Source organism: Aeromonas sp. R2-1, assembly GCF_040908425.1.
Taxonomy (GTDB): Bacteria; Pseudomonadota; Gammaproteobacteria; order Enterobacterales; family Aeromonadaceae; genus Aeromonas; species Aeromonas caviae.
Genome location: NZ_JBFODR010000051.1, coordinates 1 through 114,644, shown reverse-complemented (window position 1 = coordinate 114,644; position 114,644 = coordinate 1). Strand labels below are relative to the sequence as shown.

102 protein-coding genes and 1 tRNA gene (1 of these 103 running past the window's edge) are annotated in these 114,644 nt (G+C 61.1%); 44 read left to right on the top strand and 59 right to left on the bottom strand.

Features of this window, described 5'->3' with window-relative positions:
- From AB5Y80_RS18270 to AB5Y80_RS18255, 4 genes are all read right to left on the bottom strand, one after another.
- Positions 1–71, bottom strand: the 5' portion of a protein-coding gene (locus AB5Y80_RS18270; RefSeq protein ID WP_368173312.1) for a prolyl oligopeptidase family serine peptidase. It extends 1,972 nt beyond the left edge of the window; only the first 71 of its 2,043 coding nucleotides appear in the window; the start codon lies at positions 69–71; its stop codon lies off the left edge, out of view.
- Positions 71–2,239, bottom strand: coding sequence for a TonB-dependent hemoglobin/transferrin/lactoferrin family receptor (locus AB5Y80_RS18265; protein WP_323931353.1), 2,169 nt, complete (start codon positions 2,237–2,239; stop codon positions 71–73). Before AB5Y80_RS18265 ends, AB5Y80_RS18270 begins: the two co-directional genes overlap by 1 nt.
- A 250-nt stretch (positions 2,240–2,489) precedes the next feature.
- On the bottom strand, positions 2,490–4,337 hold the full coding sequence (locus AB5Y80_RS18260) for a DUF3413 domain-containing protein (RefSeq protein WP_042015924.1): 1,848 nt from the start codon (positions 4,335–4,337) through the stop codon (positions 2,490–2,492).
- Between the two features lie 43 nt (positions 4,338–4,380).
- Positions 4,381–4,608 carry a YejL family protein gene (locus tag AB5Y80_RS18255; protein ID WP_213320306.1) on the bottom strand — a complete coding sequence of 76 codons (228 nt, stop codon included), beginning with the start codon at positions 4,606–4,608 and terminating at the stop codon, positions 4,381–4,383.
- A 73-nt stretch (positions 4,609–4,681) separates the two neighbouring features.
- On the opposite strand from AB5Y80_RS18255, the gene yejK reads away from it, so the two are divergent.
- The 5 genes from yejK to AB5Y80_RS18230 all read left to right on the top strand — a co-directional run bounded on the left by yejK (position 4,682) and on the right by AB5Y80_RS18230 (position 11,147).
- On the top strand, positions 4,682–5,731 hold the full coding sequence (yejK, locus tag AB5Y80_RS18250) for a nucleoid-associated protein YejK (protein ID WP_039038628.1): 1,050 nt from the start codon (positions 4,682–4,684) through the stop codon (positions 5,729–5,731).
- A 395-nt stretch (positions 5,732–6,126) separates the two neighbouring features.
- Positions 6,127–7,308 (top strand): maltose/maltodextrin ABC transporter substrate-binding protein MalE, encoded by a 1,182-nt coding sequence (gene malE, locus AB5Y80_RS18245; protein WP_010674249.1) that lies wholly within the window; start codon positions 6,127–6,129, stop codon positions 7,306–7,308.
- A 73-nt stretch (positions 7,309–7,381) separates the two neighbouring features.
- Positions 7,382–9,037, top strand: coding sequence for a maltose ABC transporter permease MalF (gene malF, locus AB5Y80_RS18240; RefSeq protein WP_041215465.1), 1,656 nt, complete (start codon positions 7,382–7,384; stop codon positions 9,035–9,037).
- Between the two features lie 12 nt (positions 9,038–9,049).
- Positions 9,050–9,940, top strand: coding sequence for a maltose ABC transporter permease MalG (gene malG / locus AB5Y80_RS18235; RefSeq protein WP_010674251.1), 891 nt, complete (start codon positions 9,050–9,052; stop codon positions 9,938–9,940).
- A 70-nt stretch (positions 9,941–10,010) separates the two neighbouring features.
- A complete protein-coding gene (locus AB5Y80_RS18230) occupies positions 10,011–11,147 on the top strand; it encodes an ABC transporter ATP-binding protein (protein WP_041212788.1) in 1,137 nt (378 codons plus the stop codon).
- A 125-nt stretch (positions 11,148–11,272) separates the two neighbouring features.
- Here the strand turns inward: AB5Y80_RS18230 and ppk2 are convergent, their stop codons facing one another.
- Positions 11,273–12,103, bottom strand: coding sequence for a polyphosphate kinase 2 (gene ppk2 / locus AB5Y80_RS18225; protein ID WP_010674253.1), 831 nt, complete (start codon positions 12,101–12,103; stop codon positions 11,273–11,275).
- A gap of 156 nt (positions 12,104–12,259) precedes the next feature.
- On the opposite strand from ppk2, the gene AB5Y80_RS18220 reads away from it, so the two are divergent.
- Complete coding sequence (locus AB5Y80_RS18220) at positions 12,260–13,066, top strand: alpha/beta fold hydrolase (protein WP_124245214.1); 807 nt, start codon at positions 12,260–12,262, stop codon at positions 13,064–13,066.
- Positions 13,067–13,132: 66 nt separating this feature from the next.
- On the opposite strand, the gene AB5Y80_RS18215 is transcribed toward AB5Y80_RS18220, so the two are convergent.
- From AB5Y80_RS18215 to AB5Y80_RS18205, 3 genes are all read right to left on the bottom strand, one after another.
- Entirely contained in the window at positions 13,133–13,942 is an 810-nt protein-coding gene (locus AB5Y80_RS18215; RefSeq protein ID WP_232091542.1) for a MipA/OmpV family protein, read from the bottom strand.
- Between the two features lie 174 nt (positions 13,943–14,116).
- On the bottom strand, positions 14,117–15,187 hold the full coding sequence (locus AB5Y80_RS18210) for an AI-2E family transporter (RefSeq protein ID WP_323899826.1): 1,071 nt from the start codon (positions 15,185–15,187) through the stop codon (positions 14,117–14,119).
- 22 nt (positions 15,188–15,209) lie between these two features.
- Positions 15,210–15,479: a sulfurtransferase TusA family protein gene (locus AB5Y80_RS18205; protein WP_103259863.1), complete on the bottom strand. Its 270-nt coding sequence runs from the start codon at positions 15,477–15,479 to the stop codon at positions 15,210–15,212.
- Between the two features lie 127 nt (positions 15,480–15,606).
- Between AB5Y80_RS18205 and AB5Y80_RS18200 the strand changes: the two genes are divergently transcribed.
- Positions 15,607–17,061, top strand: a complete 1,455-nt coding sequence (locus AB5Y80_RS18200; RefSeq protein ID WP_368173311.1) for a M48 family metalloprotease — start codon at positions 15,607–15,609, stop codon at positions 17,059–17,061.
- Between the two features lie 133 nt (positions 17,062–17,194).
- On the opposite strand, the gene AB5Y80_RS18195 is transcribed toward AB5Y80_RS18200, so the two are convergent.
- A complete protein-coding gene (locus AB5Y80_RS18195) occupies positions 17,195–17,674 on the bottom strand; it encodes a TlpA disulfide reductase family protein (RefSeq protein WP_103259864.1) in 480 nt (159 codons plus the stop codon).
- 60 nt (positions 17,675–17,734) lie between these two features.
- On the opposite strand from AB5Y80_RS18195, the gene arsC reads away from it, so the two are divergent.
- The 3 genes from arsC (at position 17,735) to AB5Y80_RS18180 (ending at position 19,775) form a co-directional block, all read left to right on the top strand.
- Entirely contained in the window at positions 17,735–18,085 is a 351-nt protein-coding gene (gene arsC, locus AB5Y80_RS18190; RefSeq protein ID WP_010674260.1) for an arsenate reductase (glutaredoxin), read from the top strand.
- Complete coding sequence (locus AB5Y80_RS18185) at positions 18,082–18,456, top strand: DUF2069 domain-containing protein (RefSeq protein WP_010674261.1); 375 nt, start codon at positions 18,082–18,084, stop codon at positions 18,454–18,456. Before arsC ends, AB5Y80_RS18185 begins: the two co-directional genes overlap by 4 nt.
- Positions 18,457–18,704: 248 nt before the next feature.
- Positions 18,705–19,775: a linear amide C-N hydrolase gene (locus AB5Y80_RS18180; protein ID WP_103259865.1), complete on the top strand. Its 1,071-nt coding sequence runs from the start codon at positions 18,705–18,707 to the stop codon at positions 19,773–19,775.
- 38 nt (positions 19,776–19,813) lie between these two features.
- Here AB5Y80_RS18180 and AB5Y80_RS18175 read toward each other — a convergent pair whose 3' ends face one another.
- Positions 19,814–20,425: an ACP phosphodiesterase gene (locus AB5Y80_RS18175; RefSeq protein ID WP_103259866.1), complete on the bottom strand. Its 612-nt coding sequence runs from the start codon at positions 20,423–20,425 to the stop codon at positions 19,814–19,816.
- Positions 20,422–20,745, bottom strand: a complete 324-nt coding sequence (locus tag AB5Y80_RS18170) for a hypothetical protein (protein WP_029314324.1) — start codon at positions 20,743–20,745, stop codon at positions 20,422–20,424. Before AB5Y80_RS18170 ends, AB5Y80_RS18175 begins: the two co-directional genes overlap by 4 nt.
- Positions 20,746–20,810: 65 nt before the next feature.
- Between AB5Y80_RS18170 and AB5Y80_RS18165 the strand changes: the two genes are divergently transcribed.
- Positions 20,811–21,590, top strand: coding sequence for an ABC transporter substrate-binding protein (locus AB5Y80_RS18165; protein WP_103259868.1), 780 nt, complete (start codon positions 20,811–20,813; stop codon positions 21,588–21,590).
- A 58-nt stretch (positions 21,591–21,648) separates the two neighbouring features.
- The gene (gene iadA, locus AB5Y80_RS18160) at positions 21,649–22,779 is read left to right on the top strand and encodes a beta-aspartyl-peptidase (protein ID WP_103259869.1); all 1,131 of its coding nucleotides are present in this window, start codon (positions 21,649–21,651) and stop codon (positions 22,777–22,779) included.
- Between the two features lie 82 nt (positions 22,780–22,861).
- Here iadA and AB5Y80_RS18155 read toward each other — a convergent pair whose 3' ends face one another.
- A complete protein-coding gene (locus AB5Y80_RS18155) occupies positions 22,862–23,764 on the bottom strand; it encodes a lysine exporter LysO family protein (RefSeq protein WP_041215456.1) in 903 nt (300 codons plus the stop codon).
- A 532-nt stretch (positions 23,765–24,296) separates the two neighbouring features.
- Between AB5Y80_RS18155 and AB5Y80_RS18150 the strand changes: the two genes are divergently transcribed.
- From AB5Y80_RS18150 to AB5Y80_RS18135, 4 genes are all read left to right on the top strand, one after another.
- Positions 24,297–25,067 carry an ABC transporter ATP-binding protein gene (locus tag AB5Y80_RS18150; RefSeq protein WP_010674267.1) on the top strand — a complete coding sequence of 257 codons (771 nt, stop codon included), beginning with the start codon at positions 24,297–24,299 and terminating at the stop codon, positions 25,065–25,067.
- Between the two features lie 65 nt (positions 25,068–25,132).
- Positions 25,133–25,906: an ABC transporter substrate-binding protein gene (locus AB5Y80_RS18145; protein ID WP_010674268.1), complete on the top strand. Its 774-nt coding sequence runs from the start codon at positions 25,133–25,135 to the stop codon at positions 25,904–25,906.
- A 105-nt stretch (positions 25,907–26,011) separates the two neighbouring features.
- Positions 26,012–26,752 (top strand): ABC transporter permease, encoded by a 741-nt coding sequence (locus AB5Y80_RS18140; RefSeq protein ID WP_010674269.1) that lies wholly within the window; start codon positions 26,012–26,014, stop codon positions 26,750–26,752.
- Between the two features lie 3 nt (positions 26,753–26,755).
- Positions 26,756–27,448, top strand: a complete 693-nt coding sequence (locus tag AB5Y80_RS18135; protein ID WP_010674270.1) for an ABC transporter permease — start codon at positions 26,756–26,758, stop codon at positions 27,446–27,448.
- 58 nt (positions 27,449–27,506) lie between these two features.
- On the opposite strand, the gene AB5Y80_RS18130 is transcribed toward AB5Y80_RS18135, so the two are convergent.
- From AB5Y80_RS18130 to AB5Y80_RS18120, 3 genes are all read right to left on the bottom strand, one after another.
- Positions 27,507–28,148, bottom strand: a complete 642-nt coding sequence (locus tag AB5Y80_RS18130) for an energy-coupling factor ABC transporter permease (protein ID WP_368173310.1) — start codon at positions 28,146–28,148, stop codon at positions 27,507–27,509.
- A 94-nt stretch (positions 28,149–28,242) separates the two neighbouring features.
- The gene (gene pflA / locus AB5Y80_RS18125) at positions 28,243–29,085 is read right to left on the bottom strand and encodes a pyruvate formate lyase 1-activating protein (RefSeq protein ID WP_010674272.1); all 843 of its coding nucleotides are present in this window, start codon (positions 29,083–29,085) and stop codon (positions 28,243–28,245) included.
- 75 nt (positions 29,086–29,160) lie between these two features.
- A complete protein-coding gene (locus AB5Y80_RS18120) occupies positions 29,161–32,100 on the bottom strand; it encodes an EAL domain-containing protein (protein ID WP_368173309.1) in 2,940 nt (979 codons plus the stop codon).
- 134 nt (positions 32,101–32,234) lie between these two features.
- Here AB5Y80_RS18120 and AB5Y80_RS18115 point away from each other — a divergent pair, with 134 nt between their 5' ends.
- Positions 32,235–33,911, top strand: coding sequence for an FAD-dependent oxidoreductase (locus AB5Y80_RS18115; RefSeq protein WP_368173308.1), 1,677 nt, complete (start codon positions 32,235–32,237; stop codon positions 33,909–33,911).
- A gap of 109 nt (positions 33,912–34,020) precedes the next feature.
- On the opposite strand, the gene AB5Y80_RS18110 is transcribed toward AB5Y80_RS18115, so the two are convergent.
- Genes AB5Y80_RS18110 through AB5Y80_RS18090 form a run of 5 tightly spaced genes read right to left on the bottom strand, consistent with a single transcriptional unit; the run spans position 34,021 to position 39,131 of the window.
- The gene (locus tag AB5Y80_RS18110; protein WP_323921019.1) at positions 34,021–34,449 is read right to left on the bottom strand and encodes an ion channel; all 429 of its coding nucleotides are present in this window, start codon (positions 34,447–34,449) and stop codon (positions 34,021–34,023) included.
- Position 34,450: 1 nt separating this feature from the next.
- Positions 34,451–35,479: a hypothetical protein gene (locus tag AB5Y80_RS18105; RefSeq protein WP_279986507.1), complete on the bottom strand. Its 1,029-nt coding sequence runs from the start codon at positions 35,477–35,479 to the stop codon at positions 34,451–34,453.
- Between the two features lie 8 nt (positions 35,480–35,487).
- Positions 35,488–36,579, bottom strand: coding sequence for an HlyD family secretion protein (locus AB5Y80_RS18100; RefSeq protein ID WP_368173307.1), 1,092 nt, complete (start codon positions 36,577–36,579; stop codon positions 35,488–35,490).
- A complete protein-coding gene (locus tag AB5Y80_RS18095) occupies positions 36,572–38,089 on the bottom strand; it encodes an efflux transporter outer membrane subunit (protein WP_368173306.1) in 1,518 nt (505 codons plus the stop codon). The genes AB5Y80_RS18100 and AB5Y80_RS18095 overlap by 8 nt, the downstream gene beginning before the upstream one ends.
- A 4-nt stretch (positions 38,090–38,093) precedes the next feature.
- The gene (locus AB5Y80_RS18090; protein WP_368173305.1) at positions 38,094–39,131 is read right to left on the bottom strand and encodes an AI-2E family transporter; all 1,038 of its coding nucleotides are present in this window, start codon (positions 39,129–39,131) and stop codon (positions 38,094–38,096) included.
- 87 nt (positions 39,132–39,218) lie between these two features.
- Between AB5Y80_RS18090 and AB5Y80_RS18085 the strand changes: the two genes are divergently transcribed.
- The 3 genes from AB5Y80_RS18085 to pbpC all read left to right on the top strand — a co-directional run bounded on the left by AB5Y80_RS18085 (position 39,219) and on the right by pbpC (position 46,902).
- Positions 39,219–39,353, top strand: a complete 135-nt coding sequence (locus tag AB5Y80_RS18085; protein WP_010674281.1) for a hypothetical protein — start codon at positions 39,219–39,221, stop codon at positions 39,351–39,353.
- Between the two features lie 330 nt (positions 39,354–39,683).
- A complete protein-coding gene (locus AB5Y80_RS18080; RefSeq protein ID WP_368173304.1) occupies positions 39,684–44,528 on the top strand; it encodes an alpha-2-macroglobulin in 4,845 nt (1,614 codons plus the stop codon).
- 52 nt (positions 44,529–44,580) lie between these two features.
- Complete coding sequence (pbpC, locus tag AB5Y80_RS18075) at positions 44,581–46,902, top strand: penicillin-binding protein 1C (protein WP_368173327.1); 2,322 nt, start codon at positions 44,581–44,583, stop codon at positions 46,900–46,902.
- Between the two features lie 88 nt (positions 46,903–46,990).
- Here pbpC and AB5Y80_RS18070 read toward each other — a convergent pair whose 3' ends face one another.
- Positions 46,991–47,950, bottom strand: coding sequence for a hypothetical protein (locus tag AB5Y80_RS18070; protein WP_368173303.1), 960 nt, complete (start codon positions 47,948–47,950; stop codon positions 46,991–46,993).
- Positions 47,951–48,114: 164 nt separating this feature from the next.
- Here AB5Y80_RS18070 and thiI point away from each other — a divergent pair, with 164 nt between their 5' ends.
- Positions 48,115–49,563 carry a tRNA uracil 4-sulfurtransferase ThiI gene (thiI, locus tag AB5Y80_RS18065; protein WP_039038656.1) on the top strand — a complete coding sequence of 483 codons (1,449 nt, stop codon included), beginning with the start codon at positions 48,115–48,117 and terminating at the stop codon, positions 49,561–49,563.
- Between the two features lie 73 nt (positions 49,564–49,636).
- Here the strand turns inward: thiI and AB5Y80_RS18060 are convergent, their stop codons facing one another.
- The gene (locus AB5Y80_RS18060) at positions 49,637–50,029 is read right to left on the bottom strand and encodes a hypothetical protein (protein WP_041212809.1); all 393 of its coding nucleotides are present in this window, start codon (positions 50,027–50,029) and stop codon (positions 49,637–49,639) included.
- Positions 50,030–50,130: 101 nt separating this feature from the next.
- Positions 50,131–50,763 (bottom strand): trimeric intracellular cation channel family protein, encoded by a 633-nt coding sequence (locus tag AB5Y80_RS18055; protein ID WP_041215937.1) that lies wholly within the window; start codon positions 50,761–50,763, stop codon positions 50,131–50,133.
- A 382-nt stretch (positions 50,764–51,145) separates the two neighbouring features.
- Between AB5Y80_RS18055 and flaB (AB5Y80_RS18050) the strand changes: the two genes are divergently transcribed.
- The 7 genes from flaB (AB5Y80_RS18050) to AB5Y80_RS18020 all read left to right on the top strand — a co-directional run bounded on the left by flaB (AB5Y80_RS18050) (position 51,146) and on the right by AB5Y80_RS18020 (position 58,365).
- A complete protein-coding gene (flaB, locus tag AB5Y80_RS18050; protein ID WP_323919201.1) occupies positions 51,146–52,078 on the top strand; it encodes a flagellin B in 933 nt (310 codons plus the stop codon).
- Between the two features lie 623 nt (positions 52,079–52,701).
- Positions 52,702–53,631 (top strand): flagellin B, encoded by a 930-nt coding sequence (gene flaB, locus AB5Y80_RS18045; RefSeq protein WP_319891755.1) that lies wholly within the window; start codon positions 52,702–52,704, stop codon positions 53,629–53,631.
- A gap of 32 nt (positions 53,632–53,663) precedes the next feature.
- On the top strand, positions 53,664–54,080 hold the full coding sequence (locus AB5Y80_RS18040) for a flagellar protein FlaG (RefSeq protein ID WP_368173302.1): 417 nt from the start codon (positions 53,664–53,666) through the stop codon (positions 54,078–54,080).
- A gap of 30 nt (positions 54,081–54,110) precedes the next feature.
- The gene (gene fliD, locus AB5Y80_RS18035) at positions 54,111–55,499 is read left to right on the top strand and encodes a flagellar filament capping protein FliD (RefSeq protein ID WP_323942762.1); all 1,389 of its coding nucleotides are present in this window, start codon (positions 54,111–54,113) and stop codon (positions 55,497–55,499) included.
- A gap of 37 nt (positions 55,500–55,536) precedes the next feature.
- Positions 55,537–55,950, top strand: a complete 414-nt coding sequence (gene fliS / locus AB5Y80_RS18030; protein ID WP_322131089.1) for a flagellar export chaperone FliS — start codon at positions 55,537–55,539, stop codon at positions 55,948–55,950.
- On the top strand, positions 55,947–56,240 hold the full coding sequence (locus AB5Y80_RS18025) for a hypothetical protein (protein WP_323942761.1): 294 nt from the start codon (positions 55,947–55,949) through the stop codon (positions 56,238–56,240). Before fliS ends, AB5Y80_RS18025 begins: the two co-directional genes overlap by 4 nt.
- Before the next feature lie 13 nt (positions 56,241–56,253).
- Positions 56,254–58,365 (top strand): 6-hydroxymethylpterin diphosphokinase MptE-like protein, encoded by a 2,112-nt coding sequence (locus tag AB5Y80_RS18020; protein WP_323942759.1) that lies wholly within the window; start codon positions 56,254–56,256, stop codon positions 58,363–58,365.
- 119 nt (positions 58,366–58,484) lie between these two features.
- On the opposite strand, the gene AB5Y80_RS18015 is transcribed toward AB5Y80_RS18020, so the two are convergent.
- From AB5Y80_RS18015 to AB5Y80_RS17990, 6 genes are all read right to left on the bottom strand, one after another.
- Positions 58,485–59,261: a cobalamin-binding protein gene (locus tag AB5Y80_RS18015; protein WP_368173326.1), complete on the bottom strand. Its 777-nt coding sequence runs from the start codon at positions 59,259–59,261 to the stop codon at positions 58,485–58,487.
- A 61-nt stretch (positions 59,262–59,322) separates the two neighbouring features.
- Positions 59,323–60,255 carry a cobalamin biosynthesis protein gene (locus tag AB5Y80_RS18010; RefSeq protein ID WP_323941652.1) on the bottom strand — a complete coding sequence of 311 codons (933 nt, stop codon included), beginning with the start codon at positions 60,253–60,255 and terminating at the stop codon, positions 59,323–59,325.
- A gap of 26 nt (positions 60,256–60,281) precedes the next feature.
- Positions 60,282–60,974 carry a 5'-methylthioadenosine/S-adenosylhomocysteine nucleosidase gene (gene mtnN, locus AB5Y80_RS18005; protein ID WP_323941651.1) on the bottom strand — a complete coding sequence of 231 codons (693 nt, stop codon included), beginning with the start codon at positions 60,972–60,974 and terminating at the stop codon, positions 60,282–60,284.
- 100 nt (positions 60,975–61,074) lie between these two features.
- Positions 61,075–61,833, bottom strand: coding sequence for a transporter substrate-binding domain-containing protein (locus AB5Y80_RS18000; RefSeq protein WP_323941650.1), 759 nt, complete (start codon positions 61,831–61,833; stop codon positions 61,075–61,077).
- 91 nt (positions 61,834–61,924) lie between these two features.
- Positions 61,925–62,119, bottom strand: coding sequence for a hypothetical protein (locus tag AB5Y80_RS17995; RefSeq protein WP_323941660.1), 195 nt, complete (start codon positions 62,117–62,119; stop codon positions 61,925–61,927).
- A complete protein-coding gene (locus AB5Y80_RS17990) occupies positions 62,116–63,045 on the bottom strand; it encodes a ZIP family metal transporter (RefSeq protein ID WP_368173301.1) in 930 nt (309 codons plus the stop codon). The genes AB5Y80_RS17995 and AB5Y80_RS17990 overlap by 4 nt, the downstream gene beginning before the upstream one ends.
- 295 nt (positions 63,046–63,340) lie before the next feature.
- On the opposite strand from AB5Y80_RS17990, the gene AB5Y80_RS17985 reads away from it, so the two are divergent.
- Complete coding sequence (locus tag AB5Y80_RS17985; RefSeq protein ID WP_368173300.1) at positions 63,341–64,972, top strand: methyl-accepting chemotaxis protein; 1,632 nt, start codon at positions 63,341–63,343, stop codon at positions 64,970–64,972.
- 69 nt (positions 64,973–65,041) lie between these two features.
- On the opposite strand, the gene gloA is transcribed toward AB5Y80_RS17985, so the two are convergent.
- The 8 genes from gloA to rsxA form a co-directional block, all read right to left on the bottom strand.
- The gene (gene gloA / locus AB5Y80_RS17980) at positions 65,042–65,449 is read right to left on the bottom strand and encodes a lactoylglutathione lyase (protein WP_010674310.1); all 408 of its coding nucleotides are present in this window, start codon (positions 65,447–65,449) and stop codon (positions 65,042–65,044) included.
- Positions 65,450–65,526: 77 nt separating this feature from the next.
- Complete coding sequence (nth, locus tag AB5Y80_RS17975) at positions 65,527–66,168, bottom strand: endonuclease III (protein ID WP_042863644.1); 642 nt, start codon at positions 66,166–66,168, stop codon at positions 65,527–65,529.
- Positions 66,169–66,182: 14 nt separating this feature from the next.
- Positions 66,183–66,941 carry an electron transport complex subunit E gene (locus tag AB5Y80_RS17970; RefSeq protein ID WP_277856830.1) on the bottom strand — a complete coding sequence of 253 codons (759 nt, stop codon included), beginning with the start codon at positions 66,939–66,941 and terminating at the stop codon, positions 66,183–66,185.
- Positions 66,942–66,957: 16 nt separating this feature from the next.
- A complete protein-coding gene (rsxG, locus tag AB5Y80_RS17965; RefSeq protein WP_368173299.1) occupies positions 66,958–67,590 on the bottom strand; it encodes an electron transport complex subunit RsxG in 633 nt (210 codons plus the stop codon).
- A 43-nt stretch (positions 67,591–67,633) separates the two neighbouring features.
- A complete protein-coding gene (gene rsxD, locus AB5Y80_RS17960; RefSeq protein WP_010674314.1) occupies positions 67,634–68,686 on the bottom strand; it encodes an electron transport complex subunit RsxD in 1,053 nt (350 codons plus the stop codon).
- Positions 68,687–68,689: 3 nt separating this feature from the next.
- Positions 68,690–71,293, bottom strand: a complete 2,604-nt coding sequence (gene rsxC / locus AB5Y80_RS17955) for an electron transport complex subunit RsxC (protein ID WP_368173298.1) — start codon at positions 71,291–71,293, stop codon at positions 68,690–68,692.
- A gap of 14 nt (positions 71,294–71,307) precedes the next feature.
- The gene (gene rsxB / locus AB5Y80_RS17950) at positions 71,308–71,874 is read right to left on the bottom strand and encodes an electron transport complex subunit RsxB (RefSeq protein ID WP_042017194.1); all 567 of its coding nucleotides are present in this window, start codon (positions 71,872–71,874) and stop codon (positions 71,308–71,310) included.
- 4 nt (positions 71,875–71,878) lie between these two features.
- Complete coding sequence (gene rsxA / locus AB5Y80_RS17945) at positions 71,879–72,460, bottom strand: electron transport complex subunit RsxA (RefSeq protein ID WP_039038677.1); 582 nt, start codon at positions 72,458–72,460, stop codon at positions 71,879–71,881.
- A 111-nt stretch (positions 72,461–72,571) separates the two neighbouring features.
- On the opposite strand from rsxA, the gene AB5Y80_RS17940 reads away from it, so the two are divergent.
- Entirely contained in the window at positions 72,572–73,468 is an 897-nt protein-coding gene (locus tag AB5Y80_RS17940; protein ID WP_368173297.1) for a DMT family transporter, read from the top strand.
- A gap of 61 nt (positions 73,469–73,529) precedes the next feature.
- On the top strand, positions 73,530–73,727 hold the full coding sequence (locus AB5Y80_RS17935) for a hypothetical protein (RefSeq protein ID WP_201924858.1): 198 nt from the start codon (positions 73,530–73,532) through the stop codon (positions 73,725–73,727).
- Between the two features lie 72 nt (positions 73,728–73,799).
- Here AB5Y80_RS17935 and AB5Y80_RS17930 read toward each other — a convergent pair whose 3' ends face one another.
- A complete protein-coding gene (locus tag AB5Y80_RS17930; RefSeq protein WP_128272881.1) occupies positions 73,800–75,098 on the bottom strand; it encodes a methyl-accepting chemotaxis protein in 1,299 nt (432 codons plus the stop codon).
- 468 nt (positions 75,099–75,566) lie between these two features.
- A complete protein-coding gene (locus tag AB5Y80_RS17925; protein WP_201890898.1) occupies positions 75,567–75,992 on the bottom strand; it encodes a DUF4124 domain-containing protein in 426 nt (141 codons plus the stop codon).
- A 271-nt stretch (positions 75,993–76,263) separates the two neighbouring features.
- Between AB5Y80_RS17925 and fabV the strand changes: the two genes are divergently transcribed.
- Positions 76,264–77,457 (top strand): enoyl-ACP reductase FabV, encoded by a 1,194-nt coding sequence (fabV, locus tag AB5Y80_RS17920; RefSeq protein WP_041212832.1) that lies wholly within the window; start codon positions 76,264–76,266, stop codon positions 77,455–77,457.
- Positions 77,458–77,619: 162 nt separating this feature from the next.
- Positions 77,620–79,095, top strand: coding sequence for a YfcC family protein (locus AB5Y80_RS17915; protein WP_368173296.1), 1,476 nt, complete (start codon positions 77,620–77,622; stop codon positions 79,093–79,095).
- Positions 79,096–79,160: 65 nt separating this feature from the next.
- Here AB5Y80_RS17915 and AB5Y80_RS17910 read toward each other — a convergent pair whose 3' ends face one another.
- On the bottom strand, positions 79,161–80,375 hold the full coding sequence (locus AB5Y80_RS17910) for a pyridoxal phosphate-dependent aminotransferase (RefSeq protein ID WP_005302243.1): 1,215 nt from the start codon (positions 80,373–80,375) through the stop codon (positions 79,161–79,163).
- A gap of 355 nt (positions 80,376–80,730) precedes the next feature.
- Here AB5Y80_RS17910 and AB5Y80_RS17905 point away from each other — a divergent pair, with 355 nt between their 5' ends.
- Positions 80,731–80,940 (top strand): DUF1653 domain-containing protein, encoded by a 210-nt coding sequence (locus tag AB5Y80_RS17905; protein ID WP_010674028.1) that lies wholly within the window; start codon positions 80,731–80,733, stop codon positions 80,938–80,940.
- A 59-nt stretch (positions 80,941–80,999) separates the two neighbouring features.
- Here AB5Y80_RS17905 and AB5Y80_RS17900 read toward each other — a convergent pair whose 3' ends face one another.
- The 5 genes from AB5Y80_RS17900 to AB5Y80_RS17880 form a co-directional block, all read right to left on the bottom strand.
- The gene (locus AB5Y80_RS17900) at positions 81,000–81,257 is read right to left on the bottom strand and encodes a GrxA family glutaredoxin (protein WP_010674029.1); all 258 of its coding nucleotides are present in this window, start codon (positions 81,255–81,257) and stop codon (positions 81,000–81,002) included.
- Positions 81,258–81,468: 211 nt separating this feature from the next.
- Positions 81,469–82,902, bottom strand: a complete 1,434-nt coding sequence (gene dacB, locus AB5Y80_RS17895; RefSeq protein WP_010674030.1) for a D-alanyl-D-alanine carboxypeptidase/D-alanyl-D-alanine-endopeptidase — start codon at positions 82,900–82,902, stop codon at positions 81,469–81,471.
- Between the two features lie 87 nt (positions 82,903–82,989).
- The gene (locus AB5Y80_RS17890; RefSeq protein WP_368173295.1) at positions 82,990–84,750 is read right to left on the bottom strand and encodes a DEAD/DEAH box helicase; all 1,761 of its coding nucleotides are present in this window, start codon (positions 84,748–84,750) and stop codon (positions 82,990–82,992) included.
- Between the two features lie 122 nt (positions 84,751–84,872).
- Positions 84,873–85,910 carry an HlyD family secretion protein gene (locus AB5Y80_RS17885; protein ID WP_319883565.1) on the bottom strand — a complete coding sequence of 346 codons (1,038 nt, stop codon included), beginning with the start codon at positions 85,908–85,910 and terminating at the stop codon, positions 84,873–84,875.
- Positions 85,911–85,920: 10 nt separating this feature from the next.
- Complete coding sequence (locus AB5Y80_RS17880; protein WP_039038991.1) at positions 85,921–86,253, bottom strand: DUF3302 domain-containing protein; 333 nt, start codon at positions 86,251–86,253, stop codon at positions 85,921–85,923.
- Between the two features lie 216 nt (positions 86,254–86,469).
- Between AB5Y80_RS17880 and AB5Y80_RS17875 the strand changes: the two genes are divergently transcribed.
- On the top strand, positions 86,470–88,113 hold the full coding sequence (locus AB5Y80_RS17875) for a mechanosensitive ion channel domain-containing protein (RefSeq protein ID WP_324035555.1): 1,644 nt from the start codon (positions 86,470–86,472) through the stop codon (positions 88,111–88,113).
- Positions 88,114–88,175: 62 nt separating this feature from the next.
- Here the strand turns inward: AB5Y80_RS17875 and AB5Y80_RS17870 are convergent, their stop codons facing one another.
- The 5 genes from AB5Y80_RS17870 to adhE form a co-directional block, all read right to left on the bottom strand.
- Positions 88,176–89,597, bottom strand: a complete 1,422-nt coding sequence (locus AB5Y80_RS17870; protein WP_039038989.1) for a carbon starvation protein A — start codon at positions 89,595–89,597, stop codon at positions 88,176–88,178.
- A 144-nt stretch (positions 89,598–89,741) separates the two neighbouring features.
- Entirely contained in the window at positions 89,742–90,446 is a 705-nt protein-coding gene (gene btsR / locus AB5Y80_RS17865; protein ID WP_266135978.1) for a two-component system response regulator BtsR, read from the bottom strand.
- Complete coding sequence (locus AB5Y80_RS17860) at positions 90,443–92,134, bottom strand: sensor histidine kinase (RefSeq protein WP_103259896.1); 1,692 nt, start codon at positions 92,132–92,134, stop codon at positions 90,443–90,445. Before AB5Y80_RS17860 ends, btsR begins: the two co-directional genes overlap by 4 nt.
- 352 nt (positions 92,135–92,486) lie before the next feature.
- Positions 92,487–93,722, bottom strand: coding sequence for an HD domain-containing phosphohydrolase (locus AB5Y80_RS17855; RefSeq protein ID WP_323907443.1), 1,236 nt, complete (start codon positions 93,720–93,722; stop codon positions 92,487–92,489).
- Positions 93,723–93,832: 110 nt separating this feature from the next.
- Positions 93,833–96,508, bottom strand: coding sequence for a bifunctional acetaldehyde-CoA/alcohol dehydrogenase (gene adhE / locus AB5Y80_RS17850; protein WP_042017218.1), 2,676 nt, complete (start codon positions 96,506–96,508; stop codon positions 93,833–93,835).
- Positions 96,509–97,340: 832 nt separating this feature from the next.
- Between adhE and AB5Y80_RS17845 the strand changes: the two genes are divergently transcribed.
- The 7 genes from AB5Y80_RS17845 (at position 97,341) to AB5Y80_RS17815 (ending at position 105,271) form a co-directional block, all read left to right on the top strand.
- A complete protein-coding gene (locus AB5Y80_RS17845) occupies positions 97,341–97,976 on the top strand; it encodes a YchE family NAAT transporter (protein WP_010674328.1) in 636 nt (211 codons plus the stop codon).
- A gap of 280 nt (positions 97,977–98,256) precedes the next feature.
- Complete coding sequence (locus AB5Y80_RS17840; RefSeq protein WP_201894800.1) at positions 98,257–99,876, top strand: ABC transporter substrate-binding protein; 1,620 nt, start codon at positions 98,257–98,259, stop codon at positions 99,874–99,876.
- Positions 99,877–99,973: 97 nt separating this feature from the next.
- Positions 99,974–100,894 carry an oligopeptide ABC transporter permease OppB gene (gene oppB, locus AB5Y80_RS17835; protein WP_010674330.1) on the top strand — a complete coding sequence of 307 codons (921 nt, stop codon included), beginning with the start codon at positions 99,974–99,976 and terminating at the stop codon, positions 100,892–100,894.
- 14 nt (positions 100,895–100,908) lie between these two features.
- Positions 100,909–101,820 carry an oligopeptide ABC transporter permease OppC gene (oppC, locus tag AB5Y80_RS17830; RefSeq protein WP_010674331.1) on the top strand — a complete coding sequence of 304 codons (912 nt, stop codon included), beginning with the start codon at positions 100,909–100,911 and terminating at the stop codon, positions 101,818–101,820.
- Positions 101,821–101,914: 94 nt separating this feature from the next.
- Positions 101,915–102,895, top strand: coding sequence for an ABC transporter ATP-binding protein (locus tag AB5Y80_RS17825; protein WP_039038983.1), 981 nt, complete (start codon positions 101,915–101,917; stop codon positions 102,893–102,895).
- Positions 102,896–103,891: a murein tripeptide/oligopeptide ABC transporter ATP binding protein OppF gene (gene oppF, locus AB5Y80_RS17820; RefSeq protein WP_010674333.1), complete on the top strand. Its 996-nt coding sequence runs from the start codon at positions 102,896–102,898 to the stop codon at positions 103,889–103,891. It begins immediately after the preceding gene.
- Between the two features lie 435 nt (positions 103,892–104,326).
- On the top strand, positions 104,327–105,271 hold the full coding sequence (locus AB5Y80_RS17815; protein ID WP_029314355.1) for a TerC family protein: 945 nt from the start codon (positions 104,327–104,329) through the stop codon (positions 105,269–105,271).
- 54 nt (positions 105,272–105,325) lie between these two features.
- Here AB5Y80_RS17815 and alr read toward each other — a convergent pair whose 3' ends face one another.
- Complete coding sequence (gene alr / locus AB5Y80_RS17810; protein WP_368173294.1) at positions 105,326–106,552, bottom strand: alanine racemase; 1,227 nt, start codon at positions 106,550–106,552, stop codon at positions 105,326–105,328.
- 179 nt (positions 106,553–106,731) lie between these two features.
- Here alr and AB5Y80_RS17805 point away from each other — a divergent pair, with 179 nt between their 5' ends.
- Entirely contained in the window at positions 106,732–107,178 is a 447-nt protein-coding gene (locus AB5Y80_RS17805; RefSeq protein ID WP_010674336.1) for an isoprenylcysteine carboxylmethyltransferase family protein, read from the top strand.
- A 71-nt stretch (positions 107,179–107,249) separates the two neighbouring features.
- On the opposite strand, the gene AB5Y80_RS17800 is transcribed toward AB5Y80_RS17805, so the two are convergent.
- The 3 genes from AB5Y80_RS17800 to AB5Y80_RS17790 all read right to left on the bottom strand — a co-directional run bounded on the left by AB5Y80_RS17800 (position 107,250) and on the right by AB5Y80_RS17790 (position 109,401).
- A complete protein-coding gene (locus AB5Y80_RS17800) occupies positions 107,250–108,509 on the bottom strand; it encodes a dicarboxylate/amino acid:cation symporter (protein ID WP_041215419.1) in 1,260 nt (419 codons plus the stop codon).
- A gap of 205 nt (positions 108,510–108,714) precedes the next feature.
- Positions 108,715–109,191: a hypothetical protein gene (locus tag AB5Y80_RS17795; protein WP_223955526.1), complete on the bottom strand. Its 477-nt coding sequence runs from the start codon at positions 109,189–109,191 to the stop codon at positions 108,715–108,717.
- Positions 109,192–109,324: 133 nt separating this feature from the next.
- A tRNA-Pro gene (locus tag AB5Y80_RS17790) sits at positions 109,325–109,401 on the bottom strand.
- A 33-nt stretch (positions 109,402–109,434) separates the two neighbouring features.
- Here AB5Y80_RS17790 and AB5Y80_RS17785 point away from each other — a divergent pair.
- A complete protein-coding gene (locus AB5Y80_RS17785; protein ID WP_323916490.1) occupies positions 109,435–109,749 on the top strand; it encodes a hypothetical protein in 315 nt (104 codons plus the stop codon).
- On the opposite strand, the gene AB5Y80_RS17780 is transcribed toward AB5Y80_RS17785, so the two are convergent.
- From AB5Y80_RS17780 to rdgC, 5 genes are all read right to left on the bottom strand, one after another.
- Complete coding sequence (locus AB5Y80_RS17780) at positions 109,739–111,082, bottom strand: dihydroorotase (RefSeq protein WP_039038976.1); 1,344 nt, start codon at positions 111,080–111,082, stop codon at positions 109,739–109,741. The genes AB5Y80_RS17785 and AB5Y80_RS17780 overlap by 11 nt on opposite strands.
- 64 nt (positions 111,083–111,146) lie before the next feature.
- On the bottom strand, positions 111,147–112,400 hold the full coding sequence (locus tag AB5Y80_RS17775) for a DUF3596 domain-containing protein (protein WP_368173293.1): 1,254 nt from the start codon (positions 112,398–112,400) through the stop codon (positions 111,147–111,149).
- A 169-nt stretch (positions 112,401–112,569) separates the two neighbouring features.
- Entirely contained in the window at positions 112,570–112,974 is a 405-nt protein-coding gene (locus tag AB5Y80_RS17770; protein ID WP_319891770.1) for a hypothetical protein, read from the bottom strand.
- Between the two features lie 56 nt (positions 112,975–113,030).
- Entirely contained in the window at positions 113,031–113,555 is a 525-nt protein-coding gene (locus AB5Y80_RS17765) for a class I SAM-dependent methyltransferase (RefSeq protein ID WP_323943719.1), read from the bottom strand.
- A 345-nt stretch (positions 113,556–113,900) separates the two neighbouring features.
- The coding region (rdgC, locus tag AB5Y80_RS17760; protein WP_368173292.1) for a recombination-associated protein RdgC at positions 113,901–114,644 on the bottom strand (744 nt) is incomplete at its 5' end.

The window sequence follows — 114,644 nt, the reverse complement described above, 5'->3', positions numbered from 1 at the left end:
GTTGCCTCAGGCAGGGGAGAGGCGGGGGCCGGCGTGGCCAGCAGGCTGGCCAGGATCAGTAAGCTGTGCATCAGATCCCCACGAAGGTGTAGCGCAGGCTGGCACTCAGGGTGCGGCCGCTCTGGGTGAAGAGGGAAGCATCGGTCCCGGCTTCCAGCCCGGCCACATCCTGATAGCGGGTGTAGCGTGTGTCGAACAGGTTGTCGAGCTTGAGGTTGACCTTGAGGGCGTCGGTGACCAGCCAGTCGGCCGTCAGGGCGAAACTGAGCCAGCCGGCACTTTCGAGGCAGTCCCCCTGCCGGCCGGTCAGGCTGTTGCCGCAGGTGGGCACCCGGTTCATGGCGGCGGCATAGTCCGCCTGAATGCCCAGACTCCACTCATTGGCCTGATAGCTCAGACGGGTGTTGCCCTCGAGGGGCGTCAGGGTGCGCAGCGCTTCACCTTTGTTGTCCTCGCCATCGACCCAGCCGAGCTTGGTGGCGAGCTCCCACTCCTGGGTCAGCCAGTAGCTGGCGGCGAGTTCGGCCCCCCAGGTTTCGGCCTTGGCGACGTTGCGATATTGGCGCAGGATGACGCCATCGCTCAGGCGCAGCCCCACCTCGCGCCAGTCGATGAAGTTGTAGTAGCGGTTGTAGAAGAGCGCTGGCTTGATGCTCCAGTTGTCCCCCTCGCCACTCAGTCCCCACTCGATGCTGTGGCTGGTTTCCTCCTTGAGCCCTGTGTTGGCGATGATCTCGAAGGGTGGCAGAGCGAAGTAGTGGGGGATGTTGCCGTACACCTTGTCGTAGGAAGGTGCCCGGAACCCGTTGGCATAGCTGAGCCAGCTGCGCCACTGGTCGTTGAAGCGGTAGCTGGTGGCCAGGCTCGGGGAGAGGTGCCAGCTGTGGTTGCTGTCGTGGCTGCCGTCCAGCGGCGTGAGCCACTGGTGATCCATGCGCAGGGTGGGGGTGAACTGCCACTGGCCCAGGCTGGCCACGTCGCCGAGCCAGACCCCGGCCCTGTCGGTACGGGCGCGGCTGAAGGGGGCGGACTGGCCGGGTTGGGGAATGCCGGCCTCCAGACTCAGCTTCTCCACCGGCCGCTCGTGGGTGGTGCGCTCGAGCTCAATGCCGTAACTGAGCTGATGGGCGAGAGGGCCGGTGGCGAGATCCCGGCGCACATCCAGCTCGGTACCAATCCTGTCTTCGGTGAAGGTGGCGAGTTCCCGTTCGCTGCGATAGCGCGGATAACCGCTCAGCAGATCGTTTTGCAGCAGGCTGCGCTTGTTGGCGGTGTTTTTCGAGTGATTGCCGTAGGCACTCCAGGTGAGGCTGTCGGCCAGCACGGTGTCGAGGTTGCTCGCCTCCCAGGCCAGCTTGCCCCCCTGGGTGCGTTGGCTGCCCTGCTCGTGGTACTGGCGCACCTGCCACTTGCCATCGGGTTGGGGCACTTCGCGCGGCCCCTGATCCCGCTCGGCGTTGTCCTCGAAGTAGTCGAGTTCGAGGCGCAGCAGATGATGTTCGTTCAGCTGGATGCGAGAGCTGGTGGAGGCGCTGAGGCCATCCAGATCCGCCGGGATGCGGCTCTCGTCGTAGTTGGCGGTCTCATGTCCCTGCCAGCCGGAGAGGCGCAGCAGGTGTTCGGTATCCCGTATCCGGGCGGCGCCGGTGGCGCTCAGCTTCTGCTTGTCACTGCTGCCATCGTGCAGCACCTTGCTGCTGAGATAGGCATCCTGGCCCTGAAGGTAATCTTCCGGCTGCTTGGTGCTGATGACGATGGTGCCGCCGATGGCATCGGAGCCATGGAGGGAGGAACCGGCTCCCTTGGCCACCTCTATCTGTTTGACATCGTCGAGATCGAAGCTGAAGCGGCCCACCTTGTCGTTGAGGTCGTCGGCGCCAAAGCCGTCGCTGACCCGCACCCCGTCCTTGATGATGAGCACCCGGTTGCCGCCCATGCCGCGGATGATGATGTTCTGGGGGCGCCCGGCGGAGCCGGTCACCGAGACGCCGGGTTCGTTCTTGAACACATCGGTGAGCTCGGTGGCAACCTGGCGATCCAGATCCTCCTCCGTGATGACGGTGATGGAACCCGACACGTCGGAGAGCTTCTGCTCGATGCGCTGTCCCTTGACCACGATGGTTTCCCGCCCCTTGAGTTCGGGGGGCATGTCCGTTGTGTCGACCCCGGCGGGATCGCTGGCAGCCAGCGCCGTACCGGACAGCAGCATGGGCCAGTAGTGAAGAAGTCGAATTTTCATATTTGAGAATAATTATTATTTAAGCCTGAGGGCGCGGATTATTGCAGAGGGAGTCAAGCAGATCAATAAATGACAATCATTATCATTTTGTTTTTATGATATTGATCGAATTGAACTTTTTTGAGAGATAAATCAGTAAGGTGGTGGCATACGTTTGCGAATGACGCCATGGGAAACAGGAGGACGGGTGTGGTGCGGGCAAGAAAAAGCCCGCCATAGGGGCGGGCTCAAGGAGGTGGGCTGGCGCTGATCAGGGGGCGCGATAGAAGCGATTGAGCTCGTTCATCACCTGGATCAGGGTGCCCATGTCCGGGGTGCCGTGCTTGATGGGGCGATAGGTGTCGCGGTCCAGCAGCTCGAAGTCCCCCTGCTTGTTGAACTGGGTGATGGTGTTGCCCTGATAGATGGCGAAGTCATTCTGATCCCCCGCCAGCAGCCAGGTGCGTGTACTGGCTTCGAACAGGTTGCGCCCCGTGCTGTAGTCACGATAGGGGTTGCGTACACCCAGCATGTTCTTCATCAGGGTAGGTACCAGATCCAGGTGGCTGCTCGCCTGCGCCTGGGGCGCAGGTTCGGCACCAGGCCAGGCCAGCACCAGGGGGACCTGCACCTGATAGGTCGAGTAATTGCTGCCATAGCCCCAGCTGTTGCTCTGGGTCTCGTTGAACTCCTGACCGTGGTTGGAGGTGATCACGACGATGGTCTGATCATCAAGCCCCTGCAATTGCAGTTGGGTCAGCATCTGCTCCAGCAGTTGATCCGTATAGAAGACCGCGTTCTTGTAGCGGTTCTCCAGCTTCTGCAGGTTCTCGGGCCGATAGGCAGTGGCCGGATTGAAGCGGGTCAACTCGGGCTGGAAGGGGCCCTTGATGCTGGCGGGCACCTGATAATCCCCCGGGCTAGAGAGATAGACCAGAGAGAACCAGGGTCTGTCCGCGGTGCGCGTGCCAAGCCACTGCTGCCAGTCGTCGATGAGCCTGCGGTCATCGGTCTGGCGGGAGACGAAGACCTGCTTGCGCAGACCCGCAAGCAGACTCTGGCGATACTGCTTGGCATCTTCCAGTGCACCGAACAGGCCGAACTGGTAGTCCTGACGCAGCATCTCGTCGAACAGCACGGGGGGGCGCTTGTCGGCCCGGATGTCCCCGTAATAGTGGCCGGGCAGCCCGTAGAAGAGGCTGAACATCCCCATGGCTTCATCATTGCCACCACTCATGTGCTGGCGGAAATTGAAGTGGTTGTCCGCGTAGCGTTGCAGATTGGGCATATTGATGTTGTTGAGCATGTCGGCTCGCAGGGAGTCGACCACCACCACCAGCAGGTTCTTGTGATCGCTGGGTGCGCTCACGCTGAGGGGGCGCAAGGGATAGAGCAGACGGTGCTCAGCGCTTCCCTGATCTTCGGCCTTCTTCTCATACTGCTCGAGGTCGAGCCAGCCATGCTTGGCCAGGAAGCTCCTGGCGGTCATGGGGTAGGAGAGGGGGAAGTTGGCCCGCTGCATGGTGATGGGTTGATACAGGGTCGCATCCGCCCAGCTGTTGACCAGATGGGTCAGGATGAAGCAGACCAGCAGGGCCAGTCCCACCTGATTGCCGTACTGGCGGCGTTTGCGCTTGTTGATCTTGCGCCACACATAGGCCGACAGCAGCAGTTGCAGCAGGAAGATGGCGGGCACCGCCACGAAGATGATGCTCCAGATAGAGCCCTCTTCGGTCTGCGCCTGATCCAGCAGCAGTTGCCACACCTGGCCATTCAAGTGGAACTTGAACAGCTGGAACACCTGGGTGTCGATAAGCAGCAGCACCAGCGCCAGGGTGGCGATGATGGATGAAATGAAGCGCAGCGGCTTCTCCCTGGGCAGGATGAAGCTCAAGGGGAAGATGGTCAGCAGATAGGTGACGAAGCTCAGGAACGAGAAATGACCTATCCAGCTGATGACGAGATAGGTCACGCCGAGCGTGGTCGACGGCCAGCTGATGGCGCCCAGGTAACGGGTCGAGATCAGCATGGCCAGGATGATGTTGAAGAAGGAGAACCAATGCCCCCAGGTGATCAGGCGAGAGACATTATCGCGATAGGGGTTGCCGGTTTCGACCATAATGATCCATCTGCTTGAAAAACATCAAAGAATGCGAAGAAACTCAGTGCGCATCGTGGCGATGGCCCACCGAGGCGATGAGTGCCTGGATGAACTTCTCGGTGATCGCCTGGCGCTGGGCCGGGGCCATGCCGTTGATGATGTTGGTGGTCAGGTTGCCAAGGACCATCAGACTGAGATCCACCGGTGCCTTGTGTTTCTCCAGGGCGGTGATCAGGTCGTTCATCAGGGCGTCAAACTGCTCGTTATTGTACTTTGATACGATGGGCATAATCTTGGGTTCACCTCGGTTCAAAGCGCCTTATAATACTTCACCCTTTCGGCTAACACTATGGCTTTGTGACATGAGTCTCGATATCGACAAGATCATTCTTCACTCCCTGCGGGCGGGCAACGATGGCCAGCCCCACGCCGATACCCGCAGCCAGACCCTGCCTGCCGACGAGGCGGTACAAGGGCTGATGGCGGAGCTGCATCGCATCTACAACGGCAAGGGGGGAAAGGGCTTTGGCTTCTTCGCCGATCCCGAGGCCGCCGTCGCCGAGCTGGCGGAGGGGGAAGACGCCCCCAAGCAGCCTTCCCCCGCCTTTCGCATCGCCCTGGAGCAGCTGCTGGCGGAGCAGACCGAGTTCGTCCCCTTTTCCGTCAACCTGACCCAGATGCTGGTCAAGCAGCTGGTGGAGCATGCCCTGGACGAGCAGGGGGTGTTGCTGATTGCCAAGTACAACTATGTGGGGGTGGATTACCTGATGATCGCCCTGCTGGAAGGCAAGGAGAGCGTCACCGTGAGCGAGGCGCTGGAACTGCGCCACATCCAGTACCTGGATATCGGCAAACTCAATCTGGTGGCCCGCATCGATCTCACTGAGTGGAAAACCCAGGGGGATTCGCGTCGTTATATCACCTTCAGCAAGGGCCGGGTCGGTCGCAAGCTGGGGGATTTCTTCATGGATCTGCTGGGGGCCCGCGAGGGCATGGATGCCAAGATCCAGAACAAGGGGTTGCTGCAGGCGGTGGACGATTATTGCGACAGCCGCCAGCTCGAACCGGCCGAGCGCAATGACTACAAGAAGCAGGTCTTCAAATATTGCACCGAGCAGGCCAGCGCCGGCGAGGAGATCGAGATCAAGGAGCTGTCGGCGGAATTGCCCGGTGATGGGGACCTCGATTTTTACAGCTTCATCGGTCAGGAGTACGAGCTGGAGGAGCGCTTCCCGGCGGACCGTTCCACCCTGCGGGGCTTGACCAAGTTTGTGGGCTCCGGTGGCGGCCTGACTCTGAGCTTCGAGCAGAAGTTGCTCAACAGCCGGGTCTTTTACGATCCCCAGACCGACACCCTGACCATCAGGGGAGTCCCGCCCAATCTCAAGGATCAATTGCTGCGCCAGTCGTAATGTGATCCAGCCGTCATTTCTTGCAAAAAGGCACCGGAGTCCGCTCCGGTGCCTTTTTATTTAAGGGGGTGATGTAGATGGAAACCACCTCAGTACTTTTGTTAACACATTGAACAAAATATCGGGAATGAAAGGGTTTTCAGTGGGGTGAAATCCCTTTCAATGGCGTAAATTAATTTCCTTTCTGTAATTTAATTTCCATATCTTGGCAAAAATATGGGGATATCCCTTCCTAAGTCGCTGAAATAAGAAAATGTTTTCATAACTTTCTGGAAGAAAATACGTAATTGCATTTCAAAAATGCGAGGCGTGTCATGTGAGGCATTGACTGCTTGGGATAATATTCATCTGCACACAATGCTCTTACAGCGCGGAACTAATACAAGGAAAGGCTCATGAAAAAGAAATTGCTGTCATCCCTGATCGGTCTGGCTACCCTGGGCGTGGCCTGCTCTGCTACTGCTGCCATTGATGAAGGTCAGCTGACCATCTGGATCAACGGTGACAAGGGCTACAACGGCCTGGCCGAAGTCGGCAAGAAGTTTGAAGCCGAAACCGGCATCAAGGTCACCGTCGCCCACCCGGATCAGGTTGAAGTCAAATTCCAGCAAGCCGCCGCCACCGGCAACGGCCCGGACATCTTCTTCTGGGCTCACGACCGTTACGGTGAGTGGGTCAAGTCCGGTCTGCTGGTTCCCGTGACCCCGAATGCCGCCACCAAGGCCAAGTTCGAGCAATTCGCCTGGGATGCCATGACCGTCGATGGCAAGACCTATGGCTACCCGGTCGCGGTAGAAGCCGTCAGCCTGATTTACAACAAGGATCTGTTGCCCAACCCGCCGAAGACCTTCGAAGAGATCGCCAAGATCGACGAAGACCTGAAGAAAAATGGCAAGCGCGCCATCATGTGGGCCTATGACACCCCCTACTTCAGCTACCCCCTGGTGGCTGCCAACGGTGGTTATGCCTTCAAGAAGACCGCCACCGGCTATGACGTCAAAGACACCGGCGTGAACAACGCAGGTGCCAAGGCCGGCGTCGGCTACATCTCCGAGATGATCAAATCCGGTCACCTGGAGAAGGGCATCGACTACGGTGTGATGGACGCCAAGTTCAACAAGGGCGAAGTGGCCATGATGATCAACGGTCCCTGGGCCTGGAGCAACCTGGACAAGAGCGGCATCAAGTATGGCGTAGCCCAGCTGCCGACCCTGAAAGGCAAGCCGGCCAAGGCCTTCGTTGGCGTACTGGGTGCCACCATCAACGCCGCCAGCCCGAACAAGGATCTGGCCATTGAGTTCCTCGAGAACTACCTGCTGACCGATGCCGGTCTGGCGCCGATGAACGCCGACAAGCCGCTGGGTGCCGTGGCCCTGAAGTCCTTCCAGAAGACCCTGGAAGCCGACCCCAACATCAAGGCCACCATGCTGAACGCCCAGAACGGCGAACCGATGCCGTCCGTGCCCGAGATGAGCCGTTTCTGGTCCTCCTTCGAAACCGCCCTCAAGAACGTCACCTCTGGCCGTCAGGGTGTTGACGAAGCCCTGGATACCGCTGCCAAGCGTATCGTCCAGTAAGCATGCACTACCCGGGAGGCCTTCGGGCCTCCCACTCTCTCAATCTCTCTTGGCGCAATAAAGGTTAATTGGCATGGAAGTAGTACCTTCTATCGAATCCTATGCCGGTCCGAAGAAAGACAAGTACGTCTGGCTGAAATGGACCATGGCGGCACTGATCGCAGTGCTTAATGGTTATGCGGCCGTGATGATGTATGCCAGCGGCGAGTGGGTATTTGCCCTGCTCGATCTGGTGGTCGTATCCGTCGGTCTCTATGTCTTCATGAACAAGAAGACCTATGCCCACCGTTATATTTTCCCCGGTGTGGCAGGCATGGTTGTTTTTATCATCTTCCCTCTTGCCTACACGATCGGCATCGCCTTCACCAACTATTCGGGATCCAACTTGCTCTCCCTTGAGCAGGCTCGGGATTACCATCTGAAAAAAACCTACAAGGTGACCGGCGGTGAATTCGATTTCACCCTCCTGGGTGGTGAGAACAATCAGTTTCAGCTGCTGCTGAAACAGGACGACCAATCCTTTATCAGTCAACCCCTTACCTTGCTGAACAACAAGGCGCGTACCCTGGCCGTCCGTGAAGGACGGGTCCGTGACGAGCCCCAGGTTGTTCAGTTGCAGCCTCTGGACGGGGCCACGGTCGGCGAGGCGGCACCCATTCGTGCCATCGTCGATCACCGCACCCACCTGAGTGCCCTGGATGTGGTACTGCCGGAAGGCAATATCCATCTGACCCTGAGCAGCCTGCGCAAGTTCGCCGCCCAGAAACAGCTCTATACCCAGCTGGTCGACGGCGCCGTGCTCAAGTCCGGCGTCATGATCAAGGACAGTAACCTGCTGCGTGACAACCAGAGCGGCGAGCTGATGCTGCCCAACGGTGACACCGGCTTCTACCAGTACATCGATGCGGAAGGTCACTTCGTCGGCAAGGGCGTTGCCCCCGGTTTCGTGGTGAGCGTGGGTTGGAAAAACTTCATGCGCATCATGACGGACCCGGGTATCCAGAGTCCCTTCATGCAGATCTTCGTCTGGACCGTGATCTTCTCCGCCTGTTCGGTGGCGTTCACCCTGGCGATCGGCATGGTGCTGGCGTGTCTGGTGCAGTGGGAGCAGCTCAGGGGGCGTGGTTTCTACCGGGTCATGCTGATCCTGCCCTATGCGATACCGGCGTTCATCTCCATCCTGGTGTTCAAGGGCTTGTTCAACCAGAACTTCGGTGAAATCAACCTGTTCCTGGAAGCGGCCTTCGGCATCAAGCCGGACTGGTACACCAATCCCTTCCTGGCCAAGGTGATGATCCTCATCGTCAACACCTGGCTCGGTTACCCCTACATGATGATCCTCTGCATGGGCCTGCTCAAGGCCATTCCGGAAGATCTCTACGAGGCGTCCGCCATGGACGGGGCGGGGCCGGTACAGAACTTCTTCAAGATCACCGTACCGCTCTTGATGAAGCCGCTGACACCGCTGTTGATTGCATCCTTTGCCTTCAACTTCAACAACTTCGTACTTATTCAGTTGTTGACGAACGGGGCGCCGGACATCATCGGGGCCACCACGCCGGCCGGGACCACCGACTTGCTGGTGAGCTACACCTACCGGATCGCGTTCCAGGGCTCGGGTGGTCAGGACTACGGTCTGGCCAGTGCCATCGCCACCGCCATCTTCCTCATCGTGGGTGCGCTGGCCTTGCTCAACCTGAAATTGTCCAAAGCCGACAAGCAACTGTAAGGAGGCTTCAACATGGCAATCGTTCAACCCAAATCTGTCAAATACCGGGTGTGGGCAACTCACCTGGTGATGTGGGGCTTCCTGGCACTGATCATCTTCCCGCTGATCATGGTCATCGCCATCTCGTTCCGTAACGGCAACTTCTCGGTGGGGGAGATCATCCCCACCAATCCGACCCTGGATCACTGGAAGCTGGCGCTCGGCATGTCCATCACCAACGCCGACGGCAGCATCACGCCGCCGCCGTTCCCGGTGCTGACCTGGCTGTGGAACTCCATCAAGGTGGCGGGCATCACCGCCCTGATGATAGTGGTGCTCTCCACCACCTGTGCCTACGCCTTCGCCCGTCTGCGGTTCCGTGGCAAGTCCACCATCCTGCAGGGCATGCTGATCTTCCAGATGTTCCCGGCGGTGCTGGCACTGGTGGCCATCTACGCGCTCTTCAACAAGATCGGTGACTACATCCCCTGGCTGGGTCTCAACACCCACGGCGGCCTGATCCTGGCCTACATGGGGGGCATCGCCCTGCACGTCTGGACCATCAAGGGCTACTTCGAGACCATCGACTCCTCCCTGGAGGAGGCGGCGGCCATCGATGGCGCTACTCCGTGGCAGGCGTTCCGCCTGATCCTGCTGCCCCTGTCGGTGCCCATTCTGGCGGTGGTGTTCATCCTGGCCTTCATCGGCTCCATCACCGAGGTGCCCATGGCCTCCATCCTGTTGCAGGATGTGAACAATCTGACCCTGGCGGTCGGGGCCCAGCAGTACCTCTATCCGCAGAACTACCTGTGGGGTGACTTCGCCGCAGCCGCCGTGCTGTCAGGCTTCCCCATCACGGTCGTGTTCCTGCTCGCCCAGCGCTGGCTGGTGGGCGGTCTGACCGCAGGCGGCGTGAAAGGTTAACGGTTCATGGCCGGGGGAGCTGGCTCCCCCCGTCATCACGATTTGCAAAGATTCAAGAGCGGAGCTCGACATGGCTGAAGTAGTACTCAACAACGTTCGCAAAAATTACGACCCGGCTGTCCACAAGGACACCCTGCGCAGTATCAACCTGGACATCAAGGAAGGGGAGTTCATCGTCTTCGTCGGCCCGTCCGGCTGCGGCAAGTCCACCCTGCTTCGGATGATCGCGGGTCTGGAAGACATCACCAGCGGCGAGCTGACCATCGGCGGGCGCTACATGAACGACGTGCCGCCGGTGGAGCGCAACGTGGGCATGGTGTTCCAGTCCTACGCCCTCTACCCGCACATGAACATCTACGAGAACATGGCTTTTGGCCTCAAGCTCAAGAAGATGGACAAGGAGAACATCCACAAGCGGGTGATGCGCGCCGCCGAGATCCTGGGTCTCGAGCCTTTGCTGGACCGCAAGCCCAAGGCCCTTTCTGGCGGTCAGCGCCAGCGGGTGGCCATCGGCCGCTCCATCGTCCAGCAGCCGCAGGTGTTCCTGTTTGACGAACCGCTGTCGAACCTCGACGCCGCTCTGCGGGTCAAGATGCGCATCGAGATCGCCAAGCTGCACAAGGAGCTCAACTCCACCATCATCTACGTGACCCACGACCAGGTGGAGGCCATGACGCTAGCCAACCGCATCGTGGTGCTGAGCCCGCTCAAGGGCGAGGCGGCCACCAACCTGGAGCAGTTCGGCACCCCCCTCGAGCTCTACCACAACCCGGACAACAAGTTCGTGGCAGGCTTCATCGGCTCCCCCAAGATGAACTTCCTGGCGGGCGAGCTGGTGGAGATCGGGGAGCAGGAGTGCGTGGTCAAGCTCACCTCCGGCGATACCGTGCGTGCCCGGGTGGATGCCCGTCGCGGCGCGGTGGGCGACAAGGTGGAGCTGGGCATTCGCCCCGAGCACCTGGTGCCGCTGGGTCATGCCCATGCCGACAGCCGCGTGAGCGGCGTGGTGCAGGTAGCCGAACACCTGGGGGCCGAGTCCTTCGTCTACATGGACGTGGATGGTCATGACTTCACCGTCAAGGCGAGCTCCGACATCGACGTGGCCACCGGCCAGGAGTACAGCATCGGCATCCCGGCCGAAGCCTGCTACCTGTTCGATGCCAAAGAGCAGGCGTTCCCGCGCACGGCCAAATATATCCGCGCCTGAGAGGGCGAGAGTGCCAGGTTTTCCTTTCTATACGTTCAATGCCTTTTGCCGGTCGCAAGACCGGCTTTTTATTGCCCGTCATCCGAAGCCCGGGCCCGGCCAGCAGGGGCGGCTGGCCGGGGCCGTCACTGCCCGTGCTTGTCTGACTCGAGGGCGGCGGTGACGTCCGGCACGAAGTGCTGGCTGGTGAGCGGAGGGCGCTCATACCCTTCGGTCTTGATGGGAGGCAGGGTGATAGGTTCGTAGTGGATCGCCTCGTAGGGCACCTTGCCAAGGAGGTGGGAGATGCAGTTGAGGCGGGCGCGGCGCTTGTCGTCGGCGTCCACCACGAACCAGGGGCAATCCTCGGTATCCGTGTAGGTGAACATGTCATCCTTGGCGCGGGAATACTCGACCCAGCGGGAGCGGGATTGCAGATCCATGGGGCTGAATTTCCAGCGCTTGATGGGAGTGTTGATGCGCTCCTTGAAGCGTTTCTCCTGCTCTTCGTCGCTGACCGAGAACCAGTATTTGATGAGGGTGATGCCGGAGCGGATCAACATCCGCTCGAATTCGGGGCAGGCGCGCAGGAATTCGCGATACTCGTCGTCGCTGCAAAAGCCCATCACCCGTTCGACCCCGGCCCGGTTGTACCAGGAGCGGTCAAACAGCACCATCTCGCCCGCCGAGGGCAGGTGCGCCACGTAGCGCTGGAAGTACCACTGGGTGCGCTCCCGATCCGAGGGGGCGGGCAGGGCGGTGACCCGGCAGACCCGGGGGTTGAGGGGCTCGGTGATCGCCTTGATGACGCCCCCCTTGCCCGCGGCGTCGCGCCCCTCGAACAGCACCACCACTTTGAGCCCCTCCTGCTTGACCCACTCCTGCAACTTGACCAGCTCCTCCTGCAGGTGGGCCAGGTGATGTTCGTAGGTCTTCTTGTCCAGACGGGGGCGTTTCTTGCTCTTTTCCTTGGCCATCATCCTCTCCTTGGTGACTCCTCGATGTGAGTCTCTCCAGCTTGCACCAGGCGGGCACCCCTGCCAAGGGTGGCGTGTTACACTGCCGCCTCATCAGCCGCTGGCAACAGAAAAATAGGAAAGCCAGTTTCATCGCCGCTGGCAACAGGAGAAAACATGAAGCAGTTTATGGAGATAGCGGGCCGCCGCATGGCCTATCTGGACGAGGGGCAGGGTCCGGCACTGCTCTTTGGCCACAGCTACCTGTGGGACAGTGCCATGTGGGCACCGCAAATCGAGGCCCTCAAGGGGCAGTATCGCTGCATCGTGCCCGAGCTCTGGGGTCACGGGGATTCCGATGTGCTGCCCGAGGGGCCCTGCACCCTGGCGACCCTGGCCCGGGATCACCTGGCGCTGCTCGATGCCCTCGGCATCGACGAGTGCGTGCTGGTGGGGCTCTCCATCGGTGGCATGTGGGGCGTGGAGCTGGCGCGCATGGCGCCTGCTCGCCTCAAGGGCCTGGTGCTGATGGACAGCTTCGTCGGCCTTGAACCCCAGATCACCTGCGAGCGCTATCTCGGCATGCTGGCGATGATCGAGCAGGTCGGCGCCGTGCCTGCGCCCATCGCCGATCAGGTGGCTCCGCTCTTCTTCGCCCATCAACCGGACGCGGCCCTGATGGCCGGTTTCAAGGCCCGGCTGGCCCAATGGCCCGCCGACAAGGTGGCGAGCCTGGTGGCGGTGGGGCGCAGCTTCGTGACCCGGGAGGATCGCATCGACTGGCTCGAAGAGATGAGGCTGCCCGCACTGGTGATGACGGGGTGCGAGGACAAGGCTCGCCCTGTGCTGGAGGGGTATCTGATGGCCGAGGTGCTGGGGTGCCCGTTCAGGGAGATCCCGGGGGCCGGTCACATCTCGACCCTGGAGAACCCCGCGTTTATCAACCGGGCGCTGGCGGCATTTCTCGCCGAAGTGGCAGGGTGACGCTGCGCCGGATAGCCGTAAAAAAGGAGCCATGGGCTCCTTTTTTGTTGTCCAGTCCGGATGGGGCTACCAGATGTAGCCCACCCCGAAGCCTGCATAGAGTTCTCCCTGATGCTGGACGATGGGGCTGTCCGCGATGTCGTCGTCGTAGCGCTCGTAGTTGATGCCAAAGCCGCCAATCCAGTTGGCGCTGAAGCGATAGCTGCCGATGAGGGAGACCATGGGGGAGAGGGTGGTGCCCGTGTTCCACGCCGGCCTGTCCGCCCTCGCTTCGTCTTGCGAGACACCGCCGAAGTAGTAGTTGGCGAGGTTGTGGCTGCGCAGCATGACGCCGGCTCCCGGCATCAGCAGCAGGGGACCGCGGATGATGGGGAAGTTGGCCCACAGCATCAGCTCCTGACCGTTGCTGGTGCCGGTCACATCCGTGGTGGCCCGCACGCTCCAGAGGGCGTAGGGAGTGATGAGATCGGCCCCGAACCCTGCTTCGAACTGCCCCTTGCGCTTCTCCATGCCATGGAGGAAGGGATCGTCGTCCGGGTCCAGGTTGCCAAAGCGCATCCGGCCGAAGGCATAGGTCGAGAGGTTGCCATCCCGGCTGAGGTAGTAGCGGGCCCGATCCCCCAGATACATCAGGTTGTCACCAAAATAGAGGGCCCCCGGGATGGGCATCAGGGTGTCGTCCTGGTGCTGGTAACGGGCCTGACCGCCGATGACGGCCCCGCCCAGCACCAACCCCTTGGGAATGGGGCTGTCGGGGCTGTCGCTGGAGAAGGTGCTGAGGGCCCCGATGTCGAGGTCTGCCCGGACGGGTGAGCAGAGCAGCAGTGCCAGAAAGGCACCCAGAGAGGCATGGCGCAGGGCAGGGAGTGGGGGCATGACAGATCCTTGTCGGTGGGTAGGCAGTGGTAACGAATCAGACCAGCGTAGCAAGTCAGACGGATGTCGGTTTTCAATTAAACCCGACAAGGCAAGCATGAGCCAGCGTCACGGAGGTGCTGCTGGTGGCCGGTATCTGGAAGGGGCGAGACCCGGCCTCGCCCCTTGCCAGGGTCAGGGGGCGGGGCGGGGGAGATCTTCCCGCTTGGGCCAGGCGTTGAGCACCGCTTTGACCAGGGTGGCGAGGGGAATGGCGAAGAAGACGCCCCAAAAGCCCCACAGACCGCCAAACACCAGCACGGCGATGATGATGGCCACCGGGTGCAGGTTGACCGCCTCGGAGAAGAGCAGGGGGACCAGCAGGTTGCCGTCGAGGGCCTGGATCACGAGATAGGCCACCATCAGCCAGGCGAAGTCGGGGGTCAGCCCCCACTGGAACAGGGCCACCATGGCCACCGGCACGGTCACGGCGGCGGCGCCGATATAGGGGATGAGCACGGAGAAGCCCACCGCGACCGCCAGCAGGGCGGAGTAGCGCAATCCCATCAGGGCGAAGGGCACATAGGTGGCGATGCCGACGATGACGATCTCGATCACCTTGCCGCGGATGTAGTTGATGATCTGGTCGTTCATCTCCACCCAGACCCGGTTCACCAGGGTGCGGTTGCGGGGCAGGAAGCGGCGCATGCCCCCCATCAGCACCTGTTTGTCCTTGAGCATGAAGAAGACCATCAGGGGCACCAGGATGGCGTAGATGAGGATGGCCACCACGTTGATGAGGGAGCTCAAAGAGGCACTCACCAGTTGTTCACCGCCGGTCAGGATGCGCTGGCGAATGTTGTCGATGATGGTCTCCACCAGGCTGACGTCGATGATCTCGGGGTATTTTTCCGGCAGGGTGCGGACATAGTCCTGGGCATGGGCCAGCATGGCGGGCGCCTCCTTGGCCAGGTTGACCCCCTGGCTCACCAGCGTCGGGATGAGGCCCAGCAGCATCAGGGTCGTCACCGTGATGAACAGCAGCAGGACCAGGCTGGTGGCGACGGTGCGAGAAAGACCGCCCCGTTGCAGGCGACTCACCGGCCACTCCAGCAGATAGGCCATCACCAGGGCCACCAGCAGCGGTGCCAGCAGATCCCCAAACAGCCAGAGCACGGCAAAGCAGAAGACCAGCAGCAGGAAGAGGGTGACGGCATCGGGGTCGGAAAAACGGGTCTGATACCAGCGCTTCAATACATCTAACATCGAGGCTTCCTTGAATGGCGGCTCACGGGGTGGGTGGCATGGGCTCGGGGGTGAGCAGGGCGTCCCGGGGGGGACGGGCAACGACGAGCAGCAGGGAGAGGCGGGCAGCTGACTCTTCCCGGGTCTGGACATGGTGACCCTGACGGCGCAGATAGGCGGGAATGTCCTGCCGGGAGCCTGCATCCCCGAGCTGGATGCACACGGATTGACCGGGCCGGGCCTGGCGCAACCAGAGCTTGAGCCGGATGAGGGGCTCGGGACAACGCCAGGGGGTCAGGTCGAGCTGTTCCATGAGAACTCCATCGCGTGCGTGGCGGTCATTATGGCCGTGATGAGAGGATGAAACAACGCTTGTGGGCCTTGAATGGCAAGGGTATTCTGCCGATGCCCGCTGGGGTCTGATTGGAGATAGAGATAACGTGGCACGTTTTTCCCCCCTGATAGCATCGCTTCCCCTGTTGGTCACCCTGATGGGGGCGACCTTCCACGCCCAGGGGAGCAACCAGTTGCCCGACATCGGTACCGCCGGGGTCGCCGCACTGCCCATCGAGCAGGAGGTGCGCTACGGCAACGCCTTCATGCGTTTTGCCCGGGCGGGCCTGCCCATCATCGATGACCCCGTGCTCAACGAATACATCGACGATCTGGGCCAGCGGCTGCTGACCAATGCCGACGGGGTGCGCTTCCCGTTCACCTTCTTCCTCATCAACGATCCCAGCATCAACGCGGCGGCCTTCCTCGGTGGCCGGGTCAAGGTGCACACCGGCCTCTTCCTCTACGCCGAGAGCGAGAGCGAGCTGGCCTCGGTACTGGCCCACGAAATCACCCACGTGACCCAGCGTCACATCGCCCGTTACATGGAGGCACAGGCGAGCAGCTCCGCCATGACCCTGGCCGGCCTGGTGGGCTCCATTGCACTCGCGGTGATCAACCCCACCGCCGGCATCGCGGCCTTGCAGACCACGCTTGGCTTGTCGATGCAGTCGGCCATCAACTACACCCGGGACAACGAATACGAGGCGGATCGCATCGGCATGAAGACGCTGTATGACGCCGGGTTCGATCCCATGGGCATGGCCAACTTCTTCCAGAAGCTGGCGGCGGAGTACCGCTATGCCAGCAAGCCGCCGGAGATGCTGCTGACTCACCCCCTGCCGGAGACCCGGATCAGCGAAGCCCGTGCCCGGGCCGGGAGCTATGGTGCGCGCGCCCTGCCGCCGAGCCTGGACTTCTGGCTGGCCAAGGTGCGCATCCAGGTGCGCTATGGCACCGAGACGCCCCAGGCGCTGCTCACCTACTTCGACAGCCGCCTGCAGAAGGGGGACTACCCGCTCAAGGATGCGGCCACCTACGGCAAAGCGCTGGCGCTGCTGCAGCTCAAACGTACCGATGAGGCCGACGCCCTGATGCAGGAGCTGGCGACCCGTCACCCGGAGGATCTCTTCGTGGTGGATGCCCTGACCGACATCGATCTCGCCAAGGGGCGCAGCGCCCAGGCCATCGCCAGACTGGAGCGTTTCCGCACCCGGATGCCGGACAACGAGGTGGTGGTGGTGAACCTCGGCAACGCCTATCTGGAGGGGGGCAACTACAAGAAATCCATCGCCATCCTGGACCCTTATGCCCGGGAGCACGACGAGAACAGCCTGGCCTGGAGCCTGCTGTCGGACGCCTACCGCAAGGCGGGCAGGATGACGGACCTGCACATGGCACGGGCGGAGACCCTTTCCCTGCGCGGGGACTACCAGGCGGCCATCGACGAACTGATCGTGGCCCGGGGCACCACCAGCGACAAGCTGACCCTGGCCCGCATCGAGGCGCGCATCACCCAGCTGGAGCGGGCCAAGAAGGATCTGGACAGCCTCAAGGGCTGAGTCCGGAGCGGGTTGATGGCAGGCGGGGTGCTCCTTTGGGGGCACCCCGCCTTGTATTGCAGGCTAAAATCGGGCCTTTCATCGGTTTCAACGCCTCTTGATGATGAAGAAATGAGAGTGATGGATAGCTCTGCTATGGGGCGTTCACCAGGCGGCGTTTTATCTCGCCTATCTTCTGCTCGTCCAGCTCCCCCACCAGGGTCTCCAGCAGCGTGCCCCTGGCATCGAGCAGATAGCTGGTGGGCAGCGCCCCGGGCCTTGGGAACGGGAGGCGGGCGTCGTCATCCGGGATCATCAGGGGAACCCTGATGGCGTGGCGCTGTGCCAGCTCGGTCAGTTCGGCGGGGGAGGCGGGGTCATAGTTGATGGCGATCACCCGGATCCGCCCTTCCTGGTGCAATGTTGCCAGCAGGGGCATCTCCCGCAGGCAGGGGGCGCACCAGGGGGCGAAGTAGTTGACCAGCAGCGGCTTGCCACCGAGATCCGCGAGGCTGACCTTCTTTCCCGCGCCGTCGGTGAAGTCGGGTGCCGGGCTGCAGGCCCCCAGCAGGGTTGCCACAATCAGCCAACAGATCCGTTTCATTTCCATAGCCTTCCCGCTTACCCTGACCATCCGTTTCCCCTACAATAGCGCCATTTCTTGTCCCATCTTGCGATTAATCAGGGAGTTATCATGAGCGAGACCCAAATCTACCACAATCCGCGCTGCTCCAAGAGCCGTGAAACCCTGGCCTTGCTGGAACAGCACGGGGTCGCCCCCGAGGTGGTGCTCTATCTGGAGCAGGCCCCGAGCGAGGCACAGATCCGCACCCTCCTGAGTCAGCTTGGCTTCACGGATCCCCGACAGCTGATGCGCACCAAGGAAGATCTCTACAAGGAGCTGGGGCTCGGCGAGGTGAGCGGCGATGACCTCATTCGTGCCATGCACCAGCACCCCAAGCTCATCGAGCGCCCCATCGTCATCAAGAACGGGCAGGCCCGCATCGGCCGTCCGCCCGAGCAGGTGCTGGAGATCCTCAAGTGAGCACCCGCTTCGCCCGTCTGCTGACCCTGGCCGGTTTTTTCGGCCTGCTGGCCTGGGTGCTGCTCTGGCACCTCTGGCTCTCGCCCCACCCCGACCTCAATCCCTGGCTGTTGCCGGTGATCTGGACGGTGCCGCTGCTCTTCCCCCTCAAGGGCATAGTGCAGGGCAATCCCTACACCCACGCCTGGGGCAATTTCGTGCTGATGCCCTACTTCCTGCACGCCCTGACCCTGATCACCACGGATGAGGGGGAGCGGTGGCTGGCGGTGGTGGAGCTGGTGCTCACCACCCTGGCGTTTGTGGGCACCATCTATTATGCCCGCCTGCGCGGCCGCGAGCTGGGGCTGAGTATCCGCAAGAAGGAAGGCTGAGCCCCTCCCTGTCCGCCTGCTGGCGGGCAGGGAATGTGTCTGAAATTGACGCAAGCCAGCGAATGGCATCTGGCGGTATCGCCCCGAAGTGGCTTGCTTATCTCTTTGATTAATTTATGGATATTGATCGCTGATTGGCAGGGAAGTGCCTCTGTTGGCAGATCTGTCACCTGGCTTGCCAGTCTCAGTCAGCCCCTGTTATGCAAAAAGGGGTATGCTTGTGTTTTCACCAGACTCGAGTGATCCACATGACAATCCTGCGTTCCCCCCTGTTGCACAAGACCCTGCTGGCCCTGACCGTCTCCCTCTCCGTCAGCTCCCTCGCCGATGCCTGTACCCGCGCCGTCTATCAGGGGGAGGGGGCGCTGGTGGTGACCGGTCGTACCATGGACTGGCGCAGCGCCATGCCGACCAATCTCTGGGCGCTGCCCCGTGGCATCGCGCGGGAAGGGGAGGCTGGTGCGCACTCCATGACGTGGACGTCGCGCTACGGCTCCGTGGTGGCGGCAGGCTTCGATGCAGGCACTGCCGACGGCATGAACGAGAAGGGGCTGGTGGCCAACCTCCTCTATCTGACCGAGTCCGAGTATGTGACCCCGAGCGACAAGGATCCGCGCAAGACTCTCTCCATCTCGCTCTGGGCCCAGTACGCGCTGGACAACTTCGCCACCGTGGCCGAGGCGGTCGAGGCCCTGTCGAAGGACGAGTTCTATGTGGTGACCACCCTGACCCCGGATGGCAAGCCGGGCCAGCTGCACCTCTCCCTCTCCGATGCGAGCGGCGATTCCGCTATCTTCCAGTACGTGGGGGGCAAGCTGCAGATCTACCACGACCGCAGCTATCAGGTGATGACCAACTCGCCGACCTTTGACAAGCAACTGGCCCTCAACGACTACTGGGAGGAGATTGGCGGTCTCACCATGCTGCCCGGCACCAACCGCTCGGCGGACCGTTTTGCCCGCGCCTCCTTCTACATCAAGACCCTGCCAAAGACCGACCAGGCCAACGAGGCGGTGGCCGGGGTGATGAGCGTGATGCGCAACGTCTCGGTACCCATGGGGATCAGCACCCCGGATCAGCCCAACATCTCCACCACCCTGTGGCGCAGCGTGGCGGATCAGCAGCATCGCCGCTATTTCTTCGAGCTGACCCATCTGCCCAACACCTTCTGGGTGAGCATGGACAAGCTGGATCTCGCCGCGGGGGCCCCGGTGCGCAAGTTGCCCCTGACCGAGCAGCAGCTCTATGCGGGGGAGACGGCGGAGAAATTCGTCCCGGCCATGGCGTTTCGCTTCCTGCCGGCCAGCCCCAAGGCCTGAGCGTTCCCCCGATGACAACGCCCCGCTCGGGGCGTTTTTTATGGCGGGGATGAGGTGGCAGTGCGGTGGGCGGCGATCTGCGCCTCGCAAAAGCGCATCAGCTCCGGGTAGAAGTGCAGGAAGGCGTGCTCGGCCTCGGTCCAGCGAGCCTGATCCAGGGTGTGGAGCGCCTCCCCGAGCGGCACGGGGCGGCGCAGCCGACGACCGATGCCGTTGAGGGCCGCCCCCACCCCTTCCCGGTACTGGTAGGAGGCCAGCCAGTCCTGCTCGGCCATGCGCCGCAGGGCCATCGGCAGGCCCTGTGGCAGGCTGTGATGATCCAGGAGAAGCTGACCATAGCTCTGCGCCAGAAAGCGGGGCAGGGGGGCTGCGCTGAACCTCTGCCAGTGCTGGCTGAGCCAGTGATCGTAGAGCATATCCACCACAATGCCGCCGAAGCGGCGCCAGGGGGGGGCGAAGCTCGCCACGGCGGCCCGATGGGCCGGGTGGGCATCGGTGAAGGCGTCTATCTTGCGGTGCAGCCAGATCCCCTCGTCGAAGTGGTCAGCCAGACCCGTCGGTAGCGGACCCTTGATGAAGTCCCCCAGCAGGTTGCCGGTGAGGGAGCTGCCGGTATGGGCCGCCAGATGGAGGTGGGCGAGAAAATTCATGGGATGGGGCTCGCGTGCCTGGGCGTGAACGGGTGATCCGAGCCTAACGAATCGTGGCCGGATTGACCATGGGCAGGATGTTTCATCCCCAAGTCCCCTTGCCGGGCAAATTTGAGGCGTGGTAAGGTGCTTGCCATCTTTGTCACAGGACGCGACAAATCACCATGATGCGCAAAGCCAGAGGCTTTTTTCTGGCCTTCTACTTCAAGCCTTTCTATCTCTCCGAGTGGTTCGACGAATAGGTCGAGGCCCCGGAGCAGTTCATTGACGCCCATGGCGGCGTAATCCCGCTCATCTGCAATTTGCCGTTTGTTGGCCATCGCTTGCCTCTGCCTGCGATGCCTTGACCGCGCCTGTGCGCTTTTTATGTAATGGAGTACTCACGATGAAGACCACACTGACCCTGTCAGCCCTTGTTGCTGCCTGTCTGCTCGCCACCCCCGTCACCGCCAAGGAGTGGAAGACGGTACGCTTTGGCGTGGAGGGGGCCTATCCACCCTTCTCATGGACCGATGCGTCCGGAGAGATCAAGGGATTTGACATCGATCTTGCCAACGCCCTGTGCCAGCAGATGGCCGTCAGGTGCGAACTGGTGGCCCAGGATTGGGACGGCATGATCCCGGCCCTGCTGTCGCGCAAGTACGACGCCATCATCGCCGCCATGTCGATCACCGACGAGCGGCGCAAGAAGGTCGACTTCACCGAGAAATATGCCCACATTCCCAACCGCTTCGTGGCGGCCAGGGGCACCGAACTGACGCTGACGCCGGAAGGGATGGCGGGCAAGCGCATCGGCGTGCAGCGGGCCACCACCCACGACAAGTACCTGACCGACAACTTCGGCTCCAGCGTCACCATAGTGCGTTACGGCAGTGCCGATGAAGCCTACCTCGACCTGAAGGCGGGACGGGTGCTGGCCCTGCTGGCAGACGCCTCGGCCATCGAACAAGGGTTGCTTGGCAAGGAAGGGGGCGACAAGTTCGACTATGTGGGGCCGGCCCTGACCGACCGTCAATGGTTTGGCGACGGCATGGGGATCGCGGTGCGCAAGGGGGATCAGGATCTCAGGGCCAGGCTGAACGACGCCATCAAGGCCCTGCGCGCCAACGGCAAGTATCAGGAGATCAACCGGAAGTACTTCAAGTACGATATCTATGGCGGTTGATGGGTAACAGTCGGAGGGAGCCTGCTCCCTCCTTTTTCATGCAGCAAGGAGAGATCCCATGTTGACCCTGATCGAGGGTGCGCAGATCCATAGTCCGGCCCCGCTTGGCCAGCAGGATCTGCTGGTGGCGGATGGTCGCATCGCCTGGATGGGCAAGGGACTGACGGTTCCGGCCGACTGGCCACTGACGCGGGTGGACGCTGGCGGCCGCTATCTGGTGCCCGGACTGGTTGACCCGCTCGCCCATATCACGGGAGGCGGCGGCGAGGGAGGCTTCGGCTTTCGCACGCCGGAGCTCTCGGCAAGGGAGGCCCTTGCGGCGGGGGTCACCACGCTCGTGGCGGCGCTCGGCACCGACAGCCTGACCCGCAGCCCGGCCCAGGTGCTGGGGAAGGTGCGCGAGTTTCGAGAAGCCGGGGTGAGCGCCTTCATGTACACCGGCTCCTACCACCTGCCGGTCAAGACCCTCACCGGCACGGTGGAGTCGGACATCATGCTGATCCCCGAGGTGCTGGGGGTGGGGGAGGTGGCCATCAGCGATCACAGATCCAGCGCCCCCACCCACGACGAGCTGGCGCGGCTGGCGAGCGAGGCGCGGGTGGCCGGGCTGTTGTCGGGCAAAAGTGGCGTCAGCTTCTTTCACCTGGGGGATGGCCGCGGGGCGCTGGCGCCCCTGCGGGCGTTGCGGGATGACACCGACATACCGCTTCGCCAGCTCTACCCCACCCACTGCAACCGCAATACCTGGCTCTTTGCCGAGGCCATCGAGTGGGGTCGGGCAGGCGGCTGGGTCGACCTCACCACGTCGAGCTTCCCGGACTTGCTGGACGACGGGGAGCGGCTCGCGGCCGACGCCCTGGTGGCGTTGCTGGCGGCCGGCGTGCCCGTGGATCGCATCAGCTTCAGTTCGGACGCCAACGCCAGTCTGCCGCGCTTTGACGGCGAGGGGCGACTCATCGAGCTGCGCTGCGGCCAGATAGGGAGCCTGTGGCAGGAGGTGGTGGCGGCCTGCGGCAAGGGGGTGGCGCTGGAGACGGCACTGGCGGTAGTGACGGCCAATCCGGCCAGGGCGCTGGGGCTTGCGAGCAAGGGTACTCTGGGGGTAGGGCAGGATGCGGATCTGCTGCTGATCGATCCTGATACGTTCGCCATCGAGCGGGTGATGAGTGGGGGTCGGTGGCGCACCTGAATACCGGCGCCTGTCATCCAGCCCGCTCAGTTCATCAACAAAAAGCCCGGCAGCAGTGCCGGGCTTTGTCGTGCCATGGGGCTCAGATAGCCAGGAACCCCAGGATCAGAATGGGGCCGAGCAGACTCAGGATAAAGCCGGAGACGATGGCCACCGGCACCACCTGGATGCCGCCGGATTTCTGGATGACAGGCAGGGTGAAGTCCAGCGCCGTCGCGCCGCCGTAGCCGATGGCGGCGCTGGGGTGGCGGCGCATCAGCACCGGGATGATGAGGATGGCGATAAGCTCGCGCCCCAGATCATTGATGAAGGCGGCGGAGCCCAGCACCGGGCCCAGCTTGTCCGCTACCAGAATGCCGGAGAGCGAATACCAGCCAAAACTGGAGCTCATCGCGAGGCCATGGGCAAAGGGCATGCCGAGCAGCTGGGCGGCCAGCAGGCTGCCGAGCCAGCTGCTGAGGATGACGGTGAGCGCGATCTTCATGCCCCAGGGATTGAGCAGGATCTGGCGCAGGCGCATGCCGGAGTTGCGCATCTGGATGCCGATGAGCAAGAGCAGCAGCATCAGGGCCCACTCGCTCAACTTGTCGATGGGCAGGGCGCGCAGGTCCACCACCAGCCCCAGCAAGACGCCCCCCAGCACCACGAAACAGAGCTGGAGGGATTCCCACAACAGGTGCAGCTTGCTCGGCATCTTGCCGTCACTGGCCTCGTGGGTGGGGGGGCTGCGCTTGTCCAGCCACCACAGGGCCAGCAGGTTGCAGAGGGTAATGGCTGCGAGCATCACCCCTGCCACCTTGAAGATCACTGCTAGGTTGCTGCCCAGGTTCTCCACATAGGCCAGCCCCAGACCCATCAGGAACAGGATGAGGTAGACCATCTTGCCCAGGGACTGGTTGACCAGCTTGATCAGACGGGCGGAAGAGAGGGGAACCAGATAGCCGATCACGAGCGGCAGCAGGATCAGCAACACATTGAGCAACATCGGGGCCTCGATCACAAAACGTGGAAAAACGGCACCTTATCACGACTTGTTGCACCTGTGTCACGGATCTGTGCATCAGCATGGCCCATACGGGACTTTTTTATCATATTGTTGTGTTTTTTGATGACAGTCGGCTCTGTACGCAAACGGGGAAAGAGGGCCACATCACCTGAGAAATCAATTTCATCCCCATGAAATGACGAGAGAAGGGGAATCTGCCCGGGTGAATAAAGTCCTTTTGGATGACATCTGGCGGATATGGTGAAATATGCTTGCTACCAGTGCGCTGCGGGTATAAAAGAGCGGTAGGTAAGGTGCGACAAAAAATGGATTTTATGCAGACAAAGTGCTGAAAAATACTCAATAGGCCAATAAAAATACAGATAAAACACCAAATACCTCGGTTCTGTATTGTTTTTTCACTACCTCAATGATATTTTCGCTGAAGGTTGCCATCGGTTAACGTTTTGTTAAATGGACGATGGTGGAGTCACGCCGAAGCGGCGTCTAGGGACAGACAAGGTTGTAATGGATGAGCGACGTTGCCGCACTGGAAGTTCGTGATCTGCACAAGTATTTTGGCACCCACGAAGTGCTCAAGGGCATCGATATGACGGCCCACAAGGGGGATGTGATCTCCCTCATCGGCTCCTCGGGTTCGGGGAAGTCGACCTTTCTACGCTGTATCAATCTGCTTGAAACCCCCTCATCGGGCAGCGTCTCCCTCCATGGGGAGCTGATCCGGATGAAAACCAGCCGTTCCGGCGAGCGCCTGCCGGAAGACATGCGCCAGGTGGAGCGTATCCGCAGCCGGTTGGCCATGGTGTTTCAAAGCTTCAATCTCTGGTCCCACATGACCATCATGCAGAACATCATCGAAGTGCCCATCCAGGTGCTCAAGGTGCCCCGTGCCGAGGCCATCGCCAAGGCGGAGCATCTGCTCAACCGGGTGGGGCTGTGGGAGCGTCGCGACTATTATCCCGGTCACCTCTCCGGCGGTCAGCAGCAGCGGGCCGCCATCGCCCGGGCGCTGGCGGTGGAGCCCGAGGTGATGCTGTTTGACGAGCCTACCTCGGCCCTCGACCCTGAACTGGTGGGGGAGGTCCTTGGCCTGATGCGCGAGCTGGCGGAAGAGGGGCGTACCATGATGGTGGTGACCCACGAGATGTCCTTTGCCCGCGACGTGTCGAACAAGGTGATGTTCCTGCACCAGGGGCGCGTGGAGGAGGAGGGCAATCCCAAGGAGATCTTCGCCCATCCCAAGTCGGAGCGATTCAAGCAATTCATCTCGTCCATCTATTGATGGACGGGATTCAATTTCAACCATCCGTACTTTCAACGATCGACGTGTTTATCAAGGAGAGATACATGAACAAGCTGATGCTGGCGACTGCCGTGATGACGGCCCTGTGTTCCGGTAGCCTGATGGCCAAGGAGTGGAAAGAGGTGCGGATCGGGGTGGAAGGGGCCTATCCCCCCTTCTCCTGGACCGAGCCGAGCGGCGAGGTGAAAGGCTTCGACATCGACATCGCCAACGCCCTGTGCGAAGAGATGAAGGTGAAGTGCACCCTGATCAAGCAGGACTGGGACGGCATCATTCCGGCGCTGCTGTCGCGCAAGTATGACGCCATCATCGCCACCATGGACATCACCGAAGAGCGCAAGAAGAAGGTGGACTTCACCCAGAAGTACCAGCACATCCCGGCGCGCTTCGCCGCCAAGAAAGGGACCGAGATCCAGCTCGACAAGGCCTTCATGGACGGCAAGACCATCGCCGTGCAGCGTGCCACCTCCATGGATACCTACATCACCGACAACTTCCCCAATGCCACCATCAAGCGCTACGGCACTGCGGATGAAGCCTACCTCGATCTGAAATCCGGCCGTGTCGACTACGTGATGGCCGACTCCGCCGCCATCAGCGACGGCCTGCTGAAGAAGGAAGGGGGCGATGCCTTCGAGTTCATCGGCCCGAAACTGACCGATCCCAAGTGGTTTGGCGAGGGTGCCGGCATCGCGGTGCGCAAGGCTGACAAGGATCTGAAAGAGAAATTCAATGCCGCCATCCTGGCCCTGCGTGCCAATGGCAAGTACAAGGAAATCAACGACAAGTACTTCGACTTCGACGTGTACGGCGAGTAAGCCGACGTAAGGCGAACAACGACAGGTTGATCCCGTCAGTAGTCATCGGGCCCGTTGCCTTCCGCTGGGAGTGACGGGCCCGATTGCGATGGAGCTGCATTGCATATGTTTGATTTGAAAGGATACGAAACCTCTCTGCTGGAGGGGGCCTGGATCACCCTGGAGGTGGCGCTTGCCTCCCTGCTGCTGGCCCTGGTGCTCGGCATGCTGGGGGCCCTGGCCAAGCTCTCTCCCTACAAGTGGGCACGCGGCATCGCGGCGGCCTACACCACCGTCATTCGCGGCATCCCGGATCTGGTGCTGATGATGCTGCTCTTCTTCGGCGGCCAGGTGCTCATCAACGGGATCTGCACCTGGGTCAACGAGGCATACAACAACCACCTGCTGGCGAGCAACCCGAACCAGGAGTGGGTCTCCCTGCTGCCCGATTACATCGACATCAGCCCTTTTGCGGCCGGGGTCGCCACCATCGGCTTCATCTTCGGCGCCTACATGACCGAGACCTTCCGCGGCGCCATCCTGGCGGTGGACAAGGGGGAGCTCGAGGCAGCCCGTGCCTTCGGCATGCGGGCAAGCCAGGTCTTTGTGCGGATCCTCTTTCCCCAGATGATGCGCCACGCCCTGCCCGGGTTTGGCAACAACTGGCTGGTGCTGCTGAAAACCACGGCTCTGGTCTCCATCATCGGGCTCGATGACATGGTGCGAAAGGCGTCGCTCGCGGCGGGCTCGACCCAGCAGCCTTTCACCTTCTACATGGCGGTGGCGCTGATCTTCCTGGTCTTCACCGCAGTCTCTACCTCGGCGCTCAAGTGGGCCGAGCGTCACTACGCCATCAAGACGAGGTAAGCCATGGATTTCTCGATCATTCTCAAGGAGTGGCCCACCTACTGGGAGGGGCTCTATACCACTATCTGGCTGGTGGCCGCCTCGCTCATGCTGGGGCTCATGCTGGCGGTGCCCATGGGCATACTGCGCAACAGCCGCAACTGGTTGATAAAGGGGCCAATCTGGGCCTATATCTACTTCTTCCGTGGCACCCCGCTCCTGGTGCAGCTCTTCATCATCTACTACGGTGCCGCCCAGTGGGAGTGGCTCAAGAACAGTGCGGCCTGGTCCCTCTTCTCGGAAGCCTGGTTCTGTGCCCTGCTGGCGTTCACTCTCAACACCGGCGCCTACACCGCCGAGATAGTGCGTGGCGCCGTGATGAACATGCCCAAGGGGCAGATAGAAGCGGCAAGCGCCTTCGGCATGACCCGCTGGCAGACCCTCACCCGCATCATCCTGCCCAACTCGTTTCGCCGTGCGCTGCCGGCCTACAGCAACGAGGTGATCTTCATGCTGCAGGGGTCGGCGGTGGCGGGCATCATCACCATCGTCGATCTGACGGGGGCCGCGCGGATCATCAACTCCCGCTACTACAGCCCGTTCGAGGCGTTCCTGACCGCAGGTCTGCTCTACATGCTGCTCACCTTCGTCATCGTCTGGTTGTTCAAGAAGTGGGAAGCCCGCTGGCATGCCCACCTGCGCCCGCGCAGCGTCTGACTGCCAGCAGAGAAAAAGCCCGCAACTGCGGGCTTTTTTTTATGGGCCACGGGCAGGCTCAGCGCCCCAGGTACTCCCTGTCGAAGAAGGTGTTGACCCAGTGGGGGCGATAGACGGCGAGCAGGGTCATGGTCATGCCGTTGAGGAGCGCCTCGGGGAAGAGCAGCAGCGGCCAGATGGAGAGGTAGTCGGCGCTGATGGTGTGCCAGGAGTAGGTGCCGCTCACCCCCATCAGCAAGGCGCTGGCGATCACCTTGGCCGAAATGCTCAGCGCCCCCCCGAGAAATGCCGCCACGAACAGATAGACGAAGAGGTGGCGAGGCAGCCAGGCCCAGCTCCCCAGAAACAGCAGCCAGCTGGTGGCCACCGGCAGGGCGACGCCGATGAGGGCTTGCCAGCCGATGTCGGTCAGGGGGATGACCCCGAAGTAAGCGAGGACCAGCAGGGTGAGGCAGGGGGCGAGCAGGGCGAGGCGCCAGCCCAGCAACAGGGTCAGGCTGGTGAGGCCGAGAAAGTGGATCTCGAGCCCCTCGTGCAACCCGGCCCGCAAGGTCCACAGCGGTACCAGTACGATGGCGCCGCCGAGGCAAAGATGCTGATAGAGCGGGTTGGCGCCAAGGGTGCGCAGCAGGGAGGCGTTCAGACTGAAGGCGAGCAGCACCAGCCAGAGCAGGAGGGCGGCGACTTGTCCTTCACTCATGAGCGGTTCCCCCGGATGCGGCTGTCGGTGATGGCGCCGTGGCGAACGCCGGCGCAATGAAAAGAGGCCGCCCTCTGCCGGGCGGCCTCCTGTCTCAATACTTCACGTTGGGGTGATACTTGCCAAGGATGCCCTGGACCCTGTCCATGGTCTCCTTGCTGGGGGGCTTGATGCCGACCAGATCGTAGGTATCTCCCAGCACGTCCCACTTGTGCTTGCCAAGTTCGTGGTAGGGCAGCAGCTCCACCTTCTCGACGCACTCCCCCAGCTCGGCGATGAACTGGCCGAGTCCTTCTGCGCTCTCGTCATCGTCGGACCAGGTGGGTACCACCACGTAGCGGATCCACATAGTCTGACCGCGGGAGGCCAGGTAGCGGGCGAACTCCAGGGTGTATTTGTTGCTGACGTGGGTGAGGGGGATATGCTTCTCGTCGTTGATCTGCTTGATGTCGAGCAGCACCAGATCGGTGTTGTCCAGCACCCGGTCGAGCAGTTCGTCGTAGTGACGCACGAAACCGTTGGTGTCGAGGCAGGTGTGGATCCCCTGGGCCTTGCAGGCGGTGAACAGTTCGGCGATGAACTCCTGCTGCAGCATGGCCTCGCCGCCGGAGGCGGTCACGCCACCGCCGGAGGCATTCATGAAGTGGCGATAGCTGGTGAGATCCTTCATCAGCTCGGGCACGGTGACCTCGCGGCCGCCCTGGGTGTCCCAGGTGTCCCGGTTGTGACAATACTTGCAGCGCATCAGGCAGCCCTGCATGAACACGATGAAGCGGATGCCGGGGCCGTCGACGGTCCCGCAGGTCTCGACGGAGTGGATCCGGCCAATGATGTCGGTAGTGCCGGTGTCGCTGGCTTCAACGGTCGGGATCCGCTGCGTGCCGGGGGTGGCAGGTCCCTTGGATTCAACGGCGGGGATCCGGTTAATGACTGACATAGACGACTCCAATGGTGCGGACAAGGTTCGAGCGGTCGTTATTTTATGACAGAAAGCCCTATAAATCCTACCAGTTTAGCCCGCAGGGGTGGCACCCAGCAGGCTCTCCAGTGCCTTGACGGGGAGCGGCCGGCTGGTGAGGAAGCCTTGATAATGCTGGCATCCCAGGGCCTTGAGCACGGCGAGCTGCTCCTCTTCCTCCACCCCTTCGGCGGTGACGGTGAAACGAAACACCCGGGCGAGATCCAGGATGGCCTTGACGATGGCCTTGTCCTGTTCGCTGTGGACCAGGGTCTGGATGAAGCTTCTGTCGAGCTTCACCTCGTCGGCGGGCAGATCCCGCAGATAGGCCAGGGACGAGTAGCCCGTGCCGAAGTCGTCGATGGAGATGAGCAGGCCAAGGGCCTTGAGCTGGCGGATCCTGGCGATGCTCTCCAGCCGGTTTTCCAGCACCACGGACTCGGTGATCTCCAGCAGCAGGCGCGACGGTGGCACCCCGGTGTCCCGCAGTATGTACTCCACCTGCTGCACGAAACCGGCGGTGTGGAACTGGCGGGCGCTGACGTTGACCGACAGATGGGGGATGGCGAGACCGTTGTTGAGCCAGAAGCTGTACTGGGCGCAGGCGGTCTTCATCACCCAGTAGCCTATCTCCTGAATCAGGGTGGTCTCCTCGGCGATGGGGATGAACTCCCCGGGGGGCACCATGGTGCCGTCGGCCTTCTGCCAGCGCAGCAGCGCCTCTATGCCCGAGAGCGTGCCGTTGTCGACCCGGTATTGGGGTTGGTAGTGCAGCACCAGCTCGTTGTTGCGCAGGGCATCGCGCAGCTGGTTGTTGAGAGAAAGCTTGCTCTTCTCTTTTTCCGCCATGGCTTCACTGAAGAAGATATGGTTGCCCTGGCCCGCGCGCTTGGCCATGTGGACGGCGGTATCGGCCTGCTGCATCAGGACAAGGTGATCCTTGTCGTCATCGCTGAACAGGCTGATCCCCACGGAGGCGCTGCAGTGCAGCTTGTGATCGCCGATGTCGAAGGGGGCACGGAAGATCCCCATCAGCTCCCGGGCAAAGTGCTCCGCCAGGATCTTGGCGGTGATATAGCCCTGGCCCAGCGCCGTGAAGAGCAGGGCAAATTCGTCACCCGAGGTGCGGGCGAGCACCAGGTTCTCCTGGGGCAGGGACTTGAGTCGCACCACCACGGCCTGGAGCAGCAGATCGCCGCAGGCGTGACCGAGGGAGTCGTTGATGGATTTGAAGTTGTCCAGATCCAGCAGCAGCAGGGCCCCCCACTGGCCACTCGGGGTCTGCAGGGTGCGCTGCATGATGTCGGTCAGGCTGCGCCTGTTGTAGAGATCGCACAGGTCGTCGTAGTAGGCGAGGCGCTCAATGTGGCGGGCGGTCTCCTTCTCCTGGGTGATGTCGTGGAAGCTGCAGACGAAGTGGCTGATCTCCTCTTCCTCGTCCTTGACCCCGCTCACCATGAGCCGCACCGGGAAGAGGTGTCCCTCCCGGTGCAGACATTTTTCCTCCCCGAGCCAGTATCCCTGCCGGTTGACCGCCGCGATCACCTCCTCCTTGAGGGTGTCGCCATAGTAGGTGGGCCTCAGGGCATCGATGTGCAGGCCCAGCATCTCCTCGCTGGCAAAGCCGGTGATGCGGCTGAAGGAGGCATTGACCTTGAGGATGATGCCCCCGTGATCCATCACCAGCAGGCCGTCGTGGGTGTTGAAGGCCACTTCGGCCAGGCGCAGGGCATCGTCATTGGCCAGGCGCTGCAACTCGCTGGCGGCCCGCTCGCGCTGTTCGTAGAGGACGTCCAGCAGTGGCGCGGGATCGGCCAGAGGGGTGGCGAGCAGCAGGGTGAGCTGCCCCAGGGGGAGACCGTTTGGCCCCGGGAAGGGGATGCCGACATAGGCCTTGGCGTCGAGGGCCAGCAGCTGGCTGGACTGGGGATAGCGCAGGGCCAGATCTTCCACGTAGAGGCTCTGCCCGTGCTGGAAGATCTCCCGGCCCGGGCCGATGTCCATGGGCATGGGTTTGACGACGGCGAAGGTCTCCCCCTCCACCACGCAGCGGGGAATGAGCCAGAGATCCTGGCCGCGAGGCTGAAACTCGCCGATCCAGCCCATGTGGGCACCGCTCAGGCCCATTGCCCAGCGCAGCAGGGCGCGGCAGTAATCGTTGCCGGTCAGGTTGGCAAGCCCCGGGGGAGGCGCGAGGTCCGGGGCGTCGGTCGCCACGGGGTCCGGCTGCCAGTGGCCGAGCAAGCGGGCGCAATGACGTACCAGTTGCAGGGTGTCATCGCTGATGAGGGTGCTCTCGGCATACTCCAGGCTGAGCACGCCGATGAGCTTCTCCTGTTCCAGCAAGGCGCCGTCCAGGCGGGAGCAGACATTGGCATCGGCCAGGTAGTAGTGCTGGCTCAACATGGGCTGGTGGGCCGCCTCCGAGAAACTCAGGGCGCCCCGGGCGCGCAGGGCCCGGATGTAGCGGCTGTCTCCGCGAATGGCACCGAGCGCGTCCACCCCCAGGGTGAACACCGGGGTCAGCTGCTCGCCGCCCAGGGCGCCATGGGCCTGGTAGTGCCAGAGGATCAGGCGATCGGCCCCCAGGCACTCCTTGAGGCTCTCCAGCATGGCGTCATACTGCTGCTGGCTGGCCATCTGGCTCAGGCGCGGCAGTTGCAGGGACAGGCTGGCGGCGCTCTCCTGGGATTGGGTCTGCAGGCAGATGAGCCAGAAGGCGTCCTGCTCGTGGGAGAGGGAAATGTGCCAGAGGAGGGCGTCAAAGCGCAGCACCAGCTTGCCCCCCTTGCCGCTGGCCAGCCGCTGCTCGATGGGCTGGCGCAGGGCGTCCGGCAATTGGGCCGGCCAGGCACTGCGGGGCTCGTCGAGCCAGTGGAGCGGCGTCTGCATCACATCGGTCAGGGCGACCAGCCGTTGACTACGGGTATCCAGGCGGAAAAACAGGGGCGCCTGGCTGGCGGTCGGAAGATGGCTGAGCGCGGTAGACGACATGAACTGACACTATCCTGTTGAGCAATTGTCGGAGGGCAAGAATACTGCAAATCCGTGGCAAACAAAATTTCATTGAGTTCTAAATTAGATAAGTCTAATTTATTGGTCATTTCCTGTTGTGTGGAGTCTTGCAGATGAAACGGATCCTGATTGTGGGTGGTGTGGCCGGGGGGGCGTCCGCCGCCGCCCGTGCCCGCCGTTTGAGCGAAGAGGCGGAGATCGTGATGTTCGAGCGGGGCGAGTTCGTGAGCTTCGCCAACTGCGGTCTGCCTTATCACATCGGGGGGGATATCCCGGATCGGGATGCCCTGCTGCTGCAGACGCCGCAAAGCTTCAAGCGCCGGTTCAACGTGGATGTGCGGGTGTTTCACGACGTCATCGAGATAGACAGGGCCGGCAAGAGCCTGCTGGTGCGCAACCTGCTGACCGGCGAAGAGCGTCGCGAAGCCTACGACGTGCTGCTGCTGAGCCCGGGCGCCGCCCCCATCCGGCCTCCCTTCCCCGGCATCGACAGCCCGGGGGTACACACCCTGCGGAGCATTCCCGACATGGATCGCATCCTGGCGGCGCTGGCGCACGACAAGCCCCGCCACGTCACCGTGGTGGGGGGCGGTTTCATCGGACTGGAGATGATGGAGGCGCTGCACCAGCGCAAGCTGGCGGTCACCCTGCTTGAGCTCTCCGATCAGGTGATGGCGCCGGTGGACAAGGAGATGGCCAACCTGCTCCACGCCCGCATCCGCGAAGAGGGGGTCGATCTTCGCCTGCGCACCGGCCTCGCTGCCATCGAGAGCCTGGAGCTGCCGGCGGAGAAGGGCTCGGCGGTGCCTGCCGGCCTGCGTCTGACCCTCAATGACGGCTCTCATCTCGACACCGGCCTGCTGATCCTGGCGATTGGCGTCAAGCCCGAAACCCTGCTCGCCGCCAAGGCGGGGCTGGTGCTGGGCCCCCGCGGCGGCATCAAGGTGGATGCGGGCATGCGCACCTCGGATCCCTTCATCTACGCGGTGGGGGATGCGGTGGAGGAGACCGATTTCGTCACCGGCGAGTCCGTGCTGATCCCGCTGGCGGGCCCGGCCAACCGTCAAGGGCGCATCGCCGCCGACAACATGCTGGGGCGAGCCGAAACCTACAAGAAGACGCAAGGGACCGCCATCTGCAAGCTGTTCGATCTGGCGGTGGCGAGCACGGGGCTGAACGAGAAGCGGCTGGTGCAGCTGGGGCTGCCGTTCGAGAAGGTCTATGTCCACCCGGGCAGCCACGCCGGCTATTATCCCGGCGCCCACCCGGTCAGCCTCAAGCTGCTGTTTGCCCCCGATGGCAAGATTTACGGCGCCCAGGCCATCGGCAAGGATGGCATCGACAAGCGCATCGACGTGCTGGCGGTGGCCCAGCGTGCCGGTCTCACCGTGTTTGATCTGCAGGATCTGGAGCTCACCTATGCGCCGCCCTTTGGCTCGGCCAAGGATGTGATCAACATGGCCGGGTTCGTTGCGAGCAACCATCTGAAGGGGGACACCCTGCTCTGCCACGCAGCCGAGGTGCAGGCTCGCCACCCCCATCAGCAGGTGGTGGATGTGCGAAACGGCCCCGAACTCGACAAGCTGGGGCGCATTCCGGGGGCGATGCACATTCCTCTGGACGAGCTGCGCAGCCGCCTCCATGAGCTGCCCAAGGATAAAGAGCTGCTCATCAGCTGCCAGGTGGGGCTGCGGGGTCACGTGGCCTGCCGCCTGCTGAGCCAGCACGGTTTTCGGGTCAAGAACCTCTCCGGCGGTTTCAAGACCTGGCAGACGGTGATCGCCGAGTAGATCCTCCAGGCTGACATGGCCCGATTGATCACTCTGTATGCAAACGGGCCACTCCAAAGAGTGGCCCGTTTTGTTGCCGCAGGGGTTTGCCGCAGGTGGCCCCTCGCTGTCAGGGGGTCACGTCATCGAGCTGCTTGCGAATGTGGTGCTGCAAGACCGCCAGCATGGAGGCGCCGGAGAGCCCTATCATCAGGGCGCCGTTGACCGCCTCCAGGGGGCCGAGCAGCTTCCACTGCGGGCTCATGACGATGTCGCCATAGCCCAGGGTGGCGAAGTTGACCCCGGAGTGATAGACGGCCTCCTGCAGGGTGTCGAACTCCCCGAGCCACAGGAAGAGCCCGCCCCAGACGCCGATCTGGGCCAGGTTGCCCAGCATCACCAGGGTGATGATGCCAAACAGGGCCAGCATGCCGGCCAGGGCCCCCTCGCGTTCATTGAATCGCTTGACGTAGAAACGGATGCACCAGACGGATACCAGGGATTGCAGCAGCATGTTGACCAGGATCACCGGGATGCCGACCAAAAAAATCGTTAACATATCAATCTCCTAGCTTGGCTTCTGCCAGTGGGCGGCCGGCCGGCCACCACTGCTCGAGCAGCAAGATACAGAGCCAGCCATAGCCGGCCACCACCAGATAGAGGCCGCAACGCATGGCGGCCGCCAACCACACATCCTTGCCGGTGGCGCTGTCCTCGATGGCCGGGCCAAACAGGATGAGCGCCGTGATCCAGGCGTTGCTCCAGAAGGATGGCGGGAAACGCCCCGCCACCAGCCGCACCAGGCGCCGCGCCAGCCAGAGGGTCATCAGGGCCAGCATCAGCACCAGCATCAGGAGCGAGGGCCAGAGGCTGAGCCCCAGCCAGAGTGCGAACGCCAGCAGGGCGCCCGCCAGGGTCGAGAGCACCAGCTCCTGGCCCGCCTGTCTGGCGTTGAGGGAGGTACTCTGCTGGGCCAGGGTCACCGTCTTCATCACCGCCGGAATGTAGAACGCCGGATTGCCGAGGGCCAGCAGCCACACCGGCAGCACCATGGCGACGGCGCGCAGCGCCAGCCGCTCGGGATGTTCGGGGGGCAATGGCACCGGTCTTGCCGCCGCTCCCGCCACCTGCAGGGGAGGGAAGAGTGCGTGGGCCAGGCGGTTGACCAGGGTGCCTATCAGGATCCCCAGTCCCATCATCTGGGCAAGGGCGATGGCAAGGGACTGCTCGATGAGACCGGCCACCGGGATCACCGTGATGGCCATGATCAGCAGCATGGCGGCGGCGCCCTTGCCGGCCATCGCCTGCTGCATCAGCAGGTAGAGCAGCAGGGCGACGAGCAGCACTGCCGCCAGGGCATAGTGGGTCAGCAGGGGGACCAGCAGCACCCCGGCGGTCATGATCCCCAGCAACAACAGCCCCCCTGCCAGCCCCTTCTTCAGGCCGAGGGCCTCTCCGGGTCGGCACAGCACCACCCAGGCCATGATGACCCCGAGGTGGGGCATGGGCAGTGCCAGGCCGTAACAGATCCCCGTCGCGAGCCCGATGCCAGTGCCAATGCGCAGTACAGCCCTGTCGGCGTTATGCATCTGGCGCCTCAATAGAGGAAGGAGAAGAGGCTCATCAGCCGGATATAGAGCGCTCCCAGGAAGTGCATCACCCCGCTCTCGCCGGTGTAGACCAGCACATCGGCCTGGCCGCCGACCCGCAGCGCCTCGACCGGCGGAAAGTCGTCGCTCTGGAAGGCGACCTTGACCGGGAAACGCTGGGCCTGGCGCAGCCAGTCGCGGTTGTTGTCCACCGTGGGCAGGGCGCCGGCGGGCTGGCTCTTGCCATCGCTCACCCCGTAGCCGACGCTGCGAACCTCCCCCTTGAACAGCTGTCCGGGCAGGCTGTCGAGCAGGATGGCGACCCTGTCTCCCGGCCGAATGTTGCCGAGGTTGTTCTCCGTCAGATCCGCCGACACCCAGACGTCGTGGATGGCGATCAGGGTCATGGCCGGTGCGCCGGCCCCGATGAATTGGCCGGCATCCGTGCTCAAGTCGGTGATGAGCCCCCGACCCGGCGCCACCACGCGGGTGTTCTGGCGATCCAGCTCGGCCTTGTGCACCGCCGAGCGGGCACTGAGCAGCTGGGAGTTGTCATCGCCGCTCGCCCCGGCGGCCTCGATGGCGCGGCGAACGTCGGCTTCGGCTGCCGCCACCTGGCTCTTGGCGGTCTCGCGGCTGGCCTGGGCCACCTCCAGGCGACGCACCGAGATGGCCCCCGGATCTTCCCGATAGAGCCGCTCCTGGCGCTCCGCATCCTTGGCGGCGTTGTCATAGGCGGCGCGCATGGCCATCAGGGAGGCTTCGGCCGCCTTGACCCCTTCGGTGTTCGCCTTGACGCCGCTCAGCACCGTCTGGTAGTCGGATCTGGCCTTGGCCAGGGCGATGTCATAGGGCTCGGGATCGATCTCGAACAGGGGGGTGCCGGCCTCCACGTCCTGATTGTCGTGGACATAGACCCGCTTGATCTGGCCGGACACCTCGGCGGCGACGGGGACCACGAAGGCCTGCACCCGGGCCTGGGAGCTGTAGGGGGTCAGCCGGTCCGCCAGCAGATACCAGCTGAGCAGGAGGAGGATCGCGGCCAGCAGCCCGAGGGTGGCGCCGCGGCTGGCCTGACCGGGAGAGGCTGTGTCAGTCATGGGAGTTTGCCTTCTGTGTCATGGGGGAGTGGGCTGCGTCGAGCAGGGGGGCCCAGTCGGCGCGCGTGCGCAGTTGAGCCTCCACCTTGGGGGTCACCAGGGGACGTTCGCGCCCCTGTTCCCAACCGCCACCCAGTGCCTTGTAGAGGGTGATGAGGTCGCGCATCCGGGCACCGCGGCTGTTGACCAGGCGCTCCTGCTGGTTGAACAGAGCACGCTGGGAGTCGAGCACCCGCTGGAAGTCCGCCATCCCCTCGCGGTACTGGGTGTTGGCGATTTCGAGGGAGCGACGGGCGGCCTCGCCGGTCTGGGTCAGCAGGGCGATTTCCTCCTGGCCGTTGGCGTAGGCCACCGCCGCGTCATCCACCTCGCGGGCCGCCTTGAACACGCTGTCGCGATAGCGTTCGTGCAGCTGCTGGAAGCGGGCGTCCTGCACCAGGATCTGGTTGCCGAGCCGTCCCTGATCCAGCAGGTTCCAGCTCAGCGAAGGACCGACGGCCCAGGAGAAGGTGCCGCTCTCGCCATTGGTGGCGTTGACCCCCAGGGTGCCGAGCAGGGTGATGGAGGGGTAGAGCTCGCTCTCGGCCACCCCGATCAGGGCAGACTGGGCGGCCAGCTGGCGCTCCGCCACCCGCACGTCGGGACGGCGGCGCAGCAGATCCGCGGGCATCTCGGTGACCAGGGCCAGCTCGCCCTGGGGGATCCTGCCGGTGTTGGTGGTCATCTCGGGCAGGGGACCCGGGGGGCGGGCGAGCAGGGTGGAGAGGGCGTTCTGGCTTTGGCGCAGGCTGGTCTCGAGCTGGGGAATGCCTGACAGGGTGCCCAGGTACTGCGTCCTGGCTTGCTGCACGTCCAGCTCGGCGCTGTTGCCGCTCTTGAACAGTCGCTCGGTGATCTCCAGGCTGCGCCGCTGGATGCGGGCATTCTCCCGGGCGATCTGGAGCCTGGCCTCGACGGTGCGGATGCTCACATAGAGCTGGGCCACCTGGGCGGCCATCAACACCTGGATGTCGTCATACTGGGCCAGACTCGCGAAATAGCTGGCATCCGCCGCCTCGACTCCGCGCTGGAACTTGCCCCAGAAGTCGAGTTCCCAGCCGAGGTTGAAGCCGGCGCCGTAGCTGCTGCCCGCGCTGCTGTGGCCGCCCCGGGTCTGACCTGCCTGGAGGAATTCTGCCGTTCCCACCGTCGCCTGGGGGCCGAGCAGGCTCTCGGCGATGCCAAGCTGGGCCTGGGCCTCGAGGATCCGCAGGCCGGCGATCCGCACGTCCGGATTCTTGAGGAAGGCCTCCTCCACCAGGGCGCTCAGCACGGGATCGTGCAAGTTGTCCCACCATCGTCGGTAGTCGGTCACCGTCACCGCCTGCTGACCCTCGCTGGCGCTGTGCCAGTTGGCCATCTCCTCGACACCGGGGGCCTGATAATCGGGCCCGAGCAGAGTACAGGCACCGAGCAGCAGGCAGGTGCCCCCTGCAAACAGGGGGCGAAGGAGAGAAAGTGCGTCGGCCATGGGGTTATTTTTCCGCGTTGGCCAGACCGTCGTTGACCCAGGCCATGAAGATGCGATAGCCGATGGAGAGCAGGGTGGCACCGATGAACATGCCGAGGATGCCATTGGTGGCCATGCCGCCGAGGGCCCCCAGCAGCACTACCGGCATGGGCGCATCGACGCCACGCCCCAGCAGCAGCGGCTTGAGCACGTTGTCGGCCATGCCGGCCACGACCAGCAGCACTGAGTAGATGACGTTGAGCAGGGTGCCGTGATCCCCCGCCATCCACATGAAGGCGATGGCCGGTCCCGTGACCAGGATGACGGGGACCTGGGCGATACCCAGGATCAGCGCCAGGACGAAGAAGATGCCGACCGCCGGGATCCCGGCGAGGGACATGATGACGCCAGCCAGCAGGGCCTGGATGAAGGCGACCCCGATGACCCCCATGGCCACGGCCCGGATGGTGCTGGTGCACAGCTTGGTCAGGGCGAGGCCCTTGCGCTCATCGGTGATGCGCATGGCGATGCGCTCGGCGCTGATGGCACCCGGTGCCCCCCAGGCCATGATGATGCCAGCCACGATGAAAGAGGCGACGAAGCCCAGCAGGCCGCCCCCCATGCTGGCGAGCATGGCGACAGTCTGCTTGGCCATGTCGCCGAGCTGCGGCTTGTAGCTGATAAGGAGGCTCGGCAGATCCACGGATGCCTTGGTCCATAAGGCGTGCAGCTTGGCACCGATCAGCGGGATGCTGGCGATGTCGGCGGAAGGCGCCGGAATCACCAGAGTGTTGTTCTCCACCTTGTCTATCAGGGCGCTGACGCTGTCTCCTAGGGAGCCGAGCATGGCAACGGTGGGGGCCACGATGAGTAGGATGCCCAGCAGGACCAGCAGGGTGGACGACTGGCCCTGTTTTCCCCCGAGTCGGGCGGCAAAGCGCTGATGGAGGGGGTAAAGGGTGACCGCCAGGATCAGGGCCCACAGCATCATGTTCATGAAGGGGGAGAACACGGTGAAGCAGAACGAGCCTAGCGCCAGAATAAGGCCAAATTTGATGAACATGTCCAGGAATCGGGCAACCAATCTTTTTTCGACGAGGGACAGATCGTTATTTTCCATGCTGATATGACTCCAGAGAGGGATGGATGCATGACCCCGCTGACCCTGTGTGAACTCAAGGTCGGCATTCTGGTCGATGGACAATTAATAAGTTTGTTTTCAATGGTTGAGGCATACATCGAACGCACCTGCACGTTATGTATGGCACAGGTGTTCAAGGCTTAAAAAATATTTATCTGCTTGATATGTCGTTGATTGGAAGGCCTGCGTTGAGCAGGGCCGAGAATAATGAATGGCCCGATCACGCACAAGTGAACAGTGGTGCCCGGTTTAGCCTGGGTTCAGAAAATCACGACAACCCTCTTTCATGGAACAGGAGATCGCATACGGGGCCTCGAATAAACCTCGCGGTTCACGGGGCGTCGTGCCCGCGTCCGTGGCGATGTAGGCATCTCTGTTGGCCGATGCCGCCCGATATGGCAGTTGGTGTTCCCGGGAGTGACGCTTTATTCTATTGGCTCCTGCGCTGCGGCGATCCAACCCGGGATGAACACCATGCACCTCTCTCTCTCCTGCCCCGTGACTCGTCTTCCCCGTGTGGCCTGGCTGGCGGCGCTGCTGCTGGCTGGTTGCGGCCCCGACAAGCCTGTCAGCCAGGTTCCGACCACCGGCTCCACTGCCCGGCAGGAGGCAGGGGAGCCGAGTTCAGTCGTGCAAGCCAATGCTCGCCAATACCGCGATGCCCCGGCGCTGGCGCTGGTCTTCTCCGGCCCATTGGCGCCCAAGGCAAACTGGCAGAGCTGGCTTTCTGTGAGTGAAGGGGGCAAGCAGGTGCAGGGGGAGTGGATCCTCGCCGACGATGGCCGCACCCTCTATTTCCCGAACGTGCAACCCGACAAACGCTACGAGGTGAGCCTCAAGGCGGGGCTGGGCCCATCCCCCCAGCGCTGGACCCTCAAGACCCGGCCGCTGGAGGCGGGGGCGTCGTTTACCGCGAGCGGTATGGTATTGCCGCTGCGCGACGAGCTGCGCCTGCCCATCAGCGCGGTCAATGTGGATGAGGTCAATATCGACTTCTTCCGGGTCGATGCGGAGTATCTGCCCCGTTTCCTGGCCGAGTATCGCCCCGGTGCCGGCATGGGCAACTGGGAGCTTGAGCAGATCACCAAGCGGGCCAAGCGGGTGTTCAGCGGCCGCTATGCGCTGGAGCTCGATGCCAACCGGCGCGAGACCCGCCTCATCAATGTGAAGGAGCCGCAGCTGGCGGAGGCCGGCGTCTACTTTGCGGTGATGTCGCCCCTTGGCAACTACGACTGGCGCAAGGAGACCACCTACTTTGCGGTGAGCGACATGGGGCTCAGTGCCCGCCGTTACCGCGATGAGCTGGAGGTGTTCGTCAGCTCCCTGGCCAGCGCCGACCCCCTCAAGGATGTGCAGCTCTCCCTGCTCGACCAGAAGGGCAACCGGCTGCAGGTGCAAACCACCGACCCCCAAGGTCATCGCCGCTTCGATCAGGTGCAGGGGGCTCGCCTGCTGCTGGCCGAGCAGGGCAACCATCTGGCGGTGCTGCGCCTCGATGGCGCGGCCCTCGATCTCTCCACCTTCGATCTCGGCACCCAGCCCTGGCAGGCCCAACAGTTCTATCTGTTCAGCGGGCGCGATCTCTATCGCCCCGGCGAGCGGCTCGACAGCGAGATCCTGCTCAAGGGGCAGGATGGCCAGCTGCTGCCGGGCATGGCGGTGGAGCTGGAGGTGAAACAGCCGGACGGCCAACTGCTCGAACAAAAGCGCCTGCTGCCGGACAATTTGGGCGCGGCCCACTACGGCCTGCGCCTGCCGGAGGATGCACCGCTCGGGCGCTGGACCATCAACCTCAAGACTGCCGCCGGTAGCCGCTTCGAGTGGCCTTTTCTGGTGGAGGAGTTTCTGCCGGAGCGGCTGAAACTGCAGCTTGGCAAGGGGCCGGATGGGGAAGTGACGAGTCTGGACGCCGCCCTCACTTTGCCGCTGCAAGGGGACTATCTCTACGGCGCACCAGCCAGTGCCACCAAGGCCAAGGCGGAGGTGAAGTTAAGCCGCGCCACCATGCCCTTTACCCAGTGGCAGGAGTTCACCCTGGGGGACGTGCTGCTCGCCGAGCAGGCCAAGGATCTCGAGCCTCTCAATCTCACCCTTGATGCGCAGGGGCAGGGGACTTTTTCGCTTGCTGATGAGCTCGATGGGGTGCGTGCCCTCGGGCCGCTGGAGGTGGCTTATAGGGTGTCGCTTTCCGAACCCGGCGGCCGCGCCGTCAATCGCAGCCGCACCCAGTATGGCTGGCCCGCCGGCAGCCAGTGGCCGGCACTCAAGGCCGATTTCGTGGCGGATCGGGTAGAAGGGGGCAAGCCGCTCCCCTTCCAGATCCTCAACCTCGATGACAAGGGTCAGCCGGTGGCGGGGGCGGTGAAGGTGCGCCTCATCAACGAGTACCGCGACTACTATTGGCACTACGCCGATGGGGAGGGGTGGAAGTACGAATTCAACAGCCAGCCCTATCTGGAGCAGGAGCAGACCCTGCAGCTGGATGGCAAGGGGCCGACCCCGCTCACGCTGCAACTGGCGGCGGGCTGGTATCGATTGGAGGTGGAGAACAGTCAGGGACATCAATCGAGCCTGCGGGTGGAGATAGGCAGTTACGCCTGGGGCGGCGGTGGCGAGCAGGCGCGGCCCGACAAGATTGCCATTACCCTCGACAAGCGCGCCTATCAGGCCGGGGAGAAGGCCAAAGTGACCCTGGTGGCCCCGCGCCCCGGCAAGGGGTTGCTGCTGGTGGAAGATGGCGACGGCCTGCGCTGGTGGCAGCGCATCGAGCTCAAGGGGGCCGGTGGCGATGCCAAGGATGCCCGCGGCGAGTTCGAGATCCCGGTCAGCCCCGAGTGGCTGCGCCATGATCTGCATATCTCGGCCCAGATTGCCGCGCCAGACAGTGACTCAAAGCCGGTGAGCCAAAAGAGTGTGCAAAGCCTGCGCTCGGTCGGTCTGGTGCCGCTCACCCTGGATCGGGAAGCGCGCCGTCTTCCGCTTACCCTGAGCGCACCTGATAAAGCGGTGCCGCTTACCCGGCTGGAGGTGACCGCCACCTCTACCCCCAACAGTCAGGGGCGGGTGGTGCTGGCGGCGGTGGATCGGGGTGTGCTCAATATCAGCGACTACCAGCCCCTCGACCCGTTCGAGATCTTCTTTGGTCGCAAGCGCTTCGCCCAAGATTTGTTCGACAACTACGGCCAGGTGATCCCGCCACAGGATGGCAAGCTGGCCCGCCTCAACTACGGGGGTGACCGGGCGCCGCTGAAAAAGGGCGGCGCGCTGGAGAGCCGGGTCGAGATAGCCGCACTGTGGAGCGGCGAGGTGAGTTTTGACGAGCAGGGCAAGGCGGTGATCCCGCTCGATCTGCCCAACTTCAACGGCGAGCTGGCTCTGATGGCGCTGGCCTGGAACGAACAGCAGGTCGGTGAGGCCGAGCGCGCCGTCAAGGTGGTGGCACCGCTGGTGGCCGAAATTGGCTGGCCGCGCTTTGGCGCCAGAGGGGATGAGACCCGGGCGCTGGTGCAGCTGCGCAATATGAGCGGCGAGGATCAGACCCTCTCCCTTGTCTGGACCCTCAACGGCGGACTCAAGGCAAACGGTGAGCTGCCCGGCACCCTTTCCCTTAAAAATGGCGAAGAGCAGTGGCTGACCCTGCCGCTCACCGTGACCGGGGCGAGCGGTGTGGCAAGCCTGCAGTTGGCGGCCAGCGGCAAGGATTTTGCCATCAGCCGAGACTGGACTTTGCCGCTGCGATCCCCCTGGCCGGCCGAGACTCGCCAGCGCTACCAGATGCTGGCTCCCGGCCAAGAGATGAGCTTTGCGCCAGCTGAGCTGGCCGGGCTGGATCGCGCCAATCTGCAGGGGCTGCTCAGCCTCTCCGGTACTCCCCCCTGGGATCCGGCAGCCCAGTGGCAGGCGCTGGCTGACTACCCCTACGCCTGTCTGGAGCAGACCCTGTCCCGTGCCTGGCCTTACTTGCTGACCACGGCCGATGAGCGGGCCGCCTGGAGCAAACCCGCAGAGGGCAAGAAAGCGGCGAGCGAGGCGGATGTGCAACGCGCCCTGCTGCAACGGCTGCAGCGGTTGCAACTGCCCAGCGGCGGTTTTGGCCTCTGGGATGGTCGCTCCGACGAGGAGCAATGGCTCACCGCCTATGCCGCCGACTACCTGCTGGCGCGCAAGGAGGCGGGCGATGCCGTGCCGGAGGCGATGCTCAATCAGGCGTTGAACCGGCTGCAGAGCTATCTCACCGACAGTCAGTATGGTGAGCGCTGGAGCAGTGCCCCCGAGCACAGCCGGCTGGCCTATCAGGCCTACAGTGCCTATGTGCTGGCGCGGGTGGGCAAGGCACCGCTCGCTACCCTGCGTCTTATCTGGGAGCAGCAGGCCGATCACGCCCGCTCCGGTTTGCCGCTGCTCCACCTCTCGCTGGCCCTCTCGGCCATGGGGGATGAGCAGAACGCCGCCAAGGCCCTCAGTCGGGCATTGGCGACCGAGCGTGGTGATGACTATCTGGGTGATTACGGCTCGCCGCTGCGCGATCAGGCCCTTGAGCTCTCCTTGCTGCGCCAGCACAAGCTGGCTGCGGAGCGCTGGCCAGCCCTCAGTGCCAAGGTGGCAGATACCCTGGCTCATCGTCAGTGGCTCAGCACTCAGGAGCGGCTCGCCCTGCTGCGACTCGCCCGCGTCGATCCGGCCGCCGACTGGCAGGCCAGGGTGACTTCCTCTCTTGGCAGTGGATCCCTGAGCGGTTCGGCTCCGTTGCAGCAGGGCGCCCCCGAGGCGCTGGCGGCGAGCACCGTCACCAACGAGGGCAAGGGCTCGCTCTATGTGCAGCGCACTCTGGTCGGTTACCCCGAACAGGCTCCGGCACGGATCAGCAAGGGGATGAGCGTGACCCGTAGCTGGTTCAATAGCGACGGTCAGCCGTTTGATCCCGCCAAGGTGAAGGTGGGCGATCTGGTGGTGGTGCGGCTCAACGTCAGCAGTGAGTCGGCGGTGCCCGATGCCCTGCTGGTGGAGATGGTGCCCGCCGGCTTCGAGCTGGAGAACCCGGCCCTTGGCAACAGCATCAAGCTCGAAGAGCTCTCCATTGAGGGGAAACCGGCGTGGCAGAGCGAGTGGAACGACTATCTCAAGCATCAGGAGTTTCGCGATGACCGCTACACGGCGGCGCTGGATCTGAGCGAGGGGAGCAACCAGCAACTGGTCTACCTGATGCGGGCGGTGACGCCGGGTCGCTATCAGGTGCCGCCGACCCAGGTGGAGGATATGTACCGCCCCGAGCTGCGGGCTGTGGGTGAGGATATCCATGAGGTGATCATCTCTGAGTAACATTCCCTCCCTTGAGCGGGTTCGCCCGCTCACTTTCTGGCAGCGTGGCTGGCTGAAATTAGTTCGCAGTGGCCGTGCTGGCTGGCGCTGGCTTGGTCGCCTGCCACGCTGGCTGCGTTGCTCGGTGCTGGGAGTTGTAGCACTGCTCCTGTCATTGCTGGCGCTGGATAGACTCTTCCCGCCGCCACCGCTCGACCCAGCCTACGCACGGGTGGTGCTCGACATGAAGGGGCGACCGCTGCGCGCCTTTGCCGATACCAGCGGCGTGTGGCGTTACCCCGTGACCCTGGAGCAGGTCTCCCCTCGCTATATCGAGGCGCTGCTGGGCTACGAGGATCGCCATTTCTGGCGTCATCCCGGAGTCAATCCGGTGGCCATGGTGCGCGGCATCGGTCAGTGGTTGCGCCATGGGCGGGCCGTGTCGGGGGGCTCGACCCTCACCATGCAGGTGGCACGCCTTATCGAGCCCTACCACAGAAGCGTGCCCGGCAAGCTGCGCCAGATGGCGCGCGCGCTGCAGCTGGAGTGGCACTACGACAAGCGCACCCTGCTCACCGTCTATCTGAACCGGGCGCCGTTTGGCGGCAATCTGGAGGGGGTGCAGGCGGCAAGTTTTGCCTATCTCGGCAAGAGCGCCGCCAAGCTGACCTATGCCGAGGCGGCGCTCTTGGCAGTGCTGCCCCAGGCCCCCAGCCGCAACCGGCCGGACCGGCATCCCGAGCGGGCCCGCACCGCCCGTGACAAGGTGATGCAGCGGCTGGTGGCGCAGGGGGTCTGGCCAGAACAGGTTTGGCTGGAGGGACGCATCGAGCCTGTGTTGGCCCGCGGTCACTTCACGCCGATGGAGGCGCCGCTCTTTGCCCGCCTTGCCGCCGATAATCAGGCCGGGGCCCTGGTGCACACCACCATCGACGGCGATCTGCAGCGTTGGCTGGAGGGGCGGGTGGCGAGCTATATCCGCCGCTTCCCCGAGCAGACCTCAGCGGCGTTGCTCCTGGTCGACAACAGGACCATGGCGGTGCGCGCCTATGTGGGCAGCGCCGAGTATGGCAATTTGCGCCGCCACGGTTACCTCGACATGGTGCAGGCGATCCGCTCCCCCGGTTCTACGCTGAAGCCCTTCATCTACGGTCTGGCGATGGACGAGGGGCTGGTGCACTCGGCCTCCCTGCTCTCCGATGCGCCAAGGCTGGGCTCGGACTATAGACCCGCCAATTTCTCCGGTGCCTTTCAGGGGCCGGTGACGCTCGCCCAGGCGTTGCAGCAATCCCTCAACGTGCCGGCGGTGCAGGTGCTGGAGGCGCTGGGGCCGGACAAACTGGTCAGCCGTCTCGACAATGCCGGGGTGAGGCTGGCTCTTTCCGACAAGCCCAATCCGGCCATTGCGCTCGGGGCAGCGGGCATTCGGCTCGAGCAGTTGGTGGCCCTCTACAGCGCACTGACCCGGCAGGGGCAGGTGGCGATGCCGGTCTGGCTGGCGGGGCAGCAGGTGGTGTCACGCCCCTTGCTGAGCCCGGGGGCCGCCTGGATCATCTGGCAGATATTGAGCGCCCAGGGGCGCGCGGATCAGCCCTTTGCCAGTGAGGCGACCGGCCGGGTCAATCGACTGGCCTGGAAGACCGGCACCAGCTATGGCTATCGCGACAGCTGGGCCATGGGGGTCTCCGGTCGTTGGACCATCGGCGTCTGGCTGGGGCGCCCCGATGGCACCCCCATGCCCGGCTTTTATGGACAGAGCGCGGCAGTGCCGCTGCTGCTCTCTGTCTATTCGCGGCTCTCGGACAACAGCCCCCTGCCGGCACAACCCAACACGGTGAGCGAGGCCGAAGTTTGCTGGCCGCTGGGGCGCAAGACGAGCGCGACCCTGCCAGAGGCCTGTTTGCAGCATCAGAGCGCCTGGCTGCTGGAAGGGCGCGACCCTCCCACCTTGCCGGATCCCATGGATTGGCCCTCGCCGCTGCGCCAGGTTGCGCTCACTGTCGACGGCAAGCCGACGCTGACCCGCTGCCACGATGCGGCACAATCCGCTTTTAGAGCGCTCTGGCCGCTGTCGCTGGAGCCATGGCGCTCACCGGGCGAGCGGCGTCAGGCGCTGCTTGCCAGGGGCTGCGCGGGGGAGGGGCAGAGCGCCGAGCAGCAGGCCCCCATTCGTATCGTAGCGCTGGGGGAGGGCAACCTTATCCGCAGTCAGCGCTATCGGTTGCAGCCCAGGGTGCTGGGCGGTGTCGGCAAGCCGGCATGGTTTCTCAACGGCCAGCGGCTGCGCTGGGACGGGGATCAAGTAGTGAGCAAGGCGGGCCGCTATCAGCTGGTGGTGGTGGATGAGGCGGGAAACAGCGATCGCATCGAGTTTCGGCTGGAAAACCCCTCCTGAGGGCGTGGTGAGCGCCAGAATATTGACGGCATCGGTGATGGTCCCGATGCCGTCAGTTGATTGTCGATTCCCCGGCAGAGGCGGGGAGTCAGGGCTTGACCTGCCCCAGCCGGGTGAAGAAATGCCGGCTCTTGCGCTGGTGGAAGTGGCTCTTCTTGATGGGATGAAACACCAGGTCGCTCTGTGGGTGACTCCCCTTGAGGTGGTGGATCATCGCCATGGCCGGTAAGCCAGTACTGACGAGCGTGGTGAGCGGCAGGGTGACGGTCTCGGGTCCCAGCAAGGGTGTGAACCCCTGCTGGGCCTGCTCGAAGCGGGTCAACACGGCGGGTTCGGCGTAGCCGCTGCCCAGCATGGCGAGCAGGGCATCGAGGGCCTGATGGAACTCGGCGAGCTGCTGACGAAAGCCGCTTCGCCCCCGCAGGGCAATGAGCTCCGCAAACGGGATGTCGGCCAGGTGAGTGGGCACTTGCAGCGGGATCTCGAGGTGGAAGCAATCCTGACCGCCGCGATTGTGGTAGCGGGATTCGAGCAGGTGGAGCAGCCGATCCAGATAGTCGTGATCGGTAATAAGCGCCCCGTCATTGGCGAGAGCCCACTCACGGGCGAGGCGCATGGAGAGCAGGTTGGCAAAGCGGCGCGCCATTCTGATCCCCCCTTCATCCTGCGTCGCAAAGCCGTGGGTCAGACAAAACCCGTGCAGCCGTTCCAGTCCCGCCTGAGCCGGGCAGAAGCAGTCGTGGTTGGGGGCTGAACGCCAGCGGGCGATGAGCTCCCTGTTGCCAAACACCTTGTGGCGGACAAAATCGGGGGCGACCAGGCCAGCAATCTGGCTCTCCACCTGGGGCGTGATATGGGCGAAGAAGGCGGGTTGTGGCGGCTCGGCCAGCAGGTCGGTTTGCTGGCGCAGGGTCTCCAGCAGGGCGGTGAGACCGCTCTTATCACTGACGGTGAAGACGAAGGCGAGCCGCTCCAGATAGAGCAGGGCAAACTTGAGCCAGAGCTCGTCGCGTACCTCCATGCCGGGGTAGTAGATATGGGTATTCATGGATGCTGTGTTGCCAGGATGCAGGGGTGGGAATATACGCATGATTGCCCGGATGCGGCAAACTTTGCGTGGGGGAATGTGAGCGGCCGCTCATGCAGTAGGCGCTGGTCACAAAGTTCTGATATAATTCGCGCCCTTAAATCAAGGCCACCCGAGTCATTACCATGAAGTTCATTATCAAGCTGTTCCCTGAAATCACCATCAAGAGCAAGTCGGTTCGCCAGCGCTTTATCAAGATCCTGCAGGGCAATATCCGCAATGTCCTGCGCCGCTTCGACGACGATGCCCGGGTGCGGATGGATTGGGACAAGCTGATCGTGAGCTCCCGTAATGACCAGTTCCGCGAGCAGGCCATCGAAGCCCTGGCCTGCATTCCCGGCATTCAGGCCTTCCTCGAGGTGCAGGCCAGCAAGTTTACCGACCTGCACGACATCTTCGAGCAGGTGAAAGCCGTCTGGGGTGATCAGCTCGAGGGCAAGACCTTCTGCGTGCGTGCCAAGCGCCACGGCAAACACGAATTCTCCTCGCTGGAGATTGAACGCTACGTGGGCGGCGGTCTGAACCAGCACTGCGTGAGCAACGGTGTGCGCCTCAAGAACCCGGATGTGAAGATCAACCTCGAGATCGATGGCGAGGAGCTTTTCATCGTCAGCGCCATCCACCAGGGGCTGAGCGGCATGCCCATCGCCACCCAGGAAGATGTGCTGAGCTTGCTCTCCGGCGGGTTTGACTCGGGTGTCGCCTCCTTCCAGTTCATCAAGCGCGGCTGCCGGGTGCACTACTGCTTCTTCAATCTGGGTGGGGCGGCTCACGAGATCGGCGTCAAGCAGGTGGCCTATCACCTGTGGAACCGTTTCGGCTCCTCCCACCGGGTGCGCTTCACCGCGGTGGACTTCGAGCCCGTGGTGGCCGAGATCCTCGAGAAGATCGACAACGGCCAGATGGGGGTGGTGCTCAAGCGGATGATGATGCGTGCCGCCGCCAAGGTGGCCGACGAGTTCCAGATCCCGGCCCTGGTGACCGGCGAGTGCGTTGGCCAGGTTTCCAGCCAGACCCTCACCAACCTGAACGTCATCGACCGTGTGACCGACAAGGTGATCCTGCGCCCGCTCATCACCTGGGACAAGCCGGACATCATCAGCGAAGCCCGCCGCATCGGTACCCTGGAGTTCGCGGAGACCATGCCGGAGTATTGCGGCGTGATTTCCAAGAAGCCGACCGTGAAGGCCGAGCTCTCCCGCATCGAGGCGGAAGAGGAGAACTTCGACTTTGCCATTCTGGACAAGGTGGTGGCCGAGGCCCGTTACCTCGACATTCGTCGCATCGGTGAAGAGACCGCCGCCGAGGTGCAGGAGGTGGAGACCACCGCCGAGAGCGGTGACGACGAGGTGATCCTGGACATTCGCTCCATGGAGGAGCATGACGACAAGCCGCTGGTGGTGGAAGGGCGCGAGATCATGCATATCCCCTTCTTCAAGCTGGCCACCGCCTTTGGTGACCTGCCGAAAGAGAAGACCTACCTGCTCTATTGCGATCGTGGCGTGATGAGCAAACTGCAGGCGCTTTACCTGAAAGAGAAGGGCTTTGCCAACGTCAAGGTCTACCGTCCGTGATGTGACGGCAAGACGCGTATAAAAAATCCGGCCAAGGCGCCGGATTTTTTTTCACTCGGATGAAGGTAGACGCTCAGGGGCAGGGGACCGGGGTGAAGGTTTCCTGACCCTGACAGCGCCAGCCCATCTCGGCCTGACGCATCTGCCACAGGTTGTTGCTGCGAAACAGGGTCAGGATGTAGAGCATGTCGCTGCGCTGGCCATCAAGGGCCACCGAGAGCACCAGATCGTTGTCCAGCTGTTGAGCATGGATACGGGTGGGTACATCTTCATGGCCCACGAAGCGGCGAGCCACTTCGCGATAGTCGTTGACCCAGCCTTGCTGACTGCTGCTTGCCTGACGGATCTGCTGGTTGAACTGCTGCACCGGGGTGGATGCCAGACGCCCGAACAGGGCCTGTGCCCCCGCATGAGCCGCTGCCACCATCATCAGAACAAGTGTGGTAATGAGCCCAAGTTTTTGCATGAGGTTTTCCGGCTTGAAACGACCCCTGTATGACAACAGAAAAGCCGACTTGGTTCAATCTTGTCCCTGCCGGGATGGGATCTCGCCCACTCTGAGGCTTCTCAGTTGCGCTGCAGCGAGAAGGTGGGCAGGGAGAGGTGCCAGTAGATGGCCGCCACCCGCAGACCAAACACCCCGAGCATGCTGATGAGCATGGCGCTGACCCTGTCTACCCCAATTTCCAGCGACAAGGTATAGAGGATGCCGCCCAGAATGCAGGCGGTGGCGTAGATCTCCTTTTGCAGCACCATGGGCACTTCCCGGGCCAGCACGTCCCTTATCATGCCCCCAGCGACCCCTGTCATGGTGCCCATCAATACGGCGATAAGCCCCGATGTACCAAAGTTGAGGGCTTTTTGTGCCCCGATCACGGTAAAGAGCGCCAACCCGAAGGCGTCCGCCACCGGCAGCACGTACCAGGGCATGCGGCGGGGCAGCTTGACCATCCACATGCCGATGAGCGCCGTGGCAATGACCACCCAGATATAGAGGGGGTCGCGCACCCAGAAGACCGGGGTTGCCCCCAGGATCATGTCACGGATGGTGCCACCCCCGATGGCGGTGACCGCCGCCAGCACCATGACACCGAAACCGTCCATCCTGAGGCGGCCCGCCACCAGTACGCCCGAAAACGCGAATACCGCAGTACCAAACATGTCGCTGATGTAAACAATCTGCTCAACCAGTGTCTGCATGGAGAACAACTCACGTCCAATAGATGATGGGGCGGCGATTTTAGGGGCAAGGTGTGGGGATGAGCAATGCTGGCGTGCAAAAGTGGGAGCCAGCGCCGGTTTCTGAAGGCTGGGTGAAGATCACGCTCCCGCCTTGTCTGATGCGGGCTGTAGCCACTATAGCCCGGGGGGCGGGCTGTCAGGTGACAAAAAATCCCGATTTTTTTCTCAAGGGAAGGGAATAGAGGCCGATATATAGGTTAGGCGGCGATTACTGCCAGAAAGGCAGAAAAAAGAAATTAAAGTCTTGTGAAAAGGCGCCGTTAACTAAACATATCAGGCACAAAACACAATAAAGCCTGAGTGAATTAAAGTTAAATTTTAATAGCTTAGGAGAAAAATCATGAGTCTGTATATCAATACCAACGTTTCATCGCTCAACGCTCAGCGTAACATGATGAACAGCACCAAATCCCTGGATACCTCCTACACCCGTCTGGCCTCCGGCCTGCGCATCAACAGCGCCAAGGACGATGCGGCAGGTCTGCAGATCTCCAACCGTCTGACCTCCCAGATCAACGGTCTGGACCAGGGCAACCGCAACGCCAACGACGGCATCTCAGTAGCCCAAACCGCGGAAGGGGCCATGGATGAAGTGACCTCCATGTTGCAACGGATGCGGACACTGGCTCAGCAGTCAGCAAATGGGTCAAATAATCAGGATGATAGAGATGCTCTGCAGGCTGAATACAAGCAGCTCTCTACCGAGATCAACCGTGTTGCCAACGATACCACTTTCGGTGGTCAGAAACTGTTGGCTGGTGGATACAAAGGTACCTTCCAGGTTGGCGCAGATGCAGGTCAGACCATCTCCTTCAAAATGACCACTGCTTTTACGATGTCTGGTATTGCCAGTGCCACAAAGGGGAGTGCTACAGTAGCTGCAGCAACAAATTCTGCTGCGAGTACAACGGCTGATGCTTGGGTTGTGACAGCTGCATCAACAGCAGTGACTTGGTCCACTATAAGCGACATATCTGGTTCAACAGACTCTAATGCTCAGCTGGCTTTTGCCAATCTGGACAAGATGATTCAGGTGGTGGATAGCAAGCGGGCGGAGCTGGGTGCTGTACAGAACCGGTTTGATTCCACCATTCGCAACCAGGCCAATATCTCGGAAAACGTCTCTGCCGCTCGCTCCCGTATCCGCGACGCAGATTTTGCAACCGAGACCGCCAACATGACTAAGCAGAACATTCTGCAACAGGCGGCTTCCAGCATCCTGGCTCAGGCCAATCAGCGCCCGCAGTCTGCTCTTTCTCTGCTGCAAGGCTAAGCCGACTCAGTGTAGAAAGTGTAAGAAAAGAAAAGGGCGGTTGTTCAGGCCGCCCTAGTAAACAAGATGGAACAATGGGGTGTTCGGATTTACGCCTTGTTCTATCGAAAGAGAAGTTCTCTTATTGGTATACCCCTCGAGTGTTGCGCAGATCGTTCACTCTGTCACTCTCGAGGTTGTTCTCCTGAGCGTAAGCTCTTCTTTGGCCGACATTGTCGGCCTTTTTTATGGGCGTCGGAAAAGCGACGTCACATCACATTAAGCACAAAATGTGCCAACTCAATGAACTGGAAGTGCTCTGCCTATAGGTGTGATCGTTAGCGGAGGGATAGGAGCTGTGCTCTGCTGTTTTCATCGCTAGCGGATAGCGCTTGCCTCTTTATCGATGAAAGCGGCAATAAATTTCCTAAAGCTTCTGATAGAGATGCCGTTACAGAGTATGAAGCAAATTGAGGGGTGTTCGGAAATCCAGCATTTGCGCAACTGCGGGTCCTGTGTCGGTTCAAACAGAGGGCTCGCCAGATGAGGCAGACCGTTCAATCTGCCTATCTGAACGGTGGGAACCTGGCTGTCTACGACATCTGCAGGGCCCGCAGTTTCTTGTTCATCAGGAGATAATTTTTATGGCCATGTATATCAATACCAACACTTCATCACTGAACGCTCAGCGTAACTTGATGAACACCAATAAATCGCTGGATACTTCCTATACCCGGCTGGCCTCCGGCCTGCGCATCAACAGCGCCAAGGACGATGCTGCGGGTCTGCAAATCTCCAACCGTTTGACTTCCCAGGTCAATGGTCTGGATCAGGGCAACCGCAACGCCAACGACGGCATCTCGGTAGCCCAGACTGCCGAGGGGGCCATGGATGAAGTAACTTCCATGTTGCAACGGATGCGGACTTTGGCTCAGCAGTCTTCGAATGGTTCCAATAACAAAGATGACAGGGATGCGCTGCAGGCCGAGTACAAGCAGCTGACCACAGAAATCAACCGGATTGCAGGCGATACCACTTTTGGGGGGCAGAAGTTGCTGGATGGTAACTACAAAGGCGCTTTCCAAGTCGGCGCCGATGCTGGCCAGACCATTTCCTTCAAGATGACTACGGCTTTTACCATGTCCGGTATTGCCAGTGCGACCAAAGGGAGTGCAACCATTGCGGCTGCTACCAACAGTGCTGCCAGTACTACAGCAGATGCTTGGGTTGTGACGTCAGCATCGACAGCTGTGACCTGGTCCACCATAAGCGACATTTCTGGTTCAACCGATTCCAATGCGCAACTGGCGTTTGCCAACCTGGACAAGATGATCCAGGTGGTAGACAGCAAGCGGGCAGAATTGGGGGCAGTACAAAACCGCTTTGATTCAACCATCCGCAACCAGTCCAATATCTCTGAAAACCTGAGTGCCGCACGCTCCCGTATTCGTGATGCGGACTTTGCGACCGAGACAGCCAACATGACCAAGCAGAATATTCTGCAACAGGCTGCGTCCAGCATTTTGGCACAAGCTAATCAGCGGCCGCAGTCTGCGCTGTCCCTGCTTGGCTAAGCATGTAGCTGGATTGAGATGGGAGAGAAGAGATGACAACTGAACTCGCAAATCTGTCATCTGCCAGTGGTGCTTCCGTACAGCTAAGTGACAAGAGCGGCCAAGTGGCCGCTCAATTACTTTCTGGTACGGTTGAGGAGGCAAGAAACGGCGGGCAGCAGGAAAAAAATGAGAGTGCTCACCCAATACCGCAAAGTGCGACAGAACTTGCCAAGCAGGTACAAAACTTGCAAGACTTTGTTCAACAACAGGGGTGGACCGTAAATTTCAGTATGGAGAAGGAGCTGGAGCAAGTGGTGATCAAGGTAGTTGATGCGGATACCAGGACGGTGATCCGTCAGATCCCCAGCGAAGAGCTCATTGCTATCAACAAGCGGATCCAGGCTTTGGTACAAGGTGAGGCTGGCGCCAATCCCAGAGTTGGTTTGTTGTTTGATAGTGAGATATGAGCGGTTAATGACTAGTGAGGAGAACAGACAATGGCAACGATAACATCTGCTGGCGCAGGGTCCGGTATCGATCTGGAGAGTGTGATCTCTGCCAGTTTGAATGCCAGAAAGGCACAGCTTCAGCAGCCAATCACGACCAAGAAGACCAATGCCCAGATCACGCTCTCCGGGGTGGGCCAATTGAAATCTGCGATTGCCTCCTATGTCACGACCCTCAAAGATATGGCGAAGACGGATGCATTCAACAAGCGAGCCGTCAATATTACTCAAGATAAAGACAACCCCATTCTCAAAGTGGAGAGCAAGGCTGGTGCATCAAATGGCCAGTACAATATCACTGTCAATAAATTGGCGACAACCAGCAAATTCGAAGGGACTTTTGACAGTTCGACCACAGCGCTTGCAACGGAAGACGGTACTCTGACTTTTACCGCAGGGGACAAAAAGTTCAATGTAGAAGTCAAAGCTGGTGATTCGCTGCAAACCATTCGAAAGAAAATCAATAATAATGGCGATAATTTTGGATTGACTGCGAATATCATCAATACAGCGGATGGCAAGGCCAAGCTGGTAATGGATTCAGGAGTCAGTGGTACCGGAAAAGATCTACAGATTACGGGTAGTACTGCAGGCGTGAGCAGTTTTGCTTCCTCTCTCACCAAAACCCAAAGTGCCAGTAATGCAGAAATAACCGTTGATGGTAGTGTACTCAGCAGTGATACCAATACTTTTGATGGCACTATCATGGGGCTAAAGGTCACCGTGCTGCGTGAATCAGACAAAGACACTGATGGTAATGCAAAGTCAAACAAGGTTGATGTCACCACGGATAAAGATGGCATAAAATCCATGATCAAGAGCTTCATCGATGGTTACAACACATTGGTGAGTAAGGCTGACGGATTAGGGAAGCGTAATAGCATCGTGGCAGGTGAAAGCCAGGATGATGGTGGTGCCTTGGCCGGGGATTCAGTAACACGCAGTGTGATCAATCAGATGAGTAGCATCCTTATCACCCCGTCTGAGAATTCGAACGTATTCGATACAATCTTCCAGCTTGGGATAAAGATGGACAACAAGGGGGTTCTCTCTCTTGATAGCGAAAAGTTTGATGAGGCGCTAGATAAAAACTTTGAACAGGTAGTAGCCATTTTCGGTGGTGAGAAAGGGGTTGCCGGTCAACTGGCAACATCTCTCGAAGATTATTCGAAAACAGGTGGATTGCTTGCTCAACGAGAAGACTCCCTTAACACAGATTTACGCGCCTTGGCACAGAAAGAGTCAGATGCATCAGCACAATTAGTGAAATATGAGGCTAGTTTACGTGCTCGGTATGGTGGCCTTGATACTCTACTTGCCAAAATGAACCAGTCAGCATCTTACTTGAGCCTTATTCATACCTCAAACTCATCATCTTGATTTGTATTTTGGCGATTCCGAGTGAGGAGGAGATATTATGTATCGCAAGCATATTAAAGCTTACACAACCCAGAATCTTCAAGCCGAAATGGCTGTGGCTGATCCTTATCGCGTTATTCAATTGATGATGCAAGGCTGTATTGAGCGTCTTGCCCAAGCGAAAGGGGCAATAGAGCGCAAGGATTTTGAAGGTAAATCTATAGCCATCTCTAAATGCATGGCATTGATCAATGGATTACAGGATGCCTTGGACCTCTCATACGGTAAAGTACCTGAAGATTTATTTGCGCTTTATGACTATATGAAGCAGCGTTTGTTGGATGCAGGCCTTAATATGGCTGTTGCACCTCTGGAGGAAGTCGGTCAACTCATGTTGACAATAAAGAGCGGATGGGACTCCATACCAGTAGAAGACAGAATTCAGGCACTAAGTCAACAGGCAAGTGTATGACACACGCAGAAGCTTTGAGAGAGTCTGTACTCAGACTTGAGTTGGCTATTACCGAAGATAATTTGGAGCTTGCTCATCAAGTAATGGATGAGCAGTTGATCTTGTTACAACAAATTGTATTGAAGAATAACTATTCTACGGACTTGATTGATGCTGCCAAAGATATATTCGATGAAAATAAAGAACTTATGGTAATTGTTTCTAAGAAGAAAGTCGAATTACAGCGCCAGTTACACGATATAGTCATTGCGGACAAAGCTACTCAACTTTATAAAGTTCATTCAAGATAGATAGGACTGCTTCATGGATATGGATAAAGATATTCAGCATATCGAAAATGAAATCATGCGTTTGCAACAACAGAAAGAACAAGAGCAGGCTATGATTGATGTACTCCCTGTTCGTTTTGATAGGAATATGGCTGCATTTCAGAATTTCATTCCCTCTGTTTATGAAAAATTCAAGGATTATAATCCCGCTCGTCCATTTCGTTTCTTTTGCAATGAGAATGGAATACCTAATATATTGTGGCTCGACAATGAAGTTTCTTTTTATGGCGATAATCCCTATGAATACTCAGAGGCACAAATAGAACAAATTTTATGCCGTTCGAAGATGGATAAATTTTCCTTTAGTGTGGAAAATGATTTATTCAATCAAGCGCATGTTCAATATTTAAATAAACTATGTGAACTGTACAAGGAGTCTGAACGTTCACTTGAAAAACTAACCACAATTCCAGCCCATGTCCCAATGGTAATGATGTTCGGGATTGGACTGGGATACCCGTTATCCTACCTCTATGAAAGATGCAGCGTTAAAAATTTATTTGTTTTTGAGCCAGATCTTGATCTTTTTTATGCATCATTGTTTGCATTTGACTGGTATTCTTTGCTTCAGCATCTAAGTGAGGAGAAATTGAGTCTTCATTTATTTTTGGGACAAGATGAAGATAGCTTGATGGAGGATTTGTTACCCGTTTTACATAAGCGAGGTGCATTTTGGATTTCTAGTCTATTTGGCTTTTGGCACTATCCTTCGGAGAAAATATTCTCTTTGACCGATAGAATAAAAAAAGAATTTTATCTTCTTAAGTCTGGTTGGGGCTTCTTCGATGATAATCTATTTGCTATAGCCCATAGTGCAAAAAACATTGAAAATAGGGTTCCCTTCTTATTGAAAAATAAAGATGTCTCGCGATTTAATGAAGGCTTGCCTGCATTGATTGTTGGAAATGGACCTTCTTTAGATGATTCACTCTCCTTTATTCAGGAAAATCAGGGGCGGTTCTTTATATTTGCGTGTGGCAGTAGCATTACAGCTTTACATAAAGCTGGTATAAAGCCAGATGTCTTGCTCGCTGTCGAAAGAACAAAAAGTTCAGCTGATTTCTTATCCTTGCTAAATGACGAAGAGTATTTGCGTGATATATTATTTCTGAGTGTGGATATTATTCACCCTGCATGTAAGAAACATTTCAATCGGATGGCTGTAGGATTTAAGCCCCATGAGCCAATGTATTCTCTTTTAGCAAGAAACTATGATGAAATAAATAATTTTCATCATTTAAATGGGGTTAATCCATTAGTTGGTAATACTGGGTTAAGCTATGCAATTACATTAGGGTTTAAAGAGATATTTTTGTGTGGTATTGACAATGGTTATAAAGAATCTTCACACCATCACTCCAAACATAGTGCTTACTATGATGAACACGGTAACCCGATTGAGAAACTAACAAAACTGGTGACTCAAAGTGGTAGTCATATAATACCTGGTAACTTTGGAGGCTCTGTCACTGCGAATCGACTTTTCTGTGTTTCCATAAAGTCTATGGAGTCCTTGTTAAGGTCAAATAAAGATGTAACTTGTTACAATTGTAGTGATGGTGCAGCGATCGAAGGCACGGTTCCGCTACACATTAATAATTTTGTCGTCAATAGTGGTGTGGTAGTTGATAAGAATAAATTGACTAGCAATATTTATAATGAATTTTTCTCAGTATTAGATGTTAAAAGAAACGATATAGAGCTCCTTATGGCATATGATTTTTTTGATGAAATCATGGATAAGTTCATATCTGATTGGAATGCTGTAGGAACTGGGCGTGATGATATATCTGAATTAATGCAAAAGCATTTCGAATACCTTACTTACATATCAGAAACCCGCCAACATCATATCCATAGGGTTCTCGTAGGATCAATAAATTATTTTTTCTCATTCATCAACACTATCGTGTATTCATTTGAGGATGATGGTATGGGTGAGAAGATAGTTAAGCCTGCTATCGATATTATGATAGAGTTTTTCAAAACAATGAAATCCACATATCCTGAAGCTCTAAACTTTGTTGATGAGTCAGATTGTGAGATTGTCCATTTATATAGAAAGAATGCGATTAGTAAAAGTTGATTGTTTTGCACACAATAGTCAATGTGCTTTATATATATACAAAATGAATTTATATAATATAAATATACTTCTATTTCTTTCGTGACGTTCGGCGTGTATATCAAGTTAGCCATTAAGCATTAATCTGTTTGAGAAGAAATCGTTGATAAATTTATCGCCTCGCATATCTGCTCCACCGCGTTGAGGGCGCGGGGGGTGAAGCGGTGCAGTTCATCGGCGTTGATGAGGGCGAGCCGTTGGTGTTTGACGGCGTCCAGCATGGGCCACTGCCGCCAGTGATCCAGCACGGAAGGATCCCGGCCGCCAGCCAGGATAAGTCCGGGATTGGCCTTGATCACCTGCTCCAGCCCGACCTGGGGGTAGGCTGCTCCCGTCTTCGCCATGATGTTGCGTCCGCCGCAGAGGGTGATGGCCTGCCCCGGCCAGGTCGAATTATTGACGCTGGTGAGCGGCGGGTACCAGAGCTGATAGAAGACCGACAGGGGCTTGGGCTCGCCGTAGCGCGCAGCCAGGGCGTCGAGCCGGGTCAGATAGGCGCGGGCTTGCTCGTCGGCTCTGGGCGTGAGCCCGAGAAGGTGCCCCAGGCTGCGCATCTCGGTGGCCAGGGAGGCAAAGTCGGTGGGCTCCGAGTAGAAGACGGGGATGCCGAGGCGCTCGACCGGGCCCAGCATGCGGGCCTGGGCGGAGCTCCAGGCCACTACCAGATCCGGCTTCTGGGCCAGCAGCGCCTCGAGGTTGATGCTGCGATAGTTGGCCACCCTGGGGAGGTTGGCCACCTCGGCGGGGTAATCGGAGGCATCGTCGGTGGCGACCACGCGATCCCCGGCGCCGATATCGAACAGCAGTTCCGTCAGATGGGGAGTGAGGCTCACGATGCGCTGCGGCGGGGTGGCCATGGCGCACAGTGAGGTGCCCAGCAGGCAGACAAACAGGCCCAGGGCACGAAGGGAAACGCGATCAGCCATGATTGAGCGCCATCCATGTCAGGAGTAGCGAGAGCCCGAGCCAGCCCCAGCCGGTCAGTTGCAGACGCTGCAGCAGGCGCAGGGGCAGGTTGGCATCGGGTTCGCTCCCCTCATCAAATACCGGAAAGCGCACCAGCTGGCCCTGATAGTAGCGGGGGCCGCCGAGTCGGCTGCCCGTGGCCCGGGCCAGCAGCGCGAGCAGGACCCCCATGGCGGGATGGGGCCAATGCAGCGCAGGTCGCACTCTGTTGCCCAGCCCGCGCACCTGGGTCAGGCACAGGGGGAGCGCCAGCAGCAGGATGGCAGGGGCGCAGAAACCCTGATAGAGCGCCGCAGCCGGGCGGCCGAAGTGGACGAACGCGTTCTGCTTGGGGTTCCACGCCAGATGGGTCAACTGGGCGAGCCGCACCAGCAGGGCACCCTGTACCCCGGCCAGAGCAAAACCCAGCAGGGGGGCGGCCCACTGACCCACGAGGCGCAGTACGCAGGTCTCGCTCACCGCCTTGTTCAACCCCATCACCGAGAGCTTGCCGGTCTCCCGCTTGAGCCAGGGGGCGACCTGCAGCCTCGCCACGACCAGCGTCTCCTGGGTCGCCAGGGCGCGGCTCCCCTGGGCGAGTTCCCGCAAGGGGCGGGATTCGAGCATCAGCAGCAGGAACAGGAGGTCGAACAGGGGCTCGGACAGGGAGAGATTGCGCACCGCCCAGAGACCGGCAGCGCAGGGCACCCAGACCACCAGCAGGGCAAGGAGCCCGGCCTGGCTCTGCTGGCGTGGCGTGCCGTCGGGGCGATAGACCTTCTGGCCGAGGCGGGTGAGCAGAGGCACTGCTGCGCCGGGTCGAAAGCGTGCGGGCCAGGGCAGCAGGGCCTCCAGCAGGGCGGCCCCCACCATGATGCCCGCCGTCGTGGAGGCGAGGGCGGTCATCAGGACATCCCAGGAGGGGGCGTCGATCACAGCTTGCCGAGCAGCGCGAGGATCACTTCGGCGGAGTGTTGACCCGCCACCTCGATGAAGGCATCAAAGGATTCCACCTGCTCCTTGCCGGCGATGTCCGACATGGCCCGTACCACCAGATAGGGCACCTTGAACATGTGGCACACTTGGCCGATGGCGGCCCCTTCCATCTCCACCGCCAGCATCTGCGGGAAGTCGGCACGGGCTTTCGCGATGGCGTCCGGCTTGCACATGAACTGATCGCCGGTGCAGATGAGCCCGACCTTGGTCTGGTGCTTGCCTTGCTCGGCAATGCAGGCTTGTGCCAGGGCGATGAGATTTTCGTCGCAGGGGAAGGCGGCGGGCTGCTGGGCCATCTGGCCCATCTCGTAACCGAAGGCGGTCACGTCCACGTCGTGGAAGCGCATCTCGCTCGCGATGACCACGTCACCGATGTGCAGATCTTGGGCGAAGCCGCCGGCGGAACCGGTGTTGATGACGCAATCGGGAGCGAACTTCTCCAGCAGCAGGCTGGTGGCGACGCTGGCGGCGACCTTGCCGATGCCGGAGCGGGTCAGGATCACCTCTTTACCGGCCAGCTTGCCCTGATAGAACTCGCAGCCGCCCAGTTGCAGGGTGGTGGGCTCGCTCAGCTGGCTGCGCAGCAGGGCCACTTCCTGCTCCATGGCGCCGATAATACCTACTTTCATCATCTACCTCGTCTCGATGGCCGCTGGGCCGAAAAAGTTGGCGTGGATGATAGCAAAACTTGGCGGTGGCGCCGAGCATTGCGATGGCGCGGATGGGGGGTCAGGGGTAGCGTCTGGCCAGGGCGGCCAGTTCACCACTGTCTGCGAGCTGTTGCAGGGTGTTGGCGAACAGGGTCAGGCGTTCGGGGGCACTGTGGCGATGGAACAGGATGTAGAAGGGAGTCTCTTCCATCACGGTGGGGAGGATGCGGATCTTGTCGGCCAGCCCCTGTTCGCGCAAGTCGGACTCAAACCCCGGGGAGCGGTAGTAGACGAAACGGCCGCGCTTCATCAACAACTTCTCGTAGTTGGCCTGGTTGCTGATCCCGCCGCTGTCGATGATGAGGCCGCCGATGTCCTGGAGCCGGGCGATGGCGCCGCTGCCATGGTTGATGAGGATGATGCCCCCCTGGCCGAGGGCCCTGACATCCTGCCAGCTGCGTATCTCGACGGGATCGTCACGGCGCACCGCCAGGTGGTAGCGCACCGTGAAGATGGCGGGGGTCAGGACGATGAAGTGATCCCGCCTGGCCGGGCTCTCCCCCACGCCGCAGATGAAGTCCAGCTGGCCGTGCTGCACCTTCTTTTCCAGCCGTCGCAGCGGCAGGAAGCGCTGATCTCCCTCAATGCGAAGGGCAGGCTCCCTCGCTTCCATGAGCCGGAAGAGATCGACGCAGATCCCGCCGACATGCCCGTCGGGGAGCGTCACGTACTTGGGGGACGACGCCTGCTGTGCGGCCGTATGAAAGACCTCGGTGGCGCCAATGGCCCTGGTGGTGAGGACAAGCAGGCACAGCAGCAGGATTATCCTGAGGGTCATCCGGGCAGGCTTCCGATGGGATTCAGGCGCCGTACATCAACCAGTCAAAGGGCGCCGGGGGCTCAACATTAGGCGATTTCCCCCTCTTATTTCAAGGGGTTCGAGCTGTCGTCACCGGGCGCACGGGGCTTGAGGGGGGTGATAAGCCGAGTGCGGTGTCGAGGGTCATCATCAGGGCGAAGCCCGCCATGAGCCCCAGGGTGGCGTGGGTCTGGTGGCCGTTACGATGGGTTTCCGGGATCACCTCGTGGGAGACCACGGGTTGCATGGGGCGTCGGCGTCTCACCCCAGGGCTGTATCCAGTGTCATCATCAGGGCGAAGCCTGCCATCAGGCCCAGGGTGGCGTGGGTCTGGTGGCCGTTGCGATGGGTTTCCGGGATCACCTCGTGGGAGACAACAAACAGCATGGCACCAGCCGCGAGCCCGAGGCCGATGGGGTAGGCGATGGCCATGCCGCTGGCGAGTCCGACCCCGAGCAGGGCGCCGAGCGGTTCCAGCAGGCCGCTGCCGATGGCGACCAGCACGGCCACCGGCGGGCGAAAACCGGCTGCGCACATGGCCAGCGCCACCGCCAGCCCTTCGGGAATGTCCTGCAGGGCAATGGCGGTCGTGAGGGGCAGTCCCACCGTCATGTCCCCCTGGGAGAAGCTGACCCCAATGGCCATGCCTTCGGGCAGGTTGTGCAGGGCGATGGCGAAGACGAACAGCCAGACCCGTGAGCAGCTCTCATGGCCGGGACCACAGGGGCCGGTCTTGTCGTGTTCGTGAGGGGTGAATTGATCCAGTCCCAGCATCAGCAGCACCCCGAGGGTCATGCCGGCCACCACCACGGCGGCGGCGAGGAAGCTGTCACCCGTGATCCCCCCGGCGGCCTCGAGCCCCGGCAGCAGCAGGGAGAAGGCGCTCGCCGCCAGCATCATGCCGGCGGCGAACCCCAGCATGGCGTCTTCCACCCGTTGGGGAACGGCTCGCAGGAACAGGGCTGGCAGGGCGCCCAGCGCCGTGGCGGCAAAACCCGCAGCGCCGCCGATGAGGCCATAGCGTACCCCGGGTGTGATCTCTCCTGCTGCCAGCATGACGAGACTCTGCACCAGGAGCAGCAGCACGGCGACCAGGGCGAGCAGCAGCCCCAGGGCGATGAGGGGGCGATCCGCTATCTGCTCGCGCAGTTGGACAGACCAGGAAGGGGAGAGGGTCGATACGTTGTCCATGGGGCCTCTGAAGACAGGAATGGGGAGAGACGAGCGGCCATTACATAACCTGGCCCCTGCTTTGTCCATGACGGCGGACCGATTGTGGCAATCGGCTCAAGTTTTGCGTCGAGCTGGTCGCTCCTGTGCTGGCAGCCTCGTGGCGGGCACAAGGCCCGGCGTGGGGCGAGCGGGAAGCAAGGGATCCCCTCTCTTCGCTCCCATCGTCATTTCCCGTCAGGAGTCTCGGGTCACCGCTTACACGGATGTGATCATTGTGTCACTGCACATCTGCAGTCGAGGATCACCAGCCAACATGTCTTACAAGCATCTCTCCATCGGCAAGAAGATTGCCGCCGTCTTTGCGGTCATTGCCGTCATCAACGCCGTCTTCGGCTTGTTTCTCGCCACCGAACTGCGGGACATTCGGGATCGGGTATTGAACTTCACCGACTCCACCCTGCCAAGCGTGCTCTCGGTGGACAACCTGCTCTACGACGTCTCCTATGTGCGCCGTGCCCAGTTTGCCCTGCTGATGGTGGAAGATGCCGTCGACAGGCAGGTTCGCCGCGCCCGCATCCAGGAGAGCCTGGGCAAGGTGCAGCAGGTCATGGATGCCTACGAGGCAACCGTGGGGGCCGAGCATGAACGCCAGGCTTTCAACCGCGTCAAGCAGCAGTGGCTGCAATATCTGGGGGCCGTCAACCAGGTGGATGCCCTGTTGTTCCAGGGCAGCAGGGATAAGGCCAGGGAGGCGCTGTTTCGCTCGAACGGGCTCTACACCGAGCTGGAGCTGGCGGTGCGTGCCCTGGTGAAGGTGAATCTTGGCTTTGTGGAAGAGAACCGTGGCAGCCTGCTTGGCAGCGTCACCATGGTGATGACCTTTGCCGTGGTGAGCATCGCGACCCTGCTGATCTTCATGGGGGTCATGACCTGGTTCCTCACCCGCCAGATCTGCCTGCCCCTGCAAGCCGTGGTGGCCCAGGCCAATGCCATCGCCCTGGGGGATCTGACCCATCGGCTGGATCGCCAGCACATCGGGCAGGACGAACTGGGGATGCTGGCCAGCGCCTCCCTCAAGATGCAGGACAACCTGCGTGGGCTCATCGAGGAGGTGGCCGCCGCCGTGACCCAGCTGGGAGCCGCCATCGAGGAGGTGAGCGCGGTCTCCGAGCAATCATCCCAGGGGATCCAGAGCCAGCAGCAGGAGATAGCCCAGGTCGCCACCGCCATGGCCCAGATGAAGGCGACGGTAGCGGATGTGGCGGGCAACACCGAGGTGGCCTCGGAGTCGGCAAGCTCCGCCAATGCCCTGGCTCGCCGCGGCAGTCAGGATGTGCAGGGGGCACTGGATGCCATCACCCGGGTGGCCGGTGAGATGGAGCAGGCGGGCAACCTGGTGAGTGAACTGGAGAAAGAGTCCGCCCAGATCAACCTGGTGGTGGATGTCATTCGCGGCATTGCCGATCAGACCAACCTGCTGGCACTCAATGCCGCCATCGAGGCGGCCCGTGCCGGTGAGCAGGGGCGCGGCTTTGCGGTGGTGGCCGACGAGGTGCGCACCCTGGCGGGGCGTACCCAGGCCTCCACCGGCGAAATCGTCGCCATCATCGAGACCCTGCAGGCCCGTGCCAATCGGGCGAAGTCGGTGACCGGCCAGAGTTGCGAGATGATCCGCCAGTGCGTGAGCCAGAGTGAACGCACCAGTGCGGGCATTCGTCAGATTGAAGAGGCGGTGGCCCAGATAGCCGACATGGCGATCCAGATTGCCAGTGCCTGTGGCGAGCAGGATGCGGTCTCCGATGAGCTGGGCCGCAACGTGGCGCGCATCAACGACTCCTCCAACGAGGTCGCGACCGGCGCGGATCACACCGCCAAAGCCTGTCTGGAGCTGAGCCAGCTGGCGGCGGGTCTGCGCCAAAGCATGGGGCGCTTCCGCCTGGCCTGACGGTGGCTGCAGGCAATGAAAACGGGGCCCTGGGCCCCGTTGTTTTTCTCACCGCCAGGCGGCGTGGGCTCAGGCGCCCAGGCCGGTACCGGCGTCTTTCTTGGCAATCAGCTCAATTTTGTAGCCGTCCGGGTCTTCCACGAAGGCGATGACGGTGGTGCCGCCCTTCACCGGGCCCGGTTCGCGGGTGATCTTGGCGCCGGCGGCGCGCAGCGCCTCGCAGGTGGCATAGATGTCGTCCGCTTCCAGGGCGATGTGACCATAGGCGGAACCGAGCTCGTACTCGCTCACGCCCCAGTTGTAGGTGAGCTCGATGACGGCTTCATCCTTCTCGTCGCCGTAGCCGACGAAGGCCAGGGTGTACTTGTATTCGCTGTTCTCGCTCTTGCGCAGCAGTGTCATGCCCAGCACTCGGGTGTAGAAGTCGATGGAACGTTGCAGATCGCCGACGCGCAACATGGTATGCAGAATTCTCATTGCTCAATTCTCCGGGTTGGTGGATTGGTACTGCCTTGAATCCATGGCCCGAGACCGGATCCGCAGAGGCCTGCAGATCAACTCTCGGGATAGACCTTCTCTTTGTATTCGCACAAATCTTCGATGATGCAGGAGCCGCAGCGGGGCTTGCGGGCGAGACAGGTGTAACGTCCGTGCAGGATGAGCCAGTGATGCACGTCCAGCTTGAACTCGGCGGGGACCACCTTGAGCAGCTTCTCCTCCACCTGATCGACGTTCTTGCCCACGGCAAAGCCGGTGCGGTTGGAGACCCGGAAGATATGGGTGTCGACGGCGATGGTGGGCCAGCCGAAGGCGGTGTTGAGCACCACGTTGGCCGTCTTGCGGCCGACGCCGGGCAGGGCCTCGAGGGCCTCGCGATTCTCCGGCACCTCGCCGCCGTGGCGCTCCAGCAAAATGGCGCAGGTCTTGATGACGTTCTCGGCCTTGGTGTTGAAGAGGCCAATGGTCTTGATGTACTCCTTGACCCCGTCCACCCCCAGTTCCAGCATGGCCTGGGGGGTGTTGGCCACCGGATAGAGCTTGTCGGTGGCCTTGTTGACGCTGACATCGGTGGCCTGGGCCGAAAGCAGCACGGCGATGAGCAGCTCGAAGGGCGTGGTGAAGTTGAGCTCTGTGGTGGGATGGGGGTTGTCATCGCGCAACCGCTCCAGGATCAGCCTGCGTTTCTGGTTGTTCATGGCTCTCTCTTGTCTCAGAGCTGGGTAGTGCGGGCGCCCGCCGCAGGCACGGTGCAGTGGGCCTTCTCGGCACTCTGCTTGCGGCCCATCCAGTCGTTGATGGCGTTTTTGCCGGCGATCATCAAACCGAGGCCGATGAAGCCGCCGGGGGGCAGGATCGCCAGCAGCAGGCTGGCGTCGGCGTGGAACAGCTCGACGCGCAATGACTTGGCCCAGTCACCCAGCAGCAGCTCGGCACCGTCAAACAGGGTGCCCATGCCAATGATCTCGCGAAGGCCCCCCAGTACCAGCAGCACCAGGGTAAAGCCCAGCCCCATCATGAAGCCGTCGAGGGCGGCAAGCAGGGGCGGGTTCTTGGAGGCATAGGCTTCGGCGCGGCCGATGATGACGCAGTTGGTGACGATGAGGGCGATGAAGATGCCGAGCGCCTGATAGAGGCCGTAGGTGTAGGCATTCATCAACAGCTGCACGCTGGTCACAAGGGCTGCGATGATCATCACGTAGACCGGGATGCGGATATCCTTGGGCACCCAGTTGCGCACCAGGGAGATGGCGAGGTTGGAGCTGACCAGCACCGCCATGGTGGCAAGGCCGAGCCCCAGCGCGTTGGTGAAGGTGGAGGAGACTGCCAGGGTGGGGCACAGACCCAGCACCTGCACCAGAGAGGGGTTGTTCTTCCACAGCCCCTGCAGCATCAGCTCCTTGAGCTCTTCGCGGCGGCCATTGCTCTCGCTGAGCGGGCTCTGCCCGTCAATCACATCGACTTGTTCCATAGCTTGTGCTCCGGCGTTAGGGGGTGGCGTCACAGGCGGGGGCGTCGCGCAGCAACTCTGGGTGCTCCTGTTGCAGCAGCAACAGGTTCTTCACCGCCTTGACCACCGCCCGGGGGGTGATGGTGGCGCCGGTGAAGGCGTCGAACTCGCCGCCGTCTTTCTTCACGGCCCAGGTGGCGTCGTTGTCGGCCGTGAGGGACTTGCCGGTGAAGCTGTCGATCCAGCTGGATTTCTTCAGCTCTATCTTGTCACCAAGTCCCGGGGTTTCCTTGTGGGCCAGCACCCTGACCGCGCTGACGGCCCCCTTTGCATCGGTGCCGACCACCATGCGAATGGCTCCACTGTAACCATCGGGGGCCACGGTTTCCAGCGCGTAGCCGGTGTGCACCCCCTTGAGGGTGGCGGTATAGAGGGGCATGGGCTCATTGCTGCCCAGGTATTCCCGGCTGCTGACCAGCTTGCAGCTGGCCACCAGATCGTTGTCATAACTCCCCTCGGGCAGCAGGGCCTGCAGGGTGCGCAGCTTCTCCAGCTCTTGCTGGTGGGCGATGCGATCCAGGGTCAGTTCGTTGGTCAGCACCACCATGGCGGTGCAGCCGAGGGCAAAGAGGGCCAGGGTCAGGCCATTCTTGCGCATGCTTTTCAACATGGGAGGCTCCCTATCTCGCGTCTGCGGCAATTCAGATGTGGGTTCATTTGCGACGGGCTCCATAGACCTTGGGGCGGGTCAGACTGTCAATCAGGGGAACGCACAGGTTGGCCAGCAACACGGCGAAGGCGAAGGCATCCGGATAGCCGCCAAAACGGCGGATGACATAGACCAGCACGCCGATGAGCACACCGTAGACGAGGCGCCCCTTTGCGGTGGTGCTGGCACTCACCGGATCGGTGGCGATGAAGAAGGCCCCGAGCATGGTGGCACCGCTGAACAGGTGCAGCATGGGGGTGGCAGTGGCATCCGGGGTGGCCAGATAGCCCAGGGTGGCAGCGAGCAGCAATGCGCCCAGCACGGCAGTCGGAATGCGCCAGTTGATCACTTTCTGCTGGAGCAGGAAGAGGCCTCCCAGCAGGTAGCCGAGGTTGACCCAGCTCCAGCCGATGCCACCCCAGCCCTCGAAGACCTTGTGGGTCATCACTTCGGTGGCGGTCAGCCCCTGGGTCAGCCCGGTCTTTAAGGTATCCAGCGGCGTGGCCATGGTCAGGCCATCCACCCCCTGCTTGAGCTGCAGCATGCTGTAGCCGTCGAGGCTGAAGCCGGTGAAGATCACCGAGGCCGCATCGGCGAAGCCGATGTCGTAGGCGGCGATGCTGGAAGGGGGCAGCCAGCTGGTCATCTGGACCGGGAAGGAGACCAGCAGCAGCACATAGGCCACCATGGCAGGATTGAACAGGTTCTGACCGAGCCCGCCATAGAGATGCTTGGCGATGATGATGGCGAACGCCGTGCCCAGCACCAGCATCCACCAGGGCAGCAGGGGGGGCAGGGAGAGACCGATGAGCACGGCGGTGAGCGCCGCGCTGCCATCCAGAAGGGCCGGTTTGACGGGCCGGCCGCGCAGGCGAAGGACCAGGGCCTCCGAACCCAGGGCCGTGACCAGCGCCAGCAGGATCTGGATCAGGGTCCCCCAGCCGAAGAACCAGGTCTGCGCCAGGAAGCCGGGCAGGCAGGCCAGGATCACCAGCACCATCAGGGTCTGGGTCTGTTTGCGGTTGTGGGCAAAGGGCGCACTCGCGATATTGAACATGGATCAGTGGCTCTTGTCGGTCGAAGGGGAGGAGGCAGCCTCGGCCGCCAGCTTCTTGGCTTTGGCTCGGGCGATGGCGGCGGCAATGGCCGCCTTCTTGGGGTCCACCTCGGCGGCGGGTCCGGATGCGGCGGCAGGGGCCTCGGCGGTGGCGGTATCGCTTGTGTTTGCGGAGATGCCACCTGCGTCCAGCGGTGCGTTACCTTGCGCCTGGGCGGCTTTCTTGGCCTTGGCCCGGGCGATGGCGGCGGCAATGGCCGCCTTCTTGGGATCCACCTCTGCGGCGGGCTCGGATGCGGCGGCCAGGGCCTCAACGGCGTTATCGGTTGTGTTCACGGATGTCTCACCCGCGACCACAGGCTCATCACCTTGCGCCTGAGCAGCCTTCTTGGCCTTGGCCCGGGCGATGGCGGCGGCGATGGCCGCCTTCTTGGGATCCACCTCGGCGGTGGCGGTATCGCTTGTGTTTGCGGAGATGCCACCTGCGTCCAGCGGTGCGTCACCTTGCGCCTGGGCGGCTTTCTTGGCCTTGGCCCGGGCGATGGCGGCAGCAATGGCCGCCTTCTTGGGGTCCACCTCGGCGGCGGGCTCGGATGCGGCAGCCGGGGCCTCAACGGCGTGTTCGGTTGTGTTCACGGATGTCTCACCCGCGACCACCGGCCCGTCACCTTGCGCCTGTGCGGCCTTCTTGGCCTTGGCCCGGGCGATGGCGGCGGCAATGGCCGCCTTCTTGGGGTCCACCTCGGCGGCGGGCTCGGATGCGGCGGCCGGGGCCTCAACGGCGTTATCGCTTGTGTTCACGGATGTTTTATCCGCATCCATCGGCGTGTCCCCTTGCGCCTGGGCGGCTTTCTTGGCCTTGGCCCGTGCCAGGGCGGCGGCGATGGCGGCCTTCTTGGGATCCAGCTCTGCCTTGGGATGTTGCTCCCCTGGTGCCGGGGTGTCAGCCAGCCCATTGCCCTCGCCATTGGCGGCCTTGGCGGCACGACGGGCGATGGCCTCCTGCTTGCGCGCCTCACGGGCGGCAATCATGGCCTCGTTGTCCGGTGCGGGTTCACTCACGGCCACCTGGGCCGTCTCCTGTTTGGCCTTGATACGGGCCAGGGCGGCGGCGACCGGATCTTCGCCCCCGGCAGTCGTCATGGCCTGGCGACGCTGGGCTGCGGCCTCGGCGTGGCGGGCTTCGCGGGCCGCCTTCTCACGCTCGAAGCGAGCCTGCTTGGCCTCGAAGCGCTGCTTGGCACGTTCGGCCTTCTCGGCCTCGGCACGGGCCTCGCGGATGTCATCCTTGGCGATCTTGTAGTACTGCACCAGGGGGATTTCGCTCGGGCAGACCCAGGCACAGGCGCCGCACTCGATGCAGTCAAAGAGGTTGAGCTTCTCGGCCTTGTCGTACTCCTTGACCCGGCTGTACCAGTAAAGCTCCTGGGGCAGCAGGGTGGCGGGGCAGGCATCGGCGCAGGCACTGCAACGGATGCAGGCCTGTTCCGGGCCGGGGGGCGGCAGCTCGGCGCGGGTGGGGGAGAGCAGGCAGTTGGTGGCCTTGACCACGGGGACCATGGCGTGGGGCAGGGTGAAGCCCATCATGGGGCCCCCCATGATGACCCGCTGATCCGCCTCCGGTTGCAGCTCGAAACGCTGGAGCAGCCAGCGTACCGGCGTGCCCAGACGCACCCAGGCATTGCCGGGTTTCTTGAAGGCATCGCCGGTGAGGGTGACGATGCGCTCGATGAGCGGCTCCCCATCGATGATGGCGCGCTTGATGGCAAAGACGGTGGCGACGTTGAGCACCATGATGCCCATGTCAACCGCCCGGCCTCCCTTGGGCACCTGGCGTCCGGTGAGCAGCTCGATGGTCTGTTTGGCGCCGCCGGAGGGGTACTTGGTCGGTACCGACTTGACCAGCACGTCGGCGTCGCTGGCATGGCGGGTCAGGGCCTCGATGGCCGCCGGTTTGTTGTCTTCCACCCCGATCAGGGTGAGCTTGGGCTTGAGCAGGTGCTTGAGTACCCGGATGCCGTCCATGATCTCGTCGGCGTATTCCTGCATCAGACGGTCATCTGTGGTGATGTAGGGTTCGCACTCCAGCCCGTTGACGATGAGGATCTCGGTGAGCTGGCCACGGCCGTCGAGCTTGCTGTGGGTCGGGAAGACGGCGCCGCCGAGCCCGGCGATGCCGGCCTGCTGGATGCGCTCGAGCAACGCCCCCCGCTCCAGGTTCCAGTAGTCAGGCTGGGGTGTGCGCTCGCCCCAGGCATCGTCTCCGTCCGGGGTGAGGAGGATGCAGAGATCGTCAAGACCGGAGGGGTGCGCCACCGTGTGCTGCTCGATGGCGGTGATGGTGCCCGAGGTGGAAGCGTGCACCGGCACGATGCGTCCCTTGTCAAAACGGGTGAGGGGTTGCCCCTTCTTGACCTTGTCCCCCACCCGCACCAGCAGTTCGCCGGCCGGACCCGCGTGCTGGCGCACCGGAATGATGAGCTGGGGGGGAAGGCCCGCGTCAACGACGGGGGTCAGGCTTGACTGGTGCTTGTTCTCGGGGGGATGGATGCCGCCGTGAAAATCCCACAGAGTGCCGGCTTTGATGCGTTCGAGCAGATGCTGCATGGTTACTCCGCTGTTTATTCCACTATCTTGACCGGAATGGCGACCTTGGCCAGATCCCATTTCCAGTTGTCGACCGTGGTCGGCACCGGGATCATTTCGATACAGTCGGTCGGGCAGGGGTCGACGCAGAGGTCGCACCCGGTGCACTCGGCCGCGATGACGGTGTGCATCGCCTTGGTGGCACCCAGGATGGCGTCGACCGGACAGGCCTGGATGCACTTGGTGCAACCGATGCACATGTCTTCGTGAATGAAGGCCACCTTCTTGACGGGGATTGCCGCGTCTTCACCGCCGTCCAGAGACTGGGGCTCGACCCCCATCAGGTCGGCAATCTTGCGCATGGTGGCGTCGCCACCGGGCACGCACTTGTTGATCTTGTCGCCATTGGCCAGGGCTTCGGCGTAGGGTTTGCAGCCCGGGTAACCGCACTGGCCGCACTGGGTCTGGGGCAACAGGGCATCAAGCTGATCGACGATGGGATCGGCCTGCACATGAAACTTGACGGCGGCAAAGCCGAGAATAATGCCGAAGGCCAGGGCAAGCAGGGCCAGCACCAGAATGGCAAAGAGTATGTGAATCATAGCGTTATATCTTGATGAGGCCGGTAAAGCCCATGAAGGCCAGCGACATCAGGCCAGCGGTGACCATGGCGATGGAGACGCCACGAAACGGTGCTGGCACGTCGGCGGCCACCAGCCGCTCACGCATGGCGGCAAACAGGATCAGCACCAGAGAGAAGCCGACGGCGGCCCCGAAGCCGTAGATGATGCTCTGGATGAAGTTGTGGCGCTCGTTGATGCTGAGCAGCGCCACGCCGAGCACGGCACAGTTGGTGGTGATGAGCGGCAGGAAGATGCCGAGCAGGCGATAGAGGGTCGGGCTGCTTTTGCGGATCACCATCTCGGTGAACTGGACCACCACGGCGATCACCAGAATGAAGCCCAGGGTGCGCAGGTAGGCGATCTCCAGCGGGATCAGGATGTAGTGCTCCATCAGATAGGAGCAGGCGCTGGCCAGCGTCATGACGAAGGTGGTGGCCAGACCCATGCCGATGGCGGTTTCCAGCTTGCCGGAGACACCCATGAAGGGGCAAAGGCCGAGGAACTTCACCAGCACGAAGTTGTTGATCAGCACGGTGCCGACCAGTAAAAGCAGGTACTCAGTCATTGAAGATGGGTTTTCCGGTGTGAAGGCGGCCGTATTATCTGATGTTAGGTGCCTTTAGACAACCGCAAGGCCGTATGGTTATTATTCGGGTGCCCAATTCATGGAGGCATTGTGCGCCCTTTACCCGTCCTGACGCTGACCCTGGCCATGCTGCTCTGGTCCAGCTCCTTCATCGCCCTCAAACATGTGCTGGAAATCTGGTCCTTCGGTCAGGTGCTCTTCATGCGGATGGGGGTGGCGTCCTGTTGCTGGCTGCTCTGCTACCGCCAGCTTGGCCGCGTCACTTACCAGAAGGGGGATTGGCGCTGGTTGGCCCTGATGGGGGCGCTTGAGCCCTGCCTCTACTTCCTTCTGGAAGTCAACGCCCTGCGTTACACCAGTGCCGGCCAGGCCGGCATGGTCTGTGCCCTGCTTCCCCTGATGGTGGCCCTGGTGGCCTTCGTACTGCTTGGAGAGCGGGTGAGTCGCCGCCAACTGCTGGGCTTTGCCATCGCCATCGTTGGCATCGCCCTGCTGGGGTTGGGGGAGGGCGCCGACGAGTTCGCTCCCAACGCCCTGCTCGGCAACAGCCTGGAGATGGGCGCCATGCTCTGCGCCGCCACCTATTCTGTGGTATTCAAGAAGCTCTCCAGCCGCTACGGCGTGATGACACTGACGGCGTTGCAGGCCTTCGTCGGCACGCTCTTCTTCGCGCCCTTTGCCTTCAGTGCGCCCTGGCCCGCGAGCTGGGCCTGGCAGGACATGGGGGTCATCCTCTTCCTCGGTGCCTTCGTGACCCTGGGTGCCTACCTGCTCTACAACTGGTCGGTGACCCAGGTGAAGGTGACCCTGGCGGCGGCCTATGTGAACCTCATACCGGTCTTTACCCTGCTGCTCGCCTATCTGCTGCTGGGAGAGACGCTCACGGCCCTGCAATGGGTGGCCTGCGCCGCCGTGCTGGTCGGCATCGGGGTGGGCCAGCTGCCGTCCGGCAGGAAGCGTGCGCAGGCAGCCGCCACCGGGGGATGAGTCGCCGCCATTGGGCTACAGTCTGGGCAGGGAAACACGCTGTCGAAGAAGGTGCCGACCGATGAGCGACATGCATTTGCTGGCCGCTGCCAAAAACCTGTTGAGCCATCCCCCCTTTACCCTGGCCGATGCCAGAGCCCTGGAGGCGCTGGAAGAGGAGGCTGTGGGGGAGGAGGGGCTCTGCATCGCCGCGCTATGGGACATCGCCCTCGCGCTGGCGGACGAGGAAGCCAGACACTATCTCCTGGGGGATGGCTGAGCGGGTTTCGGGTGGGCGGACAGCAATGACAACGGGGGGCCTGGGCCCCCCGTTGTCATTGGCAGCTGTCGTTCAGATGGAGAGGCTCTTGACGGTGTCCGACACCGAGTTGGCGTCCTCGATGATCTCCTTGATGACGTCGGCGATGATGGTGGCCTGCTCCTGACCTGCCACCGCCTTGTCGGAGACGACGGAGACGGTCTGGGTGATCTGGGAGGTGATCTCCGAGTTGTGCTTGATGACGGTGACGATCTCGCTGGTGGAGCTGGAAGTGCGCGCCGCCAGTTGCCTCACCTCGTCGGCCACGACCGCGAATCCCCGTCCCTGTTCCCCGGCGCGGGCCGCCTCGATGGCGGCGTTGAGGGCCAGCAGGTTGGTCTGATCCGCGATGCCGCTGATGGTGGAGATGATGGATTCGATGCTCCTGGATTGCTGGTTGAGCTGCTCTATCTGCTTGCTGACCGCATTGACCGAGGTGTTGATGTGGGAGGAGGTGTCGAGCACCCTGTCGATGACCTCCCGTCCCCTGGCGGCGCTCGCGACGGTTTCGCTGGCGATGGCACACGCCTTCTGGGCCGCTTCCCGGGTGGAGATGGATTTCTCAACCCTCTCGGTGATGTCGCTCGCCAGCTTGATGATTTTGACCACCTTGCCCTCGTGGTTGAAGATGGGGTTGTAGGTGGCCTCCAGCCAGATCTTCTCCCCCCGGTGACCCAGGCGCATGAAAAGCCCTGATTTGATGTCGCCCGAGCCGAGATCCTGCCAGAAATGGGGGTTTTTCTGGTAGAAATCGCTGTCACAGAAGAGGCGATGATGCTTGCCGACCACCTCTTCCAGCCGATAGCCAAAGCAGTTGAGGAAATTCTGGTTGGCGGTGATGACGGTGCCATCGGGTTGGAAATCAATGACCGCCAGGGACTTGTCCAGCGCTGCCAGCAGGGCCTGGGTGCGCTCCAGAGTGGATTGCTGCTGGGTCACGTCGGAGGCGACCTTGGCGATCCGCACCACCTTGCCGTCGATCACGATGGGGAAATAGGTCGCCTCCAGCCACACGGCCTTGCCGGATTTCGACTGGCGAATGAAGCGGCCGCTGCGGGAGACGCCGTGGCGCAGATCCTGCCACAAGGTCTCGTAATCCCGGGTATTGACGTCGTCGGGGAAGCAGAGGGTGCTGTGATGCTTGCCAATCACCTCGTCACGCTCAAATCCCACGATCTTGAGAAACAGCTCGTTGGCGAAGGTGACCACTCCCGCCGGGGTGAACTGGACGAAGGGGACCTGCAACTGGATAGCCTGTTCAAATGCCCCCAGCTCCACCACCCTTGCCGCTTGCTCACTGGCTTCCTTGCTTGCTTTTTGATTCCAGAACATGACAGTGCTCCTCCATGAGACCCTTGAATGGGATAACGACCAAATCTGAGTAAATTAACAATAGCATTGCGTCCTGATGAGTCGTCATCGAACTCAAATTAACTTTTTATTTTTCAATGTTGATAAATGGCTTTTTAATTGTGGGGTCTCGTACAAGGGTTATTTATCTCCTGGGCCGCCCTGGCCCCAGGGAATATTGGCATGAAGGCGCCTCTTTTGGCACTGACTATTCTATATATCGCCTTCATATGAACCCAGTGGCGCGCCATGTGGCCTACATGGGGATTCAATGAGTCTTATATGGGCACAGTGAAATAGGTGGAGGCGGGGATCTGGAAATAGCCGCTATCTGACTCTCTGGTGTGAGAAATAAACGGCCAAGGGTGTGAGCTTTTGGATATGCGGCATGTGTAAACCCGTGACGACATTGCCGCTTCGGTATATTTTCTGTCCCGAAACAGGGAGTGTTTATTTTGCCTGCAAGGTGGAGAGTTTCTGGTTCAGGGACTCAATCTCTTTCTGATATCGGGTAGTGACCGAGTGCATCTCTGCCGAGACATTGCGGGATCTTGCCTCGTTCTCCGTGATCTGGGTTATCTCGTTGTTCATCTTCTGCTTTTTGGCCTCGATCTCGGTGCGCAGCGCCTCGGCCTGGCGTTGTTTCTGGCCGTTCGCCAGGCTCTGCTCTATCTCCCGGGTCTGGTTGGCCGCCTGCTCCACCGCCTCGGGGGAGGGGGTATAGACATTGAGTGCCATGGGTTTGGCGTCGCTGCTGCAGGGGATGTCGCTGAAGGTGATCTGCCCATCGCGGGCGCATTGATAGACAGCCGCCTGGACAACGGGGACGGTGGCAAGCCCCAGGCAGGCGAGAGAGATGACCAGCATGCGTGACATAGACTCCTCCTTGAATCCTCTTCCTTGCACACTAGTACATGGCGCAAGGTCAGACAACGGCCTCGTTCCGGGTGTGACATTCCGGTCCTCACGTTGCCTCTCTCTGGTCCATGGCGGGGAGATCTCCTGCGCAAAGGGGTGTGCCATGGCGGCATAAAGCGACGGATCCCTGCCTGTTTCCCCGCAGTTCAACACATCAGAGCACCATAACGGGCCGCAATGAGGTATCTTATGCCCCGATTTCATCCATCAAACGGATAAGAGACAACACATGATCATCAAACCCAAGGTTCGCGGCTTTATCTGCACCACCACCCACCCGGTCGGTTGTGAAGCCAATGTTCGTCGCCAGATCGCTTACACCCAAGCCAAGGGCGCCATCGAGAATGGCCCCAAGAAGGTGCTGGTGATCGGCGCTTCCACCGGCTATGGTCTGGCCTCTCGCATTGCCGCAGCCTTCGGCAGCGGAGCTGCCACCATCGGTGTCTTCTTCGAAAAGCCGAGCTCCGAGACCAAGACGGGCTCCGCCGGCTGGTACAACTCCGCCGCCTTCGACAAGGCCGCCAAAGAGGCCGGCCTCTACGCCAAGAGCATCAATGGCGATGCCTTCTCCCACGAGTGCCGTGCCAAGGTGATCGAGCTCATCAAGCAGGATCTGGGTCAGATTGATCTGGTGGTCTACTCCCTGGCCTCTCCGGTGCGCAAGCTGCCGGACACCGGCGAAGTGGTGCGCTCCGCCCTCAAACCCATCGGCGAGGTCTACACCTCCACCGCCATCGACACCAACAAGGATCAGATCATCACCGCCACCGTCGAGCCGGCGAATGAGGAAGAGATCCAGAGCACCATCACCGTCATGGGCGGCCAGGACTGGGAACTGTGGATGGCGGCTCTGCGCGATGCGGGTGTGCTGGCCGACGGCGCCAAGTCCGTGGCCTATTCCTACATCGGTACCGACCTGACCTGGCCCATCTACTGGCATGGCACCCTGGGGCGCGCCAAGGAAGATCTGGACCGCGCCGCCACCGCCATCCGTGGCGATCTGGCTGCCAAGGGGGGGACCGCCCACGTGGCCGTGCTCAAATCCGTGGTGACCCAGGCCTCCTCTGCCATTCCCGTGATGCCGCTCTACATCTCCATGGCCTTCAAGATCATGAAGGAGAAGGGCATCCACGAGGGTTGCATGGAGCAGGTGGACCGCATGATGCGCACCCGCCTGTACGGCGCCGACATGGCGCTGGACGAGCAGGCCCGCATCCGCATGGATGACTGGGAACTGCGTGAAGACGTGCAGCAGACCTGCCGTGATCTCTGGCCCTCCATCACCACCGAGAACCTCAGTGAACTGACCGACTACACCGGCTACAAGCAGGAGTTCCTGCGCCTGTTCGGTTTCGGTCTGGACGAGGTGGACTACGATGCGGACGTGAATCCGGACGTGCAATTCGACGTGGTCGAGCTGTAAGTCGGTCGTCAGCACAGACAGGGCCCTGCGGGGCCCTGTTTTTTTGCAGCAGGCTCAACCTGTTGCCTCAGGTTTATTATCCGCGATCACCTTTTTCCCCGAACAAACCCGCTAGGCTTGCGCTGTCCGGATCACAGACGGCACCGCCGAGGTACGAAAGTCATGACCACATCCCATGAGGCGCCCAAGAAGCGCCAGCTCCCCACGGTTTATACCCTGCTTTTCATCATCATCGCCCTGATGGCGGCCCTCACCTGGGTGCTGCCGGCGGGTAAATACAACTATGTGACGGCCAAGACCCAGCAGCCGGTGGCTGCGGCGGCCGTGGCCGACTACAGCGGTGACGAGCGATTGCTGCCGGTACCCGGCAGTTACACCGAGCTCCCCTCCCAACCCCAGGGGGGATTCGATGTGCTCAAGGCGCCCATCCAGGGCTTTCACAAGGCGGCGGACGTGGCACTGTTCGTGCTCATCATCGGCGGCTTTCTGGCGGTGACCATGCAAAGCGGGGCGCTGGATGCCGGGGTCGGGGCCATAGTGCGCACCTTCGCCGGGCGCGAGCGGCTGCTCATCCCGGTGCTGATCGCCCTGTTTGCTCTTGGTGGCTCCACCTTCGGCATGGCGGAGGAGACTGTGGCCTTCTGGGCTCTCATCGTGCCGGTGATGATGGCGGCGGGCTTTGATCGTATGGTGGCGGCGGGGATTATCCTGCTCGGCTCCGGGGTCGGGGTGCTCGCCTCCACCGTCAATCCGTTTGCCACCGGCATCGCATCCGGTTTTGCTGGCATTCCCATCGGTGAGGGGATTGGCCTGCGGGTCATCCAGTGGCTGCTGCTGGTGATCTTCGCCTCCTGGTTCGTGATGCGTTACGCCAAGCAGGTGCAGCAGGACAAGTCCCGCTCCGTGCTGGCCGATATTGTCTATGACGACGAGTTCTCCCAGATGAAGAGCGGCAACCTCGCCTTCACCGGCAAGCAGAAGCTCACCATGCTGGTATTCTTCGGCACCTTCCTGCTGATGATCTATGCGGTGGTGCCCTGGTCGGATTTGGGGATCGATGTGCTGCCCACCTTTGGCTGGTGGTTTGACGAGCTCTCCACCCTGTTCTTCAGCGCCTCCATCCTGATTGCCCTCATCAACCGGATGCCGGAGTCCAACTATGTGGCGACCTTCCTGAACGGGGCGCGAGACCTCATCGGGGTGGCGCTGGTGGTAGCGGTGGCACGCGGCATCTATGTGGTGATGGAGCATGGCGTCATCATCGACACCATCTTGCACTGGGCCGAGGGGCTGGTGAGCGGACTCTCCTCGTCGGTCTTCATCCTGATGGCCTATCTGGTGCACATCATCCTGAGTTTTTTCATCCCCTCCACCTCGGGGCTGGCGACCGTCTCCATGCCGCTGATGGGGCCGCTGGCTGACTTCTCCGGCATCTCGCGGGATCTGGTGATCACCGCCTATCAGTCTGCCTCCGGCTGGATCAACCTGTTCGCCCCCACCGCCGCCCACCTGGTGGCGGGGCTGGCGCTCGCCAGGATCCCCTACGATCGCTTCGTGCGCTGGGTGCTGCCTTTCATCATCGGGGTGGCCCTCATCACCATGGCGGTGCTGGTGGCCGGTGCCCTGCTGCACGGCTGATGGCACGAATAGAAAACGACAGACAACAAAAAGGCTCCCGCGGGAGCCTTTTTCATGAGCCTTGCTTACTGCTTGTAGCCCTTGAGGAAGCGGGCGAGACGGCCGATGGCCTCTTCCAGCTCCTCTTCCCGGGGCAGGAACACCAGGCGGAAGTGATCCGGTGCCGGCCAGTTGAAGCCGGTGCCTTGCACCAGCAGGAGCTTCTCCTGCTGCAGCAGGTCGAACACCATCTTCTGGTCATCGCGGATGTCATACACCTTGGGGTCGAGGCGCGGGAACATGTAGAGCGCCCCCTTGGGCTTGACGCAGGAGACCCCGGGGATCTCGTTCAAAAGCTCCCAGGCTTTGTCCCGCTGGCGACGCAGGCGGCCCCCCGGCAGGATCAGCTCGTTGATGCTCTGGTAGCCCCCAAGGGCGGTCTGGATGGCGTGCTGCATGGGCACGTTGGCACACAGCCGCATGGAGGCCAGCATCTCCAGCCCCTCGATATAACCCTTGGCACGACCCTTGGGACCGGTGATGACCATCCAGCCCTGGCGGAAGCCACAGGCGCGGTAGGCCTTGGAGAGGCCGTTGAAGGTTACCACCATGACGTCGTCGCACAGGGTGCAGACGCTGGTGTGGGAGATGTCGTCGTAGAGGATCTTGTCGTAGATCTCGTCGGCGAAGATGATGAGGTTGTGCTGACGGGCGATCTCGATCACTTCAAGCAAAAATTCGCTGCCGTAGACGGCGCCGGTCGGGTTGTTGGGGTTGATCAGCACCAGGCCGCGGGTGCGCGGGGTGATGCGGGCGCGGATGTCGTCGAGATCCGGATACCAGTCAGCCCCTTCGTCGCAGCGATAGTGCACCGCATGGCCGCCGGAGAGGGTGACGGCCGCGGTCCAGAGCGGGTAGTCGGGGGAGGGCACCAGCATCTCGTCGCCGTTGTTGAGCAGCGCCTGCATCGCCATCACGATGAGCTCGCTGGCGCCATTGCCGATGTAGATGTCGTCGATGTCGACCTTGCGCATCCCTTTTTGCTGGTAGTACTGCATCACCGCCTTGCGGGCCGAGAAGAGCCCCTTGGAGTCGCAGTAGCCCTGGCTCTGGGGCATGTTGAGGATCACATCCTTGATGATCTCCTCCGGTGCTTCGAAGCCAAACGGGGCTGGATTGCCGATGTTGAGCTTGATGATGCGGTGACCTTCGTCTTCGAGACGGCGAGCTTCTTTGTGCACCGGGCCGCGGATGTCATAGCAGACATCGTCGAGCTTGTGCGACTTGTCGATAGTGAACATGGTGAGCGTGATTCCTTCCCCGTGGGGCGCGTTGGCAGAAAAGCTGTTTTTAGTATCAAATTTCTCTGCCCCTATTCTTCACAGAATTGAATGCTAGAACAATCTAATTTATGGAATAAATCCCTGATATTTACCCCTGAAACAGGGTTGTTGAAATGTTAAATTCAGCATGATCGTTTGCCTCTCTTTGGTAGATCAGTGAAAGATGAGGAGCAGATTCATAAAGCAACATGAGTGTATTGAAATATCTCCCCCATCTGGCACGATTGGCTGGGGTAAAAAAGGCCCCGACCCGTCGGTCTGCCAGGGGAGCACGCAGGCACGGGGCTCATCTTCCCGCTCTCGAGGTTCACTCATGCAGGCACCCGCCACCGGTCGCTACCGCCATTTCAAGGGGGGCTATTACCAGGTTCTGGCCCTGGCTTTGCACACCGAAACCCAGGAGCAGCTGGTGATCTATCAATCCGAACAGGATGGTCAGGTCTATGCCCGCCCCGTCGCCATGTTCATGGAGTGGATTGAACATCAGGGACAGGTGGTGAGCCGCTTCACGCCGGTGGCCTGAGGCAGGCTTGGCGACATGAAAAAAGGCGCCAGAGGCGCCTTTTTTCATGGTGTCGGGGCTTACAGACCCAGATTGGCTCTGGCATAGGCCTCAAAATCGGTGCAGCCGCCGATGTGCTGCTCATCCAGGAAGATCTGCGGCACAGTGGTGACCGGCTTGCCCGCCTTGGCGGCGAGATCGTCCTTGGTCAGCCCGGCCACGTTGATATCCACGTAGCGGAACTCGAAGTCATCGCGCTCCTCGGTCAGTTGCTCGGCAATCTGCTTGGCACGCACGCAATAGGGGCAACCGGGACGACCAAAAATCTCTACAAACATCTTTTCTCTCCATTAAACAAGCCGTTGAAGAAGGCCATTGAGATGAGGCTGGGCACAGCATAGCCTTGGCGCCCTGTCAGTCAAAGCTGAAAATAGCGATGCTTACGTTCGCCATCTCCGATTGCGCCCACTGCTGATGACGGCGCCAGCGTCCCTGTTTCGCCCCAAGGTCGGGGAATGAGGCTGCCTTGCCGGCAAGGCAGCCCGTCTATCACTGCTCGACGATCTGGATGGGTTGCTGCTGGTAGATGCTCTCCAGCACGCCTTTTTCGAAGACGGTCCAGGGCCAGGGCGCCTTGCTGGCGCGGTAGCGCTCGTGGGTCGCCGGATCCTGGGAGAGACCGCGCTGGAACATCACGAAGGCCTTGCGCTGGCCACCGGCGGTGTCGATGAAACCGGCGAGGTTCGACGTACCTGTGATGGTACCGGTCTTGGCGTGCACCTTGTTCTTCATCATGGGAGCGGTGACGCTGCGTCGCCAGGCCAGGGTGCCGTCCACCTGGGAGCTTGGCAGCAGCTTGATGAAGTCGAGCTCGGCATCGTTCTTCTGGATGAAGTTAAGCACCGACAACATCTGGCGCGCGCTGATGAGATTGTGGGCGGAGAGGCCGGAGCCGTCAGCCAGGGTGGCGTTGCCAAGGTCAATGCCGTGCTTGGTCAGGATGGCGCGCACCGCCATGGTGCCGCTGCGATAGCTGCCCGGCTTGTTGTAGTAGTGACGCCCCACGGTTTTGAGGAAGGTATCGGCGTAGAGGTTGTCGGACTTTTTCAACATCTTGGCGAGCATCACCGGCAGGGAGACAGAGTAGTGGGTCGCCAGGGTCTGGGCACCGACAGGGGCCTGATGGGTGACCCGCAGCAGGCCGTCGTGGCTGATCCCGGCGCGGTTCATGGCCCAGCGGATGTTGTCCCAGCCCCAGGCCTCCACGTCATGGATGGCAAAGCGCAGCCCTTGTGGCTCCTTGTTCGGGGTGATGCAGCCCTTGAGCTCGTAGAAGTTGCCCTTGGCCATGTCCACTTCCAGAGCGCAGAACTGGCGTGCCATGTCGCCATAGCTCATCACCTCCACGTTGTCGGCGCCGATGCCGATGGGCACGCCGGTGGCCACGTTGCCCACCGCAGGCTTGCCAATCTGGGTGGCGGTGATGGTGCCGTAGGCGCAGTTCTTGTCGATGATGACCGAGGAGACGGGAGCGGCGAAACAGAGGGTCTGATCCCCCCAGGACCAGCCGTTGCCACGCTCATAGCCGTTGTAGGCACCGGTGTTGACATAGACGTTGCCCTGAATGCGGGTGACGCCCAACTGTTTGAACAGGGCGACCAGATCCATGCGCGACAGGGTCGGGTCGCCCACGAAGTTGATCCAGATGTCGCCGTTGATGGTGGTGCCCTGTTTGGCGCCGGGCTGGGCCTGGATGTCGGTGGCGAAGCGGAAGTCGGCACCGAGTTCGAGGCGGGCGGCGAGCGCGGTGAGCACCTTCATGGTGGAGGCGGGGGCTATCATGTCATCGGCGTGACGGGCAAATTCCACCCCGTTGTTGCCCTGTACGATGACGGCGTACTGGCCCCCCTTGGGCGGGGTCAGCGGGGCGGCCTGGACCGCCAGAGAAAAGAGAGCACAAAAACCAATCAACAGCCGCTGCATAGGATCCTCTAACTGAACGAAAGGGCGGCATCAGAAACCGCCCCGATAATCAAACCGGGTGACTGCCGGGTATCGCCTGCCATGGGGTCAGGCCAGGGCGTTGGCAGTCCGGTAACGCCCCTCGTAATCAAATATTTTTTCCTTCACCTGCCAGAAGCGTCCCGACTTGCGGGCGATGACGAAATCCGGGTGACGGAACTGGTCTGCCGCGAGCATCACGCTCGCCAGGGTAGTGAATTCGGGCTCCAGACCCGGGGCGGGCCAATGATGACGCACAAAGCGTTGTTGAAACAAGCGCTGTGCACCCCGGGAGTGAAAGGGGAAGTACTCCGTCAGGGTCAGGCCATCCTCGTCGTGGTAGGTCACCTCCAGCCGCTCCCCCTGCTTGCCGCGCCCAGGGCTCAGGGTCAAACCGGCGCAGCGGATCACCATGCAGTCCTTGAGATTGAGGGCCTCCTTGAGCTTGTCGTCAGGGTCCACCAGCAGCTGGTCACAGCGTTGGCAGCGGCGGGCGGCGATGTCGTTTTCAGCGCCGCATCCGGGGCAGATCTTGGCGCGAAAGCGGTAGTCGCACTCCTCGCGGTTGCCCTCGTCATCTTCAAACAGTCCCTGACAGCGGCGGCCGTAGTGCTCGATCACCTTGCCATCCTCGTCGGTCTTGCCCCAGAAGGTGTTGGCAAAGCCGCAGGCGGGGCAGGGCACCTGAACCGGCTCGGTGCCGGTGTGGGGCCTGGGCTCCCCCACCTCGGGGGCAAACAGGTTGAAGTTGTTGCCTGCGTAGTCGAGCACCAGGCAATCGCTCTTGCCGGGTGAGAGGCGCAGGCCCCGTCCCACAATCTGCTGGTAGAGCGACACCGACTCGGTGGGACGCAGCATCACGATAAGGTCGACGTGGGGGGCATCGAAGCCGGTGGTGAGTACCGCCACGTTGACCAGAAACTTGAGCTCGCGCGCCTTGAAGGCACTGATTAGAGCGTCGCGCTCCGGTCCCGGCGTCTCGCCGGTGACGAGGGCGGCCTGCTGGCCTCTGGCACCGAGCAGGCCATGAATTTCCCGGGCATGCTCGACGGTGGCGGCGAAGATCATCACCCCTTGCCGGTCGGCGGCATACTCCAGCACCTGGCTCAGGATATGGGGGGTGACCCGCTCCTGGCGCCTGATCTCGCCGTTGAGCTGCGCCTCGCTGAACAGGCCGTTCTCCCGCGGCACCAGCTTGCTGAAGTCGTAGTGGACGATGGGGGCGTCCACCAGACGCGGCGGGGTCAGGTAGCCGTTTTTCACCATGAAGCGCAGGGGCAGTTCGAACACGCAGTCACCAAAGAGCCGCTCGCCGTGGCTCTTGACCATGCCGTGGTAGTGGCGCCGGTAGATCCAGCCCAGCCCCAGCCGATAGGGGGTGGCGGTGAGCCCGAGGATCTTGAGGGCCGGATTGGCGGCCTTGAGGTGGTCTATCACCTGATGGTACTGACTGTCGTCATCGAGCGAGACCCGGTGGCACTCGTCGATGATGAGCAGCGAAAAAGCCCCGTCGAAGGCATCCAGATTGCGCGCCACCGACTGCACCGAGCCAAACACCACCTGGGCGCTCGCCTCCTTGCGTGCGAGCCCGGCGGCAAAGATATCGGCCTTGAGCCCCCAGGCTTCGTACTTGGCGTGGTTCTGCTCCACCAGCTCCTTGACGTGGGCCAGCACCAGCACCCGGCCGCGCGCCTTGCGGGCCAGTTCGGCGATCACCAGGCTCTTGCCGGCCCCGGTGGGCAGCACCACCACGGCGGGATCCGGGTGTTTGCGAAAATGGTTGATGACGGCGTTGACCGCGTCGGTTTGATAGGGTCTGAGAACGAACATGGGGAACGGCTGTGGCGCAAGGTGGCGCCATTATAGGGATCTTGCGGGGAAAATGCAGCGAGGGAGGCTCGCGCTGACAGGAAGCGGGCCGGCAAGATGCCGGCCCGTGCAGGTCAGGGACCTCAGTGGAAGGGGAACAGGTAGTTGAGCCAGCTACCCATGCGCATCAGGATCTTGCGCATGATGGCCACGTGGTGGAAGTGCTCGGTATAGATGGCGGCCTGACCGCTGGAGCCCGCGATCACCTGGTAGTTTGCCCACTCGGGATCGGTGATCTCGAGCACGATGGGCAGGCGACCCGGTACCTGGGCCGAAGTCTGATCGATAAGACCCGCCTGTGCCTGGATGTTGCCCGGAGCCATGGCCGGGATAACGGACTGCACCTTGGCCTTGAAGATGCGACCCGGAATGCCGTCGAGCACGACTTCGGCCTCGTCACCCGCCTTGAGCCGCTGCATGCTGTTCTGCCAGAACCAGCCGACATAGGCATTGGCATCTTCATGAATGAAGGTCATCACGGGGCGGAACATGAAGGGGGCGGCAATCATGCCCGGGCGCAATGCCAGTTGCACGACATGACCGTCACTCGGGGCGTAGACCACGGTCTGCTCCAGATCGTACTTGGCGATGTTGAGCTGGGCACTCAGGTCATTGAGGGTCGCTTTCTGCTGATCTATCTGGGCGACGATGTCATCCACGTTGGCCTGGGTGACGTCGAGGTCGCGCTGTTTGCCGATGCCCCGTCGCATCAGCTCCTGGGCGCGATCCCTGTCCAGGGTGGCGGAGCGCAGGCGGGCGTCCAGAGCCTTCAGAAAATCGGTGTTGGAGGCGAGGCGCGCCGTCAGGCTGGCGACCTTCTCCTTGAAGGGCTCAGCGTCGATGCGAAACAGCACATCCCCTTTCTTGACCGGCTGGTTGGGCTTGACCGGGACGTCGGTGACACGCCCCTTGACCAGGGGCACGACCGGGGTGGAGACATAATAGTTGCGAGCCAGCTCGGAATAGGGGTGGTTGTAGTTCATCAGCATGATGAGTGTGCCGATGATGATGACGCCACCCAGCACGGCGGTCGGCACGGTCCACTTGTTGAGCGGGATCTTGAAGATCTTGAAAATACCTATGCAGAGGGCCGTATAGGTGAGAATAAGTAGCAGGTCCATTGGGCGTTACCTATTTGTCGGTCTGTTCGAGCGTGGTCATGCGAGCCTGCAGTGCGGCCAGCTCCTCTTTGAGTGCGCTGATCTCTGTTTCGTCATGTTGTAGGCGTTGCGAGAAGCCCCAGCCGCGATCGGGGCGATAAATCGTGGCCCAGATCCAGAGGAAGGGCCAGAGCACGTGCAGGGTGAACAGGCTGACCCAGCCTGCCACGTGAATGGCGTCCTGGTGGGGGTGATTACGGTGCTTGGCAATTTCATATGGAATATCGTGAATGACGATAATGCCATAGAACATGACCAAGACGACAAACACCAGGATCCCCAGGGCAATGTAGTCAAGTACCATCGATTTCTCCCGTCTGAGTCGCTAACAATGCTTCGATTGTCGAGTCGAGGCTTCTGCAATAATGACAGCATATGCCGTCGGTGCAAGTCTGCAATCGGAGAGTTGGTGTAGCGGTACAGGCATGGTTCATCGGTTGCTCATTTAACACACAAAATTGATTTGGTTAGATAAAATCAAACAGCAATGGATGCCCGGGCAAGGTGAGAGGTGAACCTGATGAACGAATGGTGCAGTGGCAAAGGATGGCGGCTTGGCCTGTTGCTGATCTGCCTGTTGTGGTCCCGCCTCGGCTGGACTGCCGAACCCAGAATGGAGCCCAATGAGCAGGAGCGGGCGCAGACCCTGGTCCTGCTTCATGAACCCATCGTCATGCTGACGGCTAAATATGGCAACCTGGATGGGGCGGCCAGGGTACGGCTGGCCCATGAGCGAGTCCAGCGGATGGAGCCAAGCGACCTCATGACGCCTGTGACCGTGGCGAAAGGCAGCCGGCACGGCCAGGAGAGCCGGGAGTTTCTGGTCAATGGCAAGCGCATTCTGGTGTTGCTGGAAGGGGACCTGGATGAATTCGACGAGCTGACCCTGGATCAGGCGGCCGAACGCGTCCTGCATCGGCTCGACGGCGTGCGCATCAAGTATCTCGAGCTGCACTCGACCCCCTATCTGGTCAAGGCCGTCGGCTTGGCGGTGGTGGTCAGCCTGATCTTCTTCGGCCTCATCTGGCTGTTGCAGCGGGGGCATCGGCGAGTCAGAAAGTGGCTGGCCAACCGCCTGTTGCTGCAGAAGGGGCTGGTCCCCCACTCCTGGCGCCAGGTCACCGGGAATGTCGAGGTCCGCATGCTCGGCCTCATCACGCTGCTGCTCATCTTCATGCTCACCTATGGCTGGCTGACCTATGTGCTCGGCCTGTTCCCCCAGACCCGGGCCTGGAGCGATCGGCTTGGGGAATCCCTGTTTGCCCTGTGTGGCGACATGCTGGAGGGCATGATTGCCGCCATGCCCGGTCTGGTAACCGTGCTGCTTATCGTGGTCATCACCCGTTTCTTCATCAAGATGCTGGCCATCCTCTTCGACCGTATCGAGCGTGGCCAGTTCCGGGTGCAGGGGTTGCACGCCGAGACAATTGGCGCCACCCGGCGGCTGCTGTCAGTGGTGATCTGGCTGTTTGCCCTGACGGTGGCCTACCCCTATCTGCCGGGGGCGGATTCCGATGCCTTCAAGGGGATCAGCGTCTTCTTCGGTCTGATGGTGACACTGGGATCGGCCGGTATCATGAACCATGCCATGAGCGGCCTGGTGCTCATTTACTCCCGCGCACTGCGGCCAGGGGATCTGGTGCAGATCGGCGAGGTGGAGGGGATGGTGAGCGAGCTCAACGCCCTCTCGACCAAGCTGGTGACGCGCCAGGATCACGAGGTCACGCTGCCCAATGCAGTGGTGGTGGGGGGCAAGGTGGTGAACCTGACACGGCTGGCGGGCGAGAAGGGGGTGGCCCTGCTGACCAAGGTGACCATCGGTTATGACACCCCCTGGCGTCAGGTACATGCCATGCTGGAGCTGGCGGCGCGACGCTGCACCCGGCTCAATCAGGATGAAGCTCCCCTGGTGCGGCAGTTGAATCTGCAGGATTGGTATGTGGAGTACGAGTTGCAGGTAAGAATGAAGGCGAACGAACTCCCTGCGATGGTCAAGACGGAGCTCCATGGCCATATTCAGGATGTCTTCAACGAGTTCGGGGTGCAGATCATGTCCCCCAACTTCATTGCCCAGCCGGAACAGGCTGTGCTGGTGGCCAGGGAGCAGTGGTATCAGGCGCCGGCCCGGGCGCCCGATCCCGCCGAGCCCCCCGTCAGGGAGTGACCACAAAAAGCAGAGGCCCGGCAGCAATGCCGGGCCTCTTGTCATGAAGAGCAGCTGATGCCTCAGCTCTCCTTGGCCTCTCTCAGTTGGGAGGGCCTGAATTTCACCAGGAAGGCGAGGGTGATGAGGGCAGTGCTCACCAGACCGATGATGGTGGAGACATTCATCTCGAGGCCGAAACCGATTGGGGCGTTGGCCAGGTAGGTGATGACCACTGCGGTCATGAAGATGGCGGGAATGGTGCATACCCAGTGCAGCTTGCCTTCCTTGATGAGGTAGGCGGCCGCAGCCCACAGCATGATGACGGCGGTGGTCTGGTTGGCCCAACCGAAGTAGCGCCAGATCACCCCGAACTCGGCCTTGGAGATGATGAAGCCAAGGATGAACATGGGGATGGCGATGAGCAGACGCTTGGCCATGGGCTTCTGGGTCAGGTTCAGGAAGTCCGCCACGATGAGGCGGGCGCTGCGAAACGCGGTGTCACCGGAGGTGATGGGCAGGATCACCACGCCGAGGATCGCCAGGATGCCGCCCACGGTACCGAGTAGGCTGGTGGAGACTTCGTGCACCACGGCAGAGGGGCCGCCGCTGGCCAGGGTGGCGTTGAGCGCCTCGGTGCTGTCGTAGAAGGAGAGACCCAGGGTGCACCAGATGAGGGCGATGATCCCTTCCCCTATCATGGCTCCGTAGAAGATGAAGCGACCGGAGCTCTCGTTCTGCATGCAGCGCGCCATCAGCGGGGACTGGGTGGCGTGGAAACCGGAGACGGCACCACAGGCGATGGTGATGAACAGCAGCGGCCAGAGCGGCAGATCCGTCGGGTGCAGGTTGGAGAAGTCCATCCCGGTGTTGTAGAAGCCCTTGCCGGAGACGATGAGGCCGATGATGAGGCCGACCGACATGAAGACCAGCAGCGCGCCGAAGATGGGGTAGAAGCGACCGATGATCTTGTCGATGGGGACGATGGTCGCGAGGATGTAGTAGGCGAAGATGGCCGCAATCCAGTAGACCAGATCGGTGGAGGTGAGGTTGGCGAGCAGGCCCGCCGGGCTCAGGACGAAGACAACACCCACCAGCATCAGGAGCACCACGGCAAAGAGGTTCATGAAGTGCTTGGCGGCGGTGCCCAGGTGCTCACCGACCACGGTCGGCACCGAGGCGCCCCTGGCGCGTACCGACAGCATGCCGGAGAAGTAGTCGTGGACCGCACCGGCGAAGATGCAGCCAAAGACGATCCAGAGCATGGCGACCGGACCATAGAGGGCTCCCAGAATGGGGCCGAAGATGGGGCCGACGCCGGCGATGTTGAGCAGTTGAACCAGGTAGACCTTCTTGTCCGACATGGGGACATAGTCCACCCCGTCCGCCATGGTGATGGCGGGGGTCTTCAACTCGGGTTTGGGCCCGAATATCCGTTCGATGAATTTGCCGTATACGAAGTAGCCGGCTATCAACAAGCCGACACAGAGGAAGAACCAGATCATTGCTACGCTCCTGCTTTGTTATTTTTTGGTGTGCGCAGCCAGTGTAGGGGGGGACTTCTGTTAACGGCAGGTGAAAGAGGGTGAGCGGCGACATGGCGACCCGAGCGGTTGTCCGCTGTGATCCGGCGCACATCGCGCCCCGTTTTATTCCAGTCCCAGCTCGTCTTTGAGCTCCTTGAGGTAGCGGCGGCTGACCGGTACCCGGGCACCGCTCGGTGTCACGATCTCCGCCAGCTGATTCTCCAGCAGCCGGATTTCGAAGATGGCGGCCGGGGCTACCAGATACTGGCGGTGGCAGCGCAGCAGCGGGGTCTTCTCCTCGAGGGACTTGAGGGTGAGCTGGGTATGGAACAGCTCGCCCTGGCTTGCCACGTGCACCCCGCCGAGGTCGGAGAAGGCGTACTCCACCTGGGAGGTTGGGAGCAGCCGTACCCGGTTGTGCAGGTAGCCAGGGATGTGGCGAATGGCGGGGGCGAGCGCCGTCATGGGCTGGGAGCTGAGATCTTGCCTGAGCCGCGCCAGGGTCTTGGCGAGGCGCGCCGGCTCCACTGGCTTGAGCAGGTAGTCGAAGGCGTTCTCCTCGAAGGCCTGGATGGCGTAGTCGTCGAACGCGGTGACAAAGACGATACGGGGCAGGGGATCGAGCATGGCCACCAGCTCCATGCCGCTGAGCTTGGGCATCTGGATATCGAGAAACACCACATCCGGCTTGAGTTGCTGGATGAGGCCGAGCGCCTCGATGGCGTTGCCCGCCATGCCCAGGATCTCGATGTCGGGATCGCTGGCCAGCAGCTCTGCCAGCTCCTCGCGGGCATAGGGCTCGTCATCGACGATCAGGGTGCGGATCATGTCATCTCCTTGGCGGTGGTGCGGGGTTGTCGTGGGAGCGTCAGGGAGACTCGGGTCCATTGTTCTGGCTCCCATTGGACGTCAATGCCATAGCGCTCGCCAAAGGCGCTCTTGAGGCGCTTGTCCACTAGGCTCATCCCCAGACCATCCCCCTGGCCTGATGGTTGCCAGGCCCCGGCATTGTCTTCGACGCAAAGGGTGATCACCTCGGGGGTCTCCCTCGCGAAGAGGCGAAGTCGCCCCTCTCCCAGCAGGGAGCAGATGCCGTGCTTGATGGCATTCTCGATGAGGGGCTGCAGGGTGAAGCTCGGCAGTTGCACCTCGGCAAGGTGGGGCGGGATCTCGTTGATGACGGTGAGCCGCTCGCCAAAGCGGGCCTGCTCTATCTCCAGGTAGGAGAGGCAGTGCTCCTGCTCTTCCCGCAATGTGGTCAGGCCACTCTGACGCTTGAGGTTGTTGCGAAAGAAACGGGAGAGGTGCAGCAGCAGCTCCCGTGCCCGCCCCGGATCGCGGCGGGTAATGGCGCTGATGGTGTTGAGGGTGTTGAACAGGAAGTGGGGGTTTATCTGTGCCTGCACCAGCTTGAGCTCGGATTGCACCAGCAGGCGCTGCTGCTGCTCCAGGCGGCCTGCCAGCAGCTGCTGGGACAACAGGTTGGCGATCCCTTCTCCCAGGGTGTGATTGATCTTGAGGAAGAGCCGCTTCTTGGGCTCATAGAGTTTGATGGTGCCGATCACCCCCTCGTCACCCTGCAGGGGGATCACCAGCACGGAGCCGAGCTGGCACTGGGGGGAGATGCTGCAACGATAGGGCTGGCTGTTGCCATCGGCGAACAGCACCTTGTTCTGGGCGATGGCTTGCAGGGTGATCGCCGAGGTGATGGGAGTGCCCGGCTTGTGGTGATCTTCTCCGGTGCCGATGAAGGCGAGGATCTTGTCGGTGTCCGTGATGGCGACGGCGCCGACGCCGGTCTCTTCCTGAACGATATGGGCTATCTTGCCGCTGGCCTCCGGAGTGAACCCCTGGCTCATGATGCCGACGGTACGGTTGGCGATGGTGAGTGCCTTGGCGGAGAAGACCCGGGAGAACTTTTCGTACATCCGCTGCTGGTCGCGGATCATGCTGATGAAGAGCGCCGCCCCGCAGGAGTTGGCGAGGATCATGGGGGTGGCGATGGTGCGCACCAGCAGCAGGGACTTGTCGAAGGGGGTGGCAACCAGCAGGATGATCACCATCTGCATGATCTCGGCCACGAAGGTGGTGAAGAAGGCGACCCTGGGGGCAAAGAGGTCATTGACCCTGCCTGCCCGCATCAGCCGCCAGTGCACCAGCCCCCCCAGCAAGCCTTCGCAGGTGGTGGAGATGGCGCAGGCGAGATCGGTGAACCCCCCCAGAGTATAGCGGTGCAGGCCGCCGGTCAGCCCCACCAGGCATCCCACCAGGGGGCCGCCCAGCAGTCCCCCCAGTACGGCACCGACCGCCCGGGTGTTGGCGATGGCGTCATCGATGTCGAGGCCCACATAGGTTCCCAGGATGCAAAAGCAGGAGAAGATGACATAGATGAGCACCTTGTGGGGCAGCCTGACGGAGTAGTTGGCCAGGGGACGCAACAGGGGGCTTTTGGAAAAAAGGTAGGCGATGACCAGGCTGACGCTCATCTGCTGGAGCAGAGAGAGGACTAGTTGCATAAAAAAGCTTCCTCAAACACCACGCCGGAGCCGGGCGTTGTCATGACGCAGGGTGAGCCTGAGCCCGTCTTGATGCGGGCTGCGGGCTGAACGCTGCGGCAGTTTGCCAGAATGGAAAAATAAAACCATATAAAATCAGCACGTTAAATTGATATTTGTGTAATCGATGCCCGCTTGATATTGCTGATGCGAGCATGAAGGTATCCACCGGATACGCCACACGGAGGTGGCATGCTCCGCCCGGCCATCGGCTGGGCGTTTTTTATCCAGCTCCAATGGTGGACGATTTCGAGGGGACCTGAGCAATTATTCAGGTTTGTCCAATGAGTTATCCCCAGCTTCTGGGGATAACTCAGAAGGCGAAATAGTAACAGACCCGCCGACCCAGACCGAAAAAGGCGCGTTGCGCGTCGTCCAGCTCTTCCTGTCTGAGGGTAGCGACGATGCTTCGCGCATCTTCCCGCAGATCGATCATGGCCACTCCTTCCGGTCGCTGCCCCTTGAGGTAGGGCAGCACCTTGGGTCTGAGGGGCATGCTGGGCTCGGTGGAGAGCACCAGGGCCAGGGCATCGTCATCCAGGCGCACCAGGGAACCCGGCGGATAGACCCCCAGCACCTTTATCAGCAACCTGACCTGGGTTTGCTCGAACTTCTTCTGGGAGAGCTTGTAGAGCTGGCCGATCACCTGGCTGGGTCCCGGCGGGTTGAGGCCGCTGCGCGGATGAAGCAGCTCGTCATAGTGATCCACCAGCCCGATGAGGCGGGCGAGGGGGGGGATCTTGTCGCCCTTGATCCCGAGGGGAAAACCGCTGCCATCGAGGCGTTCGTGATGCAGGTAGGCGACCTCGCGGATCCTGGGTTCGAAAGCCTGCAACTGGTTGAGCATCTCCAGTCCGTACTGGGGGTGCATGTTGAGGAAATTCTGCTCTGCCTTGCTGAGCTCCCCCCGCTTCTGGATGATCTGGCTCGGGATCCTGAGCTCGCCGATGTCGTGGAGCAGGCCCGCCAGACCGGTCTCCTCGATCTCGACGGGATTCATGCCAAGCTCCCGTGCCATCAGCATGGCGATGAAGGCCACGCTCAGGCTGTGTTGCAGCAGGGTATCCGTGTTCTGGCTGCGGATGAGGTGCAGACCGAGCGGCCCCTGGTGTTCTGCCAGACGGGCGGCGGTGCAGCGCACTATCTGCGCGGTATTGGCCAGGCCTTCGTCCGGTTTGAGGTTGAGGGCGCCAAGGGCGTCGCGAAGATCTGACAGGGATTGACCGAACGCCTTGTCCGCGATGCGAAGGGAGCGCCTGAACGCCTTTTCGTCGAAGGTGGGGCCCTCAGAAGAGGAGGTGGTATCCCCCGTGTCGCTCATCTCAAGCGAGGGGACGGGTTCGGCCCGCAGCAGGGGCTCGACCGGCAGATCGCTCTTGTCGGGATCCACCATCAGCAGGGTCAGGTCGAGGTGGCGGATGATGTCGAGCTGTTGCTGGTCCTTGATTTTGAAGGCGTTGAACATGAAAGGGTGGCTCGTCCATCCCGTGGGAAGATGGATGTAGTGGCCGACTCTCAACTGCTCGATGGAGGCCTGTATCAGCGCCATGGACTAGCTCTTCTGTCGAATTTGCCTATCAACAAGCTAGCAAAATTAAACAGATAGACAAACAAAAAAGCCCGCGCATGTGCGCGGGCTCTTGTCATCCGTGGCGTTTATCAGGCCTTGGATTTTTTCTTGTTGTCCACCTTGGCGTCGACCTTGGCTGCAACCGGGGCGGCAGCAGGGGCTTCCTCGATGAAGGGACGGCCGTAGTAGGTGTCCATCAGGATGGCTTTCAGCTCGGTGATCAGCGGGTAGCGCGGGTTGGCGCCGGTGCACTGGTCATCGAAGGCTTCCAGCGCCAGCTGGTCTACCTTGGCCAGGAAGTCCGCTTCGTTCACGCCGGCTTCGCGGATGGAGGCCGGGATCCCCAGGGTGGCCTTCAGCTCGTCCAGCCAGGTCAGCAGCTTCTCGATCTTGGCAGCGGTACGGTCACCTGCAGCGGTCAGGCCAAGGTGGTCAGCCACTTCGGCGTAGCGACGGCGAGCCTGCGGACGGTCGTACTGGGAGAACGCGGTCTGCTTGGTCGGGTTGTCGTTCGCGTTGTAGCGGATGACGTTGCTGATCAGCAGGGCGTTGGCCAGACCGTGGGGGATGTGGAACTCCGCACCCAGTTTGTGGGCCATGGAGTGGCACACACCCAAGAAGGCGTTGGCAAACGCGATACCGGCGATGGTGGCGGCGTTGTGCACCTTCTCGCGGGCAACCGGGTCGTTGGCGCCGTTGATGTAGCTGGAGGGCAGGTAGTCCTTCAGCAGTTTCAGGGCTTGCAGCGCCTGACCGTCGGAGTATTCGTTGGCCAGCACGGAGACATAGGCTTCCATGGCGTGGGTCACGGCGTCGATACCACCGAAGGCACACAGGGACTTGGGCATGCCCATCACCAGGTTGGCATCCACGATGGCCATGTTCGGGGTCAGCTCGTAGTCGGCCAGCGGGTACTTCATGCCGGTGGCGTCGTCGGTCACGACCGCAAACGGGGTCACTTCAGAACCGGTACCGGACGTGGTGGTGATGCAGACCAGCTCGGCCTTCACGCCCATTTTCGGGAACTTGTAGATACGCTTGCGGATGTCCATGAAGCGCATGGCCAGATCTTCGAACGCGGTATCCGGGTGCTCGTACATGACCCACATGATCTTGGCGGCATCCATGGGTGAACCACCACCCAGGGCGACGATCACGTCCGGCTTGAAGGAGTTGGCCATCTCGGCGCCCTTGCGGACCACGGACAGGGTGGGGTCGGCTTCCACTTCGTAGAAGATCTCCACTTCCATGTTCAGCTTCTTGAGCAGGCGAACCACTTCATCGGCATAGCCGTTGTTGAACAGGAAGCGGTCGGTCACCACCATGGCGCGCTTCTTGCCTTCCAGGTCGCCCAGGGCGATCGGCAGGGAACCACGACGGAAGTAGATGGATTTCGGAAGTTTGTGCCACAGCATATTTTCTGCCCGTTTTGCGACTGTCTTCTTGTTGATCAAGTGCTTGGGACCGACGTTCTCGGAGATGGAGTTACCACTCCAGGAGCCGCAACCCAGGGTCAGGGACGGGGCCAGCGCGAAGTTGTACAGGTCACCGATACCACCCTGGGTGGAGGGGGTGTTGATGAGGATACGGGCGGTCTTCATCTTGTCGCCGAAGTACTTGATGCGGTCGGCATTGCGATCCTGGTCGGTATAGAGACCGGAGGTGTGGCCGATACCACCGATGTTGACCATGTCGCAGGCCATTTCGACGGCTTCTTCGAAGTTCTTGGCACGGAACATCCCCAGCGTCGGGGAGAGTTTCTCGTGAGCGAACTCGTCTTCTGCGCAGAGTTCCAGACCTTCACCGATGAGGATCTTGGTGGTGGCAGGCACGGTCACGCCGGCCATGGCGGCGATCTTGGTAGCAGGTTGGCCCACGATGTCGGCGTTCAGGGCGCCGTTGATCAGCAGCACTTTACGCACCTTGTCCGCTTCGTCCTTGGAGAGGATGTAGCCGGCGTGGGTCGCGAAACGCTCCTTGACTTGGTTGTAGATGGAGTCGACCACGATGACAGCCTGCTCGGAGGCACAGACCACGCCGTTGTCGAATGTCTTGGACATCAGGATGGAGGCGACGGCACGCTTCACGTCGGCGGTTTCGTCGATGACGATGGGCACGTTGCCCGCACCCACGCCGATGGCGGGTTTGCCGGAGGAGTAGGCGGCCTTCACCATGCCCGGGCCACCGGTGGCCAGGATCAGGTTGATGTCGTCGTGACGCATCAGGGCGTTGGAGAGTTCGACGGAGGGTTGATCAATCCAGCCGATGATGTCTTTCGGCGCACCGGCAGCCACGGCAGCATCCAGTACCAGCTTGGCAGCGGTATTGGTGGAGTTCTTGGCGCGGGGGTGCGGGGAGAAGATGATGGCATTGCGGGTCTTCAGGGAGATGAGGGCCTTGAAGATCGCGGTGGAAGTCGGGTTGGTGGTCGGTACGATACCGCAGATGATGCCTACCGGCTCGGCGATGGTGATGGTGCCCATCTCGTCATCTTCACTGAGGATGCCGCAGGTCTTCTCATCTTTGTAGGCGTTGTAGATGTATTCGGAGGCGAAGTGGTTCTTGATAACCTTGTCTTCGATGATACCCATGCCGGATTCAGCCACGGCCATCTGGGCCAGGGGGATACGGGCGTTGCTGGCGGCCAGAGCGGCGGCGCGGAAGACCTTGTCTACCTGCTCTTGCGAGAAGCTGGCGAATTGACGCTGTGCTTCTTTGACGCGGGCAACCAGTGCATCCAGTTCAGCCAAATTGGTTACTGCCATGTTTATCTCCTGATGATTTGAAAACTGTTTAGTAAGACCTTGGCAATGCCCGGCAATTATAGCCACCTTGTCAAGGCGAGAATCACCATAACGGGGTATTTACATGCCTTAGTAAACTGTTTTCTGACTCGATTATAGGGTCGGGATGTGTCAGAAAAGATTGATCTGGATCATATGTAACAAAAGAACAAAAGAAATTCTGTTTCACCCCTTGTCGCACCACTATGTTACGGGAGTGTGTCATCCTTTCTTGGCATCACGAGCTGCTGTCACGCGCCCTTGGAATATCTGCTCAGGGAAGGGGATCCGATGAATTCTCGCCTTGACCGGTATGGGGGAGGCGGTATCGCCGTGTTGGTGGTAGAACGTCCACTCCCTTGACGTTTCATTTATGTTGAGAAAGGGGTTGTTGTTTTCATCCAGTCGCCCTGGCGAAACAGCACATCTGGCGGTGGCAGGGAGCTTGTCACCTCTTCACCGCCGGCCCCACTGGCGCCGCACCAGGGTGAGAAAGGCCAAAAATCGGGGTCACAGGAGCGGGTGGGGGCGGCAAGCAGGTGTGGTGAGAAGCAAGGGTGCCATTTGCCGAAAATATCGTTTCTTGGCTGAGGGGTGATATAACGCGCTGCCATGGCACCCGGCGATGTTAATGGCGACCTCTCTCCCTTAACAACCCGATATGTTGAATTTTGTCGATACATTAGCGGAACTAACTAAAAAGCCCCGGTAAGGGTGAGATTATTTGATTGGAGAAGGGAAAAGCCATGGTGTAAATTTACGCGCAGTTTGGGGGCTGGCCCCTTGTGGCTCGTATTGGTTCTGGATGGCGCCTATGGCAGCAATAGACTTCTCTTTATACCTGAAATTTTTCGTCGGCCTGTTTGCGATCATCAACCCGCTGGGTCTGTTGCCGGTTTTTGTGAGCCTGACGGGCCACATGTCGCCGGAGGAGCGACGCAAGACCAACACCACCGCCCACATTGCCGTGATGATCATCCTGATGGTCTCCATGTGCATGGGACAGCTCATCCTCGACAGTTTCGGCATCTCCTTGGCGTCGTTTCGTATTGCCGGTGGCTCGCTGATCACCCTGATCGCTTGGTCGATGCTGCAGGGCAAGCTGGGGGAGGTGAAGCACAACAAGCAGGAGAAGGGTGAACTGGCTGCGCGTGAATCCATTGCCGTGGTGCCCCTGGCACTGCCGCTGATGGCCGGACCCGGTGCCATCTCCTCTTCCATCGTCTATGCCAGCCAGAAGACCCTGCCCCAGATGGCCGGCATGTTCGTGGTGGTGGTGGCGTTTGCCTGCTGTTCCTGGCTCATCTTCCGGGCTGCTCCCCTGCTGTTCAAGCTGATGGGCAACACCGGCATCAACGTGGTGACCCGTATCATGGGTCTCATCATGATGTCCCTTGGCATCGAGATCATCGTGGCGGGCATCAAGGGAGTCTTCCCCGGTCTGGTGTGAGCCAGGTCCGTTTTTGTCGGAGCCGGTCCTTGTGACCGGCTTTTTATTGTTTCTTTTTTGTTGGTCATTTCCTAGAATCGAGCGGCCTTGTACGAAAAACGACCGCCTCGGGATATTTAAATGCTGAATAAATGGTTTTAAGTTGTTTTTTTGACCATGAAAGCGGCCTGTTCCTGATGATATCTATTGCATTATCAGAATTGTCAGGGAATTATGCGGGCAGCGAGGTGTTTGTCTCGTGGATAACAAATGCATGGAATGTTCTTGTTGGAGTATGGAAATGACTCATAGAAAAACAATTATTAATACCCTTTTATTGACTGCACTTTTCGGTGGCGCCACCCTGGCTCACGCCGCCGATGTCCCCGCCGGTACCAAGCTTGCTCCCGAGCAAACCCTGGTGAAAGGCAATGGTTCCGAACCCGCCACCCTGGATCCCCAGAAAGTGGAAGGTACCCCCGAATCCAACGTATTGCGCGACCTGTTCGAGGGGCTGGTCACCTCTGGCCCCAAGGGTGAGACCCTGCCCGGCGTCGCCGAGTCATGGGAAACCAAGGACAACAAACATTACGTGTTCCACCTGCGCAAGGATGCCAAGTGGTCCAACGGGGATCCCGTCACCGCGCATGACTTCGTCTTTGCCTTCCAGCGCGCGGTGGATCCCAAGACGGCCTCTCCCTACTCCTGGTACATGGAGATCCCGACCATCATCAATGCCTCCGACATCATCGCGGGCAAGAAGCCGGCCGACACCCTGGGCGTGAAGGCGGTGGACGATCACACCTTCGAGGTGCAGCTGGAGAAGGCGGTGCCTTACTTCGTCAGCATGCTCTCCCACACCACCACCTATCCGGTCCCGAAGAAGGTGATCGAGAAGTTCGGTGACAAGTGGACCCAGCCCGGCAACATGGTATCCAACGGCGCCTACGTGCTGAAGGACTGGGTGGTCAACGAGCGCGTCGACGTCGAGCGCAACCCCAACTACTGGAACAACGGCAAGACCGTCATCAACAAGGTGACCTATCTGCCCATCCAGTCCACCAACGCCGAGCTGAACCGCTATCTGGCTGGCGAAGTGGATCTGACCTACAACATGCCCATCGAACGCTTCAAGCAGATGAAGAAAGAGCTGCCGGACGAAGTAAAGGTCAGCGGCTATGTGGGCACCTACTACTACCAATACAACTTCAAGCACAAGCCGTTTGACGACGTGCGGGTGCGTACCGCCCTCTCCTATGCCATCGATCGCAACGTGATCGCCGACAAGGTGATGGGCAAGGGTGAAACCCCGGGCTATACGCTCGTGCCTGACTTTGTAGATGGCTTCAAGCCGGTGGCGCCGGCCTGGTCCAAGCTGACCCAGGCAGAGCGCGATGCCAAGGCGAAAGAGCTGCTGACCGAAGCCGGTTACGGCCCGGGCAAGCCGCTCAAGTTCGAGCTGCTCTACAACACCGACGACAACCACAAAAAGGTGGCCGTGGCCGTCGCCTCCATGTGGAAGAAGCTCGGCGTGCAGGTGAGCCTGGTGAACCAGGAGTGGAAGACCTACCTGGAGACCAAGAAGCAGGGTAACTTCGACGTGGGCCGCGCTGGCTGGATTGCGGACTACAACGAAGCCTCCTCCATGCTGGATCTGATGCAGACCACCCACGGCAACAACGACGGCAAATACTCCAACCCGACGTTCGACAAGCTGATGAGCGAGTCCCGCAACCAGGTGGATGCCGAGGCGCGCAACAAGCTCTATGTCCAGGCCGAAGAGATCCTGGCCAAGGACATGCCGATCGCCCCCATCTATCAGTACGTGACCTCCCGCATGGTCAAGCCCTACGTGGGTGGCTACCCGGCCAACCCGCTGGACAACATCTACAGCAAAGACATGTACATCGTTGCTCACTGAGTAAAGAAACAAGTCGCATAACAAGCAGGGCCCGCCAGACGGCGGGCCTTTATTACAACCGCGACCCTTTGGAAGCAGTACAGGACAGGAAATGTCTATGTTGAAATTCATCCTTAAACGTCTACTGGAAGCGATCCCGACTCTGCTGGTCTTGATCACCGTCTCCTTCTTCATGATGCGCTTCGCCCCGGGTAACCCCTTTACCAGCGAACGCGCCCTGCCGCCGGAAGTCCTGGCCAACATCGAAGCCAAATATGGCCTGGACAAGCCCATCGGCATGCAATACCTCACTTACCTCGGCAACCTGGTCCAGGGGGATCTGGGGCCTTCCTTCAAATACAAGGACTTCACCGTCAATGATCTGGTGAGCCAGGCCCTGCCTGTCTCCGCCAAGATAGGCTCGGTCGCCTTCCTGCTGGCGGTGACCCTGGGGGTCACCTTCGGGACCATTGCGGCCCTGAAACAGAACACCCTCATCGACTACCTGTTGATGTCGTCGGCCATGGCCGGGGTGGTGATCCCCGGCTTCGTGCTGGCACCGCTGCTGGTGCTCTTCTTCAGTATCTATCTGGGCTGGTTCCCGGCGGGGGGCTGGCAGGGGGGCGGCGCCCAGTTCATGGTACTGCCGGTGTTCGGCATGATGATGTACTACATCTCGGCCATCTCCCGCATCATGCGCGGCAGCATGATCGAAACCATGAACTCCAACTTCATCCGTACCGCCCGCGCCAAGGGGCTGCCCCTGCGCCACATCATCCTCAAGCACGCGCTGCGCCCGGCCATGCTGCCGGTGGTCTCCTACCTGGGACCGGCCTTCGTGGGCATCATCACCGGCTCCGTGGTCATCGAGACCATCTTCGGCCTGCCGGGGATCGGCCAGCTGTTCGTCAACGGTGCCCTCAACCGTGATTACTCCATGGTGCTCGGTCTGACCATTCTGGTCGGCGCCCTCACCATCACCTTTAACGCCGTGGTCGATATTCTCTATGCCGTCATCGATCCCAAGATCCGTTACTAAGCCGGGAGTACATCATGGTAGTCACAACTGAAAAGCGCGAAGCCGTCGAGGCGTTCGCCCAGAAAGTGGAAGTGGTGGAAGGACGCTCCCTGTGGAAGGATGCCCGTCGCCGTTTCCTGCGCAACAAGGCGGCCCTGACCAGCCTCATCATCCTGACCATCATCGGTCTGGCGGTGATCGTGGGGCCCCACCTGTCCCAGTACACGTTCGATGACCCGGACTGGGGGGCCATGCAGAGTGCCCCGGACATGGAGACCGGCCACTGGTTCGGCACCGACAGCCTGGGGCGCGACCTGTTCGTGCGTACCCTGCTCGGCGGACGCATCTCCCTGATGGTCGGCATCATGGGGGCCCTGGTGGCCGTCATCATCGGCACCCTCTACGGGGCCGCGTCCGGCTTCATCGGCGGTCGCGTCGACAGCCTGATGATGCGGGTGCTTGAGATCCTCAACGCCTTCCCCTTCATGTTCTTCGTGATCATGCTGGTGACCTTCTTCGGTCGCAATCTGGCCCTCATCTTCCTCGCCATCGGCGCGGTGAGTTGGCTCGACATGGCGCGGATCGTCCGCGGCCAGACCCTGAGTCTCAAGAGCAAGGAGTTCATCGAGGCGGCCCACGTCTGCGGCGTCTCCAAGTGGAAGATTATCACCCGCCACATCGTGCCGAACGTGCTCGGCATCGTCGCTGTCTACGCCACCCTGCTGGTGCCGGGCATGATCATGTTCGAGTCCTTCCTGAGCTTCCTGGGGCTCGGGGTACAAGAGCCCATGACCAGCTGGGGCGCCCTGCTGGATGAAGGCTCCAAGTCGATGGAAGTGGCCATCTGGCAACTCCTGTTCCCCGCCGGTTTCATGGTGGTGACCCTGTTCTGCTTCAACTTCCTCGGGGATGGTCTGCGTGATGCCCTCGATCCCAAGGATCGGTAAGACGCAAGCAATGCCGTAGGACCCGTCCGCTGGTCACATAGCGCCAGCGGGATGGGCAGGCCTGCCTCATGACAGATCGATAAGGAGTGTTTATATGAAATTACTGGATGTGAAAGATCTGCGGGTCGAGTTCAAGACCCCGGACGGCAATGTGGTGGCCGTCAACGACCTCAACTTTTCTCTTTCTGCCGGCGAAACCCTCGGGATCGTCGGGGAGTCCGGCTCCGGCAAGTCCCAGACCGCCTTTGCCATCATGGGGCTGCTGGCCAAGAACGGTGTCATCACCGGCTCGGCCAAATTTCAGGGGGACGAGATCCTGAATCTGCCGGAGCACAAGCTCAACAAGATCCGCTCCGAGAAGATCGCCATGATCTTCCAGGACCCCATGACCTCGCTCAACCCCTACATGAAGGTCAAGGATCAGCTGATGGAAGTGCTGATGCTGCACAAGGGGATGACCAAGGCTGCCGCCTTTGAGGAGTCGGTGCGCATGCTGGACGCGGTGAAGATCCCCGAGTCGCGCAAGCGGATGAACATGTACCCCCACGAGTTCTCCGGCGGCATGCGCCAGCGGGTGATGATCGCCATGGCGCTCCTGTGCCGCCCGCAGCTGCTCATCGCCGACGAGCCGACCACGGCGCTGGACGTGACGGTGCAGGCCCAGATCATGACCCTGATGAACGAGCTCAAGCGCGAGTTCAACACCGCCATCATCATGATCACCCACGACTTGGGCGTGGTGGCTGGCATCTGCGACAAGGTGCTGGTGATGTACGCAGGCCGGACCATGGAGTACGGCCGGGTCAACGATATCTTCTATCGCCCGAGCCACCCCTATACCGAAGGCTTGCTGCGCGCCATTCCCCGCCTCGACACCGAAGGGGAAGAGCTGCCCACCATTCCGGGCAATCCGCCCAACCTGCTGCGTTTGCCCACCGGCTGCCCCTTCCAGGAGCGTTGCCACCGGGTGAGCGAGATTTGTGGCCAGCAGTCTCCGATCCTGACGCCGTTCAACGACGGCCGGGAGCGGGCGTGCCACTGGGTATCAGATGCCATGATCAAGGGAGTGAACTAAATGGGTACTGACAAGAAACTGCTGCTGGAAGTGTCCGACCTCAAGGTTCACTTCCATATCAAGAGTGACAAGGCCTGGCCCTGGGCCAAGCCCTCCGCCCTGAAGGCGGTGGACGGGGTGACCCTGCGCCTCTACGAAGGAGAGACCCTGGGCGTAGTGGGGGAGTCCGGTTGCGGCAAATCCACCTTCGCCCGTGCCCTCATCGGTCTGGTACCGGCCACCGACGGCAAGGTGGTGTGGCTTGGGCAGGACTTGACCAAGCTCGAGCAGAACGCCCTGCGGGAGAAGCGCAAGGAGATCCAGATGATCTTCCAGGACCCGCTGGCCTCCCTGAACCCCCGCATGACCATAGGCGACATCATCGCCGAGCCCCTCATCACCTTCTACCCGACCCTGCCAAGGGAAGAGGTGAAGGAGAAGGTGCGCGCCATGATGACCAAGGTGGGTCTGTTGCCGAACCTGGTGAACCGTTACCCCCATGAGTTCTCCGGCGGCCAGTGCCAGCGTATCGGCATCGCCCGGGCGCTCATCCTCGAGCCCAAGATGATCATCTGTGACGAGCCGGTCTCGGCGCTGGATGTCTCCATCCAGGCTCAGGTGGTGAACCTGCTCAAATCCCTGCAAAAGGAGATGGGGCTCTCCCTCATCTTCATCGCCCACGACCTCTCCGTGGTCAAACACATCTCCGATCGGGTGCTGGTGATGTACCTGGGCAACGCGGTGGAGCTCGGGACCGGCAAGGAGATCTTCGCCAATCCCCTGCACCCCTATACCAAGGCGCTGATGTCGGCGGTCCCCATCCCGGATCCGGATCTGGAGCGCAGCAAGGTCATCCAGATCCTGGAAGGGGACTTGCCATCCCCCATGAATCCGCCCTCCGGTTGCGTGTTCCGCACCCGCTGCCCGGTGGCAGGCCCGGAGTGCGCCAAGACCCGGCCCCAGCTCGAGGGCAACTTCGACCACGCGGTTTCCTGTCTCAAGGTGGATCCGCTCTGAGAACCTGTTAACGATCTTGCTGTGAGGCCGTGATCAAGGCTCATGCGCTGTTCGGAATCCTCATGTATTCATATACATTCCGGTTCCTGCGCTGCTCTTTACCTTGTTGACGACCTCTCGCGACAGCTCGTAAACAGGTTTTAAGGAGAACCGTATCGAGAAGGGCGCGTGCTGGCGCCCTTTTTATTGCATGGGGGATAAGATGCCTCTTGGCGCCAGCGGTTGTCGCTGCTACTATCCGCCGCACAAGGGGAGTAACTTCTCGCCGGTTTGTCGTCATTACGGTGCACCCATATCCTGCAGTGCACCCGGCAGCCGGGCAGTCGATGTCAATCGGCTGTAAGTGAGACCTTGCCGAGAGGCAAGGTGTATCTGCTCCAAACGCGAACCCACTGCCTCCCGGCCGTGGGTTTTGTCGTTTTGGGAGAAGTGAAAATGGGTGAATGGTGGATGTGGACCGGTTTCTTCAGCATAGTGCTGGTCCTGTTGTGGATTGATATCCGCTTTGTCGGTGGCGGCAAGGCGCACAAGGTGTCGCTGAAAGAGGCGGGCATCTGGTCTCTCATCTGGGTCAGCGTGGCGCTCCTGTTCAACCTGGCCATCTGGCTCTGGCTGGATCACAGTGCCGGGCGCGAAATCGCGAACCAGAAGGGGCTGGAGTTTCTCACCGGCTACCTCATCGAAAAGGCTCTGGCGGTGGACAACGTCTTCGTCTGGCTGATGCTGTTCGGCTACTTCGCCATCCCGGCGGAGCTGCAGCGCCGGGTCCTGCTCTACGGGGTGCTGGGGGCCATCGTGATGCGCGCCGGCATGGTGTTCGCGGGCAGCTGGCTCATCGAGCAGTTCCACTGGATCCTCTACCTGTTCGGGGCCTTCTTGCTGCTGACCGGTGCCAAGATGCTGTGGGCGGCCGACAAGGAGCCGGATCTCGAGAACAATGCCCTGCTCGGCTGGATGCGTCGTCGCTTCAAGGTGACCGAGACGCTGGAGGGGGAGAAGTTCTTCGTCTGGCGTGACGGTGTGCGCTACGCGACCCCGCTGCTGCTCATCCTGGTGCTGGTGGAGGTGAGCGACCTCATCTTCGCGGTGGACAGTATCCCGGCCATCTTCGCGGTGACCACGGATCCCTTCATCGTGCTCACCTCCAACATCTTCGCCATCATGGGGCTGCGCGCCATGTACTTCCTGCTGGCCGGGGTGGCCGATCGCTTCGCCCTGCTCAAATACGGCCTGGCGCTGATCCTGATGTTCATCGGGGTCAAGATGTTGCTGCTCGATATCTTCAAGATACCGACCGGCATCGCCCTTGGCGTGGTGGCGCTGATCCTGCTGGCCTCCATGGGGCTGAGTCTGCTGATGACCCGCAAAAAGGCGGCGTGAACGGCGCAGTAAAAAGGGCTCCCTCGGGAGCCCTTTTTCATGTCAGCAATTTGCTTAGCGCTTGATCTTCTTGGGGTTGGTGTAGCCCCAGACGGTGTACATGTCCGCCAAGAGGGCACCGTTGTACTCCTCCAGATCAGATTGTTTCACCTCGGCATCACCCTGGCGTCCGAACAGGACCACCTCGTCACCGGGTTTGAGCCCCTTGATGTCGGTGACGTCCACCATGGTGGTGTTCATGGAAGTCTTGCCCACGACGGGGGCCTTCTGGCCATGGATCAGCACATAGGCCTTGTTGCTCATGGCGCGGCGGTAGCCGTCGGAGTAGCCCATCGGCAGGTTGGCGAGCCAGGAGTCGCGCTTGAGGGTGAAGGTGCGGTCATAGCCGACGGTGTTGCCCGCCGGGTAGTGGTTGACGGAGGCGACCTGGGTCTTGAACGCCATCACCTTCTTGTACTCGGTGTAGGAGGGAATGGTGTCGCCATAGATGATGCCGCCCGGGCGCACCATGTCAAAGTAGGCTTCCGGCACTTCCAGGGTGGCGAAGGAGTTGGCGGCGTGGATGGTGAGCTTGCTGCGATCCAGCTTGCCGGCGTCGATCAGCCACTGGTAGTCCAGCTTGAACTGGGCCAGCCCCAGCTTGACGTCCTCTTTCTCCTCCACCGGGAAGTGGGTCATGATGCCGACCGGGGTGATCCCCTTGAGCTTGAGCATGGCCAGGGCATCGGCCTTGGCATCGTCCTGGCGCAGATCGATGCCGTTGCGGCTCATGCCGGCGGAGTTCAGGCCGATGTGCACCGGGATGTTGGTGTGATGGCGCTGGGCGATGTCGGCGATCCCCTTGGCGCTCTCCAGGCTGCCGATGAGCTCTTCCAGCTTGTAGGGCAGGGCCTGCTCCACTTCATCCGGGGTGGCGGCACGCACCCGCATCAGGCGACCTTCGAAGCCCTTCTCGCGGGCAACACGTGCTTCTTCGTTGCTGGCGATGCCGATGCAGGGGATGCCTGCCTTGACCACCGAGGGGACCAGCAGGTCGATGCCGTGACCGTAGGCGTCCGCCTTCATGATGGCGCAGATCTGCGGGCCCTTGTCACCGAGGCGATTCTTCAGGGTCTGGATGTTGTGCTCGAAGGCACCGAGATCCACTTCCAGCCAGGCGTTGGCGGCGGTCTGTTCCTGACCGTTGCGGTGGTCGTCGGCGAGCGGCAGATAGGGGGCGGCTACCGCCTGGCCGGCCAGCAGGCCAAAGATCAGGGTCGCGAGCAGTGTTTTCTTGTGCATGGGGCAAGTCCTTTCTTATTGTCTTGAGTTGAGGCTGGGCTCATCGCTGAGGCGAGCTGCGGCAGGGCTGGTCATAGCATGTTGCTATGCTAATGATATATTTCACTTTTTATCCAGATGCCGACTCTGGGAGTGTATCTCAACGGCGTCAATCGTGGCACGTGTTGCAGGAAGAAAATATGAAGCTGACGTTGCGGATTCCACCGCTGCTGCTGTTCGTCGTCATCGTGCTCGCCATGTGGCTGGGGCGGGGCGAGGGGAGGGCAGCGCCCCTGTGGCTGGTGCTGGTCGCCACGCTGTGGCTGGCGGGAGCCCTGCTGGGGGGCGGCGCGCTTCTGCATTTCTGGCAGCAGCGCACCACTGTGCACCCCCAGCGGCTGGAGAGCAGCCGGGTACTGGTGACCCGGGGCGTCTATCGCATCAGCCGCAATCCCATGTACCTGGGGCTGCTCTGCTGGACCCTGGCGCTGGCGTGCTATCTGGGAGGCATGGCAGTGTGGCTCGGGCCGCTGCTGCTCTGGGGCTGGCTTACCCGCTTCCAGATCCTGGCGGAGGAGCAGGCGCTGCGGCGACAATTCGGCGATGCCTATGACGACTATTGCCGGCAGGTCAGGCGCTGGTGCTGAGGCGCGGTGTGCCCCATCAGGCATATGGCAACGGCCCGCATAGGCGGGCCGTTGCCATGGGGGTCAGGGGATCACGCCTTGGCGGTGTCCACCTCGCCGAGGGGGGCGGTCTCCCCCAGGCTGTCTTCGCTCTTGGCCACCACGCTCGCGGCGATGGCGTTGCCCAGCACGTTGGTGGCGGAGCGCCCCATGTCGAGGAAGTGGTCGATACCGAGCAGCAGCAGGATGCCCGCTTCCGGGATGTGGAACTGGTTGAGGGTGGCGGCAATCACCACCAGGGAGGCGCGGGGCACCCCGGCCATTCCCTTGGAAGTAACCATCAGCAGCAGCAACATGGTGATCTGCTGGGCCGTTGAGAGCTCGATGCCATAGGCCTGGGCGATGAACATCACCGCGAAGGTGCAGTACATCATGGAGCCGTCCAGGTTGAAGGAGTAGCCCATGGGGAGCACGAAGCTGGCGATGCGCTTGTCACAGCCAAATTTCTCCAGCCTGTCCAGGGTCTTGGGGTAGGCGGCCTCGGAGCTGGCGGTGGAGAAGGCGAGCAGGATGGGCTCGCGGATGAGGGCGAGCAGGGTCAGGATGCGGCGGCGGATGAAGAGGCTGCCCATGGCGATGAGCAGCAGCCAGAGGCAGCCGAGCGCCAGATAGAACTGGGCCATGAAGGTGCCATAGGTGGCGAGGATGCCGAGCCCCTCCTTGGCGACCATGGCGGCGATGGCGCCAAACACCGCGAACGGGGCGAAGTTCATCACGTAGCCGGTCACCTTGAGCATGATCTCGGCGCCGCTGGCCATCAGCTTGACCACGGGCTTGGCGTCGTCCCCCAGGGCGGCGGCGGCCAGCCCGAAGAAGAGGGAGAAGACCACGATCTGCAGGATCTCGTTGGTGGCCATCGCCTCGACCACGCTTTTCGGGATGGCGTGGGTCACGAAATCCTTGAGGGAGATGGCGGTGGCAACCACGCCGGAGCTGGCGCCGTCATCGGGCAGGGAGAGGGAGAGCCCCACCCCAGGTTGCATCAGGTGGACCATGACCAGCCCCAGGGTCAGGGACATCAGGGAGGCGAGCATGAACCAGCCCAGGGTCTTGACGCCGATGCGGCCCACGGTGCGGGTGTCGCCCATCTTGGCGATACCGACCACGAGCGTGGTGAACACCAGGGGGGCGATGATCATCTTGATGAGGCGCAGGAAGATGTCGGTCAGCAGGGTGATGTCATCGGCAAAGCCAGCGGCCTGTGCGGGCGCGAGCAGGCGATAACCCTGCCCGGTCACGATGCCAAGCAACATCGCAATGAGGATGGCAACGGTCAACTTGTTCATTTTCATGGGGGAGTTCCGGTTTCGATAGGTGCAATGCCTGTGCAGGCGGCGAGGGGCCGCCTCAGTCCTTTTTTTTGTGATCCGGGCGGTGGAATCCAGACAGCCGGTGTGCTGGAGCATGCCTAATCGCGAAGGGGAAATCCAGTGACTTGTTTCGGAGTTTTGCGCTGTTGTTAGCTGCATTTGATATGCATCTTGTGATTTATTTGTATTAATCGCTGTTTATTTTAATTTTTGCGAGATAAACGGCTTCCATGCTCTGTGCGTCCCGGGGGCTGGCCTCCAGGGTGAAGACGAGCAGGGCCGAGGTGCGATGTTCCACCTGCATGTCGTCCATGAAGGTGTCTGGCTCGTACTCGTCGAACCCGAATTGGGGGCGGGTCGGGGTGACCCTGACGGCATCCCGCGACAGGGTCAGCGTCTCGACCTGAATCCAGGGGTATCCCTTTGCCAGTGCCACCTCACCGGCCCGCTTGAGCACGTATTTGCGCGCCGTTTCCCTGTCCACCAGATCGTTGCCCACAAACTCCAGTTGCCAGCGGGCCGGGCCAAGCTGGGTCTGTGAAAAACCGGTCTGGCCATTCCAGAACGATTTTTCACTGTCATAGGCGGTGGCGCAGCCCGCGAGCTGGCCGACCAGCAGGGCGCTGAGGGCAAGGGTGCAGAAAGTACGAAGGGAAGGCAACATGATGCGGGCCGCTTGGCAAAGGGGGTTTTACTACAGCACAAAGGGATCGGAGAGACAATCGCGGTGGAAGACCATAGCGGAAGACCATAAAAGAAAAGGCCTTGTCGTCTGACAAGGCCTTTCTCGGGGAATTTGGTCGGTGTGAGAGGATTCGAACCTCCGACCCTCTACACCCCATGCAGATGCGCTACCTGGCTGCGCTACACACCGACGGAGTCAGCTCGGCTGACGGGGAGGGAGTTTATGGAGATGCCCCGACCCTGTCAACAGGGGAAATTCAGGTTCGAGATCGTTTGCCTGCTTTGCGAGCAACTTCGGATCAAAGTGCGACCAGCGGTGCATTTTGTCGGCACCTCACCGCTGTCTTGCAGGAAAAACGGCCACCCGGAGGCGGCCGTTTGGCGTGATGCTCTCAAGTCGAGATCAGCGGTTGAAGATCAAGCGCATGCCCAATACCTTGTCGGTGACCTGACCGTTCTGCCAGGCAATCTGGCCGTTCACCAGGGTCATCTCAAGCAGGGCGCGCTGGAAGCGGTCATCATCCAGATCAGCGGTTGAAGGTGAGACGCTTGCCCAATACCTTGTCGGTGACTTGGCCGTTCTGCCAGGCTATTTGCCCGTTCACCAGGGTCATCTCGATGGTGCTCTGGAAGCGGTAGCCGTTGAACGGGGACCAGCCGCACAGGTAGAGCAGGTTGCTGTCGGTGACCACATAGGGCTTGCCGAGATCCAGCAGCACCAGGTCGGCGAAGTAGCCTTCCCGGATGTAGCCGCGATCCTGCACCTGGAAGCGCTCGGCCACCGCATGGGAGGTCTTCTTGACGATGGTTTCCAGGCTGAAGACCCCGTTGTGGTAGAGCTCCAGCAGCGCCTGCAGGGAGTGCTGCACCAAGGGCACGCCGGACGGCGCCTTGAAGTAGCTGTTCTGCTTCTCTTCCCAGGTGTGGGGGGCGTGGTCGGTGGCGATGATGTCGAGCACGTCGTTGCGCACCGCATCCAGCAGGGCGTGCTGGTCGGCAGCGCTCTTCACCGCCGGGTTGCACTTGATCTGGCTGCCCAGGGTGTCGTAGTCCGCCTCGTTGAAGAAGAGGTGGTGGACGCACACTTCGGCGGTGATGTTCTTGTCCTTGAGATCCTTCAGATCCGGGGTGGCGGTAAAGAGTGAGAGCTCTTTCGCCGTGGTCAGGTGCAGCACGTGCAGCTTGGCGCCGTACTGCTTGGCCAGGGAGACCGCCATGCTGGAGGATTTGTAGCAGGCGTCCGCGCTGCGGATGCGGCCGTGCTCGCGCATGGGCACGTCTTCGCCCCACTTGGCGCGAGCTTCGTCTTCCAGCACCTTGATGGACGGGGTGTCCTCGCAGTGGGTGACGATCATCACCGGGCTCTCGCGGAAGATGGCTGCCAGGGTCTCCTGGTTGTCCACCAGCATGTTGCCGGTGGAGGCCCCCATGAAGATCTTGATGCCGCAGGACTGCTTGGGATCGAGCTTCTTGATCTCTTCCAGGTTGTCGTTGGTGGCACCCAGGTAGAAGCTGTAGTTGGCGGCGGCGGAGTTGGCGGCGATCTGGTATTTGGCTTCGAGGGCGTCGATGGTGGTGGTCTGGGGATTGACGTTGGGCATTTCCATGAAGCTGGTGGTGCCACCGGCCACGGCGGCCCGGGATTCACTGGCGATGGTTCCCTTGTGGGTCAGGCCGGGCTCCCGGAAGTGGACCTGATCATCGATCATCCCGGGGATGAGATGACGGCCCGTTGCATCGATCACCACGGCATCGGGGGCACTGATGTCCGGGGCGACGCGGGCGATCCGCTCACCCTCGATCAGGACGTCGGAGGCATAGATGCGGCCTTCGTTGACCAGGGTGGCATTCTTGATAAGCAATTTGTTCATGGGGGGTTCCAGTTCCTTTGCCGGGAATTGTGGGGGTTGACTATTTATCTAATAAATCAATCGCTTACTGTTGGATCTTTTTTTCTTGGGGCGTCATTGGGGCAAAAAGGCCTTTTGATTGCATCTGCTCCCAGATCCTGACCGCCTCAGATTTGCTCGCCGAGGCGATCCACTTTCCGTAGACGGATTGTAACATTTCAAGGTCAGCGTGACCCATTTGCGCTGCAATATACGCGAGATTTCCATGCGACGTCAGGTTCCAACTAGCAAACGTATGCCTAAGTTGATAGAAGCGTCGGTATCTTACTCCGGCTCTCCTAATGATGTTGCTCCAGGCATGAGACACCCCGGCGGCGGTGAAGAACTCCTTGGCGTGTGGAACATGGGGGCCCGTCACCTTAGGCGTGAATACCGGCCTGATGCTCTGGCGCTCGATACGACCGTTCATGTCCACATCTACCGACACCACAGCACGCATGAACGACAATGCCATCTGTGACCTGAGAGCTGCGATCACGGGCGGTTGCAGATCAACCTCCCGGGGCTCGTTGGTCTTGGGCAGTTTGAAATAGTCCGATTCGTTACTGATGTTCCTGCTGATGACCATGACCCCTTTTTCGAGGTCGATGTCCTCCCAAGCAAGAGCCCTCAACTCGCCTGTTCTAAGGCCAGTATAGATGGCAAGGGTGATCATGTTTCGTTGCTGCTCGTGGGAGCAGGCTTCCAGCAGCCGGGTGTATTCATCATATTCGAAAGGGTCTGCCGGTGAGGTTTTTCTGGTGGTGACGGGCCTCACTCCTCCCGTGAGTCTTGCTGCATCCGCAAGTAAGTTGTTCTTCTCACACCAGCGAAGTAACTGCCTGAATCGCCCAAGGTAGGTGACGATGGAGTTGGGTTTGAGTGAGATGTGCAGCTCATTGCGGATCAGCTCTATGTCCTTGGGCATCAGCGTTGAGACCTGTCGGTCCTTACCCAGGACATTGATGCACGCCTCAATGGCGAACGGGTAGCCATGACGAGAGGTAGGCTTCAGCATAGGTTTGTGAAGCCGCCAGAAATCCTGATAGGCCTCCCAGATGGTGACGTTTCGCCGGCTTCCTCCAAATCGAGTCAGTGCTGAGCTGTCAGGGAAATGATGTGCGTAGCTGAAGGTACCGATCGCAATCTCATGCTTGATGGTTGCGAGCTTGTTGGTGGCAAACTTCACGTTCGCCTTGGTGATGGGGAGGTCGAGGACCTCCCGGCAGCGCGCCCGTTTATAGGTGAAGGTAATGCGCAGCTTTTTGCCATGAACCTCCAATCCAGTGACTCCAGCCACTAGATCATCATGTTTGACTCGACCCACTTGTCATACTCCGCAACGTTGTAACGAATCTGGTTATCCGGGGCTCGGCACCATACCCGCCCTTCCGGCCACTCTCCTTTTAAGCGCCGTCCCTCGGCGGCTTTTTCTGTCATGCCTGTCAGTTCGGCGAATAACTTCGGCCTCACCCACCTGGCACATGGGTAGACGAATTGCTGCATTTGTTGGTCCTCATTAGTCTGGTTATTTCATCCCGGCCTGCTCGGTTGTAGAGGAAGCATTCAACCTGCTTCCTGCTGCTGACCGCCTGGTCAAGACGGTACTCCCCGAACGCCGGGCGTTTGAGTTGGTGCTGGTTGGCCAGCCGTCCAATGGCCTGGGCACTGACCCCCAGCTCCTTGCCCAGGTCGGTGGCGCTCCAGAGCTGGCCGGCAACCCGGGGAGCTTCGATGGGCAGGTCGAAGTGCGCCAGGATGCGCCCTATCTCGGCGAGTTTGGCCGAACGGGAAAGGGTGGGGGAGCGCAAGGTGCTGACCAGGTCGTTGAGTAGCTGGCTATCCTGGTCGATGGTCAGTTGAAGTTGCTGCATGGCGTGGCCCTCCTGTCCCAGAGGATGGGGCGCCGATTGAGTTGAAGGAAGGGCCGCTATTCAGTGCTGCAGACTGGTTTCATGAAAACGAGCCAGTGCGTGAGGCCGTTGCGGCCACTGGGGTGCCCAAATAATGGCTTGATGTCAGTGAGTGCCAATACCTCCCCAACTTTGACCTGGGTTTCGTTCCACTTGAAGATAAGCACGCCGTCAGGCGCCAGAACTCGGAAGCACTCGGCGAAGCCTCGGCGTAGGTCATCGCGCCAATCTGGGCCGAGTTTCCCGTATTTCGCGGCAAGCCAGCTCTTGGGCCCTGCTCGTGTGAGGTGCGGCGGGTCGAACGCGACCAGCTTGAATGTGTAATCTGGATATGGGAGTGCCCTGAAGTCCAGTTGTACATCGGGCTCAATACGGAGCGTGCGTGTGCCATCCAGGTTTCCGTGTGAGCGGTCTGTGACGGTCAGCACCTCATTGCGCTGGTCGCCGAAAACTACGTCAGGATGCTCGCGGTCGAACCACATCATCCGCCCGCCGCAACACGGATCCAGCACTCTTTTTCCGCCGGCAGATTCACTCCCCATGCCATCCCCCTGCAGCCACAGCCGCCACCGGCAGAGTGTTACCGGCCGGCGCCAGCAGTTTTTCAAAGTCAATATTCACGGTAGGTCCTCAATGAAAAGCCCCGGGGTGTCCGGGGTTTTGGTTAAGCACGCCAGCCGCGGTACCCGATAAAGCCAGGCGCCAGCACCTGCCGGAGGGGCAGGACGGGTAGGTGGGCTATCAGGGTCTTGAGCTGGGGATTATCTGGTTGGCTGTCGATGGTGACACGGGCACCGGGATTGATGAGTAGATATCGCTCCCTCACGTTCACCGCCTCTTCTAGGGTTAACCCTGTTTGGATAATTGGTTCTCTGAAGCGCACCCATTCATTCCTCGCCGCCCAGAGCGGCAAGCAGGGCCGGGATGAACTGGGAAAGCTCGGCGGTAACCAGGGCGAAGTCGGCGTCCAGGCGTGCGGCCGGATCTTCGCTGGCAATGTCGTCGTTCTGCTCGCGCATGTCCTCGCTGAACTTGAGGCGCTTGATGGAGAGGTCGTCGCCCAGTACAAAGCTGAGGCGCTCACCCCAGTTCAGGGCCAACTTGGTGACCAGCTTGTCGTTGGCGAGGTGGTTTTTTACCTCGTCGGTCATCAGGTCTTGCTGTTTGAAGCGGGCGATCCCGCCGTGCTCCATGGCGCTGCGCAGCTCGGATTCATCCTCCAGGGTGAAAGCTGCTGGCAGATTTCCCTCTTGCAGCCATGCGGTCATGGTGATCTCGGGTGGGTTCTTGAGCGCCACCGGCACCACCGGCAGGCTGCCAATGGACTTGCGAAGCAGAGCCAGCACATCGTCCGCCTTCTTGGCGGAGGAGGCATCGACCATAAGCAGGCCGTCGGCCGGGTTGATCCAGGCGAAGGTGTTGGCGGTACGGCTGAACGCCCGGGGCAGCAGGGTGTGCAGCAGCTCCTCCTTGAGCGCTTCCTTCTCTTTCTTCTTGAGGGCGCGGCCCTGCTCGTACTCGATGGCCTCCACCTTCTCTGCCAGCGCTTCCTTGATGACGGCGGTCGGCAGGATCTTGTCCTCGCGGCGGGCGCACAGCAGGATCTGGCCGTTGGCGGCATGGGTCAGGGT

Coding starts and splice junctions, on each gene's coding strand:
- AB5Y80_RS18265 (WP_323931353.1), bottom strand. CDS start 2,239: ATGAAAATTCGACTTCTTCACTACTGGCCCATGCTGCTGTCCGGTACG.
- AB5Y80_RS18260 (WP_042015924.1), bottom strand. CDS start 4,337: ATGGTCGAAACCGGCAACCCCTATCGCGATAATGTCTCTCGCCTGATC.
- AB5Y80_RS18255 (WP_213320306.1), bottom strand. CDS start 4,608: ATGCCCATCGTATCAAAGTACAATAACGAGCAGTTTGACGCCCTGATG.
- yejK (WP_039038628.1), top strand. CDS start 4,682: ATGAGTCTCGATATCGACAAGATCATTCTTCACTCCCTGCGGGCGGGC.
- malE (WP_010674249.1), top strand. CDS start 6,127: ATGAAAAAGAAATTGCTGTCATCCCTGATCGGTCTGGCTACCCTGGGC.
- malF (WP_041215465.1), top strand. CDS start 7,382: ATGGAAGTAGTACCTTCTATCGAATCCTATGCCGGTCCGAAGAAAGAC.
- malG (WP_010674251.1), top strand. CDS start 9,050: ATGGCAATCGTTCAACCCAAATCTGTCAAATACCGGGTGTGGGCAACT.
- AB5Y80_RS18230 (WP_041212788.1), top strand. CDS start 10,011: ATGGCTGAAGTAGTACTCAACAACGTTCGCAAAAATTACGACCCGGCT.
- ppk2 (WP_010674253.1), bottom strand. CDS start 12,103: ATGGCCAAGGAAAAGAGCAAGAAACGCCCCCGTCTGGACAAGAAGACC.
- AB5Y80_RS18220 (WP_124245214.1), top strand. CDS start 12,260: ATGAAGCAGTTTATGGAGATAGCGGGCCGCCGCATGGCCTATCTGGAC.
- AB5Y80_RS18215 (WP_232091542.1), bottom strand. CDS start 13,942: ATGCCCCCACTCCCTGCCCTGCGCCATGCCTCTCTGGGTGCCTTTCTG.
- AB5Y80_RS18210 (WP_323899826.1), bottom strand. CDS start 15,187: ATGTTAGATGTATTGAAGCGCTGGTATCAGACCCGTTTTTCCGACCCC.
- AB5Y80_RS18205 (WP_103259863.1), bottom strand. CDS start 15,479: ATGGAACAGCTCGACCTGACCCCCTGGCGTTGTCCCGAGCCCCTCATC.
- AB5Y80_RS18195 (WP_103259864.1), bottom strand. CDS start 17,674: ATGGTCAGGGTAAGCGGGAAGGCTATGGAAATGAAACGGATCTGTTGG.
- arsC (WP_010674260.1), top strand. CDS start 17,735: ATGAGCGAGACCCAAATCTACCACAATCCGCGCTGCTCCAAGAGCCGT.
- AB5Y80_RS18180 (WP_103259865.1), top strand. CDS start 18,705: ATGACAATCCTGCGTTCCCCCCTGTTGCACAAGACCCTGCTGGCCCTG.
- AB5Y80_RS18175 (WP_103259866.1), bottom strand. CDS start 20,425: ATGAATTTTCTCGCCCACCTCCATCTGGCGGCCCATACCGGCAGCTCC.
- AB5Y80_RS18170 (WP_029314324.1), bottom strand. CDS start 20,745: ATGGCCAACAAACGGCAAATTGCAGATGAGCGGGATTACGCCGCCATG.
- AB5Y80_RS18165 (WP_103259868.1), top strand. CDS start 20,811: ATGAAGACCACACTGACCCTGTCAGCCCTTGTTGCTGCCTGTCTGCTC.
- iadA (WP_103259869.1), top strand. CDS start 21,649: ATGTTGACCCTGATCGAGGGTGCGCAGATCCATAGTCCGGCCCCGCTT.
- AB5Y80_RS18155 (WP_041215456.1), bottom strand. CDS start 23,764: ATGTTGCTCAATGTGTTGCTGATCCTGCTGCCGCTCGTGATCGGCTAT.
- AB5Y80_RS18150 (WP_010674267.1), top strand. CDS start 24,297: ATGAGCGACGTTGCCGCACTGGAAGTTCGTGATCTGCACAAGTATTTT.
- AB5Y80_RS18145 (WP_010674268.1), top strand. CDS start 25,133: ATGAACAAGCTGATGCTGGCGACTGCCGTGATGACGGCCCTGTGTTCC.
- AB5Y80_RS18140 (WP_010674269.1), top strand. CDS start 26,012: ATGTTTGATTTGAAAGGATACGAAACCTCTCTGCTGGAGGGGGCCTGG.
- AB5Y80_RS18135 (WP_010674270.1), top strand. CDS start 26,756: ATGGATTTCTCGATCATTCTCAAGGAGTGGCCCACCTACTGGGAGGGG.
- AB5Y80_RS18130 (WP_368173310.1), bottom strand. CDS start 28,148: ATGAGTGAAGGACAAGTCGCCGCCCTCCTGCTCTGGCTGGTGCTGCTC.
- pflA (WP_010674272.1), bottom strand. CDS start 29,085: ATGTCAGTCATTAACCGGATCCCCGCCGTTGAATCCAAGGGACCTGCC.
- AB5Y80_RS18120 (WP_368173309.1), bottom strand. CDS start 32,100: ATGTCGTCTACCGCGCTCAGCCATCTTCCGACCGCCAGCCAGGCGCCC.
- AB5Y80_RS18115 (WP_368173308.1), top strand. CDS start 32,235: ATGAAACGGATCCTGATTGTGGGTGGTGTGGCCGGGGGGGCGTCCGCC.
- AB5Y80_RS18110 (WP_323921019.1), bottom strand. CDS start 34,449: ATGTTAACGATTTTTTTGGTCGGCATCCCGGTGATCCTGGTCAACATG.
- AB5Y80_RS18105 (WP_279986507.1), bottom strand. CDS start 35,479: ATGCATAACGCCGACAGGGCTGTACTGCGCATTGGCACTGGCATCGGG.
- AB5Y80_RS18100 (WP_368173307.1), bottom strand. CDS start 36,579: ATGACTGACACAGCCTCTCCCGGTCAGGCCAGCCGCGGCGCCACCCTC.
- AB5Y80_RS18095 (WP_368173306.1), bottom strand. CDS start 38,089: ATGGCCGACGCACTTTCTCTCCTTCGCCCCCTGTTTGCAGGGGGCACC.
- AB5Y80_RS18090 (WP_368173305.1), bottom strand. CDS start 39,131: ATGTTCATCAAATTTGGCCTTATTCTGGCGCTAGGCTCGTTCTGCTTC.
- AB5Y80_RS18085 (WP_010674281.1), top strand. CDS start 39,219: ATGACCCCGCTGACCCTGTGTGAACTCAAGGTCGGCATTCTGGTCGAT.
- AB5Y80_RS18080 (WP_368173304.1), top strand. CDS start 39,684: ATGCACCTCTCTCTCTCCTGCCCCGTGACTCGTCTTCCCCGTGTGGCC.
- AB5Y80_RS18070 (WP_368173303.1), bottom strand. CDS start 47,950: ATGAATACCCATATCTACTACCCCGGCATGGAGGTACGCGACGAGCTC.
- thiI (WP_039038656.1), top strand. CDS start 48,115: ATGAAGTTCATTATCAAGCTGTTCCCTGAAATCACCATCAAGAGCAAG.
- AB5Y80_RS18060 (WP_041212809.1), bottom strand. CDS start 50,029: ATGCAAAAACTTGGGCTCATTACCACACTTGTTCTGATGATGGTGGCA.
- AB5Y80_RS18055 (WP_041215937.1), bottom strand. CDS start 50,763: ATGCAGACACTGGTTGAGCAGATTGTTTACATCAGCGACATGTTTGGT.
- flaB (WP_323919201.1), top strand. CDS start 51,146: ATGAGTCTGTATATCAATACCAACGTTTCATCGCTCAACGCTCAGCGT.
- flaB (WP_319891755.1), top strand. CDS start 52,702: ATGGCCATGTATATCAATACCAACACTTCATCACTGAACGCTCAGCGT.
- AB5Y80_RS18040 (WP_368173302.1), top strand. CDS start 53,664: ATGACAACTGAACTCGCAAATCTGTCATCTGCCAGTGGTGCTTCCGTA.
- fliD (WP_323942762.1), top strand. CDS start 54,111: ATGGCAACGATAACATCTGCTGGCGCAGGGTCCGGTATCGATCTGGAG.
- fliS (WP_322131089.1), top strand. CDS start 55,537: ATGTATCGCAAGCATATTAAAGCTTACACAACCCAGAATCTTCAAGCC.
- AB5Y80_RS18025 (WP_323942761.1), top strand. CDS start 55,947: ATGACACACGCAGAAGCTTTGAGAGAGTCTGTACTCAGACTTGAGTTG.
- AB5Y80_RS18020 (WP_323942759.1), top strand. CDS start 56,254: ATGGATATGGATAAAGATATTCAGCATATCGAAAATGAAATCATGCGT.
- AB5Y80_RS18015 (WP_368173326.1), bottom strand. CDS start 59,261: ATGGCCACCCCGCCGCAGCGCATCGTGAGCCTCACTCCCCATCTGACG.
- AB5Y80_RS18010 (WP_323941652.1), bottom strand. CDS start 60,255: ATGACCGCCCTCGCCTCCACGACGGCGGGCATCATGGTGGGGGCCGCC.
- mtnN (WP_323941651.1), bottom strand. CDS start 60,974: ATGAAAGTAGGTATTATCGGCGCCATGGAGCAGGAAGTGGCCCTGCTG.
- AB5Y80_RS18000 (WP_323941650.1), bottom strand. CDS start 61,833: ATGACCCTCAGGATAATCCTGCTGCTGTGCCTGCTTGTCCTCACCACC.
- AB5Y80_RS17990 (WP_368173301.1), bottom strand. CDS start 63,045: ATGGACAACGTATCGACCCTCTCCCCTTCCTGGTCTGTCCAACTGCGC.
- AB5Y80_RS17985 (WP_368173300.1), top strand. CDS start 63,341: ATGTCTTACAAGCATCTCTCCATCGGCAAGAAGATTGCCGCCGTCTTT.
- gloA (WP_010674310.1), bottom strand. CDS start 65,449: ATGAGAATTCTGCATACCATGTTGCGCGTCGGCGATCTGCAACGTTCC.
- nth (WP_042863644.1), bottom strand. CDS start 66,168: ATGAACAACCAGAAACGCAGGCTGATCCTGGAGCGGTTGCGCGATGAC.
- AB5Y80_RS17970 (WP_277856830.1), bottom strand. CDS start 66,941: ATGGAACAAGTCGATGTGATTGACGGGCAGAGCCCGCTCAGCGAGAGC.
- rsxG (WP_368173299.1), bottom strand. CDS start 67,590: ATGTTGAAAAGCATGCGCAAGAATGGCCTGACCCTGGCCCTCTTTGCC.
- rsxD (WP_010674314.1), bottom strand. CDS start 68,686: ATGTTCAATATCGCGAGTGCGCCCTTTGCCCACAACCGCAAACAGACC.
- rsxC (WP_368173298.1), bottom strand. CDS start 71,293: ATGCAGCATCTGCTCGAACGCATCAAAGCCGGCACTCTGTGGGATTTT.
- rsxB (WP_042017194.1), bottom strand. CDS start 71,874: ATGATTCACATACTCTTTGCCATTCTGGTGCTGGCCCTGCTTGCCCTG.
- rsxA (WP_039038677.1), bottom strand. CDS start 72,460: ATGACTGAGTACCTGCTTTTACTGGTCGGCACCGTGCTGATCAACAAC.
- AB5Y80_RS17935 (WP_201924858.1), top strand. CDS start 73,530: ATGAGCGACATGCATTTGCTGGCCGCTGCCAAAAACCTGTTGAGCCAT.
- AB5Y80_RS17930 (WP_128272881.1), bottom strand. CDS start 75,098: ATGTTCTGGAATCAAAAAGCAAGCAAGGAAGCCAGTGAGCAAGCGGCA.
- AB5Y80_RS17925 (WP_201890898.1), bottom strand. CDS start 75,992: ATGTCACGCATGCTGGTCATCTCTCTCGCCTGCCTGGGGCTTGCCACC.
- fabV (WP_041212832.1), top strand. CDS start 76,264: ATGATCATCAAACCCAAGGTTCGCGGCTTTATCTGCACCACCACCCAC.
- AB5Y80_RS17915 (WP_368173296.1), top strand. CDS start 77,620: ATGACCACATCCCATGAGGCGCCCAAGAAGCGCCAGCTCCCCACGGTT.
- AB5Y80_RS17910 (WP_005302243.1), bottom strand. CDS start 80,375: ATGTTCACTATCGACAAGTCGCACAAGCTCGACGATGTCTGCTATGAC.
- AB5Y80_RS17905 (WP_010674028.1), top strand. CDS start 80,731: ATGCAGGCACCCGCCACCGGTCGCTACCGCCATTTCAAGGGGGGCTAT.
- AB5Y80_RS17900 (WP_010674029.1), bottom strand. CDS start 81,257: ATGTTTGTAGAGATTTTTGGTCGTCCCGGTTGCCCCTATTGCGTGCGT.
- dacB (WP_010674030.1), bottom strand. CDS start 82,902: ATGCAGCGGCTGTTGATTGGTTTTTGTGCTCTCTTTTCTCTGGCGGTC.
- AB5Y80_RS17890 (WP_368173295.1), bottom strand. CDS start 84,750: ATGTTCGTTCTCAGACCCTATCAAACCGACGCGGTCAACGCCGTCATC.
- AB5Y80_RS17885 (WP_319883565.1), bottom strand. CDS start 85,910: ATGGACCTGCTACTTATTCTCACCTATACGGCCCTCTGCATAGGTATT.
- AB5Y80_RS17880 (WP_039038991.1), bottom strand. CDS start 86,253: ATGGTACTTGACTACATTGCCCTGGGGATCCTGGTGTTTGTCGTCTTG.
- AB5Y80_RS17875 (WP_324035555.1), top strand. CDS start 86,470: ATGAACGAATGGTGCAGTGGCAAAGGATGGCGGCTTGGCCTGTTGCTG.
- AB5Y80_RS17870 (WP_039038989.1), bottom strand. CDS start 89,597: ATGATCTGGTTCTTCCTCTGTGTCGGCTTGTTGATAGCCGGCTACTTC.
- btsR (WP_266135978.1), bottom strand. CDS start 90,446: ATGATCCGCACCCTGATCGTCGATGACGAGCCCTATGCCCGCGAGGAG.
- AB5Y80_RS17860 (WP_103259896.1), bottom strand. CDS start 92,134: ATGCAACTAGTCCTCTCTCTGCTCCAGCAGATGAGCGTCAGCCTGGTC.
- AB5Y80_RS17855 (WP_323907443.1), bottom strand. CDS start 93,722: ATGGCGCTGATACAGGCCTCCATCGAGCAGTTGAGAGTCGGCCACTAC.
- adhE (WP_042017218.1), bottom strand. CDS start 96,508: ATGGCAGTAACCAATTTGGCTGAACTGGATGCACTGGTTGCCCGCGTC.
- AB5Y80_RS17845 (WP_010674328.1), top strand. CDS start 97,341: ATGGCAGCAATAGACTTCTCTTTATACCTGAAATTTTTCGTCGGCCTG.
- AB5Y80_RS17840 (WP_201894800.1), top strand. CDS start 98,257: ATGACTCATAGAAAAACAATTATTAATACCCTTTTATTGACTGCACTT.
- oppB (WP_010674330.1), top strand. CDS start 99,974: ATGTTGAAATTCATCCTTAAACGTCTACTGGAAGCGATCCCGACTCTG.
- oppC (WP_010674331.1), top strand. CDS start 100,909: ATGGTAGTCACAACTGAAAAGCGCGAAGCCGTCGAGGCGTTCGCCCAG.
- AB5Y80_RS17825 (WP_039038983.1), top strand. CDS start 101,915: ATGAAATTACTGGATGTGAAAGATCTGCGGGTCGAGTTCAAGACCCCG.
- oppF (WP_010674333.1), top strand. CDS start 102,896: ATGGGTACTGACAAGAAACTGCTGCTGGAAGTGTCCGACCTCAAGGTT.
- AB5Y80_RS17815 (WP_029314355.1), top strand. CDS start 104,327: ATGGGTGAATGGTGGATGTGGACCGGTTTCTTCAGCATAGTGCTGGTC.
- alr (WP_368173294.1), bottom strand. CDS start 106,552: ATGCACAAGAAAACACTGCTCGCGACCCTGATCTTTGGCCTGCTGGCC.
- AB5Y80_RS17805 (WP_010674336.1), top strand. CDS start 106,732: ATGAAGCTGACGTTGCGGATTCCACCGCTGCTGCTGTTCGTCGTCATC.
- AB5Y80_RS17800 (WP_041215419.1), bottom strand. CDS start 108,509: ATGAAAATGAACAAGTTGACCGTTGCCATCCTCATTGCGATGTTGCTT.
- AB5Y80_RS17795 (WP_223955526.1), bottom strand. CDS start 109,191: ATGTTGCCTTCCCTTCGTACTTTCTGCACCCTTGCCCTCAGCGCCCTG.
- AB5Y80_RS17785 (WP_323916490.1), top strand. CDS start 109,435: ATGGAGATGCCCCGACCCTGTCAACAGGGGAAATTCAGGTTCGAGATC.
- AB5Y80_RS17780 (WP_039038976.1), bottom strand. CDS start 111,082: ATGAACAAATTGCTTATCAAGAATGCCACCCTGGTCAACGAAGGCCGC.
- AB5Y80_RS17770 (WP_319891770.1), bottom strand. CDS start 112,974: ATGCAGCAACTTCAACTGACCATCGACCAGGATAGCCAGCTACTCAAC.
- AB5Y80_RS17765 (WP_323943719.1), bottom strand. CDS start 113,555: ATGGGGAGTGAATCTGCCGGCGGAAAAAGAGTGCTGGATCCGTGTTGC.